The sequence below is a fragment of the Citrobacter sp. S-77 genome (genome assembly GCF_963864895.1).
GTDB lineage: Bacteria > Pseudomonadota > Gammaproteobacteria > Enterobacterales > Enterobacteriaceae > Citrobacter > Citrobacter murliniae.
Map to the genome: position 1 here is coordinate 2,414,011 of NZ_CAWLWU010000002.1, position 113,882 is coordinate 2,527,892.

A 113,882-nucleotide genomic window follows, 5' to 3' on the forward strand; every position below is an offset into this window, starting at 1 on the left:
GGCAATTTTCTCGTATAACGGCCAGTCCCAGGATATCTGGCTGCCGACGTAGGCCACAACATCAACCGCATCACCAGTCAGGTGGCGACTGTTCATCGTCTGGCTTTTTCCTTCGGCAACCAGTTGTTTCTGGCGCTCTTTCGTGCGCAGACCTTCGGTGATACCAAAATCAACTTCCGTCAGTTCCAGAGCGCGACGCACTACCGCCACCAGTTGCGGCTTAACACCTTCCAGATTCTTTTCACTGCGACGACTAAATCTGAATTTTCCCGACATAATTACCTCAGTAATGAAAGGATTTTTGACACATTCCCGCGCGCCCATACCACCAGCACACAGAACAACAGATTAACCAGCACCACCGCCCAGTTACCGGGAAGAGGACGACCGCACAGATAACTGAGCGGCGCGACCGCATAGACAAGCATCAGCGCCCAGGCCAGCCACGACACCAGCGGTTTATGCGTAGAGTCTTTTCGGCGGTAGAAAAAAAGCGCCAGCACGATAACCGTACATAGCGCCACATTCAGCAGTTCTGGAATATTACCTGCCATTGCTACCTCCCCCACGCAGACGGGAGAACAAGCCAGATATCAACGAGCCGATATCCTGCTGATGGATAAACGAGAGGATTTTTACTGACACAACCGACACAAGCACTGCACACAATGCATCAACAGGCGCACTGTCAAAGCCAGTTTGCTTTACCAGCCAAGAGGCCAGCACTTCTGCCCCCAATACGCCGATAATAAACGACACCACAAAATGCGCAGCAATCCTCCAAGCTGAAATCGCCTGCGGCATCGTGGCCACAAACAGCGCCCCGGCAAATGCGCCAAACACAATCCCAAAATCCGTGTTGGTAAACAGACCAAATGCCGTCGCCCCTCCGAGCGCCGCAGCTGTGCCCGTCCCGGATAAGGGTTCAGACATGATTTCCTCCTTTAAATAAAAAGGCTCGCCGCAGCGAGCCTCAGATTAGAGTGCAGGAGCCGATCCCTGCGTTCAAAGCGCTATATTCACTACATATCCAGTATTTGATATTGTTAAATCGCCAAAAGTAACCACATCAAATCTGGAGAATTAAATGAGTGAGTCCAATAAACCATCAGGTGAAAACAAACCACCACAGGCTCCACAACCCAAGCCTGCCGCACCGGCCCCACGCGAAAGGAACCTCCGAACAGGCTACACTTTCGTTGCCGATTCTGCTGAAAACATCAGAAAAAAAGATAAGTAAGCACTGAAATTATAAGAGCACAAACAGGGGTGAGAATTGTAGCAATTCTCACCCTTTCAAGCTCTCGACCGATCCGGGCGTTTTCACATTTCCCCATTTCCGCCATTCTTGTTAAATCAGCCAACCGATATCGCCTCAATATATTCAGAGTCGAACGCTTAGCTGAAAATCCTTTTGATTCGAAATCTGCATAATCAATTTCATCAAATCCTTTATATCCATCATGGTATAACGCATAAGGGGTCGATGAAGCCAGAACACGAGTTCTGACAATAAGGACTCGTCTGACGAGATATGCAGCACACAATGCCCAGTAAACCAAAAATACAGACATTCCTGCAGTCAGGTAATCCAGGGTGGTTCGTTGTGTTAATAACAAAAAAGATGAACCAATACCTGCAATTAATATGCTTAATAATTTCTGACCGTTTTCTTTATTCAGAGCATTGGAGTGATGGATTTCTCGAATGCACTCCTCTCCTTGTTTTTCAAGAAAATCCACAAGGTCATCATCTGCATCAAGAAAATAGTCGTCGGGTAGATTTTTCATTCCGTCCCCAATCACGCATCCTACAATGTGTTCGATTTTACCTGACATTTGGCAATGTAACAGCAGGATCACCAGAAACGACAAAACCCGCACGATGGCGGGTTTCAAATGTGTTCATGTCTGTCATTCGCCTCGCGATACAGCTATGCGAAGCGTACCAGAATTGAAGCAGTTTGTTGGCAAAAAAGCAATAACTTTTTATCGACGTTTCACGTTAAACGCATTTTGCATTGGTATATAAAGCATATACTCCGCAATGTTTAACCAAGCATCAATGCGATTTCTACACGTTTTAAGGCTCCATTCAGGATGTAGCTGATTGAACGCTTCTGCTATCTTTAACTTACTCATCCCCCGCCCCATATAACGTTGGCTCAGGACATTGTATAGCCCAGGATGATCCGCCATTACTTCGCCAATAACCCTGTCGATTATTAATGCCTCCGAATCGGTACAATGTGCCAGCCAGCTCTTTTGCTTACCGTTGATCATATCCCGCAAAAAAGCCTCAAGTTCAGGCTTGTCCAGACCTGCTTTTTTCATCCTCCGGAGCGCCTCGTTAATTGCCGTTTTTGTCAGCTTTTTAGAGGTCAGCAACTGGTTAAACATATTCCCCAGTTTACCGCCACCGATATACGACCAGCGGCCCCACATACGCAATTTTCCCTGAATCCAGACGCTCTCCAGTGTGCTGAGGCGAAGATGTTCTCCGCTTTTTCCGGTGTTTGTTGGGTAAATCATAAAATGCCTTTATCTCTCCAGATTTCTTGCGTGCGGAAAGCGCCTTCTGCATGCATCAAGCGAATCTCTGTTTTCGTGAAGTCGTCGATTTTTACCCTCCCGTCGACAATATCGTGACAACTACTACAGGCGATCGCCGCCTGCATATCATGAGGTTTTGTTGCCGTTCCGCACGTACCAGCCAGCCGGTAATGCGCCAATACGGACGTTTCAGGATTGTGGTTGCAATAGCCTGGAATTCTGACCTGACACATCTGGCCCCGCGCCGCTTTACGTAAATCCGCCATTACGCGAACTCCAGCAGTTGCGCGGCCACATTTTCGACTTCCTCCGGAGAGGAAAATTTACGGAACAGGATCCAGTTCCACAGAACGTTGAGTACGGATTTATAAACCTGCTGAAACTCGGTTTCGTCCATATTCGCAAAAGCGATGGATTTCGCCCTGCGCCCACGGCTACCGTCAGGATAAAAATGCTCAGTGTAAAACCCTGCCTGAATGGTCACCCACTCGCGGAAAGCGTCGAAGGATTTGAGAAGTGCGGCATCGTTGGTTCGTTTTACAGCAACCTTATGCAGGTACTGTTCTGCAGCATCGCTAAGGGCTGGCGTATGCTCGCGCCCGACTGACTCGCAAAGAAAATCGACAAAACCTGAGATCAGCTCCTGTTCTTGAGGCGTGATCGCGCCGCCAGTGGGCGTCCAGTAATCGAAACCAAGCTGTAGAAGTTTGAAAAATCGCTTATGGAATGCGTAGTTACGCACACGCTTAAAGTCGGCGTGTATCCACTCACCAATTTTAATTTGTTGTAAGAAATTGCCACTCTCCGGCGTTGCCGGGAGCAGTAACCCTGAAGAGGTTTGTTTTACAAGTTGTATGTGCGCCATCGTAGTTCTCCGGTGGCGCAGTAGATCGGGGGTTCAGCCCGTAAAGAGTATAACAAAATGAGGTTTATGTTTGGCAACCAGCCCTGACGCATAATTCTTCAAATAGATTTTCATTGCCCATAATGTCTCTATTCGCCATTGGCAAGAATTTAATTTTTTGCCCATACCGATACATAACAGCTCTTTCACTATCAGGGAAATAATCCATTTCCGCTACAACCGACATATCCTCTCGACGAATGACCGCATATTTGCGGCTAATCATTCCCTGCAATTTTTTCACAATTCCTCCTTACCACTAAGGGACAATGAAAATGTGCGTTTTTTTTGCAACTTTTGTTGAGGGCGAAAATATAACGACTGTAACCATTTATTTCACGCTGTAAATTTGATGCATTTCTGTTCATGATCATGGACATTTTTTAGGCGTTTAGTATCTACTCTGATTACTGCTCAATTTTCAAACCGTTATTTTTTCACCTAATAACTGTATGGATATACAGTATCAATTTTTCAGTTCAGATCAAGTAATTGAGCATAAAAAAACCCGCCGAAGCGGGTTAGATGCGGGTGCATTGAGGATGCCTGACACATCAGAGGTGGCGGGAATTTCTCCCCGCCCGGTCTCTTACTCCTCAGGTTCGTAAGCTGTGAAGACAGCGACCTCCGTCTGGCCGGTTCGGATTCGTACCTCGCAGAGGTCTTTCCTCGTTACCAGTACCGTCACAATGACGGTGATACAGATGACGATCAGCGCGATTAACATCGCCTTTTGCTGCTTCATAGCCTGCTTCTCCTTGACCTTTCGGTCCGTAAGAGGCTAATCTAAATGTGTTCAGCATTAGATATGGCCTCGGTAAATGTTAAGCGTCTTGCAGGACGCAGAATGTTTCCGGGGCTTTTCTCTATCTGCCATACGGTGTTCATGCCTGAGACAGATAGCCTCAAGCACCCGCGGCGATTTTACTTAACTCTCCTTTTCACGCAAACCGTTTTTGCTCACAGTGATAAGTCTTTATTGTAATTAATTGACATGACGATTAATCAAAATTCAATTTTTTGTGCTGGCCTTGCGTTTAATATCCAACATTCTTGATGAGTGTGGTGCGCAATCAATAAATTTTGGAGTTGAGTTTTTTTGGCTTTATAATTTAACTCATTTGTCTTATCAATTATCCAATTCCCTGTATCCGAAGAAGCCAGAGCCATGAGTTTATTACACTCTGCATGCATATTAATTATCTCACCAAACATATCTGTTTTTGTTTTTTTATTCACAAAGTTAGTGAAAATACCAGCATGCTTATAAGAATCCATTACAGTATAACGGCCATCACCATCTATATCAGAAGGTTTTGACATCCATTTAAAAACATGAAGGAGAAAAATATTGGCTGTCCAAGGAAATTCATTTCCATCAAGAAACGTTTCAGTAGTCGCTATACTCAGACTTTCAGTAAGATTAGTCGCCCCAATTAAAATAACCTCGGGCTCGCCATCCTTTCTTTTACCCGCCCCAACAAAATTGAACGTACCTGCATAACACTGTCCAAAATAAACAATAGCATTGTTTAAATTAGGTGCTCCTTTTAAAGCTTTGAGAAGTTGATGAGGCGGAATAGGATTTTTTGCATCCAGTCCTTGCGTGCAACCATGACCAGTAACAAACATTACTATGTTATTGTAGTTATTATCACGTAAGTCATTAAAGAAATCTGCTGATGCTTTTGACGCATAAGGATACTTCGAGGCTGATGAAAAAAAATCATCAAAATTTCTGCCAGGGCTATCAATATATATTGATATATCTTGTGGATTTATACCGGCCTTCTCAAGGCATAGCACGCCAAAAACAATATCAAAAACGTGGCGCGATTCAACTTCTTCTTTAGAACAAGGCAAAAACATAACCCATTTCGTACGCTCAGACCTAAGGCTCATACATATCCTTATGATTCGAATGTGTTAAATTAAAAATTTGTTAATATTTAGGAAGCATAGCATTACTGAAAGATGGTGGCTTTGCTATATCGGTAAAGTAAAAAAGCTCATCGATGCTTAAATGTTCAGTAATTTGGGTGGACGTTATTTGCCCTCTTTCATTCAAACCAAATATTTCATCGCCAGTTTTCAGAAAAAACACCACTTCAAATGTTGTGGTTACTTTATGCGTATAAGATTTGAACAGCATCCACTGCCCGAGATTCACACACTCTTTTACTGAATCAGAAGTATCAGGTAACGCTGACGACTGTAGCCCTGTGAATTTCATCATTTATCCTTATGAATCCGCATACGACATTCTAACAACATGGTATTTTTATGAACACAAACTGTGTGATCGAGTTACCGACCACACGGTGAAAATATAACTTTGCGCCTTCGTTTTCGTCAACCCCAGCGACAAATCGAGTACACAACCAGCGCCACCGCCATTGCAATACCAACGGTTGTAAATGCCTCAGGCCAGGTCATTGCTTCACCTTCTGTTGGGGTGGCTCAGGAAGAGGTATCCAGTGGGTAGCGTTCTCTACTTCAGTACCGTCATTGTCCACAAAAGCCGTCTTGTAACCGCCTTCAATAGAGCGACAAACCTTATCCCAAGAACCGGGAAATACATTCCCGAGGGCATCATGCAGAATCACATCGCAAAAATCAGCAGGCACTGCGTCGCCACAGCTTATCCAACCATCCGGCACTACCGGTGCTGGAGGTGCGGTGTAGAGAGGCACATATATATTTGGCTCTTTATCAGCGCCAGGCTGTTCATCAAGTGTAAATGCCTTCCTGGTAAATCGATTCATATAAAGCACAGTCTCTGCTTCCAGTGATGACAAAGCAATACGCGCCAGTTCTTTACCTTCCCCGTGTTTCAGGAATCCGTCTTCAATAATTTCCAGCAGTCGTTCTCTGGTAATTTTGGTCATAATTAATCATCCTCTTCGTTTTCGTCTTTTATTTCGTGAAATGAGTAATTACAGTAATTAAAGAAAACATCTCTCGCTTCGTCTTCTATTTCCTTTTGCGTAGCATCATCCTCCACTTCAAATACGTCTTCATGTATTCCACCAGCAATGCCGGTTTCGATAATTACTTTAAACTTTCGCATTTCCTTACCGCCCTGACGGGTGGCCTCCTGATGCTTTGAGGGCGTAGAAACCCCTCCGGTTAAGGATTGAATTAAAATTTTCAATTGTTTTTATACTATAAAATCAGAATAACATTTCCTGCGTTAATCCTTTGGTACACGCACTCCGCGCAATTTAAAATCCCCGTCATTTAACTTTTTGATAGCGGCGAAAGCATCTTTACAAGCCCCCTCGCTATTAAACTCCTGAGTTTGTACCTGTAACGTTGGTTGTGACTCGCCAATTAAACTTAATGAATGCGGAGATAACATCCAGAAAATTAAAACCCACATTATTCCTCCTTAATTTTAACACCAGCAGCGCGTATTTCGTGACGAGCGTTATCATTACCCGCACACCAACCCTCGGCATATTCCCGGCTAAATCCGCTCATGTGCATAACTTCACCAATGCTGCGTTTCGGCAAGTTGACAACCCGCGCCGCCAGTCCTGCGATGCGCTTCGCCTGGCTATCGACAAATTCAGCTAATGAGCCTTTAATATTGTAGTCCTCACGCAACATGTCGTAGATATCTGCTTTAGTTTCCAGCTCGGCTATACGACACCTTTCATCGTCATCAATCAGGTAAAGGCCAAGGCATACGCCCTCAACCCAACCGCCGAAATCGTGATCATACCGCTCGCATGAGAATTCACCGTCGCTACCCTTTGTTGGAATTGTGTAGCTATCAAACGGGCCGCCATATGTCGGCACATATCCCAATGTTGGGTGCTCAATCCACATGAAGAATTCGCGACCGGTGATCGGACAAACATCAGGTTTCCATTGGCCAGAAACACTTGCCGCTTTAGACAGGTCCGCCAAGCGCTTCTCTGCGGCATCGATAATCCCCTCCAGACGACGGTTTCGGCTTTCTAGTGTTTTAATTTTCTCTTTATCGGCTTCCAGCTCATCCAGCATTGCCAAGACGTTTTTATGGTGCACGCATTGAAGGTAATAAAACCATTCGTCATCAGTTCGCCCATCACGTGCTACAGCGATTGCTGCACGGCGAATATCAGCCAGTGCCTGTTTGTTGAGTGCTGTCATTGGGATGCCTCCTTCACATCGGCGCGGAGGTGAATTTCACGCCCATCTGGAAGCGAGAACACTTTGATGTCATCGGCATGAACAAGAAAATGCGCAACCGCATACAGTGCTTCGTCGGTAACGTCAAACTTATCGCCTACGAACTGACGAGTTCCGGGAGCCAATCCCTTAACTGCGCGTGAACGTCCGGCATAAATTCTGTTGGTGATAGGGCTTTTCATAATGCTGATTGGTTTGCTCATAGTGCGGCTCCTTTGCACAGGTCGTGCATTTCCTGAAGTGTCTGCATATCGACAAGGTCACGGTCTGGCATCTGCGTGTCGTTGTACTTGCTGTAAACTAAGCTGGCTTCGCATACCAGCTCCATTGCTTTTGATGACAGCTCCCTACACTTGCTTTTTGATGCTTCCAGTTCATCCAGTAGCGCCAGTACATCAGGGTCGCTAACATCAACGACAGTGACACGGGACTGTCCATAATGGTCATCTGCGATACTGCGACCTTCTGCGTAGTGACAACCTTTATCGTCGTAGGTTGCGCCCGTACATCCATATGTGATGTGGTTGCCAGATATACGCTGTACTGTCATTTCAGCGCCACAAATGCGGCATTTGGGTACTGGTTGCGGTGAATAACGCTCACGTAGTGCCTGTTTATCTGTCATGCTTATCTCCCTTGGTTATTTCTGCGGTTCTGCGCCGCACTTGGTTTTCTATTTTTCCCGTAATAATGTGTTGGCCATCCACGCGTCAGGCCAGATGGTGCATAGCGAACGACAAGCCGATTTGAGATAGGAATAATTTGTCCGGATTTTGCTATTAACAATTTTGCTCTGCGGTTATTCACTTTGCCCACCTTTTTTAATCGGCCAAAGCTGCCATTCACCTGGCGGTAAATCATCGGTTACATCATGTGATGCCCATTCCAGAAATTCTTCTTTACTAATTATTGGGTATCGTCGTCCGCTATGAACTGCTGGTCCATCATATTGCACTGTATTTACTCCAAGACGTACAATTTGACGATCATTCACATAAGGTACAAATTGCCCTGCCGGGCGAGGCTTTTTTGCTCGATAGCAACGATTAACCTTTAATTCAATACTCACTTTTTATTCCCCCCATGTTTTCAGGCTTTCGCCGCAGAACGGGCAAAATGAAACTCTAATTGGTGTCCTTGAAAATTCACCAGAACGCAGCATTACAACATCAGGCCCACGGGTTAAATCCTCATTCCAAATCTTGTAATGCAATAGCCCCTTTCGCTGAGTGTTTTCAGCATTTTGTTCAAGTGACCTAGCTAATGCAGAACAAGCCAGAAACTGATTGCCGTTGATTGCGCATTTTGAATTACTCATTGATCGCTCCTTTTTGCTTCTCATCAAACTCTGTTACCGGCTACCCGGCTGCTCCCGAATATTTTGTGTACCTGATACCCTTTCCAGTTACGGCGACACTCCTGCACCGCAACGCTTTTCGGCTCGGTCTGGCGTTCGAGGGCTGATTTTGCAATACAGACTTTTTCCTGCCAGCTCGGTGCCAGTCGGTATTTTTTCCCTTCCCGCTCAAGCCGCCCGTACCGCTGCATGTTCTGAAGCAGGTTGTGGATTTTCTTGTTGGGCACGCCGAGCACATCAGCCAGCTCGCGGGGCGTGGCTTCCCCGTTATCCAGCAGATACCGAATCACTGCCTGTTGGTTTTTGCTGTTCATCCCCCTGTTTACCCCCTGAATCCCGGTGGAATTTCAGTGTCTGGCTCTGAAATCGCAGTGATATTTCGACTGTTTGCCATCGTCTGAAAATCTTTCGGCGGATATAACCCCTGGTACTCGTGGGCAATGCTGTGCCGAATAACCTGCTCCGGTGTAAATCCCTGTTGCCGGAATTTATCCAGTTCGCGAATTGCCCCATTTGCCCCTTGTGCCGTTCTGATCGGTTTTCGCAATGCTTTCCTGAATTCAACCCATTCGCGCCAAAGCGAGACAGGTATCCAATCCGGCAAAACAATTCCCAACGGATCGAATTTTTTTGCTCCCGATTTCCCCTGAGGGGGATTAAGGGGGAGATCTGTTTTTATATCTGTATCTGTATCTGTATCTGTATCTGTATCTGTAGTGACTCGTCGTGACATGTGCGTGACATTTCGTGACTCATCGTGACAACCGTTTATTTCTCCTATCATTTTTTCCCTCTCACGTTGCGCTCGCTTGCGCTCTGCCGGGGTTTTAGCTGTTGGAGAGGTATTACCAATATCCTCTTTGATCACCTGTCGTTTAGCCCATCCCGTAATAACTTCACCATCGAGCACACGTCCTTGCATTGCCTGCAAAATGGAGTCAATTTCGTCTTCTGTCACATCTAACGCACTTGCTAAATCTTCTGTCGTGACATCAGTGTGACCGCGCGTGACATTTCGTGACGCGCTAACAAGCAGGTGAATAAATACAGCCTGTACTGTCGCAATAGGCTGTTTAGATACTCTGGCAATCGTTCGCCACTTAGGATCATTTGGCATGTCATGCCATAATCTGAGCCAGGCATTTGCCATACCAACCTCTCTTGTTATTTACTGGTCACATCTCTGATATTGCTGGCGATAACCGTTCCTCAGCGCTTGTAGCGCTTGAATGGCTTCATCGCATTCACGCTCAAAATCATGTAGCGGAGCACCAAGTAACGAGGCGTTCGCCGCCTCTGTGCTCTCCTTCAGCAAACGAGTTACCAGGTATTCGATACTTTCTCCTGCCGTAATGCGCTTATGCAGTTCTGGCGCGCTTTTTCTGATGGCTTCCAGAATTGCCGGGATTAGAGCAGTAAATTTTTCCTGGTGTTCCTGCGTTTCGAGTTTTCTCCAGCGCTGAAAAATGTTTATCCGGTTCCGGCGCCAGGCTGCATAATCGACCGTCCCGTCATCAAACTCGATACGGTGAATTGCGATATCGGGTCGTACTGGTTGCGCCAGGAATTCGCTGGTAATCATCTGTGTTGCACTTTCCTGAGTTATGCCCGTCATCAGCAACCATGCATTCATGGCGTCCTTGGTTTTCTCATTGCTGATCATCATTGTTCAGCCACACCGACAGTAATCACACTATGCTTATTGGCCGGTGGGAATACATCATCAAGTTCACAATGAGCGCCAAGCCGATTAAGCGTAGAAACAATTTTCCTGCATTCCTCTAGCCCAGGAGTTCGAAAGTTTGCTTCATAGTTTGCAAGTCGGCTCTGTATCCAGCCTAGCTGAATGGCGAGTTGTCTCTGAGACAGACCAAGTTGTTTTCGATATGTTGAAATATTGTTCATCATTACCTCCTGCCCTTATTATTCACATTTCGTGAACGAGATCAACTACAGATACGTGAGTACCAGCAATTTCACACATCGTGATAAAATCGGAGCTATGAAAACGATTGCAGAACAAATAGGTGAGCGACTAAAAGCCACTCGTCTAAATCGAGGATTGAGCATGGGAAACTTGGCAAAGCTATGTGGTTGGTCAGGTTCTTCTCGTATTGCAAACTACGAAGCAGGCACCCGGAGCGTAGGTGCCGAGGATGCGATTATTCTCGGCCAAGTACTTGGTATTTCTCCCGCAGAATTAATGTTCGGCGAACAAGAAAATGCTTATTCATGGTTAAATGATAACCAGAAAAAGATGTTAGAGTTGTTTAACCAGCTCCCTGCTTCAGAGCAAGCACGCATGATTGACTTGTTCGAAATCCGTCTTACAGAGCTTGATGAGTATGTGGAAAAATACCTGAGAAGCAGACAACAGAAAAAATCATCCTAACCCTCTTCCAGTCAAAAAAAGGCTCTCGCTATTTGCGAGGGCTTTTTTTTATCCATCATAAACCCAAAAGTAATAATGCTCACATATTGAGTTGACAAATTACTCACGATATGTGAGCATTTGTCACATCAAAACAACGCCCAACCAGAGAACGGCAGGACAATACCTAGAGTTATCCAGCCACTGAACAGGGCTAAGTAGCCAGCCTGAGGCATACGAACATGACGGCAGTTGTTAATTAGCACAAGGCGCAGTAGATGAAAAAGTTCCGCCACCGGGCGTTAAACGGGAGAAGGAAAGATGGACACCAACGACTACATGAACAGGGCTTACGAAGAATACTTCGAAAGCCTTGACGAAGGAGAAGAAGCACTCAGCTTCAGTGAGTTTAAGCAGGCACTTTCCGGTAAGACAAAAGCTAACGGCTAATATCGAATCGTCTTGTGCAGGGATTCCAGGCGGAAAGCATTAATGGCTCATACTCAGGTTCTATTTTGAAGATGACAGAAACACCGTCGATACTCGAATTGACTGGACGAACGATGCCTGCTTTAACTAGGGCGTTTACATAAGGGTTATCCCAGGAAGCCAAGAAAGTGCGGGAGCGAGTCTTAAGAAAAGGCTCAAGTAATAACAATTGCTCGGTGCTCAATGAATTAAGCGTTTTTAACTTACGTTTCATCTGAGTACCGCGGTGGAACAAAGGTACCACTGACATAAAAAACCGACCAATAAGGTAGGCTACGGCAAAACTGAAAATATACATAGCATACGGGATGCCACTTTCAGTCACGATAAGTTCATGCAGATTATTAGGTGAAAAAATCAGTATCAGAGAAAATATAACAATAGTAATCAAAAGTTGAATAACTTCTTTTTCGGCAAAAAATCTTGCAAATGTTAAACGATCATCTGACATATACATTAAAAATCAACTTACTAAGGTTTTTTTATGTTACCACAGAACTCGCTGTAGGGGTATAGCGAACCACCGAAGCCCGGAGGTGGTTAAATAAATCCGGGCACAACACGAAGGCACATTTCCGATGTTTTCTGAGTCGGTCTTGTCTGTAAATCCAAATAGTGGAAGTGCGCCTCCGGTTGTGAAAACGACATTGCTGTGTGTAGTCTTGGCGGCATCAGTTTTTCTTAGTCATTTCTGATGCCCGCCCTTTTTATAGTGAATTTTGTAGTGCAGTGAATGCGGCTAAGCGCACGCGGAACAGTTAAATACGTTTTTTATCAGTAGGGTGATATCACAGTCCGGCATTAATTGTTAACTGGTTAATGTCACCTGGAGGCACCAGGCACTGCACCACAGAGTTCATTTGTTAAAAATGGAGATACTTATGATTGCTCATCACTATGGAACTGACCTTATTCCGCGAAAAGATGTAAAACCGGGGACCGCCATTAAATATAATGGCCGTGATTACCGGGCATCAGCAAATGTCAGTAAGGGGTTATATGCGTTTAGCCTGCTTGAAAAAACCATAATTAGACATGAGTTTATCGAGGTATACCTTAACCAAAGCGGAAAACCTTTAATGCACTGAGGTTAACCATGAAAATTAAATGTGCCTATCACCTTTGTAATAAAGAAATCGAAGAAAAAGAAAGCGTAGAAAAACCACTACATTTTATGCAGGGAGTTATATCAACCACTGAACTTAGAAAATATTGCTGCGAGCAATGCGCCGTACACGACCAAATGGCGCATGACCTTTAATTAAATACTTAACAAACCATGAATTATGCCAGCAATGGCAGGGATTCATACAACCTAATAACAGGAGTTAATTATGGAAATTAAATTTAATGTAACCGTTACTACCCGTGATGAAGTGGTTCATAAAGTTTATCAAGACGACAAACAAATTGGGTTCATTATTAAAACAAACCGGAAGGATAAACCATATCATTTTGTAGATATGGTCGGAGATTCTGGTAATGCGGAGTCTATAGATAAAGCGGTTAAAAATCTTTGCGTAAAAAACTGGTATATAAATACTGATAAAGAGAAACGTCACGAAGTATTTACAGTCATTTTGGCGATGAAAGCTAGCGGCGAACTCTGACAAAGAAAAAGCCTGCAACAAGTGCAGGCTTATCCCCATTTTTTCATCTGGCGATGTGCTGGTCAGCGACCAAACCGACCAGCCAGAGATGTGACCAGTAAGCACCAAGAGAGGAAGACTTACTGGACGAGCAGGATTTTAATCGTAGTTGAGGTTAAAAAACAATGAGTAAACAGCAAGAATATCCCCTTCTTTATCCTGTCAAAAACGAAGGGGCACGAAAACGCCTCGGCTTCAATAATGGTTTTTACTGGAAAACTGAGGACTCACTGGCAAGGGCGATTCTGCGTGCTAACGTGGCATTAATAGATGCAGGATTTAGTCTGGAGGATTTTAAGAAACCAATACGCGTTAATTTTCCGGTAGAAAATGATATTCCACCAGAAGGTGTATTCGACACGAGATTCTGTAACAACCGAGAACTCGGTGGCGAAGACGGTAAAACACTGATGCTTATTTCCGACAAGAACGCTGATGTTTCACCTGACGATAAAAAAGATGCTGCCACCGATAACACCAGCACAAATGAGGCGGACAAAAATAAACCAGATACCCCTCAGTTAACCAGTGTGCCAACCATGCCATTACAGCACCGCATACTGGCACAGTACGTTGGTAACGGAGAATATCTGTATCACGTCGATGCGGAGCAAAAAGCCGAAATTCTGCGTCTGGAAATGGACACGGAAAACACCTACGTCCAGAACATGATGACTGCCGCAAAAAATGTCGACGCGTTTAAAAATGCCGCCGAAATCGACATCCACAGAGTGGTGAAAGCGTACAAAACAGTTTTCCCTCTCGACAAAAAAGTCCCGGAGATTACCGTGGCAAAGCGTTTTCTTGAAGACTTTTTTGCCACGGAGCACATCGATCGTGGGCTACTGGTAAAAGAATGGCAGGAAAAAGCCGTTCAAATTAACCAGTCCAAATCAGGCACTGAACTTCGTCACCAGCACAAACAAACCTGGAAAACTCTCGACCTGAAGGTAGCCGTCGCATTCTGGCCTGGCGATGTCAAACCAGGGAGCGTTGATGGCAGTGTTCTGCGTTGGGCTAAAACAGAAATCATTGGGAAGGACCGCGAGGACTGGAAGCGCTTCTCTGCCACGCTGCGCACCGTCGACAACATCCTCGAGTATGACGATCAGACTATTTTCCTGTTAGTACAGATGCGTCCGCTCGATATCCACAAGGATCCGGTCGCGCTGAAAAACTACATCACCGAATTTCTGGCAACGCATGCTCAGCCAGAAGTCGCCAGCGAGCAACTACAAACAGGAAGCGTAAATGAAGAAGGAAAATCAGATGATGAAGAAAAACCGCAATCAACTGGCACAGTGGCAGATGAACCGGCAACGCCTGAAACGGTGGAACCGGATACAACTGAACATCATCAGGACGCACAGACGCTGGATGCTCAGCCACAGATAAATTCTGTTGATGCGAAATATCAGAAACTGCGAGCAGAACTGCATGAAGCGCGGGAAAACATTCCGCCCAAAAATTCGGTCGATGTCGATAAGCTACTGGCGGCTGCGCGTGGTGAATATGTGGAAGGGATCAGTGATCCGAATGACCCTAAATGGATACATGAAGATTACAGAGGTATCACCACCTCAAATGAAGGTGAAAAATCGGAAGTACAGACCGAAAATGATCAAGAAACGCCGGAGGAAACGGCTGGCGATAACTTTCAGGAAGATAACGAGAACGCTCAGTCAGACGCTGGCTGTGATGCTGCTGGCGATGCGTCAGATACCGTAAATACACACTGGCCGTCATGGTTTGAGCCGGGCCGATATGAAGCTATCCCTAACGAGGTTTATCACTCAGCTAACGGTATCAGCAGCACAATGCTCAAGGATGCCCGTATCAGCCTGATGTATTACCACGGGAGGCATATGGCCGGAACAATTCCGCGCGAAGAAAGTGATGCTTTGCTCCGTGGACGGATCATTCACAGCTATGTACTGGAAACAGATAAATTCGCTGATGAATATGCTGTTCCGTCACCGGTTCCTGACTCAGTAGTCACTACATCACAGGATTTGGTTGCGATTATCAAAGAGTACAACGCTGCCCTTCCGGCGCTGATGACGCCCGACGAACTTAAGGCATGGATTGAAGAGTACAACGCTACCTTACCTGCTCAGATTCCCATGACTGGAGACAAAGACGCAATTGGCCTGGCGTATATGACATTGCCAGCCGAGTTTAAGAGAGTTATTGGCGACAATAAAAACTTTACAGCCACCGCAATGAAATCCTGCATCAAAGAATATAACGCCACGCTTCCCCCGCTCCTGAAAACAAGCGGTACCCGTGAGCAGTTGCTGGACCAAATCGCAACCGTGGATCCGACGCTGGCAGAGAATGAACGCGCTAAGTTTTTGCCGTACAACGTCAGCGGGACAAAAGAGCAGTTAACTGAAATTGTCCGGAAAATCCGTCCTGATATTGTGACGATTGAAGACTGGCAAAAACAGCAGGAAGTCGCCAACCGTGGAAAGACATTCATCACAGTCGAGATGTATGAACAAGCGAAAAACATCCATGCAGCTTTGCAAAATAACCAAGATGCAGCCCGACTGCTCAACCATCCGGAACGCAAATCGGAGATCAGTTATTTCGGATTCGATGAAGAAACCGGGCTGGAAATTCGCGTCCGTCCGGATATTGAAATCAGGCTGCCTTATGAAAGTATCTGCGCAGATCTGAAATCAGTCAGCCTCGGATATGTACGTCAGGAGCGCCTCAAAGACCGTCTGCACCGGGAAATCATCGAGCGTGATTACCACCTCAGTGCGGCGATGTACTGCGACGTGGCGAACCTGGAAAAGTTTTTCTGGATCTTCGTTAACAAGGATGCGGGCTATCACTGGGTAGCTGTTGTGGAAGCCTCGCCGGAACTTCTGGAACTTGGACGGCAGGAATACCGCCGGACACTACGCCAGATAAACCAGGCTCTGGAAACAAACCACTGGCCCGCGCCAATAACCGAAAGTTACACCGACGAACTAAACGACTTTGATCTTCGCCGTCTTGAAGCACTGAGCATCTGAGGAAGGACACAATGAACGAATTAATTCAGCAAGAAAATATTAACTCTATCGTTGCCATTTTCAGCCCTCAGTCCTTGGCGGCAATTCAGACATTTTCTCAGGTCATGGCCTCCGGCATGGCGACAGTTCCGGAACACCTTCGGGGAAATCAGTCAGACTGCATGGCCATCACTATGCAGGCTATGCAGTGGCAAATGAACCCTTACGCTGTGGCACAGAAAACCTTCGTGGTGAACGGGGTTCTTGGGTATGAGGCACAACTGGTTAATGCTGTAATCAGCACCCGGGGACCATTAACCGGGCGTATCGAATATGAATGGTTCGGTCCGTGGGAAAAAATCATCGGAAAATTTGAAATCAGGAAAAACGACAAAGGGAAAGAATACCGTATTCCTGGCTGGAGGCTGGCCGACGAAAATGGGATCGGTATCCGCGTACAGGCCACACTGCGCGGAGAAAGCAACCCACGCGTCCTGGAATTACTTCTCGCCCAGGCCAGAACACGTAATTCAACGCTATGGGCTGATGATCCCCGTCAGCAACTGGCATATCTGGCGCTGAAACGCTGGGCGCGTCTCTATTGCCCCGAAATCATCCTTGGCGTGTATACCAGAGACGAGCTGGAAGAACCGCAGGAAAAGATCATTAACCCGGTGCAGGAACCACAACACACTTCTGCAGTTGTTAATGAACCCACCGTTATAGATGTTGATGAATGGGTAGGCAACCTGCGAGACAGCATTGAGCAGGCTGAAACAACGGAGCAAACAACGGCTTTACGGCAGGAAGTCGAGGCACAGAAGAATGCGCTTGGTCCACTCTATACCGAACTGAAAGGGAAAGTCGTTCAGCGCCACCATCGCATTAACGCAATCGCGCGTATTGAGAAGATGATCAACGACCTGCCCTCATCAGACGATCCTGACGCTGCGCAGAAATTTGCAACACTGGAGCAGGCGCTTAATGCCTCCAGGCCGCACCTGGGCGACCTGTATGACGCATACAGCACCACACTCTCCGACATGAAACCTGAATACATCAACGGTTAATAATCCCCTGGCGGCTGCAACAAGCCGCCATAGCAGGAATAACAGGCTATGAAGATGAAACCCGCTAACGCACGTGAATTTATTCAGATGGAATACAGTGAATTTCCGGACACCGTTTTACATGCCGAATTATGCCGCGCATGTGCCAGAGCTGACGGCCGCAGCATCAGACGGGCATTAAATGGTTTCGCCAAAGCAAGAATGACAATAGTCAAAAGCCCGGCCTTACGCGCAGCCCTCGAAACGATGGCGACCAGCCAGTTTCCGGAAACGCAGATAACCCGAATTCGCGCCTGTATCGGGCGTATGGAATCCGTGCTAGTCCAGAAATTCGGAGTTAAACGCTCATGAGGTATTACAACGTAAAACCCTGCCCCTTTTGCGGCTGCCCATCAGTGACAGTGAAGGATATTGCAGGCCATTTCAGGGTTAAATGCGATGGGTGCGAAGCACGCTCAGGTTATGAAGGCAGTAAAGCGTCAGCCCTTATCCGCTGGAACAGACGCGCAACAGACAACGTACCTAAGAGTTAAGTTTTAAGAGTCACCAGTATGTACAAAATCACCGCAATTATTGAAAAAGCAGGTAATGCACCGACGTCATGGACCCGCTATTCAAAAGTGAAAATGACCCGGTCCGAATGCGAAAAAATGATTTCAGGTAAGCATGAAGCTGGCGTATCCCGCATAGAGAAGGCAACTCTCAAAAGTTTTGAATGTGTAAAAGTAAAACCGGGCGAACTATGAAGAAAACACAGTGCATGTTTTGCGGAGGATCAGCCACCCTGCTTTGTGATGGGTATATCGGTTTCCCGCCGAAATGCGAAAACGGTTCAGAGTTCCCGGATGTTCTGCATCCATTCACCTGTAATGCGCCGATGTGTGATCGCTGTGGCACAGAGATGATGAAAATATTCGTCTGTGGCAAACGACCATATTCAGGGATCCAGACTGTCGACCACTGCCCCATATGCCTGAAAGTTTTACCACCTTATCCAGAGCACACCAGGAGGATCATTAGCTCTGCGGAACAGGCAGAAAGAATACGCGCTGCACACTGGGCTGGTTTTTCTAATCCGCACATCCAGCACGTAAAAATTTTACAGGGTGGCGGCCAGCAGTCCTTTGATTTTTAAACTTGATCATTAATGTTCAACCCAGACTGCCGCCAGCATTCTATATTTGGTGGCGGTCATGCTGTAAAGGGACATGACCATAGATGGCAAAAACTATTCTGATTCAGGATTGGGCAAAAGGCCCAAATGGATTCGGATATCCACAATCACAATCACGCTTAAATCACCTGGCAAAAACGGGCCAAATTTATCCACCAGCCAAAAAGGATGGAAGGCGATGGGTGGTCGATGAGGATGCTGTTTTTATAGGTTGCGTCGGGAAGGACGAAATTTCCGATGATTTGCCGGAAGATGCCAAAAAACTGGTAAAGAGTGTTATCAATGGCCGCACCACGCAAGCATAACATTAAGATAGAAAATTTGTACGCCAAAATCGATAAACGGAATAACAAGGTATATTGGCAATATAAAGATCCGTTGACGCAATTATGGAGAGGATTTGGAACCAATGAAGTTGCAGCAAAAGCTGCCGCAATCGAATTAAATCGACTGTTTGCCAAACAGCAACTTGAACAAACTTATGCCCTCATTGATACAGCAAAGAAAAAAATTGTGCAGCCAAACAAAAACGAAATGAGATTTAAAGAATGGGCCAAAAAATATATTGAGATGCTGGAAAAAAGACATTCAAAGGGAGAGATCTCGTTATCCACACTGAATGAACGGCGTCATGCTGCAAATGTTTTGTGTTCTCGAATTGCCAACACTCCGCTGAGTAGTGTTGGTTCCCGCGAAATGGCCGCCATCCTTGAGGAATATATCGACGAAGGAAAAAACAGTATGGCGAAACACATACGTTCAAACTGGATCGATATTTTCAAAGAAGCGCAATTTGCAGGAGAAGTACCGCCTGGTTTCAATCCGGCACTTTCTACAAGAAAGCCGAAAGTTGAAGTAACCCGCGCCCGTTTACAGTTGGAAGATTGGCAAAAGATTGTTGAGGTAGCAAAAGTTCGTTACTCACCGTGGGCGGTAAATGCATTGCAGCTCGCTCTCGTCACTGGTCAGCGACTTTCAGATATTCTTGCCATGAAGTTCAGGGATGTAAGAGACGGGTATCTATGGATTGTTCAGGGTAAAACTGGAAACAAAATTGCCCTACCCTTAACGCTTCATTGCGATGCTGTAGGTCTTTCTCTGGAGAACGTCATAAATCAGTGTCGCGATCGCGCGTTAAGTCCCTATCTGGTTCATCACACTAGGACGACGGCGACGATTAAATCAGGTGGCACAATAAACAAGGCTACTGCCAGCACTATGTTCGCTCGATGCCGGGACGCAGCAGGTATTACTCCTCCGGAGGGGAAAACGCCCGTGTCGTTTCACGAACAGCGTTCTTTGGCTGAGCGTCTTTACTCTGCTCAAGGGGTCAACACGCAGGAATTACTAGGACATAAATCGGCCAAAATGACCGAGACATACCACGATGAAAGGAATGATGGCTGGGTGTTTTTGGTGGTTTAATATTAACCAGTTTTGGGGAAGAGTTTTGGAGAGATTTTGGGGAAAGGTCATAACAGTCCATAAACTGTTATGACTTAATAAACGCGGACTGTTTCTGCAACCCAGATGTAGCGCGGCTTAGAATGCAACTCACATAAAAATTATATGGAGTTCTGCATGTTCGGTCTCGATGCGTTTCACCTGGCGAGGATCCAGTTCGCGTTTACGGTGTCCTTTCACATTATCTTTCCGGCTATAACTATCGGACTTGCCAGCTATCTGGCGGTACTCGAAGGTCTTTGGCTGAAGACGAAAAATCCGACCTGGCGGTCGCTGTATCATTTCTGGTCTAAAATATTTGCCGTTAACTTTGGCATGGGTGTCGTATCGGGTCTGGTCATGGCTTACCAGTTTGGTACCAACTGGAGCGGCTTTTCTGAGTTCGCTGGCAGTATCACCGGGCCATTACTGACCTACGAAGTGTTAACCGCATTCTTCCTGGAAGCGGGTTTCCTTGGTGTCATGCTGTTTGGCTGGAACAGAGTGGGACCCGGCCTGCACTTCTTTGCCACCTGTATGGTCGCGCTGGGGACCATTATCTCTACCTTCTGGATCCTGGCATCAAACAGCTGGATGCAAACGCCGCAGGGCTACGAAATTGTCAATGGACAGGTAGTGCCAGTGGACTGGTTTGCCGTCATTTTCAATCCTTCATTCCCTTATCGACTGCTACATATGTCCGTCGCAGCATTCCTCAGCAGCGCCCTGTTTGTCGCCGCGTCAGCTGCCTGGCATTTATTACGCGGTAATAACACCCCGGCTATTCGGGCCATGTTCTCCATGGCGCTGTGGATGACATTGATCGTCGCCCCACTCCAGGCGCTGATTGGTGACATGCACGGACTGAATACCCTTAAGCATCAGCCCGCGAAAATTGCAGCCATTGAAGGACACTGGGAAAACCCGCCAGGCGAACCGACTCCACTGCTGCTGTTCGGCTGGCCTGACATGGAGCAGGAACGTACCCGTTACGGGTTGGCTATCCCGGCACTGGGAAGCCTGATCCTTACGCATAGTCTGGACAAACAGGTTCCGGCGTTAAAAGAGTTTCCGAAAGAAGATCGCCCTAACTCCACCATGGTGTTCTGGTCGTTTCGTATTATGGCAGGCTTAGGCATGCTGATGATCCTGCTGGGCGCATTCGCGCTCTGGCTACGCTACAGACAGCGTTTATACACTTCGCGTCCCTTCCTGAGATTCGCGCTGTGGATGGGACCTTCAGGTCTGATTGCAATTCTTGCAGGTTGGGTCACCACCGAAGTGGGACGTCAGCCGTGGGTAGTTTATGGGCTACAACGTACAGCGGATGCGGTTTCCGCGCATGGCGATCTGCATATGAGCATCAGTTTGCTGGCCTTCTTTGTGGTTTACAGCTCGGTCTTCGGCGTGGGTTACAGCTATATGATCCGCCTGATCCGCAAAGGGCCTCAGGAAGATCCGCCGACCATCCCGCCATCAGGCACTCCTGCACGGCCGCTTTCAGCTGCGGTCCTCGATTCGCAACCTGAGGTGCTCCGCTAATGGGTATTGATTTATCAGTTATTTGGTTTGTTATCATCGTGTTCGCCACGCTGATGTATATCGTGATGGACGGTTTTGATCTCGGGATCGGCATTTTATTCCCCGCCATTCAGGATGCTGACGATCGGGACGTGATGGTCAACAGCGTGGCACCGGTATGGGACGGGAATGAAACCTGGCTGGTACTCGGTGGCGCAGGCTTGTTCGGCGCTTTTCCGCTGGCCTATGCCGTGATTGTCGATGCGCTGACCATTCCGTTAACGCTGATGCTCATAGGGTTGATTTTTCGTGGCGTCGCCTTTGAATTCCGTTTCAAGGCTACACCGGCTCACCGACCATTCTGGGATAGAGCCTTTCTGTGCGGTTCAATCCTCGCGACCTTCACCCAGGGCGTTGTTGTTGGTGCTGTTCTCAACGGTTTTTCAGTCACCGGACGCAGCTACAGCGGTGGAGCATTCGACTGGCTGACACCTTTCACGCTGTTTTGCGGAGTCGGGCTGGTTGTCGCATATGCTCTGCTCGGAGCAACATGGTTGGTTATGAAAAGCGAAAACCCGTTGCAGGATAAAATGCGCAACGTGGCAAAAAAACTGCTGCTCACACTGCTGGTCGTGATTGCCATTATCAGCCTCTGGACGCCACTGGCACACAGCGCCATTTACGAGCGCTGGTTTAGCCTGCCGAATCTGTGGTTCCTGATGCCAGTACCGGTACTGGTTGCGCTTATCAGTCTGTGGATCTGGCGCGCATTGGGCCAGCAAAGCTGCCATGCAGTGCCTTTTGTGCTGACACTCGGCTTGATTTTTCTGGGTTTCAGCGGGTTGGGGATCAGTATCTGGCCGCATATTATTCCACCGTCAATTACCCTCTGGCAGGCTGCGGCACCAGCGCAGAGTCAGGGCTTCATGTTAGTTGGTGCACTGCTGATTATCCCCATAATCCTCGTTTACACCTTCTGGAGCTATTACGTTTTTCGCGGCAAAGTTCAACATGGTGAGGGGTATCATTGATGCAGCAATCGATCTGGAAACGCCTGATGTGGCTGGTGATCCTCTGGGGAGGAAGTGTGCTGGCGCTCGCTGGCGTTGGCATGTTCTTCCGTCTGTTGATGACGGCGGCAGGTTTTAAGTCCTAGGACACTGTGATTCAAGCCGGGTTGTGCTCGCACTTCCCGGAAACTCAAAATTCAAACGATTATTAAACAACTCAGTAATAATTGCCGAGTTTGCGAAACAGATGTTGCCTTTGGTCCGAATAAATATTGAAATAGTCACCAGGCGAAATTATCGCCATTTCTGTTTATTACGTACCAGAGGCTGCATGATGTTTAAGAAAGGGTTAACGGTGTTATTGCTGGCCAGCGCGCTTTTCTCCGGCCAGCTTTTCGCTTCTAATCAGGGACATGAATATCTTCAGGTACAGGATGCCGATCATTTATTACGCCACTCAGCCGACAGCGATGAATTACGTGTGACGGCGGAAGAGTCCGCCGCCGATCTACGTGAGCATCATCACTGGATAAAATCACGCAAGCCCGATACACATTTAAGTTAATGCTTAGCCTTTACGTTTTGGCAGCGTTTTCATCAGATCTTCCGGGCTGACAGAAGCTACAACGCTACCCGGCAACGGCATTTTCAGAATGTGATGCTTAATCTTGCCGATAACGTGCATTTCGCACGGTCGGCAATCAAATTTTAGCGTCAGCACTTCATCACCATTGACCAGTTGCATTGGGGTCGCTTTCCAGCTTTTGATATTTCCTTTTGCCTGTTTCGGGCACAGATTGAAGGCAAAACGCAGGCAGTGCTTGGTGATCATTACCGGGACGTCACCTTTTTCTTCATGTGCCTCATAAGCGGCATCAATCAACTGGACACCATAACGGTGATAAAACTCACGCGCTTTATGGTTATAAACGTTCGCCAGAAAACTCAGATGCGTTTGTGGATACACCGGTGCCGGTTCGGAAACAGGTTTACGGCAGCCACGCTGATAACTGGCCAGACGAGCGGCATCCAGCATATCTACAGCTTCACGCCGGAACTGATTGAGTTGCCCGTTCGGTACGAACAGCGCCCCCGGCAAATTGACCTGAATATCGCGGGCGTAATAGAGCGTTTGCCCCAGTTTTGCCAGGCCATCCTGCAAATTACTCAACGCTTTTTCCGCATTGTTAGCTTCTTCAAACAGGCCGTCCAACGTATGGGTAATACTCACGCCCTCTTCACTGGTGAGAGTCAGGATCAACTGCTCCTGCCAGCCGCCAAGCTCAATATCTACCGCCACCCGGCGTTCGCTGGACGTCTTGGTTAACGCTTGTTGCCAGTTATGATCGAGATTGCGGTTCAGCGGATGGTGCGGGCGAACTTTGTGCAGATCGGCAGGCATGTCATTCGGCCAGACCCGATAACGGTTGTGTCCCGTTTTTTCCACCGTATTAGCCCGAAACCCTACCACATCACGTTTAATTAACACGTTCAGGCCATCGCCGTTCGCCAGCGGTTCCGTCACCTCAACATCAAGATGGTCTTTCGCAACTTTCAGCACTTCTCCGACGGGCAGACCTATAAATTTCGGTGAGTCGAAAGCACCGATATCCCCTTTCCGGGCGTTAACAAAATAATCGGTGCTGCCACGGTGGAAAGTTTTTTCCGTGGAGGGAGTAAAGAAATGCTCAGTTCGCCCCGCAGAAGCCCGGGCCAGATCGCCCCGCTCTTCGATTATCGCATCCAGCATCTGCCGATAATGTGCTGTAATGTTTTTCACATAGCTCATATCTTTGTAGCGACCTTCAATTTTGAAGGACCGCACACCCGCATCAATCAACGCGCCGAGATTGGCGGTTTGATCGTTATCTTTCATCGACAACAGATGTTTTTCATATGACACCACGCGGCCCTGATCGTCTTTCAGGGTATATGGCAAGCGACAGGCCTGAGAGCAATCCCCACGGTTAGCACTGCGGCCAGTCTGGGCATGGGAGATATAGCACTGACCGGAATACGCCACGCACAACGCACCGTGAATAAAAAACTCAATGGTAGCGTCTGTGGACTGATGAATAGCGCTAATTTGTTCAAGGCTTAATTCCCGCGCCAGTACAATCTGGGTGAATCCGACGTCAGAGAGAAATTTCGCCTTCTCTACAGTACGGATATCGCACTGGGTACTGGCATGCAGTTCAATAGGGGGAATATCCAGTTCCAGTATCCCCATATCCTGCACAATTAACGCGTCAACGCCGGTTTGATACAGATCGGTAATTAACCGCTGCGCGGGTTCCAGCTCATCATCATGCAGGATCGTATTCAGCGTCACAAAAATTTTCGCCCCATAACGATGGGCAAAAGGCACCAGATCAGCGATATCTTTCAGGCTGTTGCTGGCATTATGACGTGCCCCAAAACCGGGACCGCCAATGTATACGGCATCTGCGCCGTGTAAAATGGCTTCGCGTGCAATCGCGGTATCACGGGCCGGGCTTAACAGTTCAAGGCGATGAGGTTGCTGACGCATACAGTTGTTACCATCCAATAGCGGCAAAATGGCGGCTATTGTAGTCAGAAGCGCAACGTTTCGGAATAGTTTTCCCGATTAACTGCGCGGGTAATGGATGAGTGAATGAAAGTGAACCGTCTGTTCACTGCTGTTACGATAACTGTGCGCAGTATCTCCGGCAAAACGCACCCCCTCACCGGCTTTTAATGTTCGCCATGCCCCCTCAATGTACATATCGAGCAGGCCATTAATCACTACGACATGCTCAATGACGCCAGTCTCATGTGGGGTAGATTCACTCAGCGCCCCCGGAGCCAATAGGATCGAAAAATGGTCAAAGCAAAGTTGTGGATCCCACGGGAAAAGCGGTGTCACCACCATTGCCTGTTGTTCGGGATCGAATGTGGTCGTGCCGTCGGATTCTGGCGGTGAAATAAAGGTTGAAAATGGGACGTTCAGCCCAGTCGCGATTTTCCACAATGTCGCCACCGTGGGGCTGGATTCATTACGTTCAATCTGCCCCAGCATTGCCTTTGAAACGCCTGTCTCCTCGGCCAGGCGAGAAAGGCTCCATTCTCGCTGGTGGCGCAATGTTCTGAGCGTAGTGGCCAGATATTGAGTTAAATTGTCCATTTATTCCTCCCTTAATCCCCTTCTGCAAAACAATAGCTTACCACTTGTACGCTATAACGCACAGTGATACAGTGACTGACCGTTATAACGCACACGGAGTCTTTATGCGCGCGCTTTCAATACCTTTACCCACCGTCTTATCCGGTTTCGTTGCCGTTCTGGTCGGCTACGCCAGCTCGGCGGCTATTATCTGGCAAGCGGCAATGTCTGCGGGTGCGACAAGCGCGCAAATCGCGGGCTGGATGACTGCCCTTGGGCTCGCGATGGGCGTTAGCACGCTGGTACTGACACTATGGTATCGCGCTCCGGTATTGACTGCCTGGTCAACACCAGGCGCGGCACTGCTGGTCACCGGTCTGCAAGGCTTAACAATTCAGGACGCGATCGGCGTTTTTATTGTCGCTAATGCGCTAATTGTGCTGTGCGGCGTAACCGGGCTGTTCGCCCGTCTGATGAAAATTATCCCACACTCTCTGGCGTCGGCTATGCTGGCCGGGATCCTGCTACGTTTTGGATTGCAGGCATTCGCCAGTCTCAATAGTGAATGGGTTCTGTGCGGCAGTATGCTGCTGGCGTGGCTGGTCTTAAAAGTCCTGGCCCCACGTTATGCGGTTATCGCCGCGATGCTGGTGGGTATCGTCATTGCTCTGATTAAAGGTGACATTGTCACAAATAGTGTAAGCCTGTCGCCGGTAGTACCTGAGTTTATTGCTCCTCATTTTTCCTTTGCCTACAGCATCAGCGTTGCGATACCGCTATTTCTGGTGACGATGGCATCGCAAAATGCTCCTGGTATCGCCACCATGAAGGCTTCCGGCTACTCATTGCCTGTTTCACCGCTGATTGTTTTCACCGGCCTGCTGGCACTGTTGTTTTCCCCTTTTGGTGTCTATTCCATTTGTATAGCCGCCATCACCGCTGCGATTTGCCAAAGTCCCGAAGCACACCCTGACGCACAGCGACGCTGGTTAGCCGCTGCCGCTGCTGGCGTATTCTATTTGCTGGCGGGGATATTTGGCGGTTCAGTCAGTGGGTTAATGACAGCCCTGCCCGTTAGCTGGATCCAGATGTTGGCTGGTCTGGCGCTGTTGGGGACCATTAGCGGCAGTCTGTACCAGGCATTACATAATGAAACGGAACGGGATGCCGCCATCATCACTTTTCTGGTTACCGCCAGTGGGTTAACGCTATTGGGGATTGGCTCTGCATTCTGGGGATTAGTTGCCGGTGGGTTGTGCTATGCGGTGCTGAGATTAGCGCGCCGCGCGTAACTGCGATGGCGTCTTACCCGTAACCTGTTTAAACCGGTTACTGAAATGGCTTGCCGAACTGAATCCACAGGCCATCGCAATATCCGACAAACTGCGTGAAGAATAGCAGACCAGTTGTTGCGCCAGCGTCATTCGACGCTGCATAACGTACTGGTGCGGTGCCATGTTCATTGACTGACGAAACATTCTGGCAAAGTGAAAATCACTTAACGCCGCTTCGCCTGCCAGATCGCTCAGGGTTATCGGGTAAGCAAGATGTGCCTCAATATAGGCCAGTACGTTTCGCAATGTGACGGGAGCAAGACCTCCCGTGACCGCCGGTGCCCGCCATTGTACATTGCTGTAATGCTGGATCAGGTGCGTTAATAAAAGCGAGGATGCAGCGCTGAGCGTGAGATGATTGGCGGGTTGCTGCCAGTCATTTCCGAGCAAAAACTGGCGGTAAACTGCGGTGATCCCGGGGTCGCTACCAAATGTATGCTCATCCAGTGTGAAACTATATGGACTTTTGTCCCAGACTTTCTCACCCACTTCACGTAAATGTGCGTCCGTACAGTAGAGATGAACAAACGACAGGGCATCACGGATGTCCCAACTCGACTCGCTCTCTTTCGGCATCAGACAGAAACGGTCCGGGCCGCCACCGTTCTTCCAGCCCCCCGCCGTCTTGTGATAGCTCTCGTAGCCATCGGCGACATACAAACTGAGCGTATGGTGATCGCAATATTGTGTGATGGTGTCGCGTTTGTTCGACCAGGCCGCCAGTTGGATCCCTGAATGTAACGCAACCGATTCATGCAACACGGCATTATGTTTGCGTAAGTTTTCAAAGGCATCGTAGGGCTGAGACATACCATCACATTCAAAAGAAGTTAGCAGGCTTTTCAGTCTATCTCAGCTATATGTCGTTAACAGCCTCCTTTTCACGCTTGCGGCAAAAAAAGCGCAAGATTATGCAAGTCCCGCGCAAACAGATGAAAGCCCCCTGACTAATGTCATGACACAGTGTATTTCTGAATAAAAAAAGAGAGAGGGTGTCGTATGAACGCACTGTTGTACTGTCTGGTCGTGGTGATATGGGGAACCACATGGATTGCAATTTACCTGCAGCAAGGTCCGGTTCCTGCGCCCGTCTCCATCTTCTGGCGTTTTGCCGTCGCCAGCGTAGTGATGATATTGCTCCTGCTGATGAGTGGCAGACTACGCAAGCTTTCCGGTCGCGATCATCTGTTTTGTCTGTTGCAGGGAGGATGCGTTTTTTGCTTCAACTTCTGGTGTTTTTACACCGCTGCTGCCTGGATCAATACAGGGCTGGAATCGGTTATTTTCTCCATGGCCGTGCTGTTCAATGCGATAAATAGCTTCGTATTTTTTGGTCAAAAACCGCCGGTACGCTTCTATATTGCAGCAGCTCTGGGGTTAACGGGTATCGTCACGCTGTTCTGGCAAGATTTGGTCAACAGCGGGTTTAATCATTCACTGTTGTTGGGAATTGGCTTAAGTGCTCTGGGGACCTTTGGTTTCTCACTGGGCAATATGATCAGCATGCGCCATCAGAAAAAAGGGCTCGAGATCCTGACCACCAACAGTTGGGCAATGCTGTATGGCACATTATTGATTGCGGCGATTGCTGTGGTGCGTGGTGATAACTTCACGCCGCAGTGGACTTTCAGCTATCTCAGCGCACTGTTGTATCTGGCGATTTTTGGTTCAGTGATTGCCTTCGGCGCCTATTTCACGCTGGTCGGACGCATTGGTCCCAGTAAGGCAGCATACAGCACATTGCTTTTCCCATTGGTGGCGCTCACGCTGTCTACATTGTATGAGGGGTATGTCTGGCAGCTCAATGCGATTGCCGGGTTAGTGCTGATTTTACTGGGGAATCTGGTGATGTTTGCACGACCTGAGGCTCTGGTTGGTAAGTTATTTTACCGTCGCCGTACGGCATAGAAAAAGGCACCATCTGCTTGTTGCAGATGGTGCGTTCATCATTATTTTTTGTTGCTGTTCACGTCAAACATTGAGGCGTCTGTCGCCATGTCATCAACAACTTTTTTCAACGTTTCGAACGCCATCGGCGTGCTTTCGTTGTTCAGGTCTTTACCTTCACCCTGACGTACAACTCTAATCACTGGTTTATTGGTCGCCGCATCGATCAACTCACCCTCGAAATAGAGGTGAGTATCCATTGTGCGGTGCCCTGTTACCATTTGAGTACCTGCTACGACCAGCGCAACCGGGACCACTTCATAGAATTGCAGCCCTTCTTTACTGGTTGCTACACCGGTGATCGCCCCACGGAAAATCAGGCTACGCGGACCTGGGGTCGTAACCAGAGGTTTACGTTTAGCAATAGCGGTCTTCATTTGAGTGTTGGTATAGGTCAGCAACTTATCAAGAACCTGCTGACCTACCTGTGTGGTGGGCTTAGGAATCGGATAATACGTTATCGGGTTATAAACGATATTGTCGTATTTGGATTCATTGAAGTTTGGGTCAACCCAACGGAGCACCGGTTGTCCGGTTGCTGATTTAGTTTCCTTCAGGCCAGAATAATCTTTTAAAAACCCAGAGTATTTATCCGGCTGCGTCACTTTTGACGCACAGCCAGATAACGCCAACAAACCGGTAAGCACTGCAACTTTAAATAAAGTTTGAGTACGCATGAAACGATCCCTTTAGTTTTCGCAATGATGCATAAAAAAGGATAGCAAAACGGATTCATTTTGGATGTACTAAAAATGGTAAGCGTCACACATTTTTATTTCTGCGGTCAGCACGATAAAAAAATGCTGCCCGCAGAGAGAGTTATCTTACCAGGAGGGTCAGGCCGTCTTACGCGCCAGCATTGTCGCAAAGCGCAGTTTAATGCGATTGCCGTTTTCATCTGTGCGGTGAAGTTCACCCACATCTTCGTTATATTTCAGCAGATCCCAACCATTGTAATAACGGCGTAATTCACCTTCTTTAAACGCAAACGGGAAACCGACGGTGCAAGGGAAATCATCAGTGTCCATTGCTGCGACGATCAGGTTATATCCGCCAGGTTTAGTACAACGCTGCATATTTTCGATAAGCCCTGGGATTGTTTTCGCTTCCAGGAACATCATCACAACGGTAGAAAGAATAAAGTCGTATTCGCCGTCAAAGCTCAGCGCATTAAGATCCACAACCTTCGCTTGCAGATTGTTCAACCCTTCAGCAGCCTTGATGCGCTCCAGATTAGCAATGCTCATGGGATTTTTATCCCATGCGGTAACGTCGTAGCCGTTTGCCGCCAGGTAGAGGCTGTTGCGACCATTGCCGCAGCCCAGATCTAACGTTTTGCCTGGCGCAACAATTTTTGCCGCTTCGACAACATCGGAATGCGTGCGGGTTAAATCATATTTTTCCGTAAAGTAGTTTTCGTCGCAAAGGGTCATTATTTATCCTCAGATTTCAGTAATGCAGCACGCTCCGTGCGGATGAGCAGTTTTCCCTGCATCAACAATACAAACGTACGTACCAGTAATAGTGCAATGATAAAATTGGTAAAAATAAACAGAGGGATCGCCAGAGTATGAAAAAAACCAGACTCACTGCTGTGCCCTAAATGCAGCCCCGTCGTCGCCAGCGCTGACACGCCGAACGAGAAACTCCAGAAAGAGGCATTAAATGGCTGGGACAAATACCACGGCATCAGGCGTAACATGAAAAGAAGCTGCAGCAGGCCATAGCCAAATAACATTTTGGCCAACGTATCGCCTTCACCGCCATTGACGCTGAGCCAGGCACTACAGGCGACCAGTGCAGGCGCCAGTTGAATACCCAGTGAAGTGCGTAATACAGCAGGTAGTTCGCCTGAACTGCGTAGACGTTGCAGGATAACAGGTTCAAGGCTTAACCATGAGAAGACGCCTGCCCCCAAAAATACCAATCCGGCATCGTTGAAACCCAACGCACCGCAGGCCATGGCGCTGATAAAGTTATTGGCCACGGTCGGCAAATATAACCCCGGCGTTGTTGCTTCCTCTGGATGCGAACCTCTCCAAAGCCCTGCCGTTTGCCAGGCTGCGTACAATAACTGAATCACCACGCCGATACTGAACAATCCCACGGCTAATGGACGATACCAGGGGACAAAGCCAATTGCGACCAGCATCGTTGTGGCAGGGAAAAGACTGACAAAGCTGCTCATCACCGGATGGCGAATTTCTGCCAGCACACTGTGCGGGAATCGCACCAGGCGGGTAAGAAATGCCAGCGTCAACAGACCCCAAATAATCATCGCGAGGATCACCAGACCATCGCCGACCCAGTGGCCGACCGACCATATCTGGCTGGCATATCGCCACGCAAACCCCATACCTATGATGCCCAGTACCATCCCAAAATAACCGGCCGGAAGATTGAGGATCCGATCACTCTCTTTGTTGTTACTCATTTTGTTTATTTTTTAAAGTATATTTGAAATGCATTTTATGGAATTTCTGGCGGTTTAGCCAGCGTGGAAAACTTTGCTACGTTTAACTAAAGTGCGCAACATGGAAATGAGGCTATGACAAAATATCGCCTAAGTGATGAGCCACGCTCCTTCAGTTATCAGGATAATGGCAACAAAAAAAGTGTATTGCTACGCCAGATTATCGCCCTTATTGACTTTAATGACGTTAAAGCCGGGACGCGAGGCGGCTGGATTGACGATGAAAACGTACTGGCGCAGAGCGGCAATTGCTGGATTTACGATCAAAATGCGCTGGCGTTCTCCGGTGCGGCGATCTCAGGAAATGCCCGTATTACGCAGGAAAGCATTATCAGAGATGGCGTACAGATTGGTGATGAAGTCTGGATCGATCGCGCTGAAATAAGCCACGGCGCACAAATACGTGACAACGTCACAGTTAAAGATTCTCTCGTTCAGGGAGAGTGTCTGCTGTCCGGCGATGCATGCATTGAGTGTCACTGTGAAATTATCGCGGCCAAAGGATTAACCCGTGAAAGCGACCAGATTCTGCAAATCTACGACCGCGCTACCCTCAGCAATTCTCGTGTTGTACATCAGGCGCAGATCTATGGCGAAGCCAGTGTCAGCTACGCGTTTATTGAACACCGTGCTGAAGTGTTTGAATTTGCGCTTATAAAAGGCAATGAGGAAAATAATGTCTGGATTTGCGATTGTGCGAAAGTGTACGGACACGCCCGCATACTAGCCGGAGTTGATGAAGATGCTATTCCGACGTTGCGCTACAGCTCACAAGTGGCAGAGCACGCATTGGTTGAGGGTAACTGCGTTCTGAAACACCACGTGCTGGTCGGCGGTCATGCCGAACTACGCGGTGGCCCGATCCTGCTCGATGACAACATACTTATTGAAGGCCATGTCCGCATCCGGGGAGAAGTGCTCATTGAACATCGCGTTGAAATTAACGGGCAGGCCCACGTCGAGGCGTTTGATGGTGATGCTATTCATCTGCGCGGGCCTAAGGTTATCAACGGCGAACAGCGTATTACGCGCACGCCCCTGGCTGGCTTACTCTGAGGCGTTGTCGATGATTCGGGCATAGAGATTAACATCATGGTACACACCATTAAGAAACTCGGCCTGTTTCATACAACCTTCCAGCGAGAAGCCGTTACGTTGCGCCACCCGATTGCTCTCGGGGTTATTTACCCGGCATTTAATGGTAAAACGTCGGATCTCTCCGCGTTGTGCATAGTGATGAATAAAGGCCTGTAACGCCCGGGACATAATACCCTGCCCCTGATGAGCTTCATCCAGCCAGTAACCGATATAAGCGGCTTTGTTCAGCGGTTCTACCTGATTAAACGAGATAACGCCCACCACATCTTCATGCTCAAAAATAAGGAACATTTTGGCGTAGCCGCGTTGATGTAACATCATGTTCCCCTGCACGTTCTTACGCGTGTCCTCCTCAGAACCAACAAACTGCGGCCAGTTCAGCGACTGCTGGAGCCATGCCTTATTTTTAACCACCAGTTGATGTAATGGCGTAACATGTTGTTCTTCTACTGCACGCAGTTCCAGCGTTTCACTGACGCTAATAATTTCCGGCATGTTTATCTCCTTTGCGATCGTTAAAGGGGCATTTCTGACTGGCACCAGCTGATATTAATCTGATTACCACCGTGAATAACACTTTTTTATGCTGTTACAGCAATCACTTAGAGACAATATACCGCGCATAACCCGCTACTCTATTTCTTCGGGCATCTCCCCGCCGAGGGGGAGCCGTAATGATGACAACAACACCCCTACTATTTTGCTAAGGAGCAAGCATGGCAGCACCTTTGGGCCGTTTAGCACTGATCCCGCTGTTACTGATTACCGCCTGTCACCAGCCCGCCACTGATACACAGGCGAGCCCCGTTCCCTATGCGGTAAGTAAGCAACTGGTCGTGGATAATACCACTCTGGAAATTTCTCGTAGCGCGCTGGAATATAACGTTCACAAAGTTCAGCAACTGCTGGGTGATAAAACCCGCATGTGCGCCATCCTGAAAGGAGATGCTTACGGGCATGACCTCTCGTTAGTGACCCCAATAATGATGCAAAATGGTGTTCAATGTATAGGCGTCGCGAGCAATGAGGAAATCAGCACCGTCCGCCAGTCAGGATTTAAATCGCAGCTCATGCGCGTTCGAAACGCAACAGAAAAAGAGATGCGGCAGGCGGCAGATTTTGATACCGAAGAGTTGATAGGCAACCTGGATATGGCTAAGCGCCTGAGTGCCATTGCCCGGGAGAAAGGAAAAACCATCCGTATTCATCTGGCACTGAACTCTGGCGGTATGTCACGCAATGGTCTGGAAGTCAGTACGGCGGCGGGACTGGAAGAGGCTCGCGCAATTTCAGCCTTACCGGGCCTGAAAATTGTTGGGCTCATGTCGCATTTCCCGGAAGAAGATGCTGCGGTGGTTAAACGCGATCTGGCCCGTTTCAACTCACAATCCGCACAGGTCCTCAAAATCACCGGGCTTAAGCGCGAAGAAGTTACGTTGCATGTCGCTAATACCTTCGCCACGCTGACTGTTCCCGAGTCGTGGTTGGATATGGTGCGTGTCGGCGGAATTTTTTATGGCGATACCATCGCCAGCACTGAATATAAACGTGTGATGACCTTTAAATCTGCAATTGCTTCAGTCAACCATTACCCGAAAGGAAATACCGTTGGGTATGACCGAACGTATACCCTCAAACGCAATTCCGTGCTCGCCAATATCCCGGCGGGTTATGCAGATGGTTACCGCCGCGTATTCAGTAACGCAGGACATGTTCTGATCCGCGGCCAGCGGGTACCTGTGTTAGGCAAAACCTCGATGAATACGCTGATTGTCGATGTGACCGATCTGCCACAGGTTGCTTCAGGTGATGAAGTGGTGTTATTTGGCAAACAAGGGAATGCGCAGGTTAGCGCTGAGGAAGTTGAAGAAATTAGCGGCGCGCTGTTCACTGAAATGTCGATTCTCTGGGGTGCGACAAACAAACGCGTACTTGTCGACTAAGCCCCAAACAGGAAGGGCTTCCCATTCTTGCGGAAAGCCCTTTTACACAGCGGAGCAGTTCTATTTAGCCCTCACTGACACTCTCTTTTTGCAAAATTTTGAGCAGGTCTTCCTTCAAGTGGAGTTTCTGTTTCTTCAGGCGAACAATATCCAAACTGTATCCCCGACCATCCGAACCTTCCAGTCTGGAAATTTCATGATCAAGGCTGTTGTGTTTTTCGAATAAAGACAGAAAGCGAGGGTTCTCGGTTTTCAGTCGGGAAATAAGGTCTCTGTATTCTGGAAACATACTTTCTCCCTGTTAGTGGTCAAGAACGTGTACAACAAATACACATCCTCAGCTTACCTGGTTAAACCAGGGAAAAATGAGAACAGGATCGAGTAAATAGTGAACAGACGGTTTTGGGGGAGATGACAGATATGGCTCCCCATCAGGAGAGCCACTGGGCACGCAATTAGCGCATTTCGCGGTCGTCAACATACTGACGCTTATCCGCAGCAGGCGGGAAATACTGATACAGCCAGGTTTCGCTGATAGCATCCCCCTGACAACGCAGGAACATACGCATGTCTACCGGGTCAGTTGAGTCAGATGTCGGATACCAGTCAAACTGAATGCGATAGCCATCAATTGGCTCAACGTAGAGGATCTCAATTTGTTTTGCTTCTCCACTGGAGAGCGTAATGACCGGTTCAATCCCCTTCGGTGCAGCACCTTTCAGATCTCCACCAACGAAATCAATGGCAAAACGACGCGCCCATTTTTCCGGGTAATGTTCGCCCGGCGCCCATCCTTCCGGGAATCCACCCATACCGGTGCGGGTAGCCAGTACGCGCGCCAGCGGTGAGCGCACAGGTGGTTGAGCACTCCAGTAAAGACGATATTTGAACTCCAGATCGTCACCAGCTTTGATCGATTTATCCGGCTGCCAGAAACAGACAACGTTATCCAGCGTTTCACCCGTGGTCGGGATCTCCATGAGTCCAATGGTGCCCTTACCCCACTGGTTGCGCGGTTCTACCCACAGGCTCGGGCGCTTATTGTACCAACCCATGATGTCCTGATAGTGTGAAAAATCACGATCAAGTTGCAGCAGCCCGAACCCTCTCGGGTTGTTATCGGTGTAGGCATTGAACTGCAACTTTTGCGGGTTATTCAGTGGACGGCAGATCCACTCGCCATTGCCCCGCCACATCGCCAGACGATCGGAGTCATGAATTTGTGGGTGAATGGTGTCGCACATCCGACGTTCATTATTGCCGCAGCTAAACATACTGGTCATCGGCGCAATACCGAGTTGCTTGATGTCTTTACGGGCATAGATGTGATTCTGCACATCCATGATCACCTGTGTCTTCTCACAGTGGATCACGAACTTAAACGCACCGGTCACGCTTGGGCTATCAAGCAGAGCATAAACGGTAAATGAGGTTGCTCCCGGTTTAACCGTTTCGAACCAGAAAGCGGTGAAGTCAGGAAACTCTTCTTTGGTGTCGGTATAAGTATCGACCGCCAGACCGCGCGCCGACAAACCGTACTGATAGGTGTCATCCACAGCGCGGAAATAGCTGGCGCCCAGGAAAGAGACCACGTCGCGACGGGCCAGTTCTGGTGCTTTAAACACGCGGAAGCCCGCGAAGCCAAGGTCAGTTTGCCCTTCCAGCTGTTTAGTACCGACACCCGCATCATTGTATTTGAACAGCTCAGGGCGGAAGTGAATTTCACGCGCCATATGTGTACTGCCATCGACCGAGAACATGCGTACACGGCGACGGAAGCCCATTCCTACATGGAAGAACTGCGCGTCGAGCTGACGATTTTCAACGTTATTCCACAGAGACTGCTCTGCGTCATATTGAATGCTGTTGTAAGCCTGAGGCGTCAGTTTAGCCAGCGTGTCAGGTAATGCACGCGGTGCGCCACCCCACGTTTTTTGCGCTAAATCATGAGCCATCGACTGCAGAACGGAAAAATCGAAACGTACGGTTTTTCCGTCTGCAATGTCAGTTTCTGCCGCATAAGCGGCGCGGGAGAAGAGTGATGCAATACCACTGGTTCCGCACACGGCGGCCATTGCCATTGAACCTTTAATAAATCGTCTACGATTCATGCCTGAAAGTGAGTCCTTCTGGTCGTGTAAATGGTCCCGCGCCGGTCTTAATCAGCGGCAAGAGAGTGCAGATTTCTGACCGCTCACTCTAGACAAAATTCATTAATAATCCAATTGTTGGTCGCCGATTATCTGTACAAAATCGAAAATATTTTATGTCGATGAGAACAGACTGAAACCCGTGTAAATCCCATCAGAGCAAACCACATCGCCGTTTGCTTCGTTCTTCTGCCTCCCGATATAGCGCAAACTCATCGTAAACTGCGCAACCAAGCGCCTGCTCAAACGCATCCCGACTGGCGTTGCCGTGCGTACGCGCTTGTGTTTCATTGCCCAGATTAGACTGGAATATTCCCGCAGCGCTGACCGGTAAAAAATCCTCGTAAGTAATAGGTTGGGCCACCAACCAGCCACGCTCGATCAGTGGCTGAGGATCGTCCTCTGGTCGAATTGCCTGACGATGCGCCTCACCCGATGGCGTTAATCGATAGCGGAACCAGGCCAGCCCCTGCTGCCGCAGTAGAAATTCGCTGTCAGGGAAAGCCTTGAACACTTCCTGAAGATGTAACTGATGCGTCAGGTTATCTTTCCCCGTTCCCGCTTTATTCAGGAGTTCGTCATACAACTGCCTGCCTTTTGGCGTCAGCGCTACGCCACGTTGTTCGATCTCACCAAAGCGCGCCGTGTGGGTCCCGCGCATTTCCCCGGCAAACAGCACCGCTTCCTCCAGCGCTTTGAAGCTGGTCTGGCGCAGCAAAATGGGCACATCACGACGCGGAGGTCCTTCGATGAGAATTTTCGGTTCAATACCGCATTCCGGCATCATCGATTGTACGCGGTCAATATCTAACGTACGCGGCGTCAGGTGATTTATGTGGCAACCGGGGAAACACACCACGTCGGCGATCAGCCGGTGTTCGTTATGCAGCGCGTGATAGGTCTCTTCGTCAACCGTGGCATGCTGATGCCAACGGAATGTTTCCAGTGCTTCATGCACAAACTCCCGTGCCTGTGCTGGCGTGAAAGCACCCTGGGCATCAAATTCATCCAGAAGTTCGTGACAACGGCGAGTAAAAATATCGCGCTTCGCGAGGATCTCTGCAGCCCTTTGACGCAACGCTACATTTTCGATTAATTCGAGCCGTAATAATGAAGTAAATACCCGAAACGGATTGCGCGAAAGAGATGCGTCGTCAATGGGGCGAAACGCTGTGGAATGAACGGGAACGCCGGCCTGAGAGAGATCGTAATAGCTAACGGGATACATGCCCATAATGGCAAACATTCGCCGCAGTGTGGAGAGTTCCTGTGCAGTCCCCACCCGAATAGCGCCATGGCGCTCGACGTTAAGTCGCGCTAACTCATCCGCATTCGCCAGTTTTTCATGTAGCGTTGGATTATTTTCCAGAACAGCCAGATTCACATCAGCGACAAGTTCCAGCAACGTGCCATACTGCGGGACTTCCTGCTGGTACATTGCTGACATTGCCTGCGAAAATTGTTCCCGAATCTCATCTGCCGTGATGGTGTTCGCCATAATGTCATGCCTCCAGTGAATATTACCTGGAGTGTAGAGAACGCCAGTCAGTCCGGTGGGAAGAATTTACAAAGTGTGATCCCGCATAAATTCCCCCACCCACATCGACGATTAACGGAACTTACTGACGCGGTTTTAAGTGTTTTTCCAGCCACGGTAGCATCTGTTTTTTACGGCTTAACATCCCTTCCACCTTGCAGGGTTGCGGCACATCTGAAAGTTCGGTTCCAGCAAACCACAGACTGGTATCGCCCAGATTAATATCGGTCAGCATCAGAACGACCAGTGCGGCATGATTTTCCTCTGCATAGCGAATCATTTCCTGGCGAAGCTCGTCCAGCACCGCGTCAACCTGGTCTAGTGAATACAGCTCGAGTTGCGCCACACAGACCTGATGCCCATGAATTTTGAACGTTTTAATATCTTTATTGAGAAGTTGCCGGGCACTCATCCCTTCCACGCTGGTTTTGGCAGACAGCAGATTACGGCTGAACGCCTCCAGATCAATCCCCGCCTTATGAGTAAGAGCCTCCACTGCCAGACGATCGTCGGGCGTAGTCGTTGGTGAACGCAGCGTGACAGTGTCACTCAGCACTGCACCTAACAGCAAAATAGCCTCTGCTGGAGAAATTTGACTACGTACATCATCCGTCATCAACTGCCACAGCAGCGTCGCGCTACTGCCTACGGGCGTCACCCAGACTTCCGGCGGCAAACGAGTGATTAATCCACCGAGACGGTGATGGTCGATGATCCCGACAACATTACTCTCTGGAAGCGAATCTGGCCCCTGCGCGGGTTCAGTAAAATCGACCAGCCAGACATCCTGATCGGTCAGAGGAAAGGTCAACAGTTCTGGCAGCGCCAGTCCTGCATGCTTAAAAATAAATTGCGTTTCACGGTTAGCTTCCCCCGCTCGCCATGCCGTTGCCTGCTGACCGCGTAAAGTGAGCCAGCGAGCGGCCATTGTAGCGGTGCAAATTGCATCGCTATCGGGGTTAAGGTGCCCTATTACATGTATCATTAATCAGTGCCTTATGATGAGGAATGTCGTGGAAACGAATGACAGGCAAAGTATAACGACTGGTAACGCCCTCTACCATATTGCTGGCCTGGCTGTACAAAACATAAGCAAAATAAATCAATTGTAATTAAAACATGATAAATGTTAATAATATTTTGCTATCAGGTTATCAAAAACAAACAACTTCACTTGTCACCGATACGACTCTGTTTTTAACATCGCTTATGGAAAAAAATGGTCTGTTCAATCAGCGCATTCGATTGCGCCACCTTCATACTTTTGTAGCCGTTGCACAACAGGGGACTTTGGGGCGCGCAGCTGAAACCCTCAACCTGAGTCAACCGGCCCTCTCCAAAACACTCAACGAACTGGAGCAACTGACCGGAGCCAGACTCTTTGAACGCGGTCGTCTGGGCGCGCAGCTAACGGTACCCGGCGAACAGTTTCTTACCCATGCGGTAAGAGTGCTTGATGCGCTCAATACTGCGGGTCAGGCGTTAAACCAAAGAGAAGAAGCGCAAAATGATGTTGTCCGTATTGGCGCGCTGCCTACTGCTGCGCTGGGCATTCTGCCCACCGTAATCGGTCAGTTCCATAAACAGCAAATGGAGACCACACTGCAGGTTGCCACGATGAGTAACCCCATGATACTGGCAGGTTTAAAATCAGGGGAAATCGATCTCGGTATTGGCCGTATGGCCGACCCAGAATTGATGAGCGGCCTGAACTACGAATTATTATTTCTTGAGTCATTGAAACTGGTGGTGCGCCCTAACCATCCGCTATTACAGGAAACCATTACATTGAGTCGGGTAATGGAGTGGCCAGTCGTGATCTCACCAAAAGGTACTGCCCCCAGGCAACATGCAGAAGCCTTACTACAAAGCCAGGGTTGTAAAATGCCGTCTGGCTGTATCGAAACGTTGTCAGCTTCACTGTCCCGCCAATTGACGGTTGATTACGACTATGTATGGTTTGTACCTTCCGGCGCAGTACGTGAAGACCTGCGCCAGGCAGCTCTGGTTTCTTTACCAGTTCCAGCCCAGGGTGCAGGTGAACCGATCGGCATACTGACTCGCATCGACACACCTCTTTCCAGCACGGCGCAAACTTTTATTAACGCCATTCGCAAAACTATGCCGCTGTAATCTACTGCCTCGTCAGACTCATTCTTTCATGGGTCTGGCCCTTCATCTATAATTATAATGAATATCAAAATCAATAATTCATTATTCAGTCCTGTTAGATAGATAATAAAACCTACTACATAAAGCACCTTTTCAAAAAATATAAAACAGCGCTTGCAAGCACAGATAAAATTTACCTCACTCCGTGATTCAATACATTTTCTCAATGTTGAACCACACTTATTAGCAAAACACCCTAAATAAAATCCCAAAATCAATTTAAACAAGAAAATATCATTCCCCAATTAATGCCCATTATGTAATTATCGCCCCTTGGGAAAACACCATTAAGGAAAATAAAATGAAACTTTGCTTTTTAAGTGCTGCAGCCATTCTGGTTGCAGGTATTACCACGCAAGCTCAGGCTGCTGACTTAGCAAACATTGATTTCTCAGGAAATATTACAACATCAACCTGCGATGTCAGCATTGATGGGGCGGGTACATCCAAAGAGATTAAACTCGATGATATTACTGTGTCGTCTATGAAAGCGGCCACCAGCACCCCGGCCCAGAAAGCCAGCTTCGGGATAACCGTCAAAAACTGCGCTGCATCGGTAGCCAACGGTGGTAAAATAAAAGGCCAATTCTCAACGACCGGTAATTATAACAGCACCACTCAGGCACTGTTAAACACCGACCTGTCTGGCGATAAAGATGCTGGTTTCCGGGTTCAGGATACTGCGACCAATACCATCATCGATTTTAAATCCGCATTACCGCAATCCGAAGCAACCTACAGTTCAACCAATGGTGCCGCATTTAACTATACCGTAGGTTATATATATTCAGGTACTGGCACACCAGCCGTAGGTTTAGTTAAAGCGAATACAACGTTTACAACGACCTACCCTTAATTAGTTATCTTAATATGTTCTCTGTAGCTCCCGTTCAACTGGGGGCTACAGCGTCTATACGCAGAAATAAATAAAATGCCAATAAAAAACATATTTACCGTAATTATATTTACAACATTTATTTCATTTAGCGCTCCATCAACGGCCAGTATTGTTATTAATGCCACCCGGGTTATCTACCCTTCAGATGCCAAAGAGGCGTTAATCAAAATGGTTAATCAGGGGCAACAGCCGCTATTAATCCAGTCCTGGTTAGATGACGGACATGAAGACGTCGATCCACAGGCATTAAATGTGCCGTTTATTGCCTCCCCTCCTGTTAGCCGGGTCGATCCGAAACAGGGTCTTACCGTACGTTTAAACTGGGATGGGCAACCTTTACCGACCGATCGCGAAAGCGTTTACTGGTTTAACGCGCTTGAGATCCCGAAAAAAAATAAAGATGCAGATAAATCAAATCAACTGCAGATAGCGCTTAAAACACGCATCAAGGTATTTTATCGCCCGATTTCCCTTCCCGGCTCACCTGCCGAAGCCATTCAACACCTGCAATGGAGCCTGGCCAATCAAGAAAAACAAGTTTGGGCGACGGCAAAAAACGACTCCCCTTATTTTGTCTCTCTGGTGGGCGCTACGATCACCTCCGGGGGTAAAAAGTACAACATTGAACCTGATATGGTTGCACCGTTTTCCAGCGCTCGCTATGCGGTGAAATCACTGACATCAACTCAGATGGATACCATTTCATGGACTGCCGTCAATGACTACGGCGGTAATGTGGAAGCCACCAAAAAGTAAACGCAGGGATAGCATTAATGCAGACTTCGACACGCCTAATTGCTGCTTCTACCTTCATCCTGTTCGGGTTTTGTCAGTCAGGTTTTGCTGATGAAAACTATATTGAATTCAACGACGATTTTATTTTCGGTAATGCCGGGAACAAATCGACGATTAACGTTGCTCAATACGCGCATGGCAACCCGGTAAAGGCCGGGACATATACCGTCTCCGTGTCGATTAATGGCAAGGCACAACAAACCACCGCCGTTCAATTTATCGAAAATAACACGCCGAATGCGACGCCCTGTTTAACGCGAACGCTTCTGGAAGAGGCCAGTATTGATATTTCCCGGCTACCGGCAGCAACAGAGGGCGACGCACAGTGCTATGTACTGGCTGACTACTACCCGTCTTCCAGCATCAGTTACGATCCTAATTCACAAGTCTTGATGCTCACAGTTCCTCAGCTTTTTTTAGTGAGCCATCCGGTCGGTTATGTGAACCCTGCGCGTTGGGATTCCGGCATACCAGCAGCGTTACTGACCTGGAACTTTAGTGGCTATCATAGCGAAAATGAAAGTGATACGTCCGACACTGGCTACCTCGGATTAGGATACGGCATTAACCTGGGGGCCTGGCGTTTACGTTCCAGCGGCGCACTGAACTGGGCTAACGACGATACTGCCTCATGGGATAATTACGATCTCTATTTGCAGCGTGACCTACCGCCCATTCGGGCGCAGCTGGAAATGGGTCAGGTTACCTCGATCAGCGAAGCGCTGGATAGCGTGAGCATAAAAGGGGTTCATCTCTATAACGATGAACGTATGGATCCCCGTGATGGTCGTTATGTTCCGGTGATCAATGGCGTGGCAAACAGTAATGCCAAAATCACGGTGCGCCAGCAATCACGCATTATCTATGAAACGACCGTACCGCCGGGGCCGTTTGCGCTGAAAGATTACTATGTGGCAATCAACGGTGCTGACCTGGATGTAACGGTTGAAGAAGCCGATGGTTCGAAGCGCTTTTTTTCCGTACCTTACGCGTCTGTCGCACAGTTGATGACCAAAGGGGAAGTCGACTGGGATTTCGCCACCGGTACCATTGACAATGATTACAGTAATGACACGCCGTGGGTCATCACCGGCAACGGGAATTATGGTCTGAGTGACATCTTCACCCTGTATGGTGGCCTTCAGGTCATGGAAAGTGATTATCAGGCCGGTATGCTGGGGATGGCGCTCAATACCCGGCTAGGGGCGATAGCCTTTGACGCTATCCATTCCCGAGCCTCCCTGGACGATGTTGGCGATTTACAAGGCGAGAGCTATCGGCTGACTTACAGCAATGTTCTGGACACTACCAATACGAACTTCAGCTTAACCGCGTATCGCTACAGCACCAAAGATTACCTCTCGCTAAACGATACACTCTCATTACAGAATAGCATTGCCAATTACGCTGACGAAAACGATCTCAGCTCTGACAACGCGTATCGCAACAATTATCTCCACTCAAAAAATGAGTTTCAGGTTAACGTCAACCAACCTCTGACCGTCAACAACGAAGACTACGGGTCGTTCTATCTCAGCGGTAGCTGGATCAGCTACTGGGGGGGAACCGGCAACACATCACAGTACTCCATCGGCTACAGCAACACCTTCGGTTCAATATCCTGGAACGTATCGTTACAGCGCAGTTACGACGAATGGGGAGAAGAAAACGATAGCCTGTATGTTGGTTTCAATATTCCTTTCGGCAACGGTAACGACAGTCAGCAACCGCTCTTTTCCAATTTGAGCATGGGCGTGAACAGCGATTTCAGCGACAGTAATGGTTTTACCAGTACCGCCAGCGGAAACAGTAAAGACAATAAATGGAACTACAGCCTCAGTACGATGGGTAACCAGAGTAACGGGAGCGACGATACCTATTCTGTGAGTGGCTACTCCAACTACAACGGAACCCGAGGAACCACCAGCCTCTCTGCCAGTGTCGATAAAAACCACAACCAGCAATATTCCCTAAATAATAATGGCGGGTTGTTGCTACACAGCGGCGGCTTAACGCTGTTACCGGGTAATGTCGATAACCAATCCGCCATTGCCTTGATTGAAGCTAAAGGGGCTGACGGGGCTACAACTACCAATGGCTATAGCGAAATCGACCATGCTGGCTATGCCGTCGCTACCAGCCTGACGCCGTATGCAGAAAATACCGTGGGGCTCGATCTGAGTACGGTGACCAGCGATGTGGAAGTGAAAAACACCTCCGCTGCCGTGGTTCCTCGTGAAGGCGCTGTCGTGAAAGTAACTTTTGCTACCGAAGCAGGCCAGTCGGTCTTTGTCACTCTTCGCCGCAGCGATAACAGCTTCATCCCGCTGGGTGCGGATGTACTGAATGAACAAGGTAAGTCGGTCGGGGCGATAGGGCAAGCCGGGCGAGCCTTTTTGCGAGGGATTGAAAATAATGGGCGGTTGAACGTGGTCTGGGGAAATGACAACCAGAGCCGCTGTCATGTTGATTATCACATTCCGCCATCTCCGGTGATGATCGGTAAATCAATTCATCTGGATAGCTTAATTTGTCAGATGCCAGAGTCAGGGAGATAACAATGCGTAATATTCTGTTGGCCTGTTTAATCCTTAATTGCCCTTTTGTTTCAGCGGTTTCTTATGTGACCGTCAATTTTCGAGCTACTTTGCAGACCACAACCTGCAATATCAGTATTGCGGTGGGTTCAAACACCACCGTTAATCAGACTCTTGATTTTGGCGCATTAACGATGTCGCAGATAGAGGCTCAGGGCAGTAATACGCGGAAAGATTTTTCTTTGCAGTATAACGACTGTTATATCACTAGCTCAGGTTCTACGGTCAAACAAACGCTGAACTGGATACAAACGTTACCCAAGGCCAGTGCTTCATGGAGTGGATACTCTACCGAATTAAAAGGTGGGGAAGTAGGCGTTGCTGCCGTGTTGTATCGTACCAGCGATTTAAACACTGCAATTCCACTTGATCCTAATAATAATGAAAAAATAACCTGGAGCAGTACTGAACGCACTAACGCAAAACTCCCTTTAACATTAGTTTTACGGCCAGCATCCTCGTCAACGACGGTTAAAACAGGAATTTTTAACGGTACGTTGACCTTTACCACGACTTATCAGTAGGCGCGAACATGACAGTAAAAAAATATACGCTGGTATTTTTGCTGCTGATGTCCTCTCCATCATGGTCGGATGTCAATAGCACAACCAATACATTAACCCTAAAGGCCGAGATTGTATCCGGAACCTGTGATATTACCGCTTCTGATGTTGATTTAGGCGATCTGAATATCAATGCGTTTTCTGCCGGTGGTAACTGGGCGGGGCTGAGTGCAACATCTCCGGGCCATGTTGCTACCAAACCGCTGCAGGTGAAAGCGCGCTGCGATTCCGGCTCAGCGGAAAAAACGCTGATACTCAGTTTTCAACCACAGAAAGCTCAGCTTAGCGGTAATCAAATATTCCCCAATGAATATACCGGGCCGACTGGCAGGGTAAAGGCAACGTCTGCGGCGGAAAATATCGGTGTAGTCGTTTTTTATGAAAGTACCAATGTGCTGAATAAAGACAACACGTCAGCGGTTAACTTCACCCGGTATATCGGTTCCGAATCGTCATATTCCGAATACACGTTTCAAGCCCGCTATCAGAAAATTGATCCCTCAAAACCGGTCACACCTGGCGGGGTGTTAAGCCAGGTTAAAATCAGCGTGAGTTATAAATAATGAATAATCACAATTCAATGCATATACGTTCAACGGCCAGACGTCTATTTTTTTCTGCGGGGCTATGGGGATTAAGTGTTCTGATAAATTACGTTCAGGCTTTTGAATGTAGTTTCCACCCGGACAACCAGTCTCAAATTATCACTACTAGCACATTGACCGTGCGTAGTTTCAACCCTAAAAATACCGCGCTCACTCGTTTAGGGGCACTCCAGGATGTTAAGATTGGTAAGCTTGAGTGTGGCACCGGTAATGATGGAGCGGACTGGTATGGATGGTCGGAGGCTTCAAATGCGGCAGGCGTTAAATCCAGTCTTTATGGAGAACACAACAGGGCATTTTGGCCGACAAATATCCCAGGGATATATTATTCAGTACGAATTTATACCGCAGGTGCCTATAGAATCGCTTATTTGCCCCCAGAAACAACAGAAACGCGCCTGTTTGATTATCAAAAAGATGCTACCGATCGTGATATCATCGCAACGATTGAGATCTGGCAATACGGTAGAGTTACCTCTGTGGGCGATGCCCACCCCATTCAAAATGGCTTAATTGGAACATTTCGTGCCGGTTCGCTTGATGAAGGTGACAAAGAAAAGCTGAGAATTAACGTCAACAGCACATCGTTTACCGTTAAATTCGAAACCCCAACCTGCAATTTTACAGCCTCACCAACCACCATTGATTTCGGTGATGTTGGCAATGACAGCCCGCGCAAAACCTTTACCCTGAAAAATAGCGGCTGCGTAAATACCTCTGGGCTTACCCTGAAGCTGACATCAACAAAATCCGCCTATGACAATAAAGGATTAGGGATCCTCGCTAACACTATCGACGCCGCCTCCGGGTGGTGGGCGGCTGGCGGGCGTGGCATAGCTGTCTCATACGAACAAGGTTCGTCACGAACCTATCTTTCCGCCAATGACAGTAACTCTGAAGTCTCTATTAATTTCGGCGATTTTATTACATCGAAAGATATTCCCATGGCAGCCCTACTCACCTGCACTTCAGATAACAAAAAAACCTGTGATAATTATAAGCCCGGAGCCTTCAGCGCAACCGGCACCATTAGTGCAACGTACAAGTAACGGTAAACCCGGTAATGCGCAGTTCCGCATTACCGGATTTTATACTGATTAGAACGTTTCCCAGTTATCCATACCTGCCTTCACTGTGCTGGGTGATGAATAAACCGGCGTCGCTGCTGAAAAAGTCGGTTTAATCACACTCCCCTGTAACCGAAATGTACCAACCGCTTCTGTTAAACGCGCCGCCTGTTCTTCCAGTGATGCCGCTGCGGCCGACGCTTCTTCGACCAACGAGGCATTTTGCTGAGTCACCTTATCCATCTCTGAAATTGCCTGACTCACCTGCACAATACCGCGACTTTGTTCGTCGGAAGCCGCCGCGATTTCCAGCATAATATCCGTCACACGTTTAACCGCATCGACAATATCCGTCATGGTGTTACCAGCAGCCACTACCTCGCCAGAGCCCTGGTCTATCAAGCGAACAGATTCGCTGATCAATCCCTCAATCTCTTTTGCCGCCTGGGCGCTACGACTCGCCAGCGTGCGCACTTCGCTGGCCACCACCGCAAAGCCACGTCCCTGCTCGCCCGCCCGCGCGGCTTCGACCGCCGCATTCAACGCCAGAATATTGGTCTGGAAGGCAATGCTGTTAATCACAGCGGTAATCTCAGAGATTTTCTTCGAGCTGGTCGAAATATTACCCATGGTTTTCACTACGCCAGAGACCATTTGCCCGCCACGGCTGGCTTTACCTGAGGCATCTTCCGCCAGTTTGCTGGCATGGTGTGCGTTATCGGCGTTCTGTTTCACCGTAGCCGTCAGTTCTTCCATGCTGGCCGCCGTCTCTTCTATGGCTGCGGCCTGCTCTTCAGTTCGTGATGACAGGTCAGTATTTCCCGCCGATATTTCACTGGTGCCGCGGTAGATTTCCTCAGCCCCCTGACGCACCGTGCCTACCGTTTGTACCAGCGAACGTTGCATTTTTTGCAGATGATGGCTTAAACGCCCAATTTCACTACGTCCGGTGGGTTCATCCTGCATCGTGAGATCGCCCGTTGATATCTGCTCGATTCGCTGAGCAGCACGCAACAGAGGATGAATGACGGTACGGCGCAGGACAATAAACGTCATTACTGTCAGTGCCAGCGCCAGTACAAATGCACCGAGCATAAATGCCATGCCAAGTTGAGTACGCTGATGGGCCTGCTCACTGAGCAAGTTGGCCCTGGCGGTACGAAGCTCAATGGCTTTCAACAGTACTTTGTTGTAAGTGGAATCCAGCGGTCTGGCCTGCTCATTTTCATGGTTGATAATGGCTTCAAACATCCCGTTTTTAGCGTATTTCAACATAGGTTGCAGGCCGTCGATATAGGCCTTGAAGCTGGTGCCCAGCTCTACATCCAGTGCCTCATCGGCTGGTGTTTTCACCGCGCGAGACATATAAGCCTTAAAACCATCCTGCGATTGCTTAATCCGTTTTTCCGCGTCTGCAATATTGGCTTTCATGTCATCCATTTCAGCAATGCGGCTTGCCGCGCCCGCATGGATCATGTTGATACGCGCAGTACGTAAATGGTTCGAACTGTTAGATAACCCCATCCTGACCTGAATTTCATTCGTTACATCACGCTGATCGCGATCGGCCTGCATAAGGAAATAAGCTGCTAATCCGGAACTTAAAGCGAACAGCAGAAGGATGCCACCGAGAATGGAGGAAAACAGCGGAACCAGTCGGATTTGATGCAGAAAGCCCAGTTTATACTGGGCTTGCATCGATTTAGTGTTGTCCATGACCGTCGACTCTCTTGTAGGGTTAATGCGTGAAAACACGCCCATTAGATAGTCATCGGCAATTCAAGAAGTTTGATTACCGTAAAAAGCGCAACATTCATCACACTTTCACAACATAATTCAAAGAAATTCAGGAAAGTGCCAGCGAAGGGATCCGCTGGCTAATGAATCAGTTATCACCAAAGTGGATCACGGTGCGGATAGACTTGCCCTGATGCATTAAATCGAACGCTTCGTTAATCTGCTCCAGCGGCAAACGATGCGTAATAAAGGGATCGAGCTGAATTTTCCCGCTCATCGCGTCTTCGACCATTCCTGGAAGCTGTGTACGCCCCTTCACGCCACCAAACGCCGAACCGCGCCAGACGCGACCGGTAACCAGCTGAAACGGACGCGTTTTGATCTCTTGACCGGCACCGGCCACACCAATGATGATGCTTTCGCCCCACCCTTTATGACAGCATTCCAGCGCAGCGCGCATTACGTTAACGTTGCCGATACATTCAAAGCTGAAGTCCACGCCACCGTCAGTCAGTTCGACAATCACGTCCTGAACGGGTTTCTCGTAATCATTTGGGTTGACGAAATCGGTCGCGCCCATTTCACCTGCCAGTTTGAATTTCTCAGGGTTGGTATCAACCGCTAAAATGCGCCCGGCTTTTGCCTGAACGGCACCCTGAATAACCGCGAGGCCAATACCGCCCAGACCAAATACCGCAACGGTGTCACCTTCTTTGACTTTCGCCGTATTATGTACCGCCCCGATCCCGGTTGTGACGCCACATCCCAACAGGCACACTTTGTCCAGTGGTGCTTCTGGGTTTACCTTCGCCAGGGATATCTCTGCGCACACGGTGTATTCGCTGAATGTACTGGTTCCCATGTAGTGATAAATCGGCTGGCCGTTATAAGAGAAACGAGTCGTACCGTCCGGCATCAACCCCTTACCCTGAGTGGCGCGGACGGCCTGACACAGATTGGTTTTACCGGACTTACAGAACTTACACTCACCGCATTCTGCGGTGTACAGAGGGATCACATGATCGCCCGGTTTCAGGCTGCTGACGCCTTCTCCCACCTCAACCACAATACCGCCACCTTCATGGCCAAGTACCGCCGGGAACACACCTTCCGGATCGTCGCCAGAGAGCGTAAAAGCGTCAGTATGGCAGACGCCGGTATGGGTAATTTTAACCAGCACTTCCCCTTTCTTTGGCGGGGCGACGTCTATCTCAACAATTTTCAACGGTTGGCCGGGGCCAAATGCTACTGCTGCACGTGATTTCATCTGTCTCTTCCCATTATTGCGAGGTGATGGTGTTTATTTTAGATAAGCGCGAAGAAGATGGCCGATTTCAGCCATGCGAATGGCACGCTGGTCCGGGGTTGTCTCACCACTGACCAGCTCATCTTTCAGATGAATTTCGACCATTTCGCCCATCAGGCCATTGGACGCGCCGCGTACAGCGGCAATTTGTTGCAGGATAGCCAGACACGGTTCGCCGGACTCCAGCGCGCGTTCAAGTGCATCAACCTGACCACGAATACGACGTACACGAGTAAGAATACGTTTTTTATCTTCCGGGGAATGCGGCATACGCCCTCCTGTATACTATAGGGGGGTATGGTAACTTTTTTAATACATCCCTGTAAACATTATTTTTTTGTGGTTTTCAATTACTTAGATAGTTCAAGGAAAAGCCACCATCGGACATAATCGGCCTTTTTAATCCCCCTATTTTGCCCCCAAGTCATATTTTTGCCCCCCAAAATTTTGTTTTGCCCTCCGTATCTATTCCTGGTTTTCTAGCTCTGCTGACGCGTTCCTTAGATGATTGGTGCAGGCGTGTCAGGGAATTACGCTGGAGATGTGTGTAGTTGCGCTGGTGTCATATCTCGTAAATTACAGAGGTACGTCTGCCATTCAGCCAGCGCGTCAGCATCACCCTCCCTGCCACAATTTTGATCAATATACGGTTTTCCGAAACTCTTCCAGGTTGTGCGGCGGCAGGGATACCCGTGGAGCCACAAAAGGCTCCACCGTATTTACTGTATGCTGAAGCTGAATTTTCGCCGTATGGGCAAACAACGGCTGCCGGTGGGTAATCCCTCGCCACTGGTCACGCCGGAAGCGCTGAACCAGAGCTGGTCTGTCGATTTTATGCATGAGCCCTTGGTCTGTGGCCGTCGTTTTCGCACGTTCAATGTCGTTGATGACTTTAACCGTGATGCGTTGTCAATTGAAACCGATCTGAATCTGCCAGCTCTGCGAGTGATCCGTGTACTCGACAGGATCGGGGAAAATCGTGGCTATCCGGTCATGCTACGCATGGATTATGCGTCCGGAATTTATCTCACAGGCACTAGCAGAATGGGCAGAGAAACATGCAGTAAAACTGGATTTTATCCAACGGGGTAAGCCGAAGCACAACGCTTTCATTGAACGCTTTAACCGGACATACCGTACAGAAACACTTGATTTTTATCTGTTCAGAACGCTGAATGAAGTGCGGGGAATCACGAAAAATGGTTGTCAGAATATAACTGTGAACGCCCGCATGAATCACTGAACAATATGATGCCGGAGGAATATCGACAACACCATTATTTGACCGGGTTCTCAAAAAATACATGGAACTAAAACGGGCCTATTTACAACATATCAAGCGCTCTATAAACAAACCCGCCGAAGCGGGTTGATGGTGCGGGTGCGTTGAGGAAAGAGAACACATTAAGAGTGATAGGAATTATTCCCCGTTGATGATTTACCGTGGTTAGCCTATGCAGGCTAAATACGCTGATGGCTCTGTGCTAACTGCTTAATATGCAGATCACATAATGAACCACGAACTATTAAAACAACCGAGACTGACGCATGGCTAAAAATCGTTTATATTGAGATTGGTGATCGCTCGCACCATCATTTTAATAAAATAATGAAACTAAGTAGAATCATTTAAAGTCTTAACATATACTGATATTTTTGGATCTATGATAGCATCCAAATCTTCGGGGATTGAATTATCAGGCATAGAATAAGCAACAGTACCTATATCCTTAAGTACACCAATGAGTTGAGCATTTTTCACTTCCACTGATGACAACCCCGGCTTGAAAAAATCGTCATCAAAGGTTGAATCTGTTGAATAAACACCTATATTATCAACATAAGCTCCAATTCTAACAGCAACATAAAATACTCTTGCTTGAGATGGGGGGCATTTATCTGCAAGACAAGCATAGTAAAACATTTTATCGGCTTTTTTCCTCTCTGATCTGGTTTTTACAAGACAGCAAGCTATGTCGTGAATAACTGATGCGCGTCTGTAGTTTCCTATATAAGGGGAGCCCACTACTGACCAAAAAACCCGAGGGATACTTGCACCATTAATAGTACTGCCATTTTGCGTTACCCAATTTTTCCCATCGGGATCGTTGTACGAGAAATTCTCCAAGATTTCCATATTTCTATTGGGTGTTATATCTGTTAACCAGCATGTTTTGACCTCTCCCTCGAAAAAACCGTATTGAGACATGTTATCCACCTTAAGGTTGTGTTGGGCAGAAGCCTGTGTTTAAGATTGCTAAAAGATTCTTTATGTCGTTTAAGGTTGTAATTGTTTTTTTATAACTGAAATAGGAACCTTTTTATAAAATACCTCTAGCAATTTTATAGAATTATCCAATAGCTTTAGGACAACATCAAACTTTTTGCAAAACTCTTCTGGTAAATTTATTTTTTGTATCTCCACGCTCAATTCATCCAAGGCATCAGAAGCTTGTTTAGTCTCAATGGAGTTGGCATCATAATTGATTTGTGTGATATTGTTAGACATAGCGATACCTCTATCAGATTAGATGGCTTGATAAAAATCAGGAAAGGTTGCTGATTCCCCAGACTCAGGCATTAGTAACTGTCATTTTCTATATTAATAAACGGTACAAAGTTTAATGTAGTAAAATCGTATGATTTAATTAGGGATGGGCGGCACCATCTTACTGCCGTCATTCCAATCCTACTAAATAGCTACTTTCCGTTTGCCAAAATGCGCATTCCCTGATTTTTCCTCACAGAATCGCCGGGCACTATGACATTGTTCGGTGCCGAACCATCCCAAATGACACTCTGCAGCTGGAATACTAATATGACGAGCCAGTCACTGATACGCCTTTCTGCGCGTCATATGCCCATCGCCAGAATCTTTCGAACGGCCTTTTACTGCTCCTATGAGCATCCCTGGTCATCTTATCGGCCAGAGTGACCATGGGTATTGCGGTGAACGGGTGCAGACCTACATATGCTTCACACTCTTCGCAGTAGTACATATACGGCCAGTCGCTGTAATCGCGTCCATACTCTTCCTGATGGGTTGCTGCACGCACCGGATGCTTGCAGAACCTGCATTTGATTGGAATCGGCAACGGGTTGGTTACACAAGCAGTTGCTGACTGGCTCGGATTAAATAGGGTTTTAATTTTCATGTACTGAGTTCTTTGACATTAACTTAACACCCCGGAGGTGCATCGCGTTCTTGCGATAGCTCCCCCAGTCACAGTTCCCCCATATGCCGCTATACATCGCCAAACGATCCATAATTCACAGACTCAGCACGTGCTCCCGTTGCCCGAGTTTAAGATTCGTTCCCCCCCATCGGTTTTATGCTAATCAGGCAGCGAGCGAGTAGCTGATTCAGAATGACCAATTCGCTGCGACACTCTCGCTGTAGCCTGATTTCATCTGGGATTAGCAGATCCACCGCGCACTAGTTTTTTTATCACCATCACGTGAAGAGACTAAAAGAAACCGACTTTTTATTTTTATGAATCTGCGCAGGACAAAGGAAACCTGTATGTACTTAACATATTGTTCATGCTGTACTAATTGAACGGTATTAGGACTTATGTTACTGGGGCGATACATGGCAGGGCTAGCAGACGATAGGCAAAACGAGGAACTTGAGGCGCAGCACACCTTTGTGAAGAGCGTGTTGGCAGAAACAAATGCCATTTTTGGCAGCTCGGCAAACAGAAAATTCGCCAGAGATATGGTGATTGAAGCAATAAAGACGGTACCTCTTGTGGGCGGCGCGGTGTCGGCCACTGAAAAGTTTATTGAAGGCATCGCCGAAATAGAAAGAGAAACAAGGCTTGCCCGTCTTGAAATGTATCTCATGGGGCTAAATTGCAACTATGATGAGGACGCGGAGTTCCGTCAGGAAGATATGCGATCGATAATCAAGAAGCTGGCTGTCGATGATGAGGATGCAAAAACTGAGTACTATACTCGGCTCACACTAAAATTGGGCCGCAAGACTCTCAGTGATATGCCTTCGGATATCCGCTTACATTTCATCCGCACAGTAAGCACGCTGACTCGTTACCAGATAGAGTTTGCCCGCGAAATGAAGATCCGTAAAACTGTGCCAATTTACGGTACCGTCTCACTTGAGGAAGCCGAGGTACTACATACAGGGCAGTCCAGCGGAATGGCAATGAAGGCGGTGCGCGCCCTGCAGAATGAGGGGTTGCTGAAAGAGGCGCCCCGCCCTCCCAGGGCTGGGCCGCCAGCAGAGCCTTTGTTCGACTTCACTCATGACTTCAACGAGTTGATGGAACTACTATTTCACCCAGCTGATTTTGAGCCTGAAGCGATAGGCTTTAAGCGTAAAGACGTGAGTGACATAATCCTCGTTGGTTCACGTCATTTCATCGACAACCTGTATGTCACTTACCTTCCCACAGCTCTTCACAAAGCAGGCATTAACGCCAAAATGGTGAATAGTGATGATAATCATCTGAGTACAGAGTGGGCTCCTTTATATCTCCATACCAATATCCATGATGACAATGGAACAAAATTCATAAAACTATACCTCACACGTGAAGGTAAGCGTCCCATAGTGAATCAGACAGTGAACTACATAAACTGCAGATTTGAAGAAAGGATTTACGGGAGGAACAAAAGCAATAGCCAGCGTGAGGTAGATTTTTTTCTCAAGGAAATGGATCGAGTAGTCAGGTGTGTTGTGGGGCAAATGAAGGAGCTGAACTACTCCGCAAGATAAGGTTTTGCGGCTGTGTCACCTTAACATCCTTCATTATAAAATGGTAAATCTGGTCTTAGGATTTACCATTTTCGTATTTCGTGTGCACGGCTTAGTCCAATTAGTCACCTCCAGAACTGAAGTTGTAAGTATCTCGCATAATCGAGCCATTAACCTTTCGAGATCATCCGGCATAATCAATCTGCCAACGAATGAGATCGCTATGCGTAAAGCCCGTTTTACTGAGCATCAGATCATCGCTGTGATTAAGTCGGTTGAAGCAGAATGAACTGTTAAAGATGTCTGCCGGGAGGCCGGGCTACCTACTACAACTGGAAGTCTAAATACGGCTGCATGGAGGCTTCTGATATTAAAAAGATCAAGGTTCTTGTGGCAGCCCAAAAATCGTATTTGTGAGCTGCCGCAAATTAACAGGAAAAATGTTATCTATATGTTATTTCAAATAGCGTCATTCGGATGTCGGGCTAATTCCCGGAATAACGTTTGGATAATTTTACCGCCACGCGGCTCAATAAAGGTTCCAGAATCAACGCCAGCGCCATTTTCAGCGGACGTCGGGCAACGGACTTCACTGCCCAACCGGCAACGCCTGCAGGACCATAGCGGAGCGCGGTAAGAAGTACCAGCTTGCCTGCTAATTTAAAACCAGGCTTCACCCTTTGCCCGGCACGCTGCCAGCGATTGTTCATCTCAATCCTCACAATTGGCGAAAGCGGCTGCGCAATGTGAACGTATCTGAAGTCACATAACGCTCCATTTCGCGTAAACGATTTTCACTTGCGGTCAGTTCACGATCGACGGCATCAAGCAGTTCGCCGCTCGAGGGCTGTTGTTCGTCGAAAGCGACATTGTCTGGCATTGGATCCAGAACGAAAGTCAGCACGATATAAGCCACTATGGTAAAAAAGGCCAGACCAAAAAAAATCGACAAAACAACCAGGATTCGCACCAGCTTCACCGGAACATCAAGATACTGTGCGATACCGGCACAGACCCCACGAACCATACCCTGCTGTGGAATACGCCACAGTTTTTTGTTCAGGTTAACGCCCCCCATTAGCGGTCCCTCCAGTTAGGATGTTCTGCATCAAGGATGTCTTCCAGCGTCTGAATACGTTCACGCATGCGCTGTGCATCATTACTCAATTCCACCAGGCGCTGCTGTTCGCTTTGCGATAACTCGCCACGACTGGAACGGTTGCTGTAATGCAGCCACAACCAAATCGGTAAAACAAACAGCACAAAGATGGTTAGCGGTATGGCCAGAAATAGCGCGCTCATGTGTACTCCTTACAGGTGATGAGCGGCGGCGCGCTCTGGCGCCGCCAGATGTTATTATTGCTTGTCTTGCTGCATTTTGGCTTTCAACTGCGCCAGTTGCTCGCTGATTTCATCATCTGCTTTCAAATCAGCAAATTGCTGATCGAGAGATTTTTGCTTACCAAAGTTATGGCTTTCAGCTTCGGCTTCCATCTGATCGATGCGGCGTTCAAAAGATTCAAAGCGCGCCATCGCTTCATCCAGCTTACCGCTGTCCAGCTGACGACGAACGTCGCGGGAGGAGCTTGCAGCCTGATGACGCAGCGTCAGCGCCTGCTGACGAGCACGGGTTTCGCTGAGTTTATTTTCCAGCTCGCCAATCTCTTTTTTCATACGTGCCAGCGTGTCATCAACCAGCGTCACTTCATGTTCTAGAGTGGTAATCAAATCAGTTAACTTCTGCTTTTCAATTAAAGCAGAACGCGCCAGGTCTTCTTTCTCTTTGCGCAGCGCCAGCTCCGCTTTTTCCTGCCACTCCGCCTGTTGCGCGGTGGCCAGTTCAATACGGCGAGATAACTGTTTCTTTTCTGCCAGTGCGCGCGCTGAATTCGAGCGAACTTCCACCAGCGTATCTTCCATTTCCTGGATCATTAACCGCACCAGCTTCTGCGGATCTTCGGCCTTTTCCAGCAACGCATTAATGTTGGCGTTCACGATGTCGGCAAAACGAGAAAAAATACCCATAATGTAATCCTCACTTACTGTTCTGATATCGGGCAATGCCCTGCTGATGCTCTAATGCAGCTTGCATGCCAACTTTTTAATTATTTGATTATAAAGAAAATAGTAAATTTTACCTGTTCATGAAATTAGGTTACATTGGTGAATAACACTAACAAATGGTGAATTTCATCATGGCAGGATACAAAGATAATCTTCTTGGCGAAGCTAACAGCTTCATTGAAGTACTGGAGCAGGTTTCTCAACTGGCCCCACTGGATAAACCGGTTTTGGTTATCGGTGAGCGTGGCACAGGGAAAGAGCTGATCGCCAACCGTCTGCACTATCTCTCCTCGCGCTGGCAGGGACCGTTTATCTCCCTGAACTGCGCGGCGCTTAATGAAAACCTACTCGACTCAGAACTGTTTGGCCACGAAGCGGGAGCCTTTACCGGAGCACAAAAGCGCCATCCTGGCCGATTCGAGCGCGCTGATGGCGGGACGCTGTTTCTCGATGAACTGGCAACCGCCCCGATGCTGGTACAGGAAAAACTCCTGCGTGTGATTGAGTATGGGGAACTCGAACGCGTTGGCGGCAGCCAGCCGTTGCAGGTTAACGTACGACTGGTATGCGCAACAAATGCCGATCTGCCACGGATGGTCAGCGAAGGCACTTTTCGCGCGGACCTGCTGGACAGGCTGGCTTTCGATGTAGTGCAGCTCCCTCCCTTACGTGAACGTCAAAGCGACATCATGTTAATGGCCGAGCACTTCGCTATTCAGATGTGTCGTGAAATCGGGTTACCACTGTTTCCAGGATTTAGCGCTCAGGCCAGAGAGACCCTGCTGCACTACCGTTGGCCTGGTAATATACGGGAACTGAAGAATGTCGTTGAGCGATCGGTTTACCGACACGGTACCAGTGATTATCCTCTGGATGAGATTGTGATTGACCCTTTCAAACGCCCCGCCCCCGAAATCCAGCAGTCGGAAACCTCACCAGTTCTGGCACCATTACCTCTCGATCTGCGCGAATTCCAACAGCAACAGGAGAAACAATTTCTGCAAACCAGTCTTGAGCAGGCCAGATTTAATCAGAAAAAAGCGGCTGAATTGCTCGGACTGACCTACCACCAACTGCGCGCACTGCTTAAAAAACATCAGCTTTAGCAAAAGCCGTCGCCCGAACTGCTCATCAAGTGTAGCGACTTTGGGGTGGCGCTTCGTAATAAGCAGCATTCATCTGTTGGGCGCTGCTCGTGCAAACCAGCAGCGTGCCAGAAATCAACCAACAACAGAGATTATTTTTATTAAAAAATAGCTCTCTGTTACATACTGATTTTAAAGATATTTACTTAAATTCTTCGTTACCTGTCACTTACAAAGCTATGTCTTTGATGATTATTATTTGTCCAAATCGTTTATTTACATTACTGTAAAGTAAATAAACAGTTTGTGGAGCGACATATGCTGGCCAGATTTTTTGTTGATAGACCGGTCTTCGCTGCGGTAATGGCCATTTGCATTATGTCGGCTGGCTTGCTCTCACTGTTCACACAATCGGTAGAGCAATATCCTGATATCGCGCCCCCTGGGGTCACTATCACCGCAAACTATCCGGGCGCTTCAGCTGAAACAGTTGAAGACAGTGTGACTCAGGTGATTGAGCAGCAAATTAAAGGGATCGATGGTCTTCTCTACTTCTCTTCCACCAGCAGTTCAGCCGGGCAGGCCCGAATAAGCCTGAGTTTTGCACAGGAGACCGATCCCGATATTGCCCAGGTCCAGGTCCAGAATGCTGTCAATCAGGCAATTACGCGTCTTCCCCAGGAAGTTCAGCAACAAGGGATCACCGTTACAAAGTCTCAAGGGGACAGTCTGATGGTTGTGGCGCTCTATGACCCTTCCCGACAGCTTAGTAATATCGATATCAATGACTTTCTGATCAGTAATCTGCAGGATCCTCTAAGCCGGGTCGATGGCGTCGGGGAAACCACGGTGTTTGGCGCGCAATACGCGATGAGAATATGGCTGGATCCTTATAAGTTAAATAGCTTCGGATTCATGCCTTCTGATGTACAGAGTGCAATTGAAGCGCAAAATGCCCAGGTGACGAGTGGCGAAATTGGTTCCCAGCCAGCCCCTGCGGATCAGTATCTGAACGCAACCGTCACCGTACAGTCTCGCCTTGAAACACCAAAACAATTTGAGAATATCCTCCTTCGTACCAATAGCGATGGTTCCGCAGTTTATTTACGGGATGTGGCAAGAGTTGAGATCGGCGCAGAAAACTATCAGAACCTAACCACGCTCAACGGTTATCCGGCGGCCGGGATATCTATTCAGCTGGCGTCAGGAGCGAATGCATTAACAACGGCTGAAAATGTACGCGCTGAAATAGAGCGCCTGACTCCGCAGTTCCCTCAGGGGGTGATTGCAGCTTATCCCAAGGACAGCACACCATTTGTACTCGTATCGATTGAAGGTGTTATTCATACCCTTCTGGAAGCCATTCTGTTAGTTGTGGTTGTCATGTTCCTGTTTTTACAAAACTGGCGGGCAACACTGATCCCGGCAATCACCGTTCCCGTTGTTATGCTGGGGACTTTCGGAATATTGAGTCTGTTGGGGTACAACATCAACACACTCACGCTTTTTGCCATGGTGTTGGCTATCGGGCTTCTGGTAGACGATACCATTGTGGTGGTCGAAAACGTGGAGCGCATTATGGCATCACAAAAATGCCCCCCCGTAGAAGCGACATTACGTTCGATGAGCGAAATCACCAGTGCTCTGGTAGGTATTGCGTTGGTGCTTTCTGCGGTGTTCATACCGATGGCTTTTTTAGGCGGCTCTGTTGGCATTATTTACCGACAATTTACCGTGACGATTGTGTCTTCAATGATTTTATCCGCTCTGGTTGCGCTAACACTGACTCCGTCACTTTGCGCACATTTGCTTAAACCCGTCCCTCACCAGCAAGGTCGATTTTTTACTTCGCTAAACCGTGGAATTGACAAAGGCCAGAGCGCCTACCTCAGCCTCTTGCAGCGAAGCATATCCCGCCCGGTACGCCTGTATATCCTCGCAGTAATCCTGGTTTTATTAACTATTGGGACTTACCTGAAACTCCCGACCAGTTTTCTGCCGGAAGAAGATCAGGGTTCGGTAATGATTCAATTTGCTCTCCCTGTCGGCTCTCCAATCACACAGACTCAGGCTGTCGGTGATGAAATAAGCCAATATTTTCTCAGGGAGGAAAAGGAAAACCTGAATGTCATCTTTATGGTCACAGGACGCAATAACGCCGGAAGTGGACAAAATGTTGGTATGGCTTTCGCTGAGCTAAAACACTGGGACAAACGCAGTGGTAAACAAAACAGCGCACAATCCATCATCTCACGTGCTAACCAGTATTTTAAAAGCCACCTGCTGGCATCCATTAACGTAACGGCACCGCCAACGGTACGTGGACTCGGCCAGTCGAGCGGTTTTGAAGTCTGGTTACAGGATCAGGAAGCTAACGGTTATGACGCGCTGCTAAGCACTCAACGGCAGGTCCTGAATCTTGCAGCAGATGACGCAAATCTTTCGGCTGTCAGGATCAACAGCCTTGACGAAAAAGCCCAGCTCAGGGTCGATATCGACAGACATAAAGCGCAGGTTCAGGGACTAGAGCAAGCAGACATCAATAGTACATTATCCGCCGCATGGGGAGGTGTTTATGTTAATGATTTTATTGACCGGGGACGGGTCAAGCGGGTGTACATGCAAAGTGATGCTGACTGGCGTACTTCGCCAGAGGATATTTCCGCCTGGCACGTACGGGGGGATAACGATTTAATGGCATCTTTTAGCAGCTTTAGTACCCTGCAATGGACCACGGGTCCCCAGATGCTGCAACGCTTTAATGGACTTTCTTCCGTCCAGTTTCAGGGTAATGCAACTGAGGGGGTAAGTTCAGGCTCCGCAATGGACGCGATTGAGGATGTTATACAGAAGTTTGATGGTTTTGGACTCCAATGGAGCGGCCTGTCATATCAAGAACAATTGTCCTCAGGACAAGCCCAGTGGATCTACCTCGCGACCTGTGCCTTTATCTTCCTGTGCCTTGCTGCGCTGTATGAAAGCTGGGCCATCCCACTGGCTGTATTATTAATCATCCCACTCGCCATTTCTGGTGCCGTCTTCGCTACCTGGATCACCGGCTTAACCAATGACATCTATTTTCAGGTTGGCATGCTCACAACCATGGGATTATCCGCCAAGAATGCAATTCTGATCGTTGAATTCGCACAGTCACAGTATCAGAGCGGCAAAGAGGTTGTCACAGCAACACTGGAAGGAGCAAGTTTACGCTTACGACCTATTTTGATGACATCATTGGCATTTGTTGCCGGGGTAATTCCTCTGGTACTCTCCACAGGAGCTGGGGCATCAAGCCGCCTGGAGATTGGCGTCGCCGTTATTGGCGGTATGCTTTCCGGAACATTATTAACCTTACTCTTTGTTCCACTCTTTTTTATTGCTATCCGCAGGGGCATTGAAAGAATGGCTAATCCCCCGGTACTGGTCGAGAGTGAAAAGGAAACGTAACAGTAAATGACTAAACCACAAGGTCGCCCGATGAAAGCCCGTCCTCGCATTCTTGAGGCTGCGCGTGATATTTTCCTCGAGCACGGCATGGATGTTTCTCTTCAAATTATTGCGGAAAAGGCCAATACAACCAGAACAACGCTTTACAGTCACTTTCCGGGAGGAAAGGATCAGCTACTGGTTGAAACCTTTGCTTTTCTGAATGATAAGCTTCAGCCGTCTCTGCAGCAGTTGCTTGACGATAAACAGCATAATTTACCGGAGCTGCTTCTTGGGATCGCCAGGATGATACAAGCCTATTTTTTCTCACCGGCCAATATTCATTTTCAACGACTGCTCATTCAGGTGCTGGTTCAGCGCCCTGAAATCTTTTCCAGCCTTGCGCAGCGCCCTACTGGCCGGATTCGCGATACGCTAGCCCAGGTTCTGGCTCAGTTTCAGACCGAAGGTAAAATTCAACTGGATGATCCCAATCTGCAAGCAACAGCTTTTCTTGGGGCCATTATGGGCTACGCCCTCCCCGCTGCACTTATTGACCAGGCTCCGGTAGATCCGGTGTGGTTGGATAAGCTGGCATTATCCGCTGTGGAGACTTTTCTCAGAGCGTGGCGATTCAATCGTGCGTAAAGAATAAGAACAAAGCAGTTCTGGCGTCACAATTCGGTTGCCGCCTGTTCACTCCCTATTCCCCTCTTGTCATAACCGTTGGCAAAACGCAGACCAGTTCTGTTAAGGCGTATCCTCGTTTATTGCGAGTCAGATAGGGCATGAAAATGCTAAGATAGTTCATGAGGTATATTCAAAGTGGAAAGCTGGTATGAATGTTGACCAGGTCGCGATGTTGAATTCGTGATTACCACCACTACTACCCCCAAACACAAACGGTAATGGCAAATGTCATTAAATATTAGTAAGATAGCTTCTTTATATAATCCCTTAAAAATTATGCGCCTGGTTTTATCATCTCTGATCGTGATGGCTGGACTTCTGAGTGGTCAGGCAGTTGCTGCGCCTGAGCAGACCACGCACGCTGATATTCGTGACAGCGGCTTTGTCTATTGCGTCAGCGGGCAGGTCAACACATTCAACCCACAAAAAGCCAGCAGTGGTCTGATTGTCGACACGCTGGCCGCCCAGCTCTATGACCGGCTGCTTGATGTGGATCCTTACACTTATCGACTGGTTCCTGAACTGGCAGAGAGCTGGGAAGTGCTGGACAACGGTGCAACCTACCGTTTCCATCTGCGCCGAGACGTACCGTTTCAAAAGACGGCCTGGTTTACCCCAACACGTAAGCTAAATGCGGACGATGTGGTATTTACCTTCGAGCGAATCTTTGATCGCCAGAACCCATGGCATAACGTAAATGGCAGTAGCTTCCCCTACTTCGACAGCCTCCAGTTTGCCGATAACGTACAAAGTGTGCGTAAGCTGGACAACAACACCGTCGAATTTCGTCTGACCCAACCCGACGCTTCTTTCCTGTGGCACCTGGCAACGCACTACGCCTCCGTCATGTCAGCTGAATACGCCTCAACGCTGGCAAAACAGGATCGCCAGGAATTACTGGACAGGCAGCCTGTCGGCACCGGGCCGTTCCAGCTTTCAGAAAATCGCGCCGGGCAATATATTCGTCTGCAACGTCACGACAATTTCTGGCGCGGTAAGCCTTTAATGCCGCAGGTGGTCGTTGATCTCGGCTCGGGTGGCACGGGGCGTTTATCAAAACTGCTCACCGGAGAGTGCGATGTTCTGGCCTGGCCTGCCGCCAGCCAGCTCAGTATTTTACGTGATGACCCTCGTCTGCGTCTGACGCTGCGACCGGGAATGAACATTGCCTATCTGGCGTTTAATACGGACAAACCTCCACTGAATAATCCTGCCGTTCGTCATGCGCTGGCACTGGCGATCAACAACCAACGTCTGATGCAGTCGATCTACTACGGTACGGCGGAAACAGCGGCATCTATTTTACCTCGCGCCTCGTGGGCTTATGACAACGAAGCTAAAATTACAGAATACAACCCGGCAAAATCTCGCGAACAGCTTAAAGCGCTGGGGCTGGAGAACTTAACGTTACAACTTTGGGTACCCACCAGCTCTCAGGCCTGGAACCCGAGTCCATTGAAAACCGCAGAATTGATCCAGGCAGACATGGCGCAGGTTGGCGTAAAAGTGGTAATCGTCCCGGTAGAAGGTCGTTTTCAGGAGGCGCGATTAATGGATATGAACCATGATCTGACGTTGTCCGGCTGGGCGACAGACAGTAATGATCCTGACAGTTTTTTCCGACCGCTACTGAGCTGCGCCGCCATTAACTCGCAGACCAACTTTGCCCATTGGTGTGACCCGGAGTTTGATAACGTTCTGCGCAAGGCGCTGTCTTCACAGCAGCTCGCCTCACGCATTGACGCCTATGACGAAGCACAAAATATTCTGGCAAAAGAGCTCCCGATTCTGCCACTGGCATCTTCACTACGCCTGCAGGCCTATCGCTACGACATCAAAGGACTGGTGCTGAGTCCGTTTGGTAATGCCTCCTTTGCCGGGGTTTCCAGGGAAAAGAAAGATGAGGTGAAAAAACCATGATTATCTTCACCCTGCGGCGTTTTTTATTGCTCCTGGTAACCCTTTTCTTCCTGACATTTATCGGGTTTAGCCTGAGCTATTTTACTCCCCATGCACCTCTGCAAGGCGCATCGCTGTGGAACGCCTGGGTATTCTGGTTTAATGGCTTAATTCACTGGGATTTTGGTGTTTCCAGTATCAACGGACAGTTGATTTCAGAACAACTGAAAGAGGTGTTTCCTGCCACGATGGAGTTGTGCATTCTGGCCTTTGGCTTTGCGCTGATGGTTGGGATCCCTATCGGCATGCTGGCAGGCATAACGCGTAATAAATGGCAGGATCGTTGCATCAGTGCTATTGCTCTGATGGGCTTTTCTATTCCGGTTTTTTGGCTGGCGCTACTGCTGACATTACTCTTTTCACTTACGCTCGGTTGGTTGCCGGTATCAGGCCGCTTTGATCTGCTCTACGAAGTCAAACCCGTCACAGGTTTTGCCATTATCGACGCGTGGATCTCCGATTCGCCCTGGCGTGATGAAATGGTGGTCAGTGCAATCCGACATATGGTGCTCCCCGTATTGACGCTCTCCGTCGCGCCAACAACCGAAGTCATTCGTCTAATGCGCATCAGCACTATTGAAGTTTTCGATCAGAACTACGTGAAAGCAGCAGCCACCCGCGGCCTGTCGCGGTTAACGATCCTGAGACGTCATGTGCTGCATAATGCCCTGCCGCCGGTGATCCCGCGTCTTGGTTTACAGTTTTCTACCATGCTGACTCTGGCAATGATTACTGAGATGGTCTTTAGCTGGCCTGGGCTTGGCCGCTGGCTGATTAACGCGATTCGTCAACAGGATTACGCCGCAATTTCTGCGGGCGTTATGGTGATTGGTTCTCTGGTTATTATTGTTAACGTTATCTCTGATATTTTGGGTGCCATGGCTAACCCTCTGAAACATAAGGAATGGTATGCCTTACGATAGCGTATACACCGAAAAGCGCCCGCCCGGTACGCTACGCACCGCCTGGCGCAATTTTTATGGTGATGCTCCTGCGATGGTCGGCCTGTATGGCTGCGCGGGACTGATGATACTGTGTATTTTTGGTGGCTGGTTCGCACCTTATGGTATCGATCAGCAATTTCTGGGATATCAACTGCTGCCTCCTTCCTGGTCACGCTATGGCGAAGTGTCATTCTTCCTTGGGACTGACGATCTGGGGCGTGACGTGTTAAGCCGCCTGCTTAGCGGCGCGGCTCCTACCGTGGGTGGTGCATTTGTCGTAACGCTCGCCGCCACGCTGTGTGGTCTGGTATTAGGAGTATTAGCCGGAGCAACGCACGGTTTACGCTCCGCCGTGCTGAACCATATTCTGGATACCCTCCTCTCTATTCCTTCGCTGCTGTTGGCGATTATTGTGGTGGCGTTTGCCGGACCGCACCTGACTCACGCGATGTTTGCTGTCTGGCTGGCGTTGTTGCCACGCATGGTACGCTCCGTCTACAGCATGGTGCACGACGAGCTGGAAAAAGAGTATGTCATCGCTGCGCGCCTGGACGGTGCCACAACGCTCAATATTTTGTGGTTTGCGATTCTGCCCAATATTACCGCCGGACTTATCACCGAAATCACTCGCGCACTGTCGATGGCGATTCTGGATATTGCCGCACTGGGCTTTCTGGATCTCGGTGCACAGCTCCCGTCGCCGGAATGGGGAGCTATGCTCGGCGACGCGCTGGAGTTGATTTACGTCGCGCCGTGGACGGTAATGCTGCCGGGGGCGGCAATTATGATCAGTGTGCTGCTGGTTAACCTGTTAGGTGACGGCGTACGTCGCGCGATTATTGCGGGGGTGGAATAATGCCATTACTGGATATCCGCAACCTGACTATTGAGTTCAGGACCGGCGACGAATGGGTGAAGGCAGTTGACCGTGTTAGCATGACGCTGAATGAAGGCGAGATCCGTGGATTGGTAGGTGAATCCGGATCAGGTAAAAGTCTCATCGCCAAAGCCATCTGCGGAGTAGCCAAAGACAACTGGCGCGTTACTGCCGACCGTATGCGCTTTGACGATATCGATCTGCTGCGTCTTTCCGCTCGTGAGCGACGTAAACTGGTCGGTCATAACGTTTCCATGATCTTTCAGGAGCCGCAATCATGTCTCGATCCGTCTGAACGTATTGGGCGGCAACTAATGCAAAATATCCCGGCCTGGACCTATAAAGGGCGCTGGTGGCAACGTATTGGCTGGCGTAAACGCCGTGCAATTGAGCTGCTGCACCGTGTCGGGATCAAAGATCATAAAGACGCAATGCGCAGCTTCCCCTATGAGCTGACGGACGGCGAGTGCCAGAAAGTGATGATTGCAATCGCACTGGCTAACCAGCCGCGCCTGCTGATTGCCGATGAACCCACTAACGCGATGGAACCCACGACGCAGGCACAAATTTTCCGTCTGCTGACCCGGCTGAATCAAAACAGCAATACCACCATTTTACTGATCAGCCATGACCTGCAAATGCTTAGCCAATGGGCAGACAAAATCAACGTAATGTACTGCGGACAAACGGTGGAAACCGCCCCCAGTAAAGATCTGGTGACAATTCCGCATCATCCCTATACCCAGGCGTTGATCCGTGCCATTCCTGACTTTGGTAGTCCGATGCCTCACAAAAGCCGACTGAATACCATGCCGGGAGCAATTCCATTGTTAGAGCAATTGCCTATTGGTTGCCGCCTGGGACCACGTTGCCCTTATGCACAACGCGAATGTATTGAAACCCCACGACTGACCGGAGCAAAGAATCATCTCTACGCCTGTCATTTCCCGCTGAACATGGAGAGAGAGTGAGATGGTAGAAACACTGCTCGAAGTACGTAATCTGAGCAAAACCTTTCGCTACCGGACCGGCTTGTTTCGTCGCCAGACCGTCGAGGCCGTCAAGCCCCTGAGTTTTACCCTGCGTGAGCGACAAACTCTTGCCATCATTGGCGAAAACGGCTCAGGTAAATCCACGCTGGCAAAAATGCTGGCGGGGATGGTTGAGCCTACCAGCGGCGAACTGCTGATTGACGATCACCCGCTGAAGTACGGCGATTATTCCTTTCGTAGCCAGCGTATTCGCATGATTTTCCAGGATCCGTCGACATCACTTAACCCGCGCCAGCGTATCTCGCAAATCCTCGATTTCCCGCTGCGTCTCAACACCGCTCTGGAGCCAGAGCAGCGGCGTAAACAGATTATTGAAACGATGCGGATGGTCGGTCTACTACCCGATCACGTCAGCTACTACCCGCATATGCTGGCCCCTGGGCAAAAACAGCGTCTGGGGCTCGCCCGCGCTCTTATTTTGCGCCCTAAGGTAATCATCGCGGATGAAGCCCTGGCATCTCTCGATATGTCGATGCGCTCACAACTGATTAATTTGATGCTGGAGCTACAGGAAAAACAAGGAATTTCATATATTTATGTAACTCAGCATATTGGAATGATGAAACACATCAGCGATCAGGTACTGGTCATGCATCAGGGAGAAGTTGTTGAGCGCGGTAGTACAGCGGATGTTCTTGCCTCTCCCCTGCATGAGCTGACTCGTCGCCTGATTTCCGGGCATTTCGGCGAGGCACTCACTGCGGATGCCTGGCGAAAAGACCGTTAGCAGGACAAATGCCCTCCTCTGCCGGAGGGCTCTTTTTTGCCTTTAATGGTAGACACTTACCGGCATTAGCGCTTCTACATCGGTAAAAGTGATCGATGGGAATACAGTTCCCTGTATCGCCCATACTCCAGCGTTGATGACTTCGTCGATAAACCGGGCATCGTCAATTCCCTCGACCACAACATGATCACAGTATTCCCGGATATTTTTTATGAGAACCGGAAACATGGGCTTTTCTACCTGGGCGAGAAAGAAGTTACGATCCATTTTCACAACATCAAAACCGCCGCTAACCAGCGGATTCGCCCCGACGCAGCCAGACCCCAGATCGCCCAGCCACAATGCATTTGGACCATCACCAAGAGAGTTAATTAACAGATTATTCAGGCATGCTGTATTCGACAAGAATCGTTCTGAGAGTTGCAGAGCAATAAATGGCATTGCATGTAATGCAGATGTAATGACAGGGTCGCCAATCGCCAGAAGCGCCATTTCGTCAATGAGATTAAGCGTGCAGAAAAGGTTATTTTTCTCAAACCAGTCTCGCTTTTGAGCGATTAACTTTATTTGTTCGAGCAGAAAATGACGTTTTTGTTCACCACTCCACGCTGTAATGATGAAATCTGAATGTAACGGGTGAACCGTGTCTGAAGTAAACCGGGTGAGCATCTCAACACCCAGCAACTTATCCATTGTGTCTCTCATCGGTTCCGCGATGAAATGATAGTGCATAAGACCACTCCAATTGATCATAACATCCTGATAATGCACTTCTAATTACAATCAATCAATAATATCGATCAATACATAGATATTGATCGATAAAAACAATATATCATAACGAACTGAATATGGTCATTATTTTTGTTTTAAGAATCTTCTTACATTGATATGTTTATAAACATCGACTAGCGATAAAATCATGTCATTTTAGCTATTCAGGGTCTTAGTACTGTCACCTTGCCGCCCTGCCTTTCGCTGGTTGGATGAGGCAGAACCAGGGGGGAGTGATATACTCCTCACGTGCAATGTATAGCGACAGGCCGCTCATAACTGACTACAACTCTACAGCCCCCTGAAATACTTTTTGCTGCCAGTAACCGTGTGGTGAATCGCAGAGAAAGATCGTGACACAAGGGGCAGAGAGTGGGATATAATTTCAGACCAATTTCGAGTGACCTTGAAATTGCAATCATAACTCATTGATTGCTAAAAAATAAGTAATGACTATAAGGATTAAAGCTATGGGTTTTCTTTCCGGTAAGCGCATTCTGGTGACCGGTCTTGCCAGTAAACTGTCCATCGCATGGGGTATCGCGCAGGCGATGCATCGTGAAGGGGCTGAACTAGCGTTCACCTACCAGAACGACAAACTGAAAGGCCGCGTGGAAGAATTTGCAGCTCAACTGGGTTCCAGCATCGTCCTGCAGTGCGATGTGGCTGAAGACGCCAGTATCGACACCATGTTCGCTGAGCTGGCCAAAACCTGGCCGAAATTCGACGGTTTCGTGCACTCCATCGGTTTTGCACCGGCTGATCAGTTGGATGGCGACTATGTGAATGCTGTCACCCGCGAAGGCTTTAAAATCGCTCATGACATCAGCGCCTACAGCTTTGTTGCGATGGCTAAAGCATGCCGTACTATGCTGAACCCAGGCTCTGCTCTGCTGACTCTGTCCTACCTGGGCGCAGAGCGCGCAATCCCGAACTACAACGTTATGGGTCTGGCGAAGGCTTCCCTCGAAGCGAACGTGCGTTACATGGCTAACGCGATGGGTCCTGAAGGTGTGCGTGTTAACGCAATCTCCGCAGGTCCTATCCGTACTCTGGCGGCATCCGGTATTAAAGATTTCCGTAAAATGCTGGCACATTGTGAAGCGGTTACCCCGATTCGCCGCACTGTTACCATTGAAGATGTGGGCAACTCCGCAGCATTCCTGTGCTCCGACTTGTCTGGCGGTATCTCCGGTGAAGTCGTTCACGTTGACGGTGGCTTCAGCATCGCTGCAATGAACGAACTGGAATTGAAATAATCTTTCAGACCACCTCCATGGGCGGCGTTGCGTCGCCCATGATTTTCCATTCTTCCGCCCATCTACATTCTGCCATATATACTTTTCTGATATTTATTATCACCTAACAGTCTTTCATCCCCTCATCCGCTTACGCCAGGATAATGCAGCACAAACGATCCGGCGTATGGGTATGACGACGTATCCGGGTCGCCACTTTTTAGACCAAGGATCGCCCATGGAACAACGCCGAATTGAAGGCAAAAGCCACTGGTATCATGAAACTCAGTCCAGCAGGTATCCGCAAGATGCCCTGCCACTGGTGCCTGAAGCCGCGCACGTCGAGGACAGTTTTTTACTGGATTTGACGATACCCGAAGTCGCGCTTTTACCCTTTCAGTCCTGGTTAGAACCTGCCCGTAAACTTGCCTGTCATCTTTTCCCTGCTCACGTTACTCAGAGCCAGTTGCATACATTCAGCGCCTATGAACGTATGAGCACCGCTTTAACTGTCGCCCAGGTTTACGGCGTCCAGCGATTGTGTAATCACTATGCGGCGCGTTTAACACCGCTTCCAGGCCCGGACTCCTCGCGGGAGAGCAATCACCGGCTAGCGCAAATCACCCAATATGCTCGCCAACTCGCCAGTTCACCCTCCGTTATTAACGCGCGTGCTCGTCAGCATCTGGATGAGGTTGGTCTGACAACCGGCGATATTATTCTGATCAATCAAATAATTGGATTTGTGGGGTTTCAGGCCCGTGCAGTAGCTATTTTTCAGGCATACTTTGGTCACCCAGCTCGCCGGATACCGGGACTTGATGTACAACAATACGCGCTAGCGTCAGCATTTAATGATGCCAATGCAAAATGGCATGCCGCATCCTTCCCGGTCGAATATTGTCCCGCTCGTCAGCAGCCCCCGGATCACTCGTCCCCCGAACTGCGCGCATTGACGCCGTTACTGGCTCATTCACCCGAAATACTGGCGGTACTCAAATCACTGGTTATCAGCTCACTGCGCACTGATGTGCAATCAAGATCGTTTTCACTGACCACTCTGCTGACTGCACGTATTAATGGCAGCGTTGCCTGCTTTAATGAATACGCACATTCGGTGCATGAAATGGCCGACGTCATCGCTTTACTTCGCGATGAGGAGCGCGAATTACAGCGCTGGGAGCAGCGACATCCAGTTGAGCGCGTAACCCTACAGGCGGTACAATGGCTGACCCGGGCGCCCGATCGTTTTAGCGCCGCACTGCTAACCCCGTTACTCGATCAGGGTATATCTTCAGAACAGGCTATTAACCTACTGGCCTGGAGCGGATTGTGCGGATGGTTGAATCGCTTGAAAATCGCACTGGGCGAGACTCATTAACCGATCCATTTACTGAAAGAGCGCTTGCTGCGCCAGGCAGATTCGCGTAAAACTGTCAGCCGCTCTTTTGGCCACGAAAATAGACAATTATGCTTCAGGACAACCCGCTGCTAGCGCAGCTTAAACAGCAACTACATTCCCAAACGCCACGTGCTGAAGGGGTGGTAAAAGCCACGGAAAAAGGCTTTGGCTTCCTGGAAGTCGATGCACAAAAAAGCTATTTTATTCCACCGCCGCAGATGAAAAAAGTGATGCATGGTGACCGCATTGTCGCGGTTATCCATACGGAAAAAGATCGCGAGTCTGCCGAGCCGGAAGAACTGGTCGAACCGTTCCTGACTCGCTTCGTGGGTAAAGTTCAGGGCAAGAATGACCGTTTGTCCATTGTACCGGATCATCCGTTACTGAAAGATGCTATTCCCTGCCGCGCTGCTCGCGGTGTGGAACACGAATTTAAAGAGGGTGACTGGGCAGTAGCTGAAATGCGCCGTCATCCGCTGAAAGGCGACCGCACCTTCTATGCTGAATTAACTCAGTTTATCACCTTTGCTGACGATCACTTCGTCCCATGGTGGGTCACACTGGCGCGCCATAACCTCGAAAAAGAAGCACCGGATGGCGTGGCCACCGAAATGCTGGATGAAGGTTTGGAACGTCAGGATTTAACTGCTCTCCATTTCGTCACCATCGACAGTGCCAGCACTGAAGATATGGATGATGCGTTGTATGCCGAAGAGCTGGCTGACGGTAAACTGCAATTAACCGTTGCAATTGCCGATCCTACTGCCTGGATTGCTGAAGGCAGCAAACTGGATAACGCGGCGAAAATTCGTGCGTTCACCAACTATCTGCCGGGATTCAATATTCCGATGTTACCGCGCGAACTGTCCGACGACCTGTGTTCCCTGCGCGCTAACGAAGTTCGTCCGGTTCTGGCTTGTCGCATGATTATTGCTGCTGACGGTACGATCGAGGACAACATCACCTTCTTTGCAGCCACTATCGAATCCAAAGCCAAGCTGGCGTATGACAACGTTTCCGACTGGCTGGAAGGCACCGGGGACTGGCAGCCTGAAAACGACGCGATTGCCGGTCAGATCCGTCTGCTACAGCGCATTTGCCTGAGTCGTGGTGAATGGCGTCATAACCATGCTCTGGTATTTAAAGATCGCCCGGATTATCGTTTTGTTCTGGGTGAAAAAGGTGAAGTCCTGGACATCGTGGCTGAGCCGCGCCGCATCGCAAACCGTATTGTGGAAGAGTCCATGATTGCGGCAAATATTTGTGCGGCACGTGTGCTTCGCGACAAACTGGGCTTTGGTATTTATAACGTACACATGGGATTCGATCCGGCGAATGCTGAAGCGCTGGCCGCACTGTTGAAAACCCATGGTATGCACGTCGATGCCGAAGAAGTATTAACCCTGGAAGGCTTCTGCAAACTGCGTCGTGAGCTGGATGCCCAGCCTTCTGGTTTCCTCGACAGCCGTATTCGCCGGTTCCAGTCTTATGCAGAGATTAGCACCGAGCCAGGACCGCACTTTGGGTTAGGTCTGGAAGCATATGCCACATGGACTTCCCCTATCCGTAAGTATGGCGATATGATCAACCACCGCCTGCTGAAGGCTGTTATCAAAGGTGAAACCATCGCTCGTCCGCAGGATGATATCACCCTGCAAATGGCAGACCGTCGTCGCCTGAACCGTATGGCCGAACGTGATGTAGGTGACTGGCTGTACGCGCGTTTCCTGAAGGACAAAGTCGATTCCGATATCCGTTTTGCAGCTGAAATCATTGACGTCAGCCGTGGCGGTATGCGCGTTCGTTTAGTCGATAATGGCGCTGTTGCATTTATTCCGGCACCATTCCTGCACGCTGTCCGCGATGAACTGGTATGTAGCCAGGAAAGCGGCACGGTGCAAATTAAAGGTGAAGTGGTTTACAAAGTCACTGACGTGATTGACGTAACTATTGCTGAAGTTCGGATGGAAACCCGCAGCGTTATCGCTCGTCCTGCCGTGTAACACACATCGATTCAACGGCCTTTTTCTGTAACGAAAAGGCCGTTTTCTTTTTTTCCGCGCAATTAGCTGCCACGCACTACACTTCTTTCATCCAGTCAGAATTATTTTTTCTATTTTCAGCACACTGACTTTGCTTTTTCCTGAATCTGGATTACACATAAATATATAAATAAAACAATACGTTCAGCCATAATCAACCTGTATGAATCATGGCTACCCTTATTTTTGTGGCTGTATGCGCTTTAAACGGGATAGTACACATCATGAAAGACGTTCGGGAGAGGGTTACGTTGTATAGCTATATAGGCACTCACACCCCCTACTGGCGTTTGTCAGAGGATTGCAACATCCTGCATTTTTCTATCGCCGAAGCGACTGATACCGACCAAACCATCGAGCTTTCACCGGAACAAGCCGATCGTATTCGGGAGATGACAGTCATTACGTCCAGCCTGTTAATGACTCTTCCCATTGATGACGATGATATTCCCGTTCACCTGGTCGGACGGAAAATTAATAAACGCGAATGGGCCGGTAGCGCATCCGCGTGGGATGACACCCCTTCTGTTGCGCGCGATCTGGCACAAGGACTCTCTTTTGCTGAACAGGTCGTCTCTGAGGCTAATTCAGTTATCGTTATCCTTGATCGTCAGGGCAATATTCAGCGATTTAATCGATTGTGCGAAGAGTACACCGGGCTAAGAGAGCGCGAAGTGATCGGGCAAAGCGTCTTCACACTCTTTATGAGCCGCCGTGAAGCAGCCGCTTCAAGACGTAACATCGACGTTTTTTTTCGCGAAGGCAATTCGTATGAAGTCGAACGGTGGGTGAAGACCTGTAAGGGTCAGCGCCTGTTTCTGTTTCGCAATAAGTTTGTGCATAACGGCAGCGGTAAGAACGAAATTTTCCTGATCTGTTCAGGTACCGACATCACTGAAGAACGACGCGCTCAGGAGCGTCTGCGCGTGCTGGCGAATACCGATTCCATTACCGGATTACCCAACCGTAACGCAATTCATGAATTGATTAGCGAGGCGATCGACAACGCGGGAGACACCCAGGTAGGTATTGTTTACCTCGATCTGGATAATTTCAAAAAGGTTAACGATGCCTACGGGCACATGTTTGGCGATCAGCTGTTACAGAGCGTGTCGCTGGCAATCCTCAGTTGTCTCGAGGAAGATCAATTATTGGCTCGTTTTGGCGGCGATGAGTTTATTGTCCTTGCCACTAAAACGTCCCAGAGCGCACTGGAGGCCACGGCATCGCGTATTTTGACACGCCTGCGTCTGCCTTTCCGTATCGGCCTTATTGAAGTGTATACCGGATGTTCTATTGGTATTTCCCTCGCCCCTCAGCATGGAAATGATAGCGAAAGTGTAATTCGCAATGCAGATACGGCAATGTATACGGCCAAAGAAGGTGGCCGCGGACAATTTTGCGTATTCTCCCCTGAAATGAATCAACGGGTATTCGAATACCTTTGGCTGGATACCAATCTGCGTAAAGCCCTGGAAAATGATCAATTGCTTATTCATTACCAGCCGAAAATAACATGGCGTGGCGAAGTGCGTAGCGTGGAGGCTCTGGTGCGTTGGCAATCGCCCGAGCGCGGGCTAATCCCACCATTGGAGTTTATCTCTTATGCCGAAGAGTCGGGGCTGATTGTTCCGCTGGGACGCTGGGTTATTCTGGACGTCGTGCGCCAGGTGGCTAAATGGCGTGATAAGGGAATAAATCTGCGTGTAGCGGTAAACGTATCGGCTCGTCAGCTTGCCGACCAGACCCTTTTTACCGATTTGAAGCAGGTGCTTCATGAACTGAATTTTGAATATTGTCCAATCGACGTCGAGCTAACAGAAAGCAGTTTGATTGAAAATGAACAACTTGCACTGTCGGTTATTCAGCAGTTTAGCCAGCTTGGGGCGCAGATTCATTTGGATGATTTTGGGACAGGATACTCATCACTGTCGCAACTTGCCCGCTTCCCACTTGATGCGATCAAACTGGATCAGGCCTTTGTTAGAGATATTCACAAACAATCTATTTCACAGTCGTTGGTACGAGCCATTGTCGCGGTGGCGCAAGCGCTGAATCTACAAGTCATAGCCGAAGGTGTTGAAAGCGCGAAAGAGGACGCCTTTCTGACCAAGAACGGTGTCAACGAGCGTCAGGGCTTTTTGTTCGCCAAGCCAATGCCGGCCGCCGCATTTGAACGCTGGTATAAGCGTTATCTGAATAAAAAGTTGCGTTAAAGCGGAAGGAGTAAACATATTGAATATGGAAAAATGGACATTCCTGGATGGATCATATCTGTATGTAATTACAGAATATATATTATTCTCCGATCGTTCGGGATAATACTATTTTTCCCTTCTCTTTTGTCATGAATTTCTGCATCATGAAATTCTAACTATTTTGACATTAGGATGACGAACATGTCTGATATCGACGCACAGCGTCTGGCCGAACGTATTGATACCGTGCTGGATATCCTCGTTGCTGGCGATTACCACTCAGCCATCCACAACCTCGAGATTCTTAAGGCTGAACTGTTAAATACGGTCAAAGAAGATACAGAATCTTTGTCAAAAAAAGCCAGGGCCCCGTGGGAGATCTGATGGCATCGTTCTCTGTATGTGATTGCTATCATCAGATTTCAGATAACGCAGTCTCCGTTTAATTTCCGATACGATATCGCTATAAAAAATTAATACTATGAATTCCCGACAACAATCTATTTTGCAGATGGTGACCGATAAAGGCCAGATGAGTGTAGCTGAGCTTGCTAAAGTCACCGGCGTTTCAGAAGTGACGATTCGACAGGATCTGAACACACTGGAAAAACAGAGTTATTTACGCCGTGCGCACGGCTTCGCTGTCTCATTGAACAGTGATGATGTAGAAACGCGCATGATGACCAATTTCACGCTGAAACGTGAACTGGCCGAATTTGCCGCATCACTGGTCAATCCTGGCGAATCAGTCTTTATTGAGAATGGCAGCAGTAATGCGCTTCTGGCCAGAACACTGGCGGAACAAAAAGACGTCACCATCATTACGGTCAGCAGCTATATCGCTCATCTGCTCAAAGAAACTCCCTGCGAAGTCATTCTTCTCGGTGGGATCTATCAGAAAAAAAGTGAAAGCATGGTCGGACCGCTAACTCGCCAGTTTATTCAGCAGGTTCACTTTAGTAAGGCATTTATCGGTATTGATGGCTGGCAGGCTGATACCGGCTTTACCGGCCGCGACATGATGCGCTCTGACGTAGTCAATGCTGTGCTGGAAAAAGGTGCAGAGGTGATCGTGCTTACCGACAGCTCAAAATTTGAGGCAATTCACCCTTACACACTGGGTCCGTTAGATCGGTTCAGTCGCGTAGTGACGGATGCAAAACTCAGTGCCAGCGTGCAAATGCAGCTAGAACACTCGGGATTAACGGTAAACATCATTGATACCCAAGCATAATACTTCACCAGATGATTTGTCAGCAGGCAAATCATCTTCTCTCTGAGACTTATCTGACGGTCCAATTAAGACTTTTTACCTGTCGTTAACAGGATAAAGTCGTAAAATTACTATTAGCGGTATAACAGGAAGTGACTATCACCTGCGTGATTTAGTTGTCATCCCTGCGCAACATAGTTCACGGAAATATCTTTAATCGTCCTGATATGGCGTATCATTAAAGAGAACTGGATCCCGTGAATCAATAATTCAGGAGAAAGTATTATGTTTGTAACGAGCAAAAAAATGACCGCTGCTGTTCTGGCGATTACTCTGGCAATGTCTCTGAGCGCTTGCTCCAACTGGTCCAAACGTGACCGTAACACCGCGATCGGTGCTGGTGCAGGTGCTATCGGTGGTGCAGTCCTGACGGATGGCAGCACGCTGGGGACGCTGGGTGGTGCTGCGGTAGGTGGTATTATTGGCCATCAGGTGGGTAAATAATCTACTGTTGACTGGCTCGATATAATAAGACGTTTACTTTTCTCAGCTCTGTACCATTAGTTCGTTATTTATAAAAAAGCCACGGTCGAATTCCGTGGCTTTTTTTGATTAACCGCCCGCCAATTTAACTTTCATTCCCTTGGCTTCCAGCAACGATTTTATCAGGTCGCGTTTATCACCCTGAATTTCTATTACGCCATCTTTCACTGCACCACCACAGCCACATTTTTTCTTCAGCTCAGCGGCTAATTTAACCAATTCAGCATCATCCTGATCAATCCCGGTAATCAGGCAAACACCCTTACCTTTCCGACCGCTAGTTTGACGCTGAATACGGACAATGCCATCACCCTTCGGGCGGTCAGGCACCACTTTGGGTTCATCAATACGTCCGGATTCAGTTGAGTAAACCAGGCGAGAATTAGAGTCGTTCATTTATGCACCTCGTTTCAGGGAGGCATTGATCATCTTCAAGGTCTGCGCCGGATCATTCGACTGTGTGACCGGACGACCAATCACCATGTAATCTACACCGGCGGAAAGCGCCTGCTCTGGCGTCATAATGCGGCGTTGATCACCTGCCTCACTACCTGCAGGGCGAATCCCCGGGGTGACCAGTTTAAACGGTTGACCAAACGCTTGCTTGAATCGTACCGCCTCCTGCGCCGAGCATACAACACCATCCAGCCCACAATTCTGGGTTAAACGTGCCAGTCTTTCGGCATGCTCAGCCGGTGACAATGTCACACCAAGGTCTGCCAGATCGCTGGCTTCCATACTGGTCAGAACCGTCACTGCAATCAGTAGCGGAGCGTCTTTGCCGAAAGGTACCAATGCTTCACGTGCTGCAGTCATCATGCGTGCCCCGCCTGAAGCATGAACGTTTACCATCCACACACCAAGATCTGCCGCCGCTGCAACGGCATGCGCCGTAGTATTGGGAATATCATGAAATTTCAAATCAAGAAAGACGTCGAATCCACGCTGTTGTAAGTCCCGAACCAACTGCGGTCCAAAAAGCGTGAACATCTCTTTGCCCACTTTCAAACGGCAATCACGAGGATCAATTCTGTCGACAAAAGCTAACGCTTTATCGCGGTTATTGTAATCCAGAGCGACAACGACAGGAGAATCAGTAACAGCACGGGAAGAAGATGAAGCAGTAAACGTCATGACCAGACCTTCTTGAAGATGGCGCCGCTTGCGGCACAAAATGGGTAAACGGCGTGCATTCTACCTGCGGTAATAGAAAATTAACAGGCGCGTTTACATTTCTGCGAGGCGATGTGGCACAGGTGTTTGACACTGTGAATGATAACCACTCATTAGTATGTTGTAACTAAACAAGGCATTTTTTTAAATTACTGTCCATCAAGGCCGCGAATTGGCTTAATGGTTGACCACGAACGGCAGGACGGGCAATGCCAGTACAGCGTATAAGCTGTAAATCCACATTTATGGCAACGATAGCGTGGCTTACTGCGGATCTGCTCACCGACCATATCACGCAGAACCATCAGACTTTCTTTGGCGCGCCCTTCTTCCGCTTCATTAAGGTGATAGTCCATCAGCTTATGGAAAACGCGCATTGTGGGATGACGTTGTAACTGGCGGGTAATGTAGATCTGAGCGGTATCACTACCTTCGCGAGCTTCAAGGATATCAGCCAGCATCAGCTCAGCGGCAGCACCGGTATTTTCCTCAACTGCACGACGCAAAAACTCCGCCCACTCATCATTCTTACCGAGCTGCTGATAGCAACTTTGCAGCATTTCCAGCGTTTCGCTGACCAGCTCTTTATCCTGAGAAATTACGCGTTGCAGGCTTTCGACTGCCTTTGCATATTCCCCATTCATCATATACACGCGCCCCATCATGATGGAAACGCGGGCACTGTTTTTATCGGCCGCAGCCCCTTTTTTCAGCAACGTCATGGCGCGATCCATATCGTCGCTACCCATTTGCTGTAAGGCCAGTTCACAGTAAAAATGCGCGATATCTATACGCTGATTATCTTTGCCGAGTTTGACCAGACGTTCCGCCACATCAATGGCTTTCTGCCATTCGCTGGTTGCCTGGTAAATTTGCAATAATTGCTGCAATGCGCCCACGCGGAAATCCGTTTCATCGGTCAGCTGATTAAACATGTCCTCCGCGCGGTCATATAAACCCGCGGCCATGTAGTCGCGTCCTAATTGCTGAACCGCCAGTAAACGCTGCTCATAGGTCAGCGATGCACTTTCCATAAGAGTTTGATGGATGCGGATTGCACGATCGACTTCACCGCGAGAGCGGAACAGGTTTCCGAGGGTGAGATGAGCCTCAACGGTGCCTGTATCCTCTTTCAGCATATCGAGGAACAAATCCACCGCTTTATCTTGTTGATTGCTGAGGAGGAAGTTAACCCCGGCGACGTAGTCACGCGACAGACGGTTAGCTTCATCCTGCTTTGTTTGTTGCGCACTTCTGCGACCCATATACCACCCATAGGCAGCGGCTACAGGCAAAAGCAGAAACAACAACTCCAGCATAAATATTTATTCCTTCACAACCGACGAGTCGGCAGATACCGCAACGTCGGTCGCAGGCGCAAGCTGGTTTTCCAGTCGTTTGATTTTACGTTCGGCACGCGCAAGAGACACACGAACCTTCAGCCAGAAAAGGCCGCAAATTAACCAACCAATAGCAAAACCTGCAGCAAACAATACAGCAAGCAGCGTAGATATACGATACTCACCCTGAGCCAGCAGATAGTTAAACGTTACCTGTTGATCGTTTTGCGCACCTAATGTCACCGAAATAACAAAAATCGCCAACACCAGTAAGAAAATGAGTAAATATTTCACATTACTTCCCGTTATGTGGTTTGAGCGAATAAATCGTGAACAACTTACCGCGTTAAGCCTTTTAAATTACCATTTTCACGACGAGTGCGAAACGGAAAAGCGCCTTACACGTTATGATTTGAGGGCAAATTTCGAAAAATCAATCGTCGTCAGCTTTCTTGCTCGCGCTCTGCTATTTCCTGCTTCTCTTGCGCAGGCGGTGTTAATGGCCCGCATACCCGCTGTGCAAGCCAGGTTGCCAGTGTCACCAGCAGCCAGGATATCAACGTTGCGACGACTAAATCACGTGGCCAGTGCATTCCCAGAAGCAAGCGGCTGCCCATTACTCCAGTCGCCCAGATGAGCAAGAAAACAATTGTCAGAGTACGTCTACGCGGCCACAACAATCCTACCGCCAGTAAAGCCCAGCTTGCAGCAAACATCGTATGCCCGGAGGGAAAGGCAAATCCCGTTTCTTTTTGCCAGTGCTTACGCAAAAACGTTGGAATATCCTGCTGTCCTGACAGTTGTTCTTTTACTAAGTGCCCACGTTCTTTACGTTTTAAAGTGTAGAACTCATCAACAGGAACATGGTGTGTTTTTTCCAGCCAAATAACAAATGGTCGGGGTTCCTGTACCCGGTCTTTAACCCAGGATTTCACACCCTGGCCCAGTAATATTGCCCCTGCCAGGATAGTAAACAGCATAAGTGCAGCTTTCAGACGAAATCTCAGACACCACAAAAACCAGGCACAGAGAACGACATGCGTAATGATCCCCCAGGGCTGAGTCACCGTTTCTGTTATCCAATATAAGGATTTTAACCACCAGACATTGTGGCCTGGTTGCCATTCCCAACCCGATATCCATACTGAAACAGGCATGATCAGCAACAGTGCGGCTCCTGAGGCGGTCCGCTTTGCAATAGACAGCATTGCATCTCCTTTCGTCGATAAGTCTCACAATCATAACTGAAAAAAGTATGTATCGGGAAAATTGACAATTTTGTGCCATTCCAAAAACGAATGCGTTGTCGCAATTAGGTGAACACCATCGCCTTATGGCAAAATAGCGCAATACAGAAGCCAACAGGCGACGGCACTCAGGGTGCCAGCATAATCTGGAGAAATACATGCAGCTTAAACGTGTGGCAGAAGCCAAACTGCCAACCCCATGGGGTGATTTCCTGATGGTGGGATTTGAAGAACTGGCAACCGGACACGATCATGTCGCACTGGTTTTTGGCGATATCTCAGGCCAGACGCCTGTCCTGGCTCGCGTCCATTCCGAATGTCTGACCGGCGACGCACTGTTCAGCCTGCGTTGCGATTGTGGTTTCCAGCTTGAAGCCGCGCTCACACATATTGCTGAAGAAGGACGCGGTATTCTGCTCTATCACCGCCAGGAAGGTCGCAATATCGGTCTGCTAAATAAGATCCGCGCCTATGCGCTCCAGGATCAAGGCTATGACACTGTTGAAGCCAACCATCAGCTGGGATTCGCGGCAGATGAGCGAGATTTCACTCTGTGTGCCGATATGTTTAAGCTGTTGGGTGTCGACGAAGTGCGTTTGTTGACCAATAATCCGAAGAAAGTTGAAATCCTGACGGAAGCCGGTATCAATATTGTTGAGCGTGTACCACTGATTGTTGGCCGCAACCCCAAAAATGAACATTATCTGGACACCAAAGCCGCCAAAATGGGTCACTTGTTGAGCGAGTGATTTCACATAATTGTCGAATAATTCGGCATATAAAAAAGCCTGCAGTTAATTTGCAGGCTTTTTCGCATTTTAGTTCAGCATATTACGAATGACATAGTGCAAAATACCGTCGTTCTGGTAGTAGGTTAATTCCGTGGCGGTATCAATACGACAACGACACAAAATCACTTCTTTACTGCCATCTGCCCGCACCATATTCACCGGAATAATTGCACCCGGTTTTATATCTTGCAATTCCGTAATATCAATCACTTCATCACCGGTTAATCCGAGTGTTTTTCGCGTGACGCCTTGTGGGAACTCCAGAGGCAGGATCCCCATACCTATCAGATTAGAGCGGTGAATTCGCTCAAAGGACTCCGCGATAACTACCCGAATGCCCAGCAGACGTGGTCCTTTCGCTGCCCAGTCTCGACTGGAGCCCGAGCCATATTCTTTGCCGGCAATCACGGCCAACGGAACCTTCTCTTGTTGATAACGCATTGCGGCATCGTAAATAGCCACAACTTCTGTCCCCGGCAAATGACGAGTCATTCCCCCTTCAATGCCCGGCACCATTTCGTTACGAATACGAATATTGGCGAACGTACCGCGCATCATCACTTCGTGATTTCCACGTCGTGAACCGTAAGAGTTAAAATCTTTGCGCTCAACGCCGTGGTTCTGAAGATAACGCCCTGCCGGACTGTCCGGTTTAATGCTGCCTGCGGGTGAAATATGGTCAGTCGTCACGGAATCCCCAAGCATCGCCAGGATTCGTGCCCCATGAATATCCTGTACCGGATCCGGTTTAGCCTGCATGCCATCAAAGAATGGCGATAAGCGAATATAGGTCGAGTCGGACTGCCAGCCGTAGGTGTCTGCACGGTCAACATTGATGGTTTTCCATTCAGGTGTTCCTTCGAACACTTCCGCATACTCTTTATGGAACATCTCAGTAGAGACCTGTTCAACAGCACGGGCAATTTCCCGTGCAGATGGCCAGATATCTTTCAGATAAACCGGGTCACCATTTCTGTCATGTCCGAGCGGCTCTTTCGTCAGATCAATGTTCATATTTCCCGCCAGCGCATAGGCAACCACCAGCGGCGGCGACGCCAGCCAGTTCGTTTTTACCAGCGGATGAATTCGACCTTCAAAGTTACGGTTGCCGGAAAGTACGGCCCCCACCGTCAGATCACCTTTTTTAATCGCGGTTTCGATTGGGTCAGGTAACGGACCTGAGTTGCCAATACAGGTGGTACAGCCATAGCCAACCAGATTGAATCCCAGCTCATCAAGGTACGGTGTGAGTCTTGCCTGCGCCAGATAATCAGAAACCACCTTTGAGCCTGGTGCCAGCGAGGCTTTCACCCACGGCTGGCGTTTCAGACCGAGTGTGACCGCTTTTTTCGCCAGTAGCCCTGCCGCCATCAATACACTCGGGTTCGAGGTATTGGTACAGGAGGTGATTGCCGCAATAACCACAGCACCGTCCGGCAACTGATATTGATGCCCGTTCAGCACATAATCCACAGGTTGACGGTCTTTCTGCGAACTATTCACCTCAAGTTCATTGCTTGCCGCAAAAGCTTTCGGGACATCCCCTAATGCAACGCGATCCTGCGGACGCTTTGGTCCCGCCAGGCTTGCTTCCACATCGCCCATGTCCAGTTCCAGAGAGCTGGTAAATACCGGCTCATCACCAGGGTTGCGCCACATCCCCTGCGCTTTGGCATAGGCACCAACCAGTTCAACCTGTTCTTCGCTACGACCGCTCAGCCGCATGTACTCGAGGGTCACGCCATCTATCGGGAAGAAACCACAGGTTGCACCATATTCTGGGGCCATATTCGCAATGGTCGCCCGATCAGCCAACGGTAGGGTATCCAGGCCGTCGCCATAGAATTCCACAAATTTTCCGACCACGCCGTGTTTACGCAACATCTGGGTAACGGTCAGAACCAGATCGGTAGCAGTGATCCCTTCACGTAATTTCCCAACAAGTTTGAAGCCGACAACGTCCGGGATCAGCATCGAAACGGGCTGTCCCAGCATGGCGGCTTCGGCTTCAATTCCACCAACGCCCCAGCCCAGTACGCCAAGGCCATTGATCATCGTGGTATGGGAATCTGTACCGACCAGCGTGTCCGGGTAAGCCACCCACTCGCCATTTTGCAGTTCACTCCAGACCGCTTTTCCCAGGTATTCAAGATTGACCTGGTGACAGATCCCCGTCCCCGGCGGCACAACACGGAAGCGGCTGAATGCCTGCTGTCCCCATTTCAGAAACACATAGCGCTCGTGGTTGCGCTCCATTTCCAGCCGGACGTTCTCTTCGAAAGCATCATCGTCACCAAAACGATCGACGGTCACCGAGTGGTCAATAACGAGATCAACAGGTGAAAGCGGATTCACTTTTGCCGTATCACCACCCAGGCGCTTAACCGCCTCGCGCATGGCCGCCAGATCAACCACTGCCGGCACGCCAGTAAAGTCCTGCATCAGCACACGAGCAGGTCGATAAGCAATTTCGCGATCGGCATGAGCATTGTTCAGCCATCGCGCCAGAGCATGAATATCTTCTTCAGTAACTGAGTCACCGTCCTGCCAGCGAAGCAGGTTTTCCAGCAAGACTTTAAGTGATTTCGGTAAACGGGTGAGATCACCCAATGATTTGGCAGCCAAAGGTAAACTGTAGTAGCGGTAGGTTTTATCTTTAACCTGCAATGTGTCCTTACTGGCTTCTCGTAGGGTCGACGACATAGCTCCTCCTTAAATGACTGGGTTGGATCCCCTGATTTTCCTCAGGGTTAGTATTAAAGATAACACAAACAAAATGTAACGCTTTGATAACAACTCGAATTGATAAAAGAGGAGATCAGCAAAATGACCGGGAACTATGCAAAAAGAAATGAACTGTAAAGGAGATATGGACGTTGCGAATATGCAGCAGAGTACGTTATGCAATCGCTTACACGTTGTTTTTTATCTACGGGATCTGCGACGTCGTATTCGTCCCAAATTCAAAAAGGCAGGTTAATAATAATTATTATGAACTACACATTGATTATTTCTTCTGTTCTTCTTCATCGAACAAATCAATAAATGCCCGCTGTTGTGGTGAGAGCTGCCACGAATCGGGAATATCCATCACATATTCAGTGTTGGTCTCCTTCTCTTGCTCATTATCCTGATGAGATGGCACAGAGGAGGATTGTTGTTCCTGCGCGGACATGGTTATCCCCAAACTTGCCAAATCACGAGCGCTACCACAATCCAGAACACTGCGGAGCCAAGAAAGACCGTGGACCATGCTTTACGTTTCAGCGCGGGATCCCGGCGTTGTGGCTGGTTTCCAGAAGGCATCGCTAACCTCATACTATCGAAATCACTTATCATTTAGGCACCAAACAATTGGTACAATTAATCACCAGATGAGAGAAATCCTAAAGAAAAAGGTGAAAAAAAGCCAGTTAATTTTCGAATCCGGTAAGGTAAATAAATCAATTGTTTGATCGGATATAAATATTTGAAAGGGTTTTTGGCGAGCTTGCTAATTTGACACTACTTTAGCGGGTATTCCCCATAAATAATATACGGTTTATATATCCTATGGAAAATCATAAATACATTCAGATTTCCCAGCGGTATCGCTATGCGCTTAGCGATACCGTTGAGGTAACATCCGTTATTATTTCTCTGGCAATTTAATATCTTTAAACATGGCTTCAATATCATCGTTAGAACGCAATGCAACCGCTGTATCGACCACATCGCGGGTCAAATGTGGCGCAAAACGCTGAATAAAATCATACATATAACTGCGTAAGAACGTGCTGCGACGAAAACCGATTTTAGTCGTGCTATGGCTGAATACATCATGCGCATCGACACGTACCAGGTCAGGATCGGACACAGGATCGACCGCCATGCTGGCGATAACACCCACACCCAGCCCCAGTCTTACATAAGTTTTGATCACATCGGCATCGGTCGCGGTAAAAACAATGCGTGGCTCCAGACCTGCTCTGTTAAACGCCGTATCAAGCTCCGAACGACCGGTAAAACCAAAGGTGTAGGTTACCAGCGGGTATTGCGCCAGTTCTTCAATAGAAACCGATGATTTACCCGCCAGTGGGTGATCCGGCGTGACGACGATCGAACGATTCCAGTGGTAACACGGTAACATAACCAGATCGTCGTACAGGTGCAGCGCTTCCGTCGCAATGGCAAAATCCGCATTACCTTTCGAAACGGCTTCAGCAATTTGCGTCGGCGACCCCTGATGCATATGCAAAGACACACGTGGATACCGCTCAATAAAGCCTTTAATCACGTTTGGCAAGGCGTAACGCGCCTGGGTGTGCGTCGTGGCAATGTACAGGGAACCTTTATCCGGCCAGGTATGTTCACCGGCAACGGACTTAATGGCATCCACTTTAGACAGAACTTCTCGAGCAATACGGATGACTTCCTGCCCTGCCGGAGTCACCTGCGTCAGGTGCTTGCCGCTACGGGCAAAAATCTGGATGCCAAGCTCATCTTCCAGCATACGAACTTGCTTACTAATACCAGGCTGAGAGGTATAGAGTCCTTCGGCCGTTGAGGAAACATTAAGGTTGTGGTTAACCACCTCAACAATGTAGCGAAGCTGCTGTAATTTCATGTTAAACCATCCAGATTAGCGCCATCAGATCATCGTTTGAGAGCAGGCAGTGTCGCGCTGCTAATACGATTTAATAATAAAAAACTTATTAACTATAACCACTATATCATTTAAATTTGAGCTGTATAGAGATGACAAAAAATAATAACCCTTCAATAAAAAAGGGCCGCTTTCGCGACCCTTTCAGGAGAAATCCAGCTGACAGGTTGTTATTTCTTACCTTCCACCCATTTTCCGTCAACGAAAAACGCCGACCATCCGGTCGCTTTACCGTCTTTCTCAGCGGCAACATACTGCTGCTTAGTTTTACGGCTAAAACGTACCATCGCTTTGTTACCGTCTGGATCAGTCTGCGGTGCATCAGCAAGGTAACGCAGTTTCTCCGGCAGACGATCGCGGAAGCGGTACAGCTCTTCCACTAACGGTGCGCGAGTCTCACGTGATTTCGGGAACGTATTGGCGGCCAGGAAGATACCAGCTGCGCCGTCACGTAACACAAAATACGCGTCCGATTTTTCGCAAGGCAGCTCCGGTAACGGAACGGGATCTTCTTTCGGCGGGGCCACTTCACCGTTACGCAGGATCTTACGGGTGTTTTTACACTCGTCATTAGTACAAGCCATGTACTTACCAAAACGCCCCATTTTCAGGTGCATTTCAGAGCCACACTTCTCACACTCAACGATCGGACCGTCATAACCCTTGATACGGAACTCGCCCTCTTCGATTTCGTAACCGTCGCAAGTAGGATTATTACCACATACATGCAGTTTACGTTTTGGATCGATGAGATAGCTGTCCATCGCCGTGCCACACTTCTGACAGCGACGTTTCGCACGTAAGGCGTTGGTCTCTGCATCGTCGCCTTCCAGCACGTTCAACACTTCGTTTTCTGGCACCAGGTTAATGGTGGTTTTGCAACGTTCTTTCGGCGAAAGTGCGTAACCGGAACAGCCCAGGAAGACACCGGTACTGGCGGTACGAATACCCATCTTACGGCTACAGGTCGGGCAGTCTATGCTGGTCAGTACCATCTGGTTAGGACGCATGCCGCCCTCTTCAGGATCTTTCTCGGCTTTATCCAGTTGCTGAGTAAAATCACTGAAGAAGTTGTCAAGCACACCCTTCCATTCGGCTTCGTGGTTAGCCACCTGGTCGAGACTGTTTTCCATCTGTGCGGTGAAATCGTAATTCATCAGTTCGCGGAAGTTTTCTTCCAGACGATCGGTGACGATTTCGCCCATTTTTTCAGCGTAGAAACGACGGTTCTCAACCCGAACATAGCCGCGATCCTGGATCGTAGAAATGATCGACGCATAGGTGGATGGACGACCAATCCCGCGTTTTTCCAGTTCCTTAACCAGTGACGCTTCACTGAAACGTGCTGGCGGTTTGGTAAAGTGTTGCGCTGGCGTCAGTTCGATTAACGTCAGCTCGTCGCCTTTGTCCACTGCAGGTAAAATACGATCTTCATCGCCCTTACGCAGTGCTGGCATAACTTTAGTCCAGCCATCAAAGCGCAGAATACGTCCACGCGCTTTCAGGCGGAAATCACCTGCGCCCACGGTCAGCGTGGTGGAGTCATATTTAGCCGGTGTCATCTGACAGGCAACAAACTGGCGCCAGATCAGCTGATACAGTTTTTGCGCGTCAGCTTCCATATCTTTCAGCGATTCCGCCTGCACGGCGACATCAGAAGGACGGATTGCTTCGTGCGCTTCCTGTGAGTTCTCTTTACTTGCGTACTGGTTCGCACTCTCCGGCAGATATTTTTTGCCAAAATTGTCGCTGATATAATCACGAACCATAGATACAGCATCCTGGCTCAAATTCGTTGAGTCAGTACGCATATAGGTGATGTAGCCTGCTTCATACAAGCGCTGCGCCATCATCATGGTTTTCTTCACGCCGAAGCCCAAACGCGTGCTGGCAGCCTGCTGTAGCGTGGAGGTGATGAACGGCGCACCAGGTTTACTGCTGGTTGGCTTATCTTCACGTTCCAGTACGCTATAACGCGCTTTCTCCAACAAACTTACTGCGGCAAGCGTCTGTTCGCGGTTAACCGGGCGGAACGGTTTATCGTTCTGATGCGTCACTTCCAGCGGCAATGCATCGCCGGATGGCGTGGTGGTATTAGCATCAATTTCCCAGAACTCTTCTGGCACGAATGCCTTGATTTCGCGTTCACGCTCAACGACCAGCCGCACGGCTACCGACTGTACGCGACCGGCAGACAGGCCACGCGCAATCTTTTTCCACAGCAGCGGTGAAACCATATAGCCCACGACACGGTCCATAAAGCGGCGTGCCTGTTGCGCATTAACACGATCAATGTTCAGTTCGCCCGGTTTTTCAAACGCCTGACGAATCGCATTTTTGGTGATTTCGTTAAACACCACGCGACTATAGCGGGTGTCATCGCCCCCGATCACTTCCCGCAGGTGCCATGCAATGGCTTCCCCTTCGCGGTCAAGGTCGGTTGCGAGATAGATGTGGTCGGCCTTTTCAGCCAGTTGTTTCAGTTCAGAAACAACCTTCTCTTTACCAGGCAGCACTTCATAGCGCGCATCCCAGTTGTGCCACGGGTCAACACCCATACGATTGACGAGAGCGCCACGTTCATCCTTTTTGGGCTTTTTAGCCGTTTTGGTGGAGGTTGAGTCGGCGCTCTTTTTAGTTGCTGAGCCACTGGTCGGCAAATCACGGATATGACCGACGCTGGATTTAACCACGTAGTCATTACCCAGATACTTGTTGATCGTTTTGGCTTTTGCCGGGGACTCAACGATGACAAGAGCTTTACCCATATTCACCTTTACCTAATTTGATTCTTCCAGGAATACGCCGCGCGTTGATTCACCTTCCACTGGCGACGAGACATCGATATGGTCTCTGCGTCGGCGGATATCAACCCTTGTACTGATTGCGCGTTCGTAATGTAACTCTCATGTAACTGAGTTAACAGGATTTTTTGCACGAAAACGCTATAGCACGACGGAATGTTGGTCGAATGTCAAGCAAATCTGTTGCCAGATTGACGAAAGCGTCACACTGTACCTGATAAAATGCGTTACGCAACTTTATTAGCATGCAAAAACAAATCTCGCCAGTAACGACACTGTCGTAAAACCACCGTTTTTGTCAGGGAATATTTGCCCAAAAGCCGGGCTCGGCGTAGACTAATGTCCTTGTTTAAGGAGTAAATAATGCATAAAGACACTCAACCCATCGATCGCGAAACACTGCTGATTGAAGCCAACAAAATCATTCGTGAGCATGAGGACACGCTGGCGGGGATTGTCGCCACTGGAGTCACGCAGCGTAATGGTGTGCTGGTTTTCAGCGGAGATTACTTTTTAGACGAGCAAGGGCTACCGACGCCCAAAAGTACAGCTGTGTTTAATATGTTTAAACATCTGGCGCACGTACTTTCTGAGAAGTATCACCTGATCGATTAAAAGCAAAACGCGAGGCACAGGCCTCGCGTTTTCATTTGTATAGTCTTAAAGCTTACATCAGTGGTTTTTGCCCACGCTGCCACCAACGCAGCAATATGCGATCGGCACTTTCAGCCGCACTACCGGTGAAGCGGTCCATCAGCTTTTTACGCTGCATATAGCGAACGTTAAGCACCTCACGACCGTCCATCAGGCTCAGGATCACCTCGTCGCTGGTATTCACCTCATCCACCAGCCCATTTTCCAGCGCCTGTTGTCCAAACCAGTGCTCCCCGGTGGCAACCTGTTCAATATCCAACGTCGGACGCATGCGATGAACAAAATCTTTAAACAACTGATGGGTTTCGTTCAGATCTTCGCGGAACTTCTGTCGCCCTTCTTCCGTATTTTCACCGAGCAACGTCAGCGTCCGTTTGTACTGTCCGGCAGTATGTAGCTCAATATCAATGTCTTTGCCTTTCAGAAAACGGTTAAAGTTAGGGATCTGCGCAACAACCCCAATTGAGCCGACAATGGCAAACGGCGCTGAGACAATTTTATCCGCCACGCAGGCCATCATATATCCGCCGCTGGCCGCAACTTTATCCACCGTTACCGTCAACGGGATCTGCTTATCGCGCAGACGCTGTAACTGTGATGCAGCCAGTCCATAACCATGAACCACACCGCCAGGACTTTCCAGACGAACAACCACCTGATCCTGAGGTTTTACTACCGCGAGTACCGCCGTGACCTCTTCGCGTAACGCACTGACTTCGTGGGCATCCATACTACCTTTAAAATCGAGCACCCAGACGCGGGGTTTGTCTGATGATGCACTTTCCCCCAGCTTCGCTTTTGCTTTGGCAGCTTTCGCTTCCAGCTTGTGCTTTTTTTTCTGCGCTTTATGCCACAGTTTTTGCTGATGACCGTCCAACAGGGCCATCGACAGATCCTCTTTCATCTCTTTATATTGCTCACTGAGATTGATGACCCGTAATTCCCCACGCTGACGTTTGCGTTGAGTAGCATTCACAATCAGCATGACAATAACCGCAATTGCCACCACGACAGTGATGATTTTTGCCAAAAACAGCCCATATTCAGACAACAATTCCACGTATCCCACCTTGGTTTAACAACGCTACTTTTGCTCAGTGTACAACAGGCGTGTTTGCTCGTCTTGCTTCATCCATTCGGCAGCAGAATCAGCAAAAAGCATGACAAAGTGTTCATTTTGCGGTGTTATTACCTTTGGCTGATTGAAAAATAGCAGGGTTTAAGGCATAAAGCCGACAAGTTATAGCGAACGGGATGGCCAGAGCGTCGCCGAGGAGTAGCCGTGCATTACCAACCTAAACAAGATCTGTTACACGATCGCATTATTCTGGTCACCGGTGCCAGTGATGGCATCGGACGTGAAGCCGCACTAACCTACGCGCGCTACGGTGCGACCGTTATTCTGCTGGGTCGCAACGAAGATAAACTGCGCCAGGTCGCCCATGCAATTTCCGCTGAAAGTAGCTCTACAGCACTGTGGTTTACGCTGGATCTGCTGACCTGCACTTCTGAAGAGTGTCACCAACTGGCGCAGCGTATCGCCACGCATTATCCACGCCTGGATGGCGTTCTGCACAATGCCGGATTACTGGGCGATATCTGCCCTATGAGTGAGCAAAATCCACAGGTCTGGCAGGATGTGATGCAGGTTAACGTGAATGCCACTTTTATGCTGACTCAGGCACTGTTACCTTTATTACTCCAGTCTGATTCCGGGTCGCTGGTGTTTACGTCTTCTAGTGTCGGTCGCCAGGGACGAGCCAACTGGGGAGCATATGCTACCTCCAAGTTTGCTACTGAAGGAATGATGCAGGTTCTGGCAGATGAGTACCAGAACCGCCATCTGCGTGTTAACTGTATCAATCCCGGCGGTACACGTACCAGCATGCGAGCCAGCGCATTCCCGACAGAAGATCCGCTAAAATTAAAAACACCCGCCGATATTATGCCGCTCTACCTGTGGCTGATGGGCGACGACAGCCGCCGTAAAACCGGTATGACCTTCGACGCCCAACCGGGCCGTAAACCAGGAATAGCCCAATGAGTGAAGAACGCTATCAGCAGCGCCAACAACGCGTAAAAGAGCGGGTTGACGCACGCGTTGCCGCAGCCAGTGATGAACGCGGAATTATTATTGTCTTTACTGGCAACGGTAAGGGGAAAACCACCGCTGCGTTTGGTACCGCCACGCGTGCAGTCGGTCATGGAAAAAAAGTCGGCGTAGTACAATTCATTAAAGGCACGTGGCCGAACGGTGAAAGAAACTTACTGGAACCCCACGGCGTGGAGTTTCAGGTAATGGCGACAGGATTTACCTGGGAAACCCAAAACCGTGAATCAGACACTACCGCCTGTCTTGCCGTGTGGGAACATGGTAAACGCATGCTGGCCGATCCTGAGCTGGATATGGTCGTACTGGATGAACTGACGTATATGGTGGCATATGACTATTTGCCGCTTGAAGAGGTTCTCAACGCCTTAAATACCCGCCCTTCGCATCAGACGGTCATTATTACCGGCCGTGGATGTCATCGCGATATTCTGGAGTTAGCGGATACGGTCAGCGAGCTGCGCCCGGTTAAGCACGCCTTTGAAGCGGGCGTGAAAGCCCAGATGGGGATCGATTACTAACAGTAGGCCGGATACGCTTACGCCGCATCCGGCTCCACGCTAACGCCTGATGGCGCGTTGCTTATCAGGCCTACTCATGATTAACCGTTGTTGCTACGACCACCCGGACGACGACTGCTGCCGACCTGGGTGTGGCGCTTAACCGCACGGCGGATCTGGTTCGCTTTCATACGACGTCGATCTTTCTCAACAGCGACTTTCGATGAGGTTTCCGGCTTTAACTCCACCAGCTCACGCAAATAGTTTGTCTGCGCCAGGTCCAGCTCGGTCCAGCCACCACGTGGCAAACCTTTTGGCAGCGGGATATCGCCATAACGCACGCGGATCAAACGACTAACCTGTACGCCTACAGCTTCCCACAAGCGACGCACTTCGCGGTTACGCCCTTCAGTCAACGTAACGTTATACCACTGGTTAATCCCTTCACCACCGCTGAATTTGATCGTTTTAAATGCTGCCGGACCATCTTCCAGTTGCACGCCACGACTCAGATCACGCAGTTTTGCATCATCAACCTGGCCGAACACGCGCACCGCGTATTCACGTTCAACTTCGCGGCTTGGGTGCATCAGACGGTTCGCCAGCTCACCATCGGTGGTAAACAGCAGTAAACCACAGGTATTCACATCCAGACGACCAACTGCAATCCAGCGCGCATCGCGCAGTTTTGGCAAACGGTCAAAAACGGTCGGGCGACCTTCCGGGTCATTACGGGTACACAGTTCACCTTCCGGCTTGTAATACGCCAGAACGCGACAGATTTGCTCCGCAGATTCTTTCACCGAAATCAGATGACCATCGATACGGATTTTCAGACCAGGCGTCACTTCAACGCGATCGCCGAGCGTGGCGATTTTGCCATCAACGCTCACGCGACCCGCTGCAATAATGGATTCAATTTCACGGCGAGAACCGTGGCCAGCGCGCGCCAGCACTTTTTGTAACTTTTCGCTCATAGAGCTTCCTTTAGGTGTCGCCTTCACAGGCGTCGAACAGGAGAATCAACGGCGCCAGTCAGCGCCATTTTAAGGCCGCGTAGTATACCGAGTTGCGCCCTTATAAGAAAGGTTTAACGTCGCCGACGCCTTCACGCAATACCACCGGAGAATCATCGGTTAAATCGATAACCGTTGTCGGCTGCTGCCCGAGATAACCGCCGTGGATAATCAAATCAACCAGCTTCTCCAGACGATCTTTGATCTCTTCCGGATCGGACTCGGTAAATTCACTGCCCGGCAACATCAGCGACGTGGAGAGCATTGGCTCACCCAGCGCCTCCAGCAGCGCCAGCGCGATTGGATTTGATGGTACGCGCAGGCCGATAGTTTTGCGTTTTTCCTGCAGCAGTCGGCGCGGCACCTCTTTTGTCCCTTTCAGGATGAACGTGTAGTTGCCTGGCGTATTGTTTTTAATCAAACGAAAGGCAACGTTATCCACAAAAGAATAGGTCGACAGCTCGGACAGATCGCGGCACATCAGCGTAAAATTGTGCCCATCAGGCAGATGACGGATACGACAAATGCGCTCCATGGCACTTTTATCTTCAATTTTACAGCCTAACGCATAGCCGGAATCGGTTGGATAAACAATCACCCCACCTTTACGCACAATCTCAACGGCCTGGTTGATCAGTCGCTGTTGTGGGTTATCAGGATGAATATAAAAAAACTGGCTCATACTTTCCTCTCTGTAGTCTCGGGCTGTTCCCAAAGATGCCAAACGCCTTCAACGCCTGCGGGCAACCAGAGTTTACGACCCAATTCAATCCACGGGCATGGCTGATGAAAATCAGACCCTTGTGATGCCCACAACTGATGCTGGCGTGCTAACGTTGCCAGATGGGTACGCTCATTGGGAGACTGTTGACACTGCGCGACTTCCATCGCGTCACCGTGATGTTCAGCAAAATGTGCAACCAGTCTTTTCAGCCACTTAGCGCTAAGATCGTACCGGCCAGGATGAGCCAGCACCGCCTTACCGCCAGAATGATGAATGACATCAATAGCTTGTTCTATTGTACACCACTGCGGCGGAACGTAACCGGTTTTCCCGCGGGCAAGATATTTTTTAAATACATCGGCCATAGTGGTGGCTTTTCCACACTCCACCAGGAAACGCGCAAAATGCCCCCGCGTGACAGCTCCGCCATCAGCCAGACGCAACGCCCCTTCCCATGCTCCCGGAATATGGGCTTTATCCAGTCGTTCAGCAATCAATCGCGCTCGCTGCTGACGACGCTCCGTTTGTTCTGCCAGGAATTCACGCATCATGGGGTGTGCAATATCAATATTCAGACCCACAATATGAATCTCATGATTCTCCCAGACTGTTGAAATTTCAACGCCAGAGATCAGGTTTAACGCTAAACCCGAACGTGAAATTTCTTCTCTTGCCGCCGCAATAGCTGCCGTGGTGTCATGATCGGTGATCGCCAGTGTACCGACTCGCATCTCTACCGCACGGTGTACCAACGCTTCTGGCGTCAATCGTCCGTCGGACGCCGTTGTATGACTGTGCAGGTCGTAAATCACTGCGTAATTCGTGTCGCTCAAGGCGGCTCCCGTTTCTATAAATGTCGTATCACGCTCATCATAGCGGTTCCGACAAATTTACTGAAATCAGGTGTTGACTTTATTCCATCGAACTAGTTAACTAGTACGCAAGTTCACATGAAGAAGGTATCTGAGATGAAAGCAACATTTGTACTGCATGGTTGGTGGCGCACTTCCTGATTTCGGGCAGTGTCTTACGTCTGCAATATGCAACCAGATACCAGGCCCGCTAAATGAGCGGGCTTTTTTTTGAACAAAATTAATGAGAATAACGATGCAAACACAAAAACCGACACTTGAACTGCTGGCCTGTGATGCCGCCTATCGTGAGAATCCGACAGCATTGTTCCATCAGGTCTGCGGCGCTCGCCCGGCGACGTTGTTGCTGGAGTCTGCCGATATCGACAGCAAAAATGATCTGAAAAGCCTGCTGCTGGTCGACAGCGCGTTGCGTATTACCGCTTTAGGTGACACCGTCACCATTCAGGCGTTATCTGCTAACGGTGCATCGCTGCTCCCTCTGTTGGATGCCACCCTGCCCGCAGGTGTTGACAATGAGAAACAGCCAAACGCCCGCCAGTTGCGTTTTCCGGCCGTAAGCCCATTGCTGGATGAAGATGCCCGCTTATGTTCGCTTTCCGTTTTTGATGCTTTTCGTTTATTGCAGGAACTGGTCAACGTTCCGGCGCAAGAGCGTGAGGCGATGTTCTTCGGCGGTCTGTTTTCCTACGATTTAGTCGCCGGATTTGAAGATTTACCTCAGCTTGAAGCGGGTAACCGTTGCCCTGACTACTGCTTCTACCTGGCTGAAACACTGATGGTCATCGACCACCAGAAAAAAAGCACTCGTATCCAGGCCAGCGTATTTACCCCCAGTGAAGAGGAAAAACGCCGTCTGAATGCGCGTCTGGCACAGCTGAGCCAGCAGTTAACCGAACCTGCGCCGCCGCTACCGGTCACGGATGTACCAGACATGCGCTGCGAGTGCAATCAGAGCGACGAAGAGTTCGGTGCAGTCGTACGTAGCTTGCAAAAAGCCATTCGTGCAGGCGAAATTTTCCAGGTGGTCCCTTCCCGCCGTTTTTCGCTTCCTTGTCCGTCACCACTGGCCGCTTACTATGTGCTGAAGAAGAGCAATCCCAGCCCGTACATGTTTTTCATGCAGGATAATGATTTCACACTGTTCGGTGCATCTCCGGAAAGTTCACTGAAATACGATGCCACCAGCCGCCAGATTGAGATCTACCCGATTGCCGGGACCCGCCCTCGCGGTCGTCGTGCAGACGGAACGCTGGATCGCGATCTCGACAGTCGTATTGAACTGGAGATGCGCACCGATCACAAAGAACTTTCTGAGCACCTGATGTTGGTGGACCTTGCACGTAACGACCTGGCACGAATCTGTACACCGGGCAGCCGCTACGTTGCAGATCTGACCAAAGTTGACCGCTATTCATTTGTTATGCACCTGGTCTCCCGCGTCGTGGGCGAACTGCGTAACGATTTAGATGTCCTGCATGCTTACCGCGCCTGTATGAACATGGGTACGCTGAGCGGTGCGCCAAAAGTTCGCGCCATGCAGCTTATCGCGGAAGCGGAAGGTCGCCGCCGCGGTAGCTATGGCGGAGCAGTAGGCTATTTCACTGCCCATGGCGATCTGGACACCTGCATTGTGATCCGCTCCGCGCTGGTGGAAGACGGCATTGCCACCGTACAGGCCGGTGCCGGGATTGTTCTGGATTCTGTTCCGCAGTCTGAAGCCGATGAAACTCGTAATAAAGCACGTGCGGTTCTGCGTGCTATCGCTACCGCGCACCATGCACAGGAGACATTCTAATGGCTGATATTCTGCTGCTCGATAACATCGACTCTTTCACCTATAACCTGGCAGATCAGCTGCGTACTAACGGTCATAACGTCGTCATTTACCGTAACCATATTCCGGCACAGACGTTAATTGACCGGTTAGCGACTATGAAAAACCCGGTACTGATGCTCTCGCCAGGCCCCGGTGCGCCAAGCGAAGCAGGCTGTATGCCGGAGCTGTTAACCCGTCTGCGCGGTAAGCTGCCGATCATCGGCATTTGTCTGGGACATCAGGCGATTGTCGAAGCCTACGGTGGATATGTGGGTCAGGCTGGTGAAATTTTGCACGGCAAAGCCTCCAGCATTGAGCATGACGGCCAGGCTATGTTCGCAGGTCTGGCGAATCCGCTGCCGGTAGCGCGCTATCACTCGCTGGTAGGCAGTAACGTTCCAGCCGGACTGACCATTAACGCCCACTTTAACGGCATGGTGATGGCGGTGCGCCATGACACCGATCGCGTGTGCGGTTTCCAGTTCCATCCTGAGTCGATTCTCACCACCCAGGGCGCACGTTTACTGGAACAAACGCTGGCCTGGGCGCAACAGAAGCTGGAACAAACCAACATCCTGCAGCCAATTCTGGAGAAACTGTACCAGGCTCAAACGCTCACACAACAGGAGAGCCACCAGCTGTTTTCCGCCGTAGTACGTGGTGAACTGAAGCCCGAACAACTGGCCGCTGCGCTGGTGAGTATGAAAGTGCGTGGTGAGCATCCAAATGAAATCGCTGGTGCAGCCACCGCTCTGCTGGAAAATGCCGCACCGTTCCCGCGTCCGGACTATCTGTTCGCCGATATCGTTGGTACCGGCGGCGACGGCAGCAACAGTATCAATATTTCCACCGCCAGCGCGTTCGTCGCCGCAGCCTGTGGGTTAAAAGTAGCTAAACACGGTAACCGTAGCGTATCCAGTAAGTCTGGATCCTCGGATCTGCTGGCGGCATTTGGCATAAATCTGGATATGAACGCCGATAAATCCCGGCTGGCGCTCGATGAACTGGGCGTCTGCTTTCTGTTTGCGCCGAAGTACCACACCGGTTTTCGTCACGCAATGCCGGTCCGCCAGCAGCTAAAAACCCGCACGCTGTTTAACGTACTTGGGCCGCTGATTAACCCGGCGCATCCGCCGCTGGCGCTGATCGGTGTCTACAGTCCGGAACTGGTACTGCCGATTGCCGAAACGCTGCGCGTACTGGGATATCAGCGTGCGGCCGTGGTTCATAGCGGCGGAATGGATGAAGTTTCACTGCATGCACCAACCATCGTAGCTGAGCTGCATGATGGCGAAATCAAGAGTTATCAGCTGACAGCGGATGACTTTGGCCTGACGCCATACCATCAGGAACAGCTGGCAGGCGGCACCCCGGAAGAAAACCGTGACATTCTCAGTCGCTTGTTACAAGGTAAAGGTGAAGCCGCTCACGAGGCTGCTGTTGCCGCGAATGTCGCCATGTTAATGCGCCTGCACGGTGAAGAAGATTTAAAAGCCAATGCGCAAACTGTGATTAACGTACTGCGCAGCGGAGCGGCTTATGACCGTGTCACTGCACTGGCAGCAAGAGGGTAAATGATGCAAACCGTTTTAGCGAAAATTGTCGCAGACAAGGCGATTTGGGTAGACGCCCGCAAACAGCAACAACCACTGGCCAGCTTTCAAAATGACGTTCAGCCTAGCTCCCGTCATTTCTACGATGCGCTGCAGGGGACCCGCACCGCGTTTATTCTGGAGTGTAAAAAAGCGTCCCCGTCAAAAGGCGTGATCCGCGATAACTTCGATCCGGCTCAAATTGCGGGTGTGTATAAACATTATGCTTCAGCGATTTCTGTACTGACCGACGAGAAATATTTTCAGGGAAGCTTTGATTTCCTGCCAATTGTTAGCCGCATCGCACCGCAGCCGATCCTGTGTAAGGACTTTATTATCGATCCTTACCAGATTTACCTGGCGCGTTATTACCAGGCGGATGCCTGTCTGCTGATGTTATCGGTATTAGACGACGAGCAATATCGCCAGCTCTCCGCCGTGGCTCACAGTCTGAAAATGGGCGTACTGACGGAAGTCAGTAACGAAGAGGAACTGGAACGCGCGATTGCACTTGGCGCAAAAGTCGTCGGTATTAACAACCGTGATTTACGTGACCTGTCGATTGACCTGAATCGCACCCGCCAGCTGGCACCGCGACTGGGTCACGGCGTAACCGTCATCAGCGAGTCCGGCATCAATACCTACGGCCAGGTACGTGAACTTAGTCACTTCGCCAATGGTTTCTTGATTGGATCCGCGTTGATGTCCCATGACGATCTCCATGCCGCGGTGCGTCGCGTTCTGCTCGGCGAAAATAAAGTGTGCGGCCTGACCCGGGCGCAGGATGCAAAAGCTGCGTATGAAGCAGGTGCGATCTATGGCGGGTTAATTTTTGTCCCCTCTTCTCCGCGCGTCGTTGGTGTTGAGCAGGCACGTGAGGTCATGGCAGGCGCACCACTACAGTATGTCGGCGTGTTTCGTCATCACGATATTGATGACGTGTGTGTAAAAGTCAAAAATCTGGCGCTCACAGCCGTGCAATTACACGGCAACGAAGATCAGACATATATCGATACGCTGCGCGCCGCATTGCCGGAACACGTGCAAATCTGGAAAGCGTTAAGCGTTGGTGAGTCACTGCCTGCCCGGAGCTATCAACATGTTGATAAATACATTTTCGACAACGGGCTCGGCGGCAGCGGTCAACGTTTTGACTGGACACTTTTAGGCGGACAATCGCTGGATAACGTTCTTCTGGCTGGCGGACTTGGCGCAGATAACTGCGTTGAGGCAGCTAAAACCGGCTGTGCCGGTCTCGATTTCAATTCTGGCGTAGAGTCGCAGCCGGGCATCAAAGACGCTCGTCTTCTGGCTTCGGTCTTTCAAACACTGCGCGCATATTAAGGAAAAGGACATGACAACATTACTCAACCCCTATTTTGGTGAATTTGGTGGCATGTATGTGCCGCAGATTCTGATGCCAGCGCTGCGTCAACTGGAAGAAGCATTCGTCAGTGCGCAGAAAGACCCTGAGTTCCAGGCTCAGTTTACCGATCTGCTGAAAAACTATGCGGGTCGTCCTACTGCACTGACCAAATGCCAGAACATCACCGCAGGCACAAACACCACGCTGTATCTCAAGCGTGAAGATCTGCTGCACGGCGGTGCGCACAAAACCAACCAGGTGTTGGGCCAGGCGTTACTGGCAAAACGCATGGGGAAAACCGAAATCATCGCGGAGACCGGCGCGGGTCAGCACGGTGTTGCGTCTGCTCTCGCCAGTGCTCTGCTGGGCCTGAAGTGCCGCATTTACATGGGTGCAAAAGACGTCGAACGCCAGTCGCCAAACGTCTTCCGTATGCGCCTGATGGGTGCAGAAGTGATCCCGGTACACAGCGGTTCCGCCACGCTGAAAGATGCCTGTAACGAAGCGCTGCGCGACTGGTCTGGCAGTTACGATACCGCGCACTATATGCTCGGTACGGCGGCTGGCCCGCACCCATTCCCAACCATTGTGCGTGAATTCCAGCGCATGATCGGGGAAGAAACCAAAGCGCAGATCCTGGAAAAAGAAGGCCGCCTGCCGGATGCGGTTATCGCTTGTGTCGGCGGTGGTTCAAATGCTATTGGCATGTTTGCTGATTTCATAAACGACGCCAGCGTCGGTCTGATTGGCGTTGAGCCGGGTGGTCACGGAATTGAATCCGGTGAACACGGCGCACCATTAAAGCATGGTCGCGTCGGGATTTACTTCGGTATGAAATCCCCCATGATGCAGACCGAAGAGGGACAGATTGAAGAGTCCTACTCGATTTCCGCGGGCCTGGACTTCCCGTCAGTCGGGCCACAGCATGCTTATCTGAACAGCATCGGTCGTGCTGACTATGTTTCGATTACCGATGACGAAGCACTGGAAGCCTTTAAAACGCTGTGTCTCCATGAGGGAATTATTCCGGCACTGGAATCTTCTCACGCCCTGGCACACGCATTGAAAATGATGCATGAAAACCCGGAAAAAGAGCAGTTGCTGGTGGTCAATCTCTCCGGTCGCGGCGACAAAGACATTTTCACCGTACACGATATTCTGAAAGCGCGAGGGGAAATCTGATGGAACGTTATGAAAGCCTGTTTACCCAGTTGAAAGACCGCAAGGAAGGCGCTTTTGTCCCTTTCGTCACCCTCGGCGATCCTTCTGTTGAACAGTCACTGAAAATTATTGATACATTAATCGACGCCGGTGCCGACGCACTTGAACTTGGTATTCCGTTCTCTGACCCACTGGCTGACGGCCCGACAATTCAGGAAGCCACATTACGTGCGTTTGCAGCAGGCGTCACGCCGTCGCAGTGTTTTGAAATGCTGGCGCTGATTCGTCAGAAGCACCCTGCCATTCCTATTGGCTTGCTGATGTACGCCAATCTGGTCTTCAGCAAAGGTATTGACGAGTTTTACGCTCAGTGTGAAAAAGTCGGCGTGGATTCTGTGTTAGTGGCTGATGTGCCAATTGAAGAGTCAGCACCGTTCAGGGCTGCTGCATTACGCCATAACGTTGCACCTATTTTCATCTGCCCGCCGAACGCTGACGACGAACTGTTACAACAGATTGCCGCCAGTGGCCGCGGTTATACCTACCTGCTTTCGCGGGCAGGCGTAACAGGTGCAGAAAATCGGGCTGCGTTACCGTTGCACCATCTGGTCGAAAAATTGAAAGAATACAATGCGCCTCCCGCCTTACAGGGCTTTGGTATCTCTGCGCCTGAGCAGGTAAAAGGGGCGATTGAAGCAGGTGCTGCTGGCGCCATTTCCGGCTCAGCGGTTGTCAAAATCATCGAAAAAAATGTTTCAGCTCCGGAACAGATGCTGTCTGAACTGAAAGCTTTTGCCAGTGCGATGAAAGCCGCCACCCGTCAGTAATTTATAAAGCCGCCAGAACTTCCTCTGGCGGCTTTTATACTTTTGCCAGTTTCATCTTATACATTTCGTTATCCGCATTCTGGATTGCCACATCCAGCTCACCATTAACTTCTGCAATACCCCATGACACCGACAGCGGCACTGTATGACCATCCACCACAAATACGTGGCTGTTGACCTGCCCACTAATACGCTCGGCTATGGCAAGAGCATCGCTCGCCTGGGAGCGAAACAGCAGGATCATAAATTCATCCCCACCGGTGCGGATCACGATATCGTGACTGGTTCGGGTGTTAGACAGCATTCTGTTGGCAATAGTTTGCAGCGCACGATCCCCAGCCGCATGACCCCAGGTGTCGTTGACAGCCTTGAACTTATTACAGTCCAGCAGCACCACTGAACAGTGTGATAAATCCCGTCGTTTGATAATGTCGAGGATCTTGCGATTAAAACAGCCGGTCAGGGAGTCGATATATACCTTGAGATCACTCTCATTAAGCCATGTTTTCAACGAAAAGCTGATCATAATGAAGAAGAATGGCGCCAGGAGAATAATAATCCCGGCCTGGGGATCCCGCACCATAAATCGGCTGAGTGAGATTGAATAATGCAGGGCATATTTTTCTGACAAACTTCTGACCGAGTAGTGGGCGCCATTACATTTTCCGGATAAACAAAGACTATCCAGGTTGAGTAAATTGACCAGCGCCACGTTAAGTCCCGCCGGGATCCGATACTCAAACGCGTTCGCCAGCGCCTCCTTTAGTTCCGGCTTCGCATGGTCATAAACCAGGTACGCCACAATATGGTCAGTGACTTCTTTACCTGAAAGATCGTAGATATAACTCACCACGCTAAACGCCTTTTCACCGGTAATTTTATCGGTATAAAAGTTCGTTGAACTGAGAGCTTTGTTTTTGACATTTTTTTGCAGTAATCGGGTATAAAAATCGACGGGCGGATAGAAAAAACTGGAAACATCCTTCGCCATCTCAGAATCAGAATAATTGAAGTTACGAGCATCGGCAGGCATAAACCAGTAAAAATAGTCAGCATCCTTGGCGATGATATAACGATGTGCATCGAAGGTCCCCGGATTCAGCTCGTTCACCTTCCCTCGAATAAACTCAGCCGCCGTGTACATACACAGAGCCTGACTACTGATTTTTTTGGCGATAATACTCCCCGATGCCGAATGTACACGCGCTCGATCGGCATTGATTCCCCATTCGTCCTTATTCCGCGGAACGAATTGCGACATATCGCCACATTGCCCGGCATTTCTGATGTGATGATAGCGTTCCCCAATTGCATCAGAGAGAAGTTCATTGTCGTTAAAAATGTCCATCATGCGCGATTGCAGACGGTTGATCCCTTCACTCGCAGTGGCCATACGTTGTTCGTAAATGATAAACAGGAACAACGAGGTAAATATCAGAGTAATCAGGCCCGATACCAGCAATGCCTGCCTGTTTCTGAGCTTATCCTGCACAATCTTCACGAACCCACCCTGATAGTTAACAGTATGACCAAACCAATTACCCGCTTATATTGTTGCATAACAGCCCTGAGTGCTTGTCAAAGATGTCAATTATTCTGTTACTGATGATAAGGTGAAGTCACACCGTCTCCGAGAGATAAAGTTACAGATTTATTTAAAAAAAGCACATTTTTTGTTAACAAAAATCACAAGTTAGCTATCACCAGCGATCGGACAGGCCGCCCGACAATCGCTTACGCCCGCAACATAACCAGTTTCGATTTCATAGACAGGGCTGGAGCTGCAGCGAGAATTTGTTTCAGGCGATAAATTTGCTTAAAGAGTAGCATTACATTGAAGGGGAAAAGGCCGGATGAGAAGTACAGAACATAAAAAAAGGAGACGGAAGTGCCAGTAATGATGGCGCGGCACTGGCTGGCCAATTCGCATTACCCTCGTGACATAAATCGTTGGCAATACAGAAAATCAGGGACCAGAATGGGTGCATCCTCTGTCAATACCGCGCCGATTTCCCCTTGCTTTGGTTCCCCCCTAAATTAAACGCTTTGAGAGGGAAGCAGCGGAAGTTGAGACATCAATGATGTCTCAGTTGTCCATTGCTATGTTTAGGTCCTATTCGACCTGCCTCTATCAGAATTTCCTCTATGAGTTCTTCAAGGCACTCCTTTCCATGATGATCACAGACAAGATGCACCTGTCGGGAAATTTCTTCGTGCTTCATACCATCACATAATGCTGCCTTGAGCATTAAGGTGGCCCATCGTTTTGCTTCAGAGTGAGTTAGCATAACCCCTCCCGATATTTGATACCTCTATAAGCGTAGCTGTCTGGGTGTGAATCACCGGACTTTCCTGGCTTCATAAGTCTAGCGGACTCGAAGAAGATCTGCGTATCTGGTGGTATAACGAGGAGAGAGCATTTCTCGCTTCATCTGCCACTGTTGCTGGATCCCCTGCCCGGCGAAATACAACGTCCCTCTGCCCTCTTTAGCATTCAGGAGATCCAGTACCTCCATCAATTTTTCACTGCCTGCACGCGGTGCGTTATCATCAAACAAATTGAGCTGGGCCACGCCCTGGCTGTAAAAATCACCCAGCATGACTCCCGCTTTCTGATAGCGGTATCCAGTTTTCCATATGGCATCCAGGCTTCGTATCGCTGCAGCAATGATATCCCTGCTGTCCTGAGTTGGAGTAAGCAGCTTCACCGATGCACTGTTACTGTAAAACGGTTCATTCAGCGCAAATGGCGAGGTTTTAACGAAAACGGATATGAATCGGCAATATTGATGTTCGCTACGCAGTTTTTCCGCAGCTCGCGACGCATAGCTGCAGATAGCCTGACGCATAGCCTCATATCCGGTGATCCATTCACCAAACGACCGGGAACAGACTATTTCCTGTTTAGCCGGTGCAAATTCTTCCAGCGCCAGACAAGGTTCAGCACGCAATTCACGTACCGTTCTTTCGAGTACGACAGTGAAATGCTTGCGAATAAAACGGATGTCGGTATCAGCCAGATCCAGAACCGTTTTAATCCCCATGCTGTCCAGTTTTTTGCTGATACGGCGACCCACCCCCCAGACTTCATCGACAGGCAATGCAGCCATGAGTTTGCGCTGTCGCTCAAGATTCGATAAGTCCACAACACCGCCCGTCTGCCGCGGCCACTTTTTTGCCGCATGGTTAGCCAGCTTGGCCAACGTTTTGGTCTGGGCAATGCCGACCCCGACAGCGAGGTGAGTGCGCTGTTGTATCGTTGCACAGATTTCCCTGCCGAAGTCGGTCAGATCACGACAATTCCTTACGCCCGTCAGATCGCAGAACGCCTCATCTATACTGTACATCTCCACGCGGGGGGACAACTCTTCCAGTGTGGCCATCACCCGGAGACTCATATCCGCGTAGAGTTCATAATTACTGCTAAAACACACTACTCCGCAGCGGCGAAACAAATCCTTTTGTTTGAAATATGGATCGCCCATTTTTACCCCAACGGCTTTTGCTTCAGGACTTCGGGCTATAACACAGCCATCGTTGTTTGACAGAACGACAACCGGCCTTCCCTTCAAATCTGGCCGGAATGCCGTCTCACACCTGGCATAAAACGCGTTCACATCAACCAGTGCAAACATGATTAGACAGTCGCTTTTACGATAAACGTCACCACACCAAAGACATCCAGCGTCTCCTCGCTACCCAGCAGAATGGGAGCGTAGGCGCTGTTCTCCGGTTTAAGCATAACTGTCGGGTGAAGTTGCAGACGTTTAACCGTGAATTCACCATCGATAGCAGCAATAACAATATCGCCATGAACTGCTTTTCTGGAACTGTCGACGACCAGCAAATCACCATTACTGATCCCTGCCCCAATCATGGAATCCCCGGAAGATTTTACAAAATACGTTGCGCTGGGGTGACGCACTAACAACTCATTCAGGTCAATACGCTTCTCAACATAGTCCTGAGCTGGCGAGGGGAATCCGCAGGGCACATGGTCACTGAATAGCGGGAAGCTTTTGATTTCGCGGAGTTCCGCAGGCTGGAAAAACAACATGATGATCTGCCTTCACAATAACTGTATTTATATACAGTAGTATTTTATGGAAAACAGATCAAGAAAGGGATGTCCATGCTGATTTTGCCTGCTGCAGGCTTAACGATATTGCGGTTCATCCTGTCGCATTTTTGCAATCAAGTTACCGAGTTTTTCCTGTTGATTACCATCATCATCGAAGTTATCTGCCGCTAACCATTTTTCGTAGGCGATGCGCAACGCAGGATACTCACCGTCAATGATTGAATACCAGGCGGTGTCACGGTTGCGCCCGCGGTACACAACGGCCTGGCGGAAAATGCCTTCAAATCGGAAGCCGAAGCGTTCTGCCGCCGCTCGGGACGGAGCATTGAGTGAGTCGCACTTCCATTCCAGCCGGCGATAACGGAGCTCCTCAAAAACATAGCGAAGCAGCAGCGCCATAACCTCCGTAGATATACGCGTACGCTTCATGCGCGGCGAATAGGTCACATAGCCGACCTCAATGACCCCGTTAGCGGGATCAATCCGCATAAGTGCAACCGTACCAGACGGCTTGCCGCTGGCCTTATCAATCACAGCGTAATGCAGCGGATCGCGCAACGTTTCGGCACTCAGCAGACTGGTGCGGTAGGATACTTCACTCTCGAAAGGTCCTGACGGCAGATAGGTCCAGTCGCGCTCATCCGGCGCTTCGCAGTATGCCTCATAAAGATCAGCTGCATGACGTTCAGCGCTGATGCGTTCAAGCCGACAATAGCGACCTTCCAGTGATTTTTCACCGGGAAGTTTCGCGCCACTCCAGCCAGAGAGTTCGGCGCCGACAGGCTGGTTAAAGCGATTCATTATATTAGTCATGGTGACGATCAGCTCCTTTGAGACGGGATCATTAACAGAGTCAGAGGATGAAATAATTGTGGTATCCTGAAAAGAGCCACGGTTTTAGTTTTTGATGGGTCCACGACATATGTTTGATATCACCGCCCCTCTGACGCCGGGGGTAATCTCCCCAGGCGGTGAACCGCTATCTCTGCAAAAACAGCTTACAGAGCGTATTCAGCAGGCGATTCTGAGTGGCCACCTGCCAGCGGGCTCGAGCCTGATATCATCCCGAACGCTGGCAAAAGAGCTCGGTGTATCGCGGAATACCGTTGTGAACGTTTATGAACACCTGGCAGCAGAAGGGTATATTCTGGCCGATCGCCAGGGCACTCGTGTGGCATCCCTGTCAGGCGCCGACCGCAAAAACGTCTCCCCGGTATCGCCGGACACGCCCGCAGTCCGTCTGGCTGATCGCCTCAGACCGATTCTGGAAACCCCGTTACAACCGGTACACGATGCACTGTTATCTCCCGGCATGCCCGCAATCAGGGAATTTCCTCTGGCTGCCTGGCGACGCTCCCTTGACCGGGCGGTCAGGCAGTTGCAATCCCACTCGCTGGGCTATAGCGAACCGGCAGGCGAACACACTCTACGAGAAGCGATAGCAACGCATCTGTACGTTGCGCGCGGAGTGCGTTGCGATGTTTCCCAGATAATCGTGACTGAGGGAGCAAAACAGGCGCTGGAGCTTTGCGTAACGCTGCTGACAGATCCTGGCGATACGGTCTGGATGGAAGACCCCGGCTATCGTGGGGCAAAGGCAGCATTCTCTGCTGGTAATTTGCATACGGTATTGATGGCGGTGGACGAAGAAGGTATACGCGTACCAAAGGATCCATGGACGACCCATACACCAAGGCTAATTTATACCTCCCCTGCCCATCAATATCCCACCGGGGCGGTGATGTCCGTCGCCAGACGACTGGCGCTGATTTCAAAAGCCAGCCGCACCGGAGCATGGTTGATAGAAGACGACTACGATGGCGACTTCAGGCACTCTGGCGGACCGATAGCCAGCATGCAGGGACTCGTATCACATACGCCTGTACTCTACATTGGCTCGTTCAGTAAGACGATGTTTCCCTCCTTAAAGCTGGGATTCCTTGTACTTCCTGCGCGCGTAATGGCACAGGCAAAAACGGTATTGAATGAAATTCTCCGAAATGGCCAACAATTGCAGCAGATGGCTATGGCTGATTTCATGAAAAGTGGAGAGTTTGGCCGACATCTGGGGCGGATGCGACGACTCTATCGCGAGCGCCAGCGTATTTTACGCGAGGCGCTGATAGCCGACTTTTCACCAGATCAGATTCTCGGGGGTAAATCAGGAATGCACCTGACGCTGAAGCTGGCAGCGGGAGATGATGACAAAAGGATCGCTGAATTAGCCCACCAGCATGGTCTGGGCGTTCAGGCTTTGTCATCATTCTGTACGAGGCCCGGTGCGGTTTCTGGTCTTGTGATTGGCTACGGAAATACCTCCAGTAACGATATTCCGGCGGCGATCGGCATGCTTACAAACCTGATTAAACAAGAGCGGAACGTCAGTACATGCCGCAGTTAAGCGTGAGCGTACGTAACATCCAATTTAAACCTTATGATGCATGAGTGTGACGCACAGGGAATGCGGGGAGTACCGCATTCTGTAGTACTCGTCCGGCATCAGAAGAGAAAGTTAGTGTCTCACCCACGATTTGTGTTTCAACAATTCTCCCGTCGTCCATCACCATCACCCGATGGCAAAAACGTTCGACAAGGCGTAAATCATGGGTAATAAACAGGCAGGCAGTGCCAAACTGCTGTTGCAGTTTTTTGAGCAAGCGAATTACGCCAGCTTGCAGCACCAGATCAAGGTTAGACACCGCTTCGTCCAGAATTAATAGCTTAGGCTCAACGCTCAACGCCCGTGCGAGACAGACACGCTGTAGCTGACCACCGCTGAGCTGTGGCGGACGTTTGTCGAGTATGCTGTCGTCCAGATCAACCGCTTTAAGCATTTCGTTTGCACGCACGAGTTGTTCTGTTTTACTAAGTGATAGCAGGTGGCGCATGGGTTCACGTAAAATATCACGTACGGTTTTACGTGGGTTAACGGCACTAATGGAGTCCTGAAATACCATCTGAATATCCCGGCGAAATACTTTTTGCTTTGTCCGATTCAACCGGGTGAGTGGCTCTCCCCGCCAACTGACGCAACCCTGAGTCGGAGATTCTAAACCAACAAGCAAACGTGCCAGTGTGCTTTTGCCACAACCACTGCGCCCCAGCAAAGCAACCGTTTCACCGCTTTTAAGTGTTAATGAAACATCCTTTAATACAGACTGATGCTGGTGTCTGCCGCTCAAATTCGCATGGGCATACTGATGTGAAATACCCGTGACCGTCAGTAGTGTCATAAGACTAACTCCATGCCGTACAAAGCAAGATGTGCAGAAACCAGATTACGCGTGACGGTATGTTGAGGCGTCCGAAACAGAGTTTGAACGTCGCCGTACTCAACGATATTGCCATGATCCATTACCGCCACCTCGTCGGCCAGTCGCGCCACTACGCCCATATCATGGGTCACCAGCAGCATCCCTGGCGCACGAGTTTGCATAATGCTGTCCAGCAAATCGAGAATGCGCGCTTGCGCGACCACGTCCAGATCGGTTGTCGGTTCATCTGCCACAATAAACGGCGCATCACACAGCACCGCCATTGCAATCATCATGCGTTGCAACATACCACCACTCATTTCAAAGGGATAAAGAGTGAGAACACGAGCGGCATCCTCTAACCCCACGGCCTCCAGAGTCGTGATAAGCGTGGCATCATCTGCAGGTTTCCCAAGCACGATGCAGGTTTCCCGCGCATGTGCAGCCATGGTTCGCAGCGGATTAAATGCGCTGCGTGGGTTCTGCATAATTGTCGCAACTTTTACACCACGCAGATCGCCAGGGGAAACCGGTTTACCATCTGCAAGAACGGCTCCCGCAGTTTGATGGACACCCGACGGAAGAATGCCGAGCGCGGCGGCACAGGTTAGCGATTTTCCGCTTCCACTTCCCCCTACCAGTGCCAGTACACGTCCGCGTTTAAGCGACAGTGACACGCCGTTGACCAGCGGTTTCTCTGCATGCAGAACAAGATTTTGCAGCTCAATTTGTTGTGGCATCAGTGGGCATGCTCCGTGACGAGATGGGGATCCAGATGATCACGCAGTGCATCCCCCACCAGATTGAAGGCCATTACGCTGATAAACAGCGCCAACCCTGGCCAGAACATTTGTAGCGGCTGAGTCCAGATATACTGGCGAGCGTCGTTGATCATGACACCCCATTCGGCAGTTGGCGCGGTCACACCGAGGCCAAGAAATGACATTCCCGCCACGTGCAGCATCATATGACCAATATCCAGAGTTGCCAGGACGAGCAATGAGGGGATCACCGCTCCGGCCAGATGGTCGATAAATATTCTGACATTACCGGCGCCGGAAAGTCGGGAAGCGAGCACAAATTCACGTTGGCGTAAGGAGATAACCAGGCTACGTACCATTCGTGCATACCATGCCCAATGCGACAGAGCGATAGCTATAATGACATTGGTCAGTCCTGTACCCAGCACACCGACGAGGAAAAAAGAGAGGATTGAAGTCGGAAAAGTCATAAACATATCCGCGACACGCATTGTGGCCTGATCGACACGGCCGCCAATCAATCCTGCGCTTCCTCCGACGATTAGCCCCAATGTCAGTACCAGAATTAAACAGGCCATGACCGAACCGAGCGACACCCGGGTTGCTGCCAGCAAGCGGGAGAAGATATCGCGCCCCAGATGATCAGTCCCCAGCCAATGCTGGCTATCGGGGGCTAACAGACGCGATGGCAAATCAATTGACTGCGGATCATAGGGTAACCACCACTGGCTGGTAAGCGCAATCACAGCCAGCAAAACAATAACGATCAGTGCCAGACGTACCGACCAGCGTGAAGAGAGGTAAAAGTTCAAGAATGCGCTCCTTCATGACGGCGAATACGTGGATCTACTGCGGCATTCAGTAAATCAACCACCAGATTACAAACAACAAATACCACCACCATAATTAGCGTAAAGCATTGGATCACCGGATAATCACGGTTGAAAATTGCCGATACGGCATAACGTCCAACGCCTGGCCAGGCAAAGATATTCTCAATAATCATCGTTCCACCAATCAATTCGCCAATGTGCATTCCCACGGCGGTGATCATCGGTAACGAGGCATTACGCAGAATATGACGGCGTTCGATTTGCTTCTCGTTCAGGCCGCGCAGACGCGCCCAGGTAACATGACGCTGCCCGGCAACCTCTAGCATGCTTGCACGCAGCAAGCGGGCATTAATCGCCAGCGACATAAAAGCAATCGACACAGCAGGAAGAATGATGTACTGCCAGCCGCCGTAGCCCAGCGCGGGCAGCCACTTCAAATAAACCGAGAAGAACATGACCAGCAGAAAAGCGAGCCAGAAGTTGGGCATTGATACACCAAGAAAGGCGATTATCCGCACAACAAAATCTGGCAGGCGGTCGCGATGACGAGCAGCCCAAATTCCCAACGGTACAGAAGTTAGCAGGATCAGTACCAGTGCAGCGCCCGCCAGCTGTAAAGTGGCAGGCAGAAAGTGCATCACATCATCCAGCACCGGGCGCTGAGTAGCAAAAGAGATACCAAAATCCAGATGCACGGCCTTCCACAGCCAGCGACCGTACTGCACAATGAGTGGTTGATCCAACCCAAGCATGACTCGTGTGGAAGCCACCATATCAGGCGTTGGGGGCAGGTTAGATAAACGTAAGTAATCAAGTGCCGGGTCGCCGGTTCCCAAACGCAACATTAAAAAGATAACCACTGACGCGGCGAAAATCATCGGAATCAGCAGCAGAATTCGCCGTATAGCATAACGCAGCATCAGTGTTTCACCGGTTTTATCTGTTCAAACGGGATTTCCGAGGCAATCGGTGCGTAAGGGATCTCCCCCAGGCCAGGTTTAGCAACCACCATCATCGACATATAACTGATTGGTAAGTAAACCGCTTCATTATGCAAACGGGTCAGAATGTCACGATACAGCTCCTGGCGCTGAGTTTTATCTGTGGAAATCAGCACGTCACCAATCTCTTTGTCGATTTGCGCTTTGTCGGGAAGACCAAGCTGGGCCTGGTAGTCAGCATGGGATGGTACACGCATTGAACTCATGAAAGCATGTGGATCATACGGCGCCCCCCAGGTGCGATTGAAAATCATACCAAAGCGACCATCGCGCTGACGGGCGTATATACTGCTCTCCTCTTCCCCGACCAGAGCAACATCCACACCAATCTGGCGCATATTTGCCTGCATAATCTCAGACATTGATTTGCTGAGCGCATCGGTACCGACATAGGCCAGTTCGATATGTAACGGTTGACCGGCTTTTTCTCGAATTGTTTTTCCGGCGGGCAGAGTCCAGCCAGCTTGTTCCAGCAAAGATTTTGCGTGCTGTGGATCGTATTCGCGCGGCTTCAAACCGATATTGGCGTAAGGGACGGATGGCGCAAACAGCGTATCTGCTACCTGCTGAGTACCGTACAACGCATTTTTTATCAGCGTTTTTTTATCAACTGCATAATTTAATGCTTCACGCACAACCAGTTCATTAGTTGGTGCTTTTGCTGAGTTGAGCGCCAGCATCACGGTTTCAACAGGTGCTGAAAGCTGCGTTCTGTATTCAGGGTTCTGACTGAAGCGTGCGAAGGTATCAAGAGGCAGTAGCCCTTCATTTCCATATAACAGATCGATATTACCTGTTTCAAAAGCGACAGCCCGTGTGGTTGGATCCGGGATCACTTTAACAGTAACCTTTTGAATTTGAGGTTTTCCACCCCAGTAATGCTCATTGCGCACCAGCACATCATATTGGTTGAGTTTCGATTCTTTCAGCACCCAGGGCCCGGTGCCAACCGGCGCTTTAATTCCGTTCAGGGTTTCGTTATTTTTAAACTGAGAAGGTGCAATAAAACGAAAAGGTCGCGGCAGGGTCAACTCTTGCAGGAAAGGATAGTACGCATCCTTCAGTGTGATTTGCAGTTCATTTTTACTTAACGCTTTAACATCCGTGATTTGATTGGTTAACTCCAGCCAGGCATGCCGTTTACGGTTATCCAGTACTGCGCGGAAGTTTTCCACTGCGGCCTGAGCATCAAATTCTTCACCGTTAGAGAATTTAACATCATCACGTAAGTTGAAAGTCCAGGTTTTACCGTCTTCCGAGTGACTCCAGCTTTTTGCCAGCCACGGAATTACCGAACCATCCGCCTGATATTTCACCAACGGCTCATAAATCATGCTCTGAGCAAACATCTGGTTAGGTGTATAAAGATGTGGGTTTAACGGCCCCACATTCACCGGCCATGCAGTGGTGATTTCATCGGAGGCTGCTGCCTGTGCAAAAAAAGGCGCGCATGCCAGCAGCGCTATGAGTGTGCGGTTTAGTCTGGACAAGATGGTGCCCCCGAAGACGATAGATGTAAGTTAAAAAAGTATGATGATTTTAGTAATTCATCATACTTTTTAATTGTTCGGGATCAATGCCAGGATAAATAAGCTTTTCGTTATCAATAAATTTTGTTGGGAAGTAGCAGGAAATTCGCGACTGGCTACGACAGCGACATGTGGGAAAGAATAGAGAAAACTGGTCGGTAAAAGGCCTTCATATCGCCTGGCTATCATCAAGATCACAAATCAGAACCAAATCGTCGTATGGGTTAAGTGAGAAGTCCGCAATCAATAATGCCCCTGCGGGATACCATCATCACGGCTGAGAATGATTATCGTTATTGATTTTCCTTTCGTTCTTGTTAGCATGCTGCTTGCGGATGGAACGTTGTTAACTACAGGAGCGGAGCCTTATGGAATCAGGGATGACACTCAAATACTATCTTAAAAATAGTGTGTGGAGCGTAATAGTAATTGGTGTATTTTTCTATTCCTGGATGAACAACCCCGAGAGTGAGTTGACATATCAGTTATTCCTCGCTGTGTTGATTAACTCGTTTTTATTCCCTTTTTCAAAGTATATTATTGAAAAAACCGCCCTTTTGTTTTCAAAAAAAGAATTCTGGCAACGAGACTTCTTCACTAGCTCCACAGGAGGCAGTTTAGTCGTTATTTTTGAATTTTTCTGTTTTATCCTGACAATTCCAGTTTGCATATTATTTTTAGCTGTGAAATCTGTTAAAACCCTTTCAAAATTATGAGATTTTAATGCTTAAATGTCTCGGTCTCTTAATCAAATGGGGAGC

124 protein-coding genes, 3 pseudogenes and 1 other annotated feature are annotated in these 113,882 nt (G+C 49.2%); of the genes and pseudogenes, 58 read left to right on the plus strand and 69 right to left on the minus strand.

Annotation, left to right across the window (positions count from 1 at the left end):
* The 3 genes from AACS05_RS11985 to AACS05_RS11995 form a co-directional block, all read right to left on the minus strand.
* On the minus strand, positions 1–276 hold a 276-nt coding region (locus tag AACS05_RS11985; protein ID WP_045443219.1), incomplete at its 3' end, for a M15 family metallopeptidase.
* Positions 277–278: 2 nt separating this feature from the next.
* Positions 279–554, minus strand: a complete 276-nt coding sequence (locus AACS05_RS11990; RefSeq protein WP_045443221.1) for a phage holin family protein — start codon at positions 552–554, stop codon at positions 279–281.
* The gene (locus AACS05_RS11995; RefSeq protein WP_045443229.1) at positions 544–933 is read right to left on the minus strand and encodes a putative holin; all 390 of its coding nucleotides are present in this window, start codon (positions 931–933) and stop codon (positions 544–546) included. The genes AACS05_RS11990 and AACS05_RS11995 overlap by 11 nt, the downstream gene beginning before the upstream one ends.
* A gap of 154 nt (positions 934–1,087) precedes the next feature.
* On the opposite strand from AACS05_RS11995, the gene AACS05_RS12000 reads away from it, so the two are divergent.
* Positions 1,088–1,240 carry a hypothetical protein gene (locus AACS05_RS12000; protein ID WP_190284559.1) on the plus strand — a complete coding sequence of 51 codons (153 nt, stop codon included), beginning with the start codon at positions 1,088–1,090 and terminating at the stop codon, positions 1,238–1,240.
* Here AACS05_RS12000 and AACS05_RS12005 read toward each other — a convergent pair.
* The 20 genes and pseudogenes from AACS05_RS12005 to AACS05_RS12100 form a co-directional block, all read right to left on the minus strand.
* Positions 1,221–1,790 carry a hypothetical protein gene (locus AACS05_RS12005; RefSeq protein ID WP_045449615.1) on the minus strand — a complete coding sequence of 190 codons (570 nt, stop codon included), beginning with the start codon at positions 1,788–1,790 and terminating at the stop codon, positions 1,221–1,223. The genes AACS05_RS12000 and AACS05_RS12005 overlap by 20 nt on opposite strands.
* 198 nt (positions 1,791–1,988) lie before the next feature.
* The gene (locus AACS05_RS12010; protein ID WP_045443232.1) at positions 1,989–2,531 is read right to left on the minus strand and encodes a DUF1133 family protein; all 543 of its coding nucleotides are present in this window, start codon (positions 2,529–2,531) and stop codon (positions 1,989–1,991) included.
* The gene (locus AACS05_RS12015; protein WP_045443235.1) at positions 2,528–2,818 is read right to left on the minus strand and encodes a DUF1364 domain-containing protein; all 291 of its coding nucleotides are present in this window, start codon (positions 2,816–2,818) and stop codon (positions 2,528–2,530) included. The genes AACS05_RS12010 and AACS05_RS12015 overlap by 4 nt, the downstream gene beginning before the upstream one ends.
* Positions 2,818–3,417: a DUF1367 family protein gene (locus tag AACS05_RS12020; RefSeq protein WP_045443238.1), complete on the minus strand. Its 600-nt coding sequence runs from the start codon at positions 3,415–3,417 to the stop codon at positions 2,818–2,820. Before AACS05_RS12020 ends, AACS05_RS12015 begins: the two co-directional genes overlap by 1 nt.
* Positions 3,418–3,481: 64 nt before the next feature.
* Entirely contained in the window at positions 3,482–3,700 is a 219-nt protein-coding gene (locus AACS05_RS12025; protein ID WP_190284560.1) for a hypothetical protein, read from the minus strand.
* 345 nt (positions 3,701–4,045) lie between these two features.
* Positions 4,046–4,201 carry a type I toxin-antitoxin system toxin HokD gene (hokD, locus tag AACS05_RS12030; RefSeq protein WP_144243071.1) on the minus strand — a complete coding sequence of 52 codons (156 nt, stop codon included), beginning with the start codon at positions 4,199–4,201 and terminating at the stop codon, positions 4,046–4,048.
* A 260-nt stretch (positions 4,202–4,461) separates the two neighbouring features.
* Positions 4,462–5,358: a hypothetical protein gene (locus AACS05_RS12035; RefSeq protein ID WP_045443241.1), complete on the minus strand. Its 897-nt coding sequence runs from the start codon at positions 5,356–5,358 to the stop codon at positions 4,462–4,464.
* A gap of 40 nt (positions 5,359–5,398) precedes the next feature.
* Positions 5,399–5,692 carry a hypothetical protein gene (locus AACS05_RS12040; protein ID WP_223306995.1) on the minus strand — a complete coding sequence of 98 codons (294 nt, stop codon included), beginning with the start codon at positions 5,690–5,692 and terminating at the stop codon, positions 5,399–5,401.
* Between the two features lie 196 nt (positions 5,693–5,888).
* Positions 5,889–6,344: a DUF551 domain-containing protein gene (locus AACS05_RS12045; protein WP_052369280.1), complete on the minus strand. Its 456-nt coding sequence runs from the start codon at positions 6,342–6,344 to the stop codon at positions 5,889–5,891.
* A gap of 2 nt (positions 6,345–6,346) precedes the next feature.
* A complete protein-coding gene (locus AACS05_RS12050) occupies positions 6,347–6,526 on the minus strand; it encodes a DUF7167 family protein (RefSeq protein ID WP_045443247.1) in 180 nt (59 codons plus the stop codon).
* 123 nt (positions 6,527–6,649) lie between these two features.
* Complete coding sequence (locus tag AACS05_RS12055) at positions 6,650–6,838, minus strand: hypothetical protein (RefSeq protein WP_045443250.1); 189 nt, start codon at positions 6,836–6,838, stop codon at positions 6,650–6,652.
* Complete coding sequence (locus AACS05_RS12060; RefSeq protein WP_052369281.1) at positions 6,838–7,596, minus strand: hypothetical protein; 759 nt, start codon at positions 7,594–7,596, stop codon at positions 6,838–6,840. Before AACS05_RS12060 ends, AACS05_RS12055 begins: the two co-directional genes overlap by 1 nt.
* A complete protein-coding gene (locus AACS05_RS12065) occupies positions 7,593–7,838 on the minus strand; it encodes a DUF7446 family protein (protein WP_045443253.1) in 246 nt (81 codons plus the stop codon). Before AACS05_RS12065 ends, AACS05_RS12060 begins: the two co-directional genes overlap by 4 nt.
* Positions 7,839–7,996: 158 nt before the next feature.
* A pseudogene (locus tag AACS05_RS24985) lies at positions 7,997–8,266 on the minus strand (ead/Ea22-like family protein); the annotation flags it as partial.
* A gap of 168 nt (positions 8,267–8,434) precedes the next feature.
* Entirely contained in the window at positions 8,435–8,704 is a 270-nt protein-coding gene (locus AACS05_RS12075; RefSeq protein WP_071828936.1) for a hypothetical protein, read from the minus strand.
* A 3-nt stretch (positions 8,705–8,707) separates the two neighbouring features.
* A complete protein-coding gene (locus tag AACS05_RS12080; protein WP_071828939.1) occupies positions 8,708–8,953 on the minus strand; it encodes a hypothetical protein in 246 nt (81 codons plus the stop codon).
* A 23-nt stretch (positions 8,954–8,976) separates the two neighbouring features.
* Positions 8,977–9,306 carry a helix-turn-helix domain-containing protein gene (locus tag AACS05_RS12085; protein ID WP_045443256.1) on the minus strand — a complete coding sequence of 110 codons (330 nt, stop codon included), beginning with the start codon at positions 9,304–9,306 and terminating at the stop codon, positions 8,977–8,979.
* 8 nt (positions 9,307–9,314) lie between these two features.
* Positions 9,315–10,142 (minus strand): hypothetical protein, encoded by an 828-nt coding sequence (locus tag AACS05_RS12090; RefSeq protein WP_081918206.1) that lies wholly within the window; start codon positions 10,140–10,142, stop codon positions 9,315–9,317.
* An 18-nt stretch (positions 10,143–10,160) separates the two neighbouring features.
* Positions 10,161–10,658, minus strand: coding sequence for a toxin YdaT family protein (locus AACS05_RS12095; RefSeq protein WP_045443258.1), 498 nt, complete (start codon positions 10,656–10,658; stop codon positions 10,161–10,163).
* A complete protein-coding gene (locus AACS05_RS12100; protein WP_404842365.1) occupies positions 10,655–10,900 on the minus strand; it encodes a helix-turn-helix transcriptional regulator in 246 nt (81 codons plus the stop codon). The genes AACS05_RS12095 and AACS05_RS12100 overlap by 4 nt, the downstream gene beginning before the upstream one ends.
* 94 nt (positions 10,901–10,994) lie before the next feature.
* On the opposite strand from AACS05_RS12100, the gene AACS05_RS12105 reads away from it, so the two are divergent.
* Complete coding sequence (locus AACS05_RS12105; protein ID WP_045443264.1) at positions 10,995–11,384, plus strand: helix-turn-helix domain-containing protein; 390 nt, start codon at positions 10,995–10,997, stop codon at positions 11,382–11,384.
* A gap of 300 nt (positions 11,385–11,684) precedes the next feature.
* Complete coding sequence (locus AACS05_RS12110; protein ID WP_255351259.1) at positions 11,685–11,813, plus strand: hypothetical protein; 129 nt, start codon at positions 11,685–11,687, stop codon at positions 11,811–11,813.
* On the opposite strand, the gene AACS05_RS12115 is transcribed toward AACS05_RS12110, so the two are convergent.
* Entirely contained in the window at positions 11,803–12,303 is a 501-nt protein-coding gene (locus tag AACS05_RS12115) for a super-infection exclusion protein B (RefSeq protein ID WP_045449626.1), read from the minus strand. The two genes, AACS05_RS12110 and AACS05_RS12115, sit on opposite strands and share 11 nt — an antisense overlap.
* A 430-nt stretch (positions 12,304–12,733) precedes the next feature.
* On the opposite strand from AACS05_RS12115, the gene AACS05_RS12120 reads away from it, so the two are divergent.
* The 14 genes from AACS05_RS12120 (at position 12,734) to AACS05_RS12185 (ending at position 23,289) form a co-directional block, all read left to right on the plus strand.
* Complete coding sequence (locus AACS05_RS12120) at positions 12,734–12,940, plus strand: hypothetical protein (protein ID WP_045443267.1); 207 nt, start codon at positions 12,734–12,736, stop codon at positions 12,938–12,940.
* An 8-nt stretch (positions 12,941–12,948) separates the two neighbouring features.
* Positions 12,949–13,113 carry a YdaE family protein gene (locus AACS05_RS12125; protein WP_071828941.1) on the plus strand — a complete coding sequence of 55 codons (165 nt, stop codon included), beginning with the start codon at positions 12,949–12,951 and terminating at the stop codon, positions 13,111–13,113.
* Between the two features lie 73 nt (positions 13,114–13,186).
* Positions 13,187–13,462 (plus strand): hypothetical protein, encoded by a 276-nt coding sequence (locus tag AACS05_RS12130; RefSeq protein ID WP_052369282.1) that lies wholly within the window; start codon positions 13,187–13,189, stop codon positions 13,460–13,462.
* 164 nt (positions 13,463–13,626) lie between these two features.
* Entirely contained in the window at positions 13,627–16,527 is a 2,901-nt protein-coding gene (locus AACS05_RS12135) for a RecE family exodeoxyribonuclease (RefSeq protein WP_045443270.1), read from the plus strand.
* A gap of 11 nt (positions 16,528–16,538) precedes the next feature.
* Entirely contained in the window at positions 16,539–17,576 is a 1,038-nt protein-coding gene (locus AACS05_RS12140) for a RecT family recombinase (protein ID WP_045443273.1), read from the plus strand.
* A gap of 48 nt (positions 17,577–17,624) precedes the next feature.
* Entirely contained in the window at positions 17,625–17,927 is a 303-nt protein-coding gene (locus AACS05_RS12145) for a hypothetical protein (protein ID WP_045443285.1), read from the plus strand.
* A complete protein-coding gene (locus AACS05_RS12150; protein ID WP_071828943.1) occupies positions 17,924–18,109 on the plus strand; it encodes a Lar family restriction alleviation protein in 186 nt (61 codons plus the stop codon). Before AACS05_RS12145 ends, AACS05_RS12150 begins: the two co-directional genes overlap by 4 nt.
* Positions 18,110–18,127: 18 nt before the next feature.
* On the plus strand, positions 18,128–18,322 hold the full coding sequence (locus AACS05_RS12155; RefSeq protein ID WP_045443288.1) for a DUF1187 family protein: 195 nt from the start codon (positions 18,128–18,130) through the stop codon (positions 18,320–18,322).
* Positions 18,323–18,794: 472 nt separating this feature from the next.
* A complete protein-coding gene (locus AACS05_RS12160; RefSeq protein ID WP_045443294.1) occupies positions 18,795–19,055 on the plus strand; it encodes an excisionase in 261 nt (86 codons plus the stop codon).
* Positions 19,033–20,175 carry a tyrosine-type recombinase/integrase gene (locus AACS05_RS12165; RefSeq protein WP_045443297.1) on the plus strand — a complete coding sequence of 381 codons (1,143 nt, stop codon included), beginning with the start codon at positions 19,033–19,035 and terminating at the stop codon, positions 20,173–20,175. Before AACS05_RS12160 ends, AACS05_RS12165 begins: the two co-directional genes overlap by 23 nt.
* Positions 20,176–20,331: 156 nt before the next feature.
* A complete protein-coding gene (locus AACS05_RS12170) occupies positions 20,332–21,735 on the plus strand; it encodes a cytochrome ubiquinol oxidase subunit I (protein WP_045443300.1) in 1,404 nt (467 codons plus the stop codon).
* Entirely contained in the window at positions 21,735–22,745 is a 1,011-nt protein-coding gene (gene cydB / locus AACS05_RS12175; RefSeq protein WP_045443303.1) for a cytochrome d ubiquinol oxidase subunit II, read from the plus strand. Before AACS05_RS12170 ends, cydB begins: the two co-directional genes overlap by 1 nt.
* Positions 22,745–22,870, plus strand: coding sequence for a DUF2474 domain-containing protein (locus tag AACS05_RS12180; protein ID WP_071828945.1), 126 nt, complete (start codon positions 22,745–22,747; stop codon positions 22,868–22,870). Before cydB ends, AACS05_RS12180 begins: the two co-directional genes overlap by 1 nt.
* Before the next feature lie 188 nt (positions 22,871–23,058).
* Positions 23,059–23,289, plus strand: coding sequence for a DUF2554 family protein (locus AACS05_RS12185; protein WP_045443306.1), 231 nt, complete (start codon positions 23,059–23,061; stop codon positions 23,287–23,289).
* Between the two features lie 3 nt (positions 23,290–23,292).
* Here the strand turns inward: AACS05_RS12185 and rlhA are convergent, their stop codons facing one another.
* Together rlhA and AACS05_RS12195 are read right to left on the minus strand one after the other, a co-directional pair.
* The gene (gene rlhA / locus AACS05_RS12190) at positions 23,293–25,254 is read right to left on the minus strand and encodes a 23S rRNA 5-hydroxycytidine C2501 synthase (RefSeq protein ID WP_045443319.1); all 1,962 of its coding nucleotides are present in this window, start codon (positions 25,252–25,254) and stop codon (positions 23,293–23,295) included.
* A 78-nt stretch (positions 25,255–25,332) separates the two neighbouring features.
* Complete coding sequence (locus AACS05_RS12195; RefSeq protein ID WP_045443321.1) at positions 25,333–25,869, minus strand: helix-turn-helix domain-containing protein; 537 nt, start codon at positions 25,867–25,869, stop codon at positions 25,333–25,335.
* A gap of 104 nt (positions 25,870–25,973) precedes the next feature.
* Here AACS05_RS12195 and AACS05_RS12200 point away from each other — a divergent pair, with 104 nt between their 5' ends.
* Complete coding sequence (locus AACS05_RS12200) at positions 25,974–27,140, plus strand: benzoate/H(+) symporter BenE family transporter (protein WP_045443324.1); 1,167 nt, start codon at positions 25,974–25,976, stop codon at positions 27,138–27,140.
* Here the strand turns inward: AACS05_RS12200 and AACS05_RS12205 are convergent.
* Positions 27,123–27,992 (minus strand): helix-turn-helix domain-containing protein, encoded by an 870-nt coding sequence (locus tag AACS05_RS12205; protein ID WP_045443327.1) that lies wholly within the window; start codon positions 27,990–27,992, stop codon positions 27,123–27,125. The two genes, AACS05_RS12200 and AACS05_RS12205, sit on opposite strands and share 18 nt — an antisense overlap.
* Before the next feature lie 189 nt (positions 27,993–28,181).
* Between AACS05_RS12205 and AACS05_RS12210 the strand changes: the two genes are divergently transcribed.
* On the plus strand, positions 28,182–29,090 hold the full coding sequence (locus tag AACS05_RS12210) for a DMT family transporter (RefSeq protein ID WP_045443329.1): 909 nt from the start codon (positions 28,182–28,184) through the stop codon (positions 29,088–29,090).
* A 41-nt stretch (positions 29,091–29,131) separates the two neighbouring features.
* Here the strand turns inward: AACS05_RS12210 and AACS05_RS12215 are convergent, their stop codons facing one another.
* From AACS05_RS12215 to tehA, 3 genes are all read right to left on the minus strand, one after another.
* Positions 29,132–29,806: a DUF3313 domain-containing protein gene (locus tag AACS05_RS12215; RefSeq protein ID WP_045443332.1), complete on the minus strand. Its 675-nt coding sequence runs from the start codon at positions 29,804–29,806 to the stop codon at positions 29,132–29,134.
* A 159-nt stretch (positions 29,807–29,965) separates the two neighbouring features.
* On the minus strand, positions 29,966–30,562 hold the full coding sequence (tehB, locus tag AACS05_RS12220) for a tellurite resistance methyltransferase TehB (protein ID WP_045443345.1): 597 nt from the start codon (positions 30,560–30,562) through the stop codon (positions 29,966–29,968).
* On the minus strand, positions 30,562–31,563 hold the full coding sequence (gene tehA / locus AACS05_RS12225; RefSeq protein WP_045443348.1) for a dicarboxylate transporter/tellurite-resistance protein TehA: 1,002 nt from the start codon (positions 31,561–31,563) through the stop codon (positions 30,562–30,564). Before tehA ends, tehB begins: the two co-directional genes overlap by 1 nt.
* Positions 31,564–31,677: 114 nt before the next feature.
* Between tehA and ydcK the strand changes: the two genes are divergently transcribed.
* Positions 31,678–32,658, plus strand: a complete 981-nt coding sequence (gene ydcK / locus AACS05_RS12230) for a YdcK family protein (RefSeq protein ID WP_045443359.1) — start codon at positions 31,678–31,680, stop codon at positions 32,656–32,658.
* On the opposite strand, the gene rimL is transcribed toward ydcK, so the two are convergent.
* Positions 32,650–33,195 (minus strand): 50S ribosomal protein L7/L12-serine acetyltransferase, encoded by a 546-nt coding sequence (gene rimL / locus AACS05_RS12235; protein ID WP_045443362.1) that lies wholly within the window; start codon positions 33,193–33,195, stop codon positions 32,650–32,652. The two genes, ydcK and rimL, sit on opposite strands and share 9 nt — an antisense overlap.
* A gap of 221 nt (positions 33,196–33,416) precedes the next feature.
* Here rimL and alr point away from each other — a divergent pair, with 221 nt between their 5' ends.
* Positions 33,417–34,643, plus strand: coding sequence for an alanine racemase (gene alr, locus AACS05_RS12240; RefSeq protein ID WP_045443365.1), 1,227 nt, complete (start codon positions 33,417–33,419; stop codon positions 34,641–34,643).
* 64 nt (positions 34,644–34,707) lie between these two features.
* Here the strand turns inward: alr and AACS05_RS12245 are convergent, their stop codons facing one another.
* From AACS05_RS12245 to AACS05_RS12260, 4 genes are all read right to left on the minus strand, one after another.
* Complete coding sequence (locus AACS05_RS12245) at positions 34,708–34,932, minus strand: YdcH family protein (RefSeq protein WP_045443368.1); 225 nt, start codon at positions 34,930–34,932, stop codon at positions 34,708–34,710.
* Between the two features lie 166 nt (positions 34,933–35,098).
* Positions 35,099–36,754 carry a glucan biosynthesis protein D gene (locus AACS05_RS12250; protein WP_071828947.1) on the minus strand — a complete coding sequence of 552 codons (1,656 nt, stop codon included), beginning with the start codon at positions 36,752–36,754 and terminating at the stop codon, positions 35,099–35,101.
* A 193-nt stretch (positions 36,755–36,947) separates the two neighbouring features.
* Positions 36,948–38,291, minus strand: a complete 1,344-nt coding sequence (hglS, locus tag AACS05_RS12255) for a 2-oxoadipate dioxygenase/decarboxylase HglS (protein ID WP_045443374.1) — start codon at positions 38,289–38,291, stop codon at positions 36,948–36,950.
* 121 nt (positions 38,292–38,412) lie between these two features.
* Positions 38,413–39,315, minus strand: a complete 903-nt coding sequence (locus AACS05_RS12260; protein ID WP_045443387.1) for a manganese-dependent inorganic pyrophosphatase — start codon at positions 39,313–39,315, stop codon at positions 38,413–38,415.
* Between the two features lie 224 nt (positions 39,316–39,539).
* On the opposite strand from AACS05_RS12260, the gene AACS05_RS12265 reads away from it, so the two are divergent.
* The 7 genes from AACS05_RS12265 to AACS05_RS12295 all read left to right on the plus strand — a co-directional run bounded on the left by AACS05_RS12265 (position 39,540) and on the right by AACS05_RS12295 (position 47,009).
* Positions 39,540–40,463 carry a LysR substrate-binding domain-containing protein gene (locus AACS05_RS12265; protein WP_045449629.1) on the plus strand — a complete coding sequence of 308 codons (924 nt, stop codon included), beginning with the start codon at positions 39,540–39,542 and terminating at the stop codon, positions 40,461–40,463.
* A gap of 340 nt (positions 40,464–40,803) precedes the next feature.
* Positions 40,804–41,358: a fimbrial protein gene (locus AACS05_RS12270; RefSeq protein WP_045443390.1), complete on the plus strand. Its 555-nt coding sequence runs from the start codon at positions 40,804–40,806 to the stop codon at positions 41,356–41,358.
* Between the two features lie 75 nt (positions 41,359–41,433).
* Positions 41,434–42,156: a fimbrial chaperone gene (locus AACS05_RS12275; RefSeq protein WP_071828949.1), complete on the plus strand. Its 723-nt coding sequence runs from the start codon at positions 41,434–41,436 to the stop codon at positions 42,154–42,156.
* Positions 42,157–42,173: 17 nt separating this feature from the next.
* Positions 42,174–44,753, plus strand: coding sequence for an outer membrane usher protein (locus AACS05_RS12280; RefSeq protein WP_045443393.1), 2,580 nt, complete (start codon positions 42,174–42,176; stop codon positions 44,751–44,753).
* Positions 44,754–44,755: 2 nt separating this feature from the next.
* The gene (locus tag AACS05_RS12285; RefSeq protein ID WP_045443396.1) at positions 44,756–45,316 is read left to right on the plus strand and encodes a fimbrial protein; all 561 of its coding nucleotides are present in this window, start codon (positions 44,756–44,758) and stop codon (positions 45,314–45,316) included.
* Between the two features lie 8 nt (positions 45,317–45,324).
* Positions 45,325–45,918: a fimbrial protein gene (locus AACS05_RS12290; protein WP_045443398.1), complete on the plus strand. Its 594-nt coding sequence runs from the start codon at positions 45,325–45,327 to the stop codon at positions 45,916–45,918.
* Positions 45,918–47,009 (plus strand): fimbrial protein, encoded by a 1,092-nt coding sequence (locus AACS05_RS12295; RefSeq protein ID WP_045443401.1) that lies wholly within the window; start codon positions 45,918–45,920, stop codon positions 47,007–47,009. Before AACS05_RS12290 ends, AACS05_RS12295 begins: the two co-directional genes overlap by 1 nt.
* A 48-nt stretch (positions 47,010–47,057) precedes the next feature.
* Here AACS05_RS12295 and AACS05_RS12300 read toward each other — a convergent pair whose 3' ends face one another.
* From AACS05_RS12300 to AACS05_RS12310, 3 genes are all read right to left on the minus strand, one after another.
* Positions 47,058–48,743 (minus strand): methyl-accepting chemotaxis protein, encoded by a 1,686-nt coding sequence (locus AACS05_RS12300; RefSeq protein ID WP_045443404.1) that lies wholly within the window; start codon positions 48,741–48,743, stop codon positions 47,058–47,060.
* A gap of 169 nt (positions 48,744–48,912) precedes the next feature.
* Entirely contained in the window at positions 48,913–50,031 is a 1,119-nt protein-coding gene (locus tag AACS05_RS12305; RefSeq protein WP_045443407.1) for an S-(hydroxymethyl)glutathione dehydrogenase/class III alcohol dehydrogenase, read from the minus strand.
* A gap of 33 nt (positions 50,032–50,064) precedes the next feature.
* Positions 50,065–50,340 (minus strand): metal/formaldehyde-sensitive transcriptional repressor, encoded by a 276-nt coding sequence (locus AACS05_RS12310; RefSeq protein ID WP_045443410.1) that lies wholly within the window; start codon positions 50,338–50,340, stop codon positions 50,065–50,067.
* 375 nt (positions 50,341–50,715) lie between these two features.
* Here AACS05_RS12310 and AACS05_RS12315 point away from each other — a divergent pair.
* A pseudogene (locus AACS05_RS12315) lies at positions 50,716–51,384 on the plus strand (IS3 family transposase); the annotation flags it as partial.
* A gap of 301 nt (positions 51,385–51,685) precedes the next feature.
* Here the strand turns inward: AACS05_RS12315 and AACS05_RS12320 are convergent.
* The 3 genes from AACS05_RS12320 to AACS05_RS24990 all read right to left on the minus strand — a co-directional run bounded on the left by AACS05_RS12320 (position 51,686) and on the right by AACS05_RS24990 (position 53,225).
* The gene (locus tag AACS05_RS12320) at positions 51,686–52,279 is read right to left on the minus strand and encodes a DUF1353 domain-containing protein (RefSeq protein WP_052369284.1); all 594 of its coding nucleotides are present in this window, start codon (positions 52,277–52,279) and stop codon (positions 51,686–51,688) included.
* Positions 52,280–52,348: 69 nt separating this feature from the next.
* Positions 52,349–52,579, minus strand: a complete 231-nt coding sequence (locus AACS05_RS12325; protein WP_045443413.1) for a hypothetical protein — start codon at positions 52,577–52,579, stop codon at positions 52,349–52,351.
* A gap of 304 nt (positions 52,580–52,883) precedes the next feature.
* Positions 52,884–53,225 carry a zinc-finger-containing protein gene (locus AACS05_RS24990; protein ID WP_071828951.1) on the minus strand — a complete coding sequence of 114 codons (342 nt, stop codon included), beginning with the start codon at positions 53,223–53,225 and terminating at the stop codon, positions 52,884–52,886.
* Positions 53,226–53,662: 437 nt separating this feature from the next.
* Here AACS05_RS24990 and AACS05_RS12330 point away from each other — a divergent pair, with 437 nt between their 5' ends.
* Positions 53,663–54,808 (plus strand): hypothetical protein, encoded by a 1,146-nt coding sequence (locus AACS05_RS12330; protein ID WP_045443416.1) that lies wholly within the window; start codon positions 53,663–53,665, stop codon positions 54,806–54,808.
* Between the two features lie 202 nt (positions 54,809–55,010).
* Positions 55,011–55,177, plus strand: a pseudogene (locus AACS05_RS12335) (transposase); the annotation flags it as partial.
* Positions 55,178–55,272: 95 nt separating this feature from the next.
* On the opposite strand, the gene pspD reads toward AACS05_RS12335, so the two are convergent.
* Genes pspD through pspA form a run of 4 tightly spaced genes read right to left on the minus strand, consistent with a single transcriptional unit; the run spans position 55,273 to position 56,812 of the window.
* Entirely contained in the window at positions 55,273–55,497 is a 225-nt protein-coding gene (gene pspD / locus AACS05_RS12340) for a phage shock protein PspD (protein WP_045443419.1), read from the minus strand.
* An 8-nt stretch (positions 55,498–55,505) separates the two neighbouring features.
* Positions 55,506–55,865 (minus strand): envelope stress response membrane protein PspC, encoded by a 360-nt coding sequence (pspC, locus tag AACS05_RS12345; RefSeq protein WP_045443422.1) that lies wholly within the window; start codon positions 55,863–55,865, stop codon positions 55,506–55,508.
* The gene (gene pspB / locus AACS05_RS12350) at positions 55,865–56,089 is read right to left on the minus strand and encodes an envelope stress response membrane protein PspB (RefSeq protein WP_045443425.1); all 225 of its coding nucleotides are present in this window, start codon (positions 56,087–56,089) and stop codon (positions 55,865–55,867) included. Before pspB ends, pspC begins: the two co-directional genes overlap by 1 nt.
* Positions 56,090–56,143: 54 nt before the next feature.
* A complete protein-coding gene (pspA, locus tag AACS05_RS12355) occupies positions 56,144–56,812 on the minus strand; it encodes a phage shock protein PspA (protein WP_045443428.1) in 669 nt (222 codons plus the stop codon).
* A 155-nt stretch (positions 56,813–56,967) separates the two neighbouring features.
* Between pspA and pspF the strand changes: the two genes are divergently transcribed.
* From pspF to sapF, 8 genes are all read left to right on the plus strand, one after another.
* Positions 56,968–57,957 (plus strand): phage shock protein operon transcriptional activator, encoded by a 990-nt coding sequence (gene pspF, locus AACS05_RS12360; protein WP_190284561.1) that lies wholly within the window; start codon positions 56,968–56,970, stop codon positions 57,955–57,957.
* A 297-nt stretch (positions 57,958–58,254) separates the two neighbouring features.
* Positions 58,255–61,383 (plus strand): efflux RND transporter permease subunit, encoded by a 3,129-nt coding sequence (locus AACS05_RS12365; protein ID WP_045443432.1) that lies wholly within the window; start codon positions 58,255–58,257, stop codon positions 61,381–61,383.
* A 6-nt stretch (positions 61,384–61,389) separates the two neighbouring features.
* Positions 61,390–62,010, plus strand: coding sequence for a TetR/AcrR family transcriptional regulator (locus AACS05_RS12370; RefSeq protein WP_045443435.1), 621 nt, complete (start codon positions 61,390–61,392; stop codon positions 62,008–62,010).
* A gap of 318 nt (positions 62,011–62,328) precedes the next feature.
* Positions 62,329–63,972 (plus strand): ABC transporter substrate-binding protein SapA, encoded by a 1,644-nt coding sequence (gene sapA, locus AACS05_RS12375; RefSeq protein WP_045443438.1) that lies wholly within the window; start codon positions 62,329–62,331, stop codon positions 63,970–63,972.
* Positions 63,969–64,934, plus strand: a complete 966-nt coding sequence (sapB, locus tag AACS05_RS12380; RefSeq protein ID WP_045443441.1) for a peptide ABC transporter permease SapB — start codon at positions 63,969–63,971, stop codon at positions 64,932–64,934. The genes sapA and sapB overlap by 4 nt, the downstream gene beginning before the upstream one ends.
* Positions 64,921–65,811, plus strand: coding sequence for a peptide ABC transporter permease SapC (gene sapC, locus AACS05_RS12385; RefSeq protein WP_045443444.1), 891 nt, complete (start codon positions 64,921–64,923; stop codon positions 65,809–65,811). Before sapB ends, sapC begins: the two co-directional genes overlap by 14 nt.
* Complete coding sequence (gene sapD / locus AACS05_RS12390; protein ID WP_045443447.1) at positions 65,811–66,803, plus strand: peptide ABC transporter ATP-binding protein SapD; 993 nt, start codon at positions 65,811–65,813, stop codon at positions 66,801–66,803. Before sapC ends, sapD begins: the two co-directional genes overlap by 1 nt.
* A 1-nt stretch (position 66,804) precedes the next feature.
* Positions 66,805–67,611, plus strand: coding sequence for a peptide ABC transporter ATP-binding protein SapF (gene sapF, locus AACS05_RS12395; RefSeq protein WP_045443449.1), 807 nt, complete (start codon positions 66,805–66,807; stop codon positions 67,609–67,611).
* A gap of 42 nt (positions 67,612–67,653) precedes the next feature.
* On the opposite strand, the gene AACS05_RS12400 is transcribed toward sapF, so the two are convergent.
* Positions 67,654–68,343 carry an EAL domain-containing protein gene (locus AACS05_RS12400; protein WP_045449640.1) on the minus strand — a complete coding sequence of 230 codons (690 nt, stop codon included), beginning with the start codon at positions 68,341–68,343 and terminating at the stop codon, positions 67,654–67,656.
* Between the two features lie 512 nt (positions 68,344–68,855).
* Between AACS05_RS12400 and fabI the strand changes: the two genes are divergently transcribed.
* The 7 genes from fabI (at position 68,856) to osmB (ending at position 76,982) form a co-directional block, all read left to right on the plus strand.
* A complete protein-coding gene (gene fabI / locus AACS05_RS12405; protein WP_045443452.1) occupies positions 68,856–69,644 on the plus strand; it encodes an enoyl-ACP reductase FabI in 789 nt (262 codons plus the stop codon).
* A 217-nt stretch (positions 69,645–69,861) separates the two neighbouring features.
* Positions 69,862–71,004 (plus strand): carboxymuconolactone decarboxylase family protein, encoded by a 1,143-nt coding sequence (locus tag AACS05_RS12410; RefSeq protein ID WP_045443455.1) that lies wholly within the window; start codon positions 69,862–69,864, stop codon positions 71,002–71,004.
* An 89-nt stretch (positions 71,005–71,093) separates the two neighbouring features.
* The gene (locus AACS05_RS12415) at positions 71,094–73,028 is read left to right on the plus strand and encodes an exoribonuclease II (RefSeq protein ID WP_045443457.1); all 1,935 of its coding nucleotides are present in this window, start codon (positions 71,094–71,096) and stop codon (positions 73,026–73,028) included.
* Positions 73,029–73,291: 263 nt separating this feature from the next.
* The gene (gene pdeR / locus AACS05_RS12420; RefSeq protein ID WP_045443460.1) at positions 73,292–75,283 is read left to right on the plus strand and encodes a cyclic di-GMP phosphodiesterase; all 1,992 of its coding nucleotides are present in this window, start codon (positions 73,292–73,294) and stop codon (positions 75,281–75,283) included.
* Between the two features lie 183 nt (positions 75,284–75,466).
* On the plus strand, positions 75,467–75,649 hold the full coding sequence (locus AACS05_RS12425) for a YciZ family protein (protein ID WP_045443463.1): 183 nt from the start codon (positions 75,467–75,469) through the stop codon (positions 75,647–75,649).
* A gap of 97 nt (positions 75,650–75,746) precedes the next feature.
* On the plus strand, positions 75,747–76,499 hold the full coding sequence (gene yciT, locus AACS05_RS12430) for a DNA-binding transcriptional regulator YciT (RefSeq protein ID WP_045443466.1): 753 nt from the start codon (positions 75,747–75,749) through the stop codon (positions 76,497–76,499).
* A gap of 264 nt (positions 76,500–76,763) precedes the next feature.
* Positions 76,764–76,982, plus strand: coding sequence for an osmotically-inducible lipoprotein OsmB (osmB, locus tag AACS05_RS12435; protein ID WP_045443469.1), 219 nt, complete (start codon positions 76,764–76,766; stop codon positions 76,980–76,982).
* Positions 76,983–77,090: 108 nt separating this feature from the next.
* On the opposite strand, the gene yciH is transcribed toward osmB, so the two are convergent.
* The 5 genes from yciH to pgpB form a co-directional block, all read right to left on the minus strand.
* Positions 77,091–77,417, minus strand: a complete 327-nt coding sequence (gene yciH, locus AACS05_RS12440) for a stress response translation initiation inhibitor YciH (protein ID WP_045443472.1) — start codon at positions 77,415–77,417, stop codon at positions 77,091–77,093.
* On the minus strand, positions 77,418–78,155 hold the full coding sequence (gene pyrF / locus AACS05_RS12445) for an orotidine-5'-phosphate decarboxylase (protein ID WP_045443475.1): 738 nt from the start codon (positions 78,153–78,155) through the stop codon (positions 77,418–77,420). It lies immediately after the preceding gene.
* A gap of 188 nt (positions 78,156–78,343) precedes the next feature.
* Positions 78,344–79,513, minus strand: a complete 1,170-nt coding sequence (gene lapB, locus AACS05_RS12450; protein ID WP_045443489.1) for a lipopolysaccharide assembly protein LapB — start codon at positions 79,511–79,513, stop codon at positions 78,344–78,346.
* 6 nt (positions 79,514–79,519) lie between these two features.
* Positions 79,520–79,828, minus strand: coding sequence for a LapA family protein (locus AACS05_RS12455; RefSeq protein WP_006684318.1), 309 nt, complete (start codon positions 79,826–79,828; stop codon positions 79,520–79,522).
* Between the two features lie 149 nt (positions 79,829–79,977).
* Positions 79,978–80,742: a phosphatidylglycerophosphatase B gene (pgpB, locus tag AACS05_RS12460; protein ID WP_045443494.1), complete on the minus strand. Its 765-nt coding sequence runs from the start codon at positions 80,740–80,742 to the stop codon at positions 79,978–79,980.
* A gap of 197 nt (positions 80,743–80,939) precedes the next feature.
* On the opposite strand from pgpB, the gene ribA reads away from it, so the two are divergent.
* Positions 80,940–81,530 (plus strand): GTP cyclohydrolase II, encoded by a 591-nt coding sequence (gene ribA / locus AACS05_RS12465; RefSeq protein ID WP_005126450.1) that lies wholly within the window; start codon positions 80,940–80,942, stop codon positions 81,528–81,530.
* A gap of 69 nt (positions 81,531–81,599) precedes the next feature.
* Here ribA and acnA read toward each other — a convergent pair whose 3' ends face one another.
* The 5 genes from acnA to topA form a co-directional block, all read right to left on the minus strand.
* Entirely contained in the window at positions 81,600–84,275 is a 2,676-nt protein-coding gene (acnA, locus tag AACS05_RS12470; protein WP_045443497.1) for an aconitate hydratase AcnA, read from the minus strand.
* Between the two features lie 304 nt (positions 84,276–84,579).
* On the minus strand, positions 84,580–84,747 hold the full coding sequence (locus AACS05_RS12475; RefSeq protein WP_190284562.1) for a hypothetical protein: 168 nt from the start codon (positions 84,745–84,747) through the stop codon (positions 84,580–84,582).
* Positions 84,748–84,749: 2 nt separating this feature from the next.
* On the minus strand, positions 84,750–84,890 hold the full coding sequence (locus AACS05_RS12480) for a YmiA family putative membrane protein (RefSeq protein ID WP_223306996.1): 141 nt from the start codon (positions 84,888–84,890) through the stop codon (positions 84,750–84,752).
* Between the two features lie 313 nt (positions 84,891–85,203).
* Entirely contained in the window at positions 85,204–86,178 is a 975-nt protein-coding gene (gene cysB / locus AACS05_RS12485) for an HTH-type transcriptional regulator CysB (RefSeq protein WP_045443507.1), read from the minus strand.
* Positions 86,179–86,387: 209 nt separating this feature from the next.
* Positions 86,388–88,985: a type I DNA topoisomerase gene (gene topA, locus AACS05_RS12490; RefSeq protein WP_045443510.1), complete on the minus strand. Its 2,598-nt coding sequence runs from the start codon at positions 88,983–88,985 to the stop codon at positions 86,388–86,390.
* A 399-nt stretch (positions 88,986–89,384) separates the two neighbouring features.
* Between topA and AACS05_RS12495 the strand changes: the two genes are divergently transcribed.
* Positions 89,385–89,636, plus strand: a complete 252-nt coding sequence (locus AACS05_RS12495) for a YciN family protein (protein WP_003020616.1) — start codon at positions 89,385–89,387, stop codon at positions 89,634–89,636.
* A gap of 52 nt (positions 89,637–89,688) precedes the next feature.
* Here the strand turns inward: AACS05_RS12495 and sohB are convergent, their stop codons facing one another.
* Complete coding sequence (gene sohB / locus AACS05_RS12500; RefSeq protein ID WP_045443515.1) at positions 89,689–90,735, minus strand: protease SohB; 1,047 nt, start codon at positions 90,733–90,735, stop codon at positions 89,689–89,691.
* Between the two features lie 222 nt (positions 90,736–90,957).
* Between sohB and AACS05_RS12505 the strand changes: the two genes are divergently transcribed.
* A complete protein-coding gene (locus tag AACS05_RS12505) occupies positions 90,958–91,719 on the plus strand; it encodes a YciK family oxidoreductase (RefSeq protein ID WP_045443519.1) in 762 nt (253 codons plus the stop codon).
* Positions 91,716–92,306 (plus strand): cob(I)yrinic acid a,c-diamide adenosyltransferase, encoded by a 591-nt coding sequence (gene cobO, locus AACS05_RS12510; protein ID WP_045443521.1) that lies wholly within the window; start codon positions 91,716–91,718, stop codon positions 92,304–92,306. Before AACS05_RS12505 ends, cobO begins: the two co-directional genes overlap by 4 nt.
* Before the next feature lie 80 nt (positions 92,307–92,386).
* Here the strand turns inward: cobO and rluB are convergent, their stop codons facing one another.
* From rluB to rnm, 3 genes are all read right to left on the minus strand, one after another.
* On the minus strand, positions 92,387–93,262 hold the full coding sequence (rluB, locus tag AACS05_RS12515) for a 23S rRNA pseudouridine(2605) synthase RluB (RefSeq protein ID WP_045443524.1): 876 nt from the start codon (positions 93,260–93,262) through the stop codon (positions 92,387–92,389).
* 100 nt (positions 93,263–93,362) lie between these two features.
* Positions 93,363–93,983, minus strand: coding sequence for an L-threonylcarbamoyladenylate synthase (locus AACS05_RS12520; RefSeq protein WP_045443527.1), 621 nt, complete (start codon positions 93,981–93,983; stop codon positions 93,363–93,365).
* Entirely contained in the window at positions 93,980–94,858 is an 879-nt protein-coding gene (rnm, locus tag AACS05_RS12525) for an RNase RNM (RefSeq protein ID WP_045443530.1), read from the minus strand. The genes AACS05_RS12520 and rnm overlap by 4 nt, the downstream gene beginning before the upstream one ends.
* Before the next feature lie 135 nt (positions 94,859–94,993).
* Between rnm and trpL the strand changes: the two genes are divergently transcribed.
* The 6 genes from trpL to trpA all read left to right on the plus strand — a co-directional run bounded on the left by trpL (position 94,994) and on the right by trpA (position 101,662).
* Positions 94,994–95,038 carry a trp operon leader peptide gene (trpL, locus tag AACS05_RS12530; protein WP_012905981.1) on the plus strand — a complete coding sequence of 15 codons (45 nt, stop codon included), beginning with the start codon at positions 94,994–94,996 and terminating at the stop codon, positions 95,036–95,038.
* Positions 95,015–95,109: a sequence feature (Trp leader region), on the plus strand. Its footprint overlaps the gene before it by 24 nt.
* A gap of 23 nt (positions 95,110–95,132) precedes the next feature.
* Entirely contained in the window at positions 95,133–96,695 is a 1,563-nt protein-coding gene (locus AACS05_RS12535; protein ID WP_045443532.1) for an anthranilate synthase component 1, read from the plus strand.
* Entirely contained in the window at positions 96,695–98,290 is a 1,596-nt protein-coding gene (gene trpD / locus AACS05_RS12540) for a bifunctional anthranilate synthase glutamate amidotransferase component TrpG/anthranilate phosphoribosyltransferase TrpD (RefSeq protein ID WP_045443535.1), read from the plus strand. Before AACS05_RS12535 ends, trpD begins: the two co-directional genes overlap by 1 nt.
* A gap of 3 nt (positions 98,291–98,293) precedes the next feature.
* Positions 98,294–99,652, plus strand: coding sequence for a bifunctional indole-3-glycerol-phosphate synthase TrpC/phosphoribosylanthranilate isomerase TrpF (gene trpCF, locus AACS05_RS12545; protein WP_045449642.1), 1,359 nt, complete (start codon positions 98,294–98,296; stop codon positions 99,650–99,652).
* A 10-nt stretch (positions 99,653–99,662) separates the two neighbouring features.
* The gene (trpB, locus tag AACS05_RS12550) at positions 99,663–100,856 is read left to right on the plus strand and encodes a tryptophan synthase subunit beta (RefSeq protein ID WP_045443538.1); all 1,194 of its coding nucleotides are present in this window, start codon (positions 99,663–99,665) and stop codon (positions 100,854–100,856) included.
* Positions 100,856–101,662 (plus strand): tryptophan synthase subunit alpha, encoded by an 807-nt coding sequence (gene trpA, locus AACS05_RS12555; protein WP_045443540.1) that lies wholly within the window; start codon positions 100,856–100,858, stop codon positions 101,660–101,662. Before trpB ends, trpA begins: the two co-directional genes overlap by 1 nt.
* Positions 101,663–101,696: 34 nt before the next feature.
* Here trpA and AACS05_RS12560 read toward each other — a convergent pair whose 3' ends face one another.
* From AACS05_RS12560 to AACS05_RS12575, 4 genes are all read right to left on the minus strand, one after another.
* Positions 101,697–103,163, minus strand: coding sequence for a GGDEF domain-containing protein (locus tag AACS05_RS12560; RefSeq protein WP_045443543.1), 1,467 nt, complete (start codon positions 103,161–103,163; stop codon positions 101,697–101,699).
* Positions 103,164–104,028: 865 nt separating this feature from the next.
* Positions 104,029–105,297 (minus strand): Y-family DNA polymerase, encoded by a 1,269-nt coding sequence (locus AACS05_RS12565; RefSeq protein ID WP_045443546.1) that lies wholly within the window; start codon positions 105,295–105,297, stop codon positions 104,029–104,031.
* 2 nt (positions 105,298–105,299) lie between these two features.
* Entirely contained in the window at positions 105,300–105,719 is a 420-nt protein-coding gene (locus AACS05_RS12570) for a translesion error-prone DNA polymerase V autoproteolytic subunit (RefSeq protein ID WP_045443549.1), read from the minus strand.
* Between the two features lie 99 nt (positions 105,720–105,818).
* Complete coding sequence (locus AACS05_RS12575; protein ID WP_045443552.1) at positions 105,819–106,556, minus strand: GNAT family N-acetyltransferase; 738 nt, start codon at positions 106,554–106,556, stop codon at positions 105,819–105,821.
* 109 nt (positions 106,557–106,665) lie between these two features.
* On the opposite strand from AACS05_RS12575, the gene pdxR reads away from it, so the two are divergent.
* Positions 106,666–108,144, plus strand: coding sequence for a MocR-like pyridoxine biosynthesis transcription factor PdxR (pdxR, locus tag AACS05_RS12580; RefSeq protein ID WP_045443555.1), 1,479 nt, complete (start codon positions 106,666–106,668; stop codon positions 108,142–108,144).
* 31 nt (positions 108,145–108,175) lie between these two features.
* On the opposite strand, the gene nikE is transcribed toward pdxR, so the two are convergent.
* From nikE to nikA, 5 genes are read right to left on the minus strand one after another with little or no spacing between them, the layout of a single operon-like run.
* Positions 108,176–108,976: a nickel import ATP-binding protein NikE gene (gene nikE, locus AACS05_RS12585; protein ID WP_045443558.1), complete on the minus strand. Its 801-nt coding sequence runs from the start codon at positions 108,974–108,976 to the stop codon at positions 108,176–108,178.
* Complete coding sequence (gene nikD / locus AACS05_RS12590) at positions 108,973–109,737, minus strand: nickel import ATP-binding protein NikD (RefSeq protein WP_045443561.1); 765 nt, start codon at positions 109,735–109,737, stop codon at positions 108,973–108,975. The genes nikE and nikD overlap by 4 nt, the downstream gene beginning before the upstream one ends.
* Entirely contained in the window at positions 109,737–110,570 is an 834-nt protein-coding gene (gene nikC, locus AACS05_RS12595) for a nickel ABC transporter permease subunit NikC (protein WP_045443564.1), read from the minus strand. Before nikC ends, nikD begins: the two co-directional genes overlap by 1 nt.
* A complete protein-coding gene (gene nikB, locus AACS05_RS12600) occupies positions 110,567–111,511 on the minus strand; it encodes a nickel ABC transporter permease subunit NikB (protein WP_045443567.1) in 945 nt (314 codons plus the stop codon). The genes nikC and nikB overlap by 4 nt, the downstream gene beginning before the upstream one ends.
* A complete protein-coding gene (gene nikA / locus AACS05_RS12605; RefSeq protein WP_045443570.1) occupies positions 111,511–113,085 on the minus strand; it encodes a nickel ABC transporter substrate-binding protein in 1,575 nt (524 codons plus the stop codon). The genes nikB and nikA overlap by 1 nt, the downstream gene beginning before the upstream one ends.
* A 404-nt stretch (positions 113,086–113,489) precedes the next feature.
* Here nikA and AACS05_RS12610 point away from each other — a divergent pair, with 404 nt between their 5' ends.
* The gene (locus tag AACS05_RS12610; RefSeq protein ID WP_045443573.1) at positions 113,490–113,837 is read left to right on the plus strand and encodes a colicin E1 family microcin immunity protein; all 348 of its coding nucleotides are present in this window, start codon (positions 113,490–113,492) and stop codon (positions 113,835–113,837) included.
* The last annotated feature ends 45 nt before the right edge of the window (positions 113,838–113,882 follow it).

Coding starts and splice junctions, on each gene's coding strand:
- AACS05_RS11990 (WP_045443221.1), bottom strand. CDS start 554: ATGGCAGGTAATATTCCAGAACTGCTGAATGTGGCGCTATGTACGGTT.
- AACS05_RS11995 (WP_045443229.1), bottom strand. CDS start 933: ATGTCTGAACCCTTATCCGGGACGGGCACAGCTGCGGCGCTCGGAGGG.
- AACS05_RS12000 (WP_190284559.1), top strand. CDS start 1,088: ATGAGTGAGTCCAATAAACCATCAGGTGAAAACAAACCACCACAGGCT.
- AACS05_RS12005 (WP_045449615.1), bottom strand. CDS start 1,790: ATGAAAAATCTACCCGACGACTATTTTCTTGATGCAGATGATGACCTT.
- AACS05_RS12010 (WP_045443232.1), bottom strand. CDS start 2,531: ATGATTTACCCAACAAACACCGGAAAAAGCGGAGAACATCTTCGCCTC.
- AACS05_RS12015 (WP_045443235.1), bottom strand. CDS start 2,818: ATGGCGGATTTACGTAAAGCGGCGCGGGGCCAGATGTGTCAGGTCAGA.
- AACS05_RS12020 (WP_045443238.1), bottom strand. CDS start 3,417: ATGGCGCACATACAACTTGTAAAACAAACCTCTTCAGGGTTACTGCTC.
- hokD (WP_144243071.1), bottom strand. CDS start 4,201: ATGAAGCAGCAAAAGGCGATGTTAATCGCGCTGATCGTCATCTGTATC.
- AACS05_RS12035 (WP_045443241.1), bottom strand. CDS start 5,358: ATGAGCCTTAGGTCTGAGCGTACGAAATGGGTTATGTTTTTGCCTTGT.
- AACS05_RS12040 (WP_223306995.1), bottom strand. CDS start 5,692: ATGATGAAATTCACAGGGCTACAGTCGTCAGCGTTACCTGATACTTCT.
- AACS05_RS12045 (WP_052369280.1), bottom strand. CDS start 6,344: ATGACCAAAATTACCAGAGAACGACTGCTGGAAATTATTGAAGACGGA.
- AACS05_RS12050 (WP_045443247.1), bottom strand. CDS start 6,526: ATGCGAAAGTTTAAAGTAATTATCGAAACCGGCATTGCTGGTGGAATA.
- AACS05_RS12055 (WP_045443250.1), bottom strand. CDS start 6,838: ATGTGGGTTTTAATTTTCTGGATGTTATCTCCGCATTCATTAAGTTTA.
- AACS05_RS12060 (WP_052369281.1), bottom strand. CDS start 7,596: ATGACAGCACTCAACAAACAGGCACTGGCTGATATTCGCCGTGCAGCA.
- AACS05_RS12065 (WP_045443253.1), bottom strand. CDS start 7,838: ATGAGCAAACCAATCAGCATTATGAAAAGCCCTATCACCAACAGAATT.
- AACS05_RS12080 (WP_071828939.1), bottom strand. CDS start 8,953: ATGAGTAATTCAAAATGCGCAATCAACGGCAATCAGTTTCTGGCTTGT.
- AACS05_RS12085 (WP_045443256.1), bottom strand. CDS start 9,306: ATGAACAGCAAAAACCAACAGGCAGTGATTCGGTATCTGCTGGATAAC.
- AACS05_RS12090 (WP_081918206.1), bottom strand. CDS start 10,142: ATGGCAAATGCCTGGCTCAGATTATGGCATGACATGCCAAATGATCCT.
- AACS05_RS12095 (WP_045443258.1), bottom strand. CDS start 10,658: ATGATGATCAGCAATGAGAAAACCAAGGACGCCATGAATGCATGGTTG.
- AACS05_RS12100 (WP_404842365.1), bottom strand. CDS start 10,900: ATGATGAACAATATTTCAACATATCGAAAACAACTTGGTCTGTCTCAG.
- AACS05_RS12105 (WP_045443264.1), top strand. CDS start 10,995: ATGAAAACGATTGCAGAACAAATAGGTGAGCGACTAAAAGCCACTCGT.
- AACS05_RS12110 (WP_255351259.1), top strand. CDS start 11,685: ATGGACACCAACGACTACATGAACAGGGCTTACGAAGAATACTTCGAA.
- AACS05_RS12115 (WP_045449626.1), bottom strand. CDS start 12,303: ATGTCAGATGATCGTTTAACATTTGCAAGATTTTTTGCCGAAAAAGAA.
- AACS05_RS12120 (WP_045443267.1), top strand. CDS start 12,734: ATGATTGCTCATCACTATGGAACTGACCTTATTCCGCGAAAAGATGTA.
- AACS05_RS12125 (WP_071828941.1), top strand. CDS start 12,949: ATGAAAATTAAATGTGCCTATCACCTTTGTAATAAAGAAATCGAAGAA.
- AACS05_RS12130 (WP_052369282.1), top strand. CDS start 13,187: ATGGAAATTAAATTTAATGTAACCGTTACTACCCGTGATGAAGTGGTT.
- AACS05_RS12135 (WP_045443270.1), top strand. CDS start 13,627: ATGAGTAAACAGCAAGAATATCCCCTTCTTTATCCTGTCAAAAACGAA.
- AACS05_RS12140 (WP_045443273.1), top strand. CDS start 16,539: ATGAACGAATTAATTCAGCAAGAAAATATTAACTCTATCGTTGCCATT.
- AACS05_RS12145 (WP_045443285.1), top strand. CDS start 17,625: ATGAAGATGAAACCCGCTAACGCACGTGAATTTATTCAGATGGAATAC.
- AACS05_RS12150 (WP_071828943.1), top strand. CDS start 17,924: ATGAGGTATTACAACGTAAAACCCTGCCCCTTTTGCGGCTGCCCATCA.
- AACS05_RS12155 (WP_045443288.1), top strand. CDS start 18,128: ATGTACAAAATCACCGCAATTATTGAAAAAGCAGGTAATGCACCGACG.
- AACS05_RS12160 (WP_045443294.1), top strand. CDS start 18,795: ATGGCAAAAACTATTCTGATTCAGGATTGGGCAAAAGGCCCAAATGGA.
- AACS05_RS12165 (WP_045443297.1), top strand. CDS start 19,033: ATGGCCGCACCACGCAAGCATAACATTAAGATAGAAAATTTGTACGCC.
- AACS05_RS12170 (WP_045443300.1), top strand. CDS start 20,332: ATGTTCGGTCTCGATGCGTTTCACCTGGCGAGGATCCAGTTCGCGTTT.
- cydB (WP_045443303.1), top strand. CDS start 21,735: ATGGGTATTGATTTATCAGTTATTTGGTTTGTTATCATCGTGTTCGCC.
- AACS05_RS12180 (WP_071828945.1), top strand. CDS start 22,745: ATGCAGCAATCGATCTGGAAACGCCTGATGTGGCTGGTGATCCTCTGG.
- AACS05_RS12185 (WP_045443306.1), top strand. CDS start 23,059: ATGTTTAAGAAAGGGTTAACGGTGTTATTGCTGGCCAGCGCGCTTTTC.
- rlhA (WP_045443319.1), bottom strand. CDS start 25,254: ATGCGTCAGCAACCTCATCGCCTTGAACTGTTAAGCCCGGCCCGTGAT.
- AACS05_RS12195 (WP_045443321.1), bottom strand. CDS start 25,869: ATGGACAATTTAACTCAATATCTGGCCACTACGCTCAGAACATTGCGC.
- AACS05_RS12200 (WP_045443324.1), top strand. CDS start 25,974: ATGCGCGCGCTTTCAATACCTTTACCCACCGTCTTATCCGGTTTCGTT.
- AACS05_RS12205 (WP_045443327.1), bottom strand. CDS start 27,992: ATGTCTCAGCCCTACGATGCCTTTGAAAACTTACGCAAACATAATGCC.
- AACS05_RS12210 (WP_045443329.1), top strand. CDS start 28,182: ATGAACGCACTGTTGTACTGTCTGGTCGTGGTGATATGGGGAACCACA.
- AACS05_RS12215 (WP_045443332.1), bottom strand. CDS start 29,806: ATGCGTACTCAAACTTTATTTAAAGTTGCAGTGCTTACCGGTTTGTTG.
- tehB (WP_045443345.1), bottom strand. CDS start 30,562: ATGACCCTTTGCGACGAAAACTACTTTACGGAAAAATATGATTTAACC.
- tehA (WP_045443348.1), bottom strand. CDS start 31,563: ATGAGTAACAACAAAGAGAGTGATCGGATCCTCAATCTTCCGGCCGGT.
- ydcK (WP_045443359.1), top strand. CDS start 31,678: ATGACAAAATATCGCCTAAGTGATGAGCCACGCTCCTTCAGTTATCAG.
- rimL (WP_045443362.1), bottom strand. CDS start 33,195: ATGCCGGAAATTATTAGCGTCAGTGAAACGCTGGAACTGCGTGCAGTA.
- alr (WP_045443365.1), top strand. CDS start 33,417: ATGGCAGCACCTTTGGGCCGTTTAGCACTGATCCCGCTGTTACTGATT.
- AACS05_RS12245 (WP_045443368.1), bottom strand. CDS start 34,932: ATGTTTCCAGAATACAGAGACCTTATTTCCCGACTGAAAACCGAGAAC.
- AACS05_RS12250 (WP_071828947.1), bottom strand. CDS start 36,754: ATGAATCGTAGACGATTTATTAAAGGTTCAATGGCAATGGCCGCCGTG.
- hglS (WP_045443374.1), bottom strand. CDS start 38,291: ATGGCGAACACCATCACGGCAGATGAGATTCGGGAACAATTTTCGCAG.
- AACS05_RS12260 (WP_045443387.1), bottom strand. CDS start 39,315: ATGATACATGTAATAGGGCACCTTAACCCCGATAGCGATGCAATTTGC.
- AACS05_RS12265 (WP_045449629.1), top strand. CDS start 39,540: ATGGAAAAAAATGGTCTGTTCAATCAGCGCATTCGATTGCGCCACCTT.
- AACS05_RS12270 (WP_045443390.1), top strand. CDS start 40,804: ATGAAACTTTGCTTTTTAAGTGCTGCAGCCATTCTGGTTGCAGGTATT.
- AACS05_RS12275 (WP_071828949.1), top strand. CDS start 41,434: ATGCCAATAAAAAACATATTTACCGTAATTATATTTACAACATTTATT.
- AACS05_RS12280 (WP_045443393.1), top strand. CDS start 42,174: ATGCAGACTTCGACACGCCTAATTGCTGCTTCTACCTTCATCCTGTTC.
- AACS05_RS12285 (WP_045443396.1), top strand. CDS start 44,756: ATGCGTAATATTCTGTTGGCCTGTTTAATCCTTAATTGCCCTTTTGTT.
- AACS05_RS12290 (WP_045443398.1), top strand. CDS start 45,325: ATGACAGTAAAAAAATATACGCTGGTATTTTTGCTGCTGATGTCCTCT.
- AACS05_RS12295 (WP_045443401.1), top strand. CDS start 45,918: ATGAATAATCACAATTCAATGCATATACGTTCAACGGCCAGACGTCTA.
- AACS05_RS12300 (WP_045443404.1), bottom strand. CDS start 48,743: ATGGACAACACTAAATCGATGCAAGCCCAGTATAAACTGGGCTTTCTG.
- AACS05_RS12305 (WP_045443407.1), bottom strand. CDS start 50,031: ATGAAATCACGTGCAGCAGTAGCATTTGGCCCCGGCCAACCGTTGAAA.
- AACS05_RS12310 (WP_045443410.1), bottom strand. CDS start 50,340: ATGCCGCATTCCCCGGAAGATAAAAAACGTATTCTTACTCGTGTACGT.
- AACS05_RS12320 (WP_052369284.1), bottom strand. CDS start 52,279: ATGTCTCAATACGGTTTTTTCGAGGGAGAGGTCAAAACATGCTGGTTA.
- AACS05_RS12325 (WP_045443413.1), bottom strand. CDS start 52,579: ATGTCTAACAATATCACACAAATCAATTATGATGCCAACTCCATTGAG.
- AACS05_RS24990 (WP_071828951.1), bottom strand. CDS start 53,225: ATGAAAATTAAAACCCTATTTAATCCGAGCCAGTCAGCAACTGCTTGT.
- AACS05_RS12330 (WP_045443416.1), top strand. CDS start 53,663: ATGGCAGGGCTAGCAGACGATAGGCAAAACGAGGAACTTGAGGCGCAG.
- pspD (WP_045443419.1), bottom strand. CDS start 55,497: ATGAACAATCGCTGGCAGCGTGCCGGGCAAAGGGTGAAGCCTGGTTTT.
- pspC (WP_045443422.1), bottom strand. CDS start 55,865: ATGGGGGGCGTTAACCTGAACAAAAAACTGTGGCGTATTCCACAGCAG.
- pspB (WP_045443425.1), bottom strand. CDS start 56,089: ATGAGCGCGCTATTTCTGGCCATACCGCTAACCATCTTTGTGCTGTTT.
- pspA (WP_045443428.1), bottom strand. CDS start 56,812: ATGGGTATTTTTTCTCGTTTTGCCGACATCGTGAACGCCAACATTAAT.
- pspF (WP_190284561.1), top strand. CDS start 56,968: ATGGTGAATTTCATCATGGCAGGATACAAAGATAATCTTCTTGGCGAA.
- AACS05_RS12365 (WP_045443432.1), top strand. CDS start 58,255: ATGCTGGCCAGATTTTTTGTTGATAGACCGGTCTTCGCTGCGGTAATG.
- AACS05_RS12370 (WP_045443435.1), top strand. CDS start 61,390: ATGACTAAACCACAAGGTCGCCCGATGAAAGCCCGTCCTCGCATTCTT.
- sapA (WP_045443438.1), top strand. CDS start 62,329: ATGCGCCTGGTTTTATCATCTCTGATCGTGATGGCTGGACTTCTGAGT.
- sapB (WP_045443441.1), top strand. CDS start 63,969: ATGATTATCTTCACCCTGCGGCGTTTTTTATTGCTCCTGGTAACCCTT.
- sapC (WP_045443444.1), top strand. CDS start 64,921: ATGCCTTACGATAGCGTATACACCGAAAAGCGCCCGCCCGGTACGCTA.
- sapD (WP_045443447.1), top strand. CDS start 65,811: ATGCCATTACTGGATATCCGCAACCTGACTATTGAGTTCAGGACCGGC.
- sapF (WP_045443449.1), top strand. CDS start 66,805: ATGGTAGAAACACTGCTCGAAGTACGTAATCTGAGCAAAACCTTTCGC.
- AACS05_RS12400 (WP_045449640.1), bottom strand. CDS start 68,343: ATGCACTATCATTTCATCGCGGAACCGATGAGAGACACAATGGATAAG.
- fabI (WP_045443452.1), top strand. CDS start 68,856: ATGGGTTTTCTTTCCGGTAAGCGCATTCTGGTGACCGGTCTTGCCAGT.
- AACS05_RS12410 (WP_045443455.1), top strand. CDS start 69,862: ATGGAACAACGCCGAATTGAAGGCAAAAGCCACTGGTATCATGAAACT.
- AACS05_RS12415 (WP_045443457.1), top strand. CDS start 71,094: ATGCTTCAGGACAACCCGCTGCTAGCGCAGCTTAAACAGCAACTACAT.
- pdeR (WP_045443460.1), top strand. CDS start 73,292: ATGAAAGACGTTCGGGAGAGGGTTACGTTGTATAGCTATATAGGCACT.
- AACS05_RS12425 (WP_045443463.1), top strand. CDS start 75,467: ATGTCTGATATCGACGCACAGCGTCTGGCCGAACGTATTGATACCGTG.
- yciT (WP_045443466.1), top strand. CDS start 75,747: ATGAATTCCCGACAACAATCTATTTTGCAGATGGTGACCGATAAAGGC.
- osmB (WP_045443469.1), top strand. CDS start 76,764: ATGTTTGTAACGAGCAAAAAAATGACCGCTGCTGTTCTGGCGATTACT.
- yciH (WP_045443472.1), bottom strand. CDS start 77,417: ATGAACGACTCTAATTCTCGCCTGGTTTACTCAACTGAATCCGGACGT.
- pyrF (WP_045443475.1), bottom strand. CDS start 78,155: ATGACGTTTACTGCTTCATCTTCTTCCCGTGCTGTTACTGATTCTCCT.
- lapB (WP_045443489.1), bottom strand. CDS start 79,513: ATGCTGGAGTTGTTGTTTCTGCTTTTGCCTGTAGCCGCTGCCTATGGG.
- pgpB (WP_045443494.1), bottom strand. CDS start 80,742: ATGCTGTCTATTGCAAAGCGGACCGCCTCAGGAGCCGCACTGTTGCTG.
- ribA (WP_005126450.1), top strand. CDS start 80,940: ATGCAGCTTAAACGTGTGGCAGAAGCCAAACTGCCAACCCCATGGGGT.
- acnA (WP_045443497.1), bottom strand. CDS start 84,275: ATGTCGTCGACCCTACGAGAAGCCAGTAAGGACACATTGCAGGTTAAA.
- AACS05_RS12475 (WP_190284562.1), bottom strand. CDS start 84,747: ATGTCCGCGCAGGAACAACAATCCTCCTCTGTGCCATCTCATCAGGAT.
- AACS05_RS12480 (WP_223306996.1), bottom strand. CDS start 84,890: ATGAGGTTAGCGATGCCTTCTGGAAACCAGCCACAACGCCGGGATCCC.
- cysB (WP_045443507.1), bottom strand. CDS start 86,178: ATGAAATTACAGCAGCTTCGCTACATTGTTGAGGTGGTTAACCACAAC.
- topA (WP_045443510.1), bottom strand. CDS start 88,985: ATGGGTAAAGCTCTTGTCATCGTTGAGTCCCCGGCAAAAGCCAAAACG.
- AACS05_RS12495 (WP_003020616.1), top strand. CDS start 89,385: ATGCATAAAGACACTCAACCCATCGATCGCGAAACACTGCTGATTGAA.
- cobO (WP_045443521.1), top strand. CDS start 91,716: ATGAGTGAAGAACGCTATCAGCAGCGCCAACAACGCGTAAAAGAGCGG.
- rluB (WP_045443524.1), bottom strand. CDS start 93,262: ATGAGCGAAAAGTTACAAAAAGTGCTGGCGCGCGCTGGCCACGGTTCT.
- AACS05_RS12520 (WP_045443527.1), bottom strand. CDS start 93,983: ATGAGCCAGTTTTTTTATATTCATCCTGATAACCCACAACAGCGACTG.
- AACS05_RS12535 (WP_045443532.1), top strand. CDS start 95,133: ATGCAAACACAAAAACCGACACTTGAACTGCTGGCCTGTGATGCCGCC.
- trpD (WP_045443535.1), top strand. CDS start 96,695: ATGGCTGATATTCTGCTGCTCGATAACATCGACTCTTTCACCTATAAC.
- trpCF (WP_045449642.1), top strand. CDS start 98,294: ATGCAAACCGTTTTAGCGAAAATTGTCGCAGACAAGGCGATTTGGGTA.
- trpB (WP_045443538.1), top strand. CDS start 99,663: ATGACAACATTACTCAACCCCTATTTTGGTGAATTTGGTGGCATGTAT.
- trpA (WP_045443540.1), top strand. CDS start 100,856: ATGGAACGTTATGAAAGCCTGTTTACCCAGTTGAAAGACCGCAAGGAA.
- AACS05_RS12565 (WP_045443546.1), bottom strand. CDS start 105,297: ATGTTTGCACTGGTTGATGTGAACGCGTTTTATGCCAGGTGTGAGACG.
- AACS05_RS12570 (WP_045443549.1), bottom strand. CDS start 105,719: ATGTTGTTTTTCCAGCCTGCGGAACTCCGCGAAATCAAAAGCTTCCCG.
- AACS05_RS12575 (WP_045443552.1), bottom strand. CDS start 106,556: ATGACTAATATAATGAATCGCTTTAACCAGCCTGTCGGCGCCGAACTC.
- pdxR (WP_045443555.1), top strand. CDS start 106,666: ATGTTTGATATCACCGCCCCTCTGACGCCGGGGGTAATCTCCCCAGGC.
- nikE (WP_045443558.1), bottom strand. CDS start 108,976: ATGACACTACTGACGGTCACGGGTATTTCACATCAGTATGCCCATGCG.
- nikD (WP_045443561.1), bottom strand. CDS start 109,737: ATGCCACAACAAATTGAGCTGCAAAATCTTGTTCTGCATGCAGAGAAA.
- nikB (WP_045443567.1), bottom strand. CDS start 111,511: ATGCTGCGTTATGCTATACGGCGAATTCTGCTGCTGATTCCGATGATT.
- AACS05_RS12610 (WP_045443573.1), top strand. CDS start 113,490: ATGGAATCAGGGATGACACTCAAATACTATCTTAAAAATAGTGTGTGG.